Origin of the sequence: Agromyces fucosus, from assembly GCF_004134865.1 — a bacterium.
Lineage (GTDB): Bacteria > Actinomycetota > Actinomycetes > Actinomycetales > Microbacteriaceae > Agromyces > Agromyces fucosus.
In genome coordinates this window covers 56,422-169,061 of record NZ_SDPO01000002.1, presented here as the reverse complement: position 1 = coordinate 169,061, position 112,640 = coordinate 56,422, and the positions used below count along the sequence as shown (strand labels likewise).

The following is a 112,640-nucleotide window of genomic DNA, read 5'->3' as shown; positions in this document are numbered from 1 at the left end:
CCGCAGATCCTTCCACCCGAACCGCCCGGCCTCGGGCAGACTCGCCCGGATCCGCTCCGCCGTGAACATGCGCCGCGGCCGCAGGTCGTCGGGCACGGATGCTGCGGGCGGCGCGGCATCCGTCACGCCCTCGGCGAGCATGCGCACCTGGGCCTTCGCGACGAGCGGCACCGTCATGATCCACTCGGTCACCTGCGCGAGCGCGTACTGCGCCCATACCGGCCACGGCACCACGACCACGCGGCGTCCGAGAACGGATGCCACGCGGCGCACGGCCTTCGACAGCAGCAGCTGCTCGGCGCCGACGACGGCGACGGTCTCGCGCGGCATCCGCCCGTCGATCGCGGCGACGAGGATGTCGGTGAGGTCGTCGATCGGGATGGGTCGGATGGGCTTCTCGCGGAAGCCGACGGTCGCGAACACCGGCAGGGTCTGCACGGTGTGGCTGAGGTGGTCGATGAGGTGATCGCCGCGGCCGTAGATCATGCCGGCCTTGAGGATCGTGTAGTCGAGGCCCGAGTCGCGGATCAGCTCTTCGGCCGCCCATTTCGACTCGTGGTACGGCGATCCGCAGTCGGGTCGCGCCCGCAGGAAGCTCAGCATGATGACCTTGCGCACCCCGGCTCGCTTGGCCGCCTCGATCACGTTCGCGGTGCCCTCGATGTGCACCCGCCGGTAGGTCTGGTCGCCGATCTCGCGGTTGATGCCCGCGCAGTGCGCGACGACCTCGCACCCCTCGAACGCTCGCGTCAGCCCGTCGACGTCACTGGTGTCGACGCCGGTGCGGCGAGAGATGACGACGGATGCCTCGGGCCCGAGCCGTTCGGCCAGGTGGCGTCCGACGAATCCGGTGCCGCCAGTGATGGCGGTGCGGGGGTGTTGGGCCATGAATGAGACCGTAATGGTACGCCTGTGTGCGCGACCAAGGCGCGTCGACCCGATAGGCGCCCAGTCGGGTGAAACGCCCCCGAAGTCCAGGTCCATTTAGGCCGGAGATCGTGTTGTCGAGCTCGGTGGAAGCACGGCCCGTCAGCTCGTTTGTGGTTGCCATTGGTGCTCTTCGATCGACGTTTTTGTGCACCCCCCAACGGTGTCGGGGATGGTCGCTCTGACGTCGACGCATCCGATCCGTGGCGTCGTGTCAGCGGCGCGATGTAGCGTCTGGCCTGAGGATGCCGGATACGAAATGGCTCCCTGTGATCGAATGCTGTTCAAAACTAAAGCATTGTGATACCTTATTGGTGTACCGATGAAGGGGGTTGACTGTGGCGATTGATGAGAGTCGTGCGTGGGCGTTGACGACGTTGGGGCCTGACGGTGTGTTGGTTCGGGAGCAGATTCCTGTGATCATCCGTGACTGTCACGAGAAGATGGCGAACGCCCAGGTAGAGGCCGACATGAAGCACTCAGGCCCGTACGGGTATATCTGGCGCCGTTGCCTTGATGAGTTCAGCAGCGTCCTCGGTCGCCTTCCTTCCGCCGAGTTGATCACCGTCCCGCGTTCCGGCTATAAGTTGGTCTCCTTCAACGGCGTGGTGCTTTTCCCTTGGCGTTTCGCGAGGGAACGCTCCGTTGATGTTGGCGCGCGTCCCTTCGCTGTGTCAGGTGCGAGAGTCTCTCTGTTCACGGAGAACCGCGGCTCGTCGGATGCTCGATTGGATATCGCCTTCGATCACCCCGAGCTGACCGAGGAAGAGCACGCTCACCTCGATGCGGAGGGAAGGGCTCTTACTGCCGCCCTGGCGAGCCACTCGCGTGTTGTCGTCGTTCCGTACGCGAGTAACCCTGCGGCGTTGCACAGCGTTGAATGGGGTGAGGCCACATTGGGATCGGACGGCTGTCTCGCGTTCGAGTCTCTCGAGTCTCTGCTGGATAGCGGCGATGGGTCGCTCGTCGACGTGAATCAGGTGGATGAGTCGTTCTCTGACGGCCCCATCCCTCGCCCTCAGCTGGGGGTGAAGGGCGAAGTAGAACGCGGTGAGGCACATGGTCGACCGTGACACCCCACTCTCTCTTTTCGAGTCGTCAACCCGCCCAAGTCTTGATGCGGTCTCTGGCGCGTTTGATCCTGCCCGGTTGACTCAGGCACGTTTTGCCGCAGGCTTGTCGAAGGCAAAGCTTGCGGATCTTGTCGGGGTGACTCCTGCGGCGATCGGGCAGTACGAGGCCCAGGTTGTATCACCCAGGCGAGAGGTTCTGCCGGTTCTGGCTCGCGAGCTTGGTGTCCCTGTGGACTTCTTTGCGACCGGACGGCCAATCGGACGTATCGATGGCACGCAGGCTCATTTTCGGAGCCTGCGATCGACAACTGCCAGAGACCGGGCGAAGGCGATCGCGTTCATCGAACAGGTGTGGGAGTTGACCTTCTCCTTGGAGAAGAAGGTTAGGTTCCCCGATGTCGATCTTCCACTCATCGATCGTGAGCACGCAGACCCGACCGAGGCTGCGCGCGTCCTTCGTGAGCATTGGGGTCTTGGAGAGAAGCCGGTAAAGCACCTCGTCGCTGTGGCGGAGTCTCGCGGGCTGGTGGTGTCTCTGCTCACGCTGGCGAATGCTGACGTTGCTCGTGTGGGCGCGTTCTCCACGTCACATCTCGCTCGGCCCGTTGTGGTGGTTACACCGGAGCGTGCCAGGTCTGTTTTCGTCTACCGATTCACGGTAGCTCATGAGCTGGGCCACATCCTTCTTCATGATGAGGCGACGCCAGGAGACCATCAGCAAGAGCGCGAAGCGGATCAGTTTGCTGCTGAGTTCTTGACCCCACGTTCCCAAATCACCAACATGCTTCCGCGGACGGTAAACCTTCCACGGTTGGACGAGCTTTCTCGATACTGGGGCGTTTCAGTTGATTCGCTTTTGCTTCGGATGAAGGAGACCGGAACCGTGTCCGACGCATCAATTAGGCGGGGATATCAAAAACTGAACCACTTGCGAAGTTCGGGGCTAGAGACAGCGGAGCCCGTTAGCGCGTATCCAGGCGAGATGCCGACGATGTTGAGTGAAGCCGCGCTCCTGGCCGAGAGTCTCGGGTTCTCGGTGGTTGATCTAGCGCGCGATCTGAAATGGAAACCGGCACGAGTGCGAGAGATCATAGGCGCAGAGGATCAGCGGCCGCCACTCCGGTTGGTGAGGAACGCCAACACGGAGTAAGGCGTTCGGTCAGTTGTACCGGGGTTGCCGGCTTGTGTCAGTTGAGCGGCAGCGGGCGATGCGGCAGCACTCGAATAGGTGACGAGCGCTTGTCTTTTGTAGTCGTTGGGGTATTCACGACCCAGCGTCCACGTCATCTACCAATGCACATCGTTCCAAACTCATGTCGTCGAAGATCAGCGTCGACGCTAGCCGACTCCGTTGGTGCGTCGGGCGGTAACCCATTCGGCAGTGAGTTCGCGCCAGATGAATGCGCTGCGATTCTGGAAGTGAAGTAGCTCTTCAATTGTGAGTTCCTCCTCCTTCCTTGTCGCGACGAAGAAGAAGAGTTCATCCTCAAGCTCGTGCCACTTCGCGAGCGTTTCATCGGCAAGAACCCAGCGCGAGCGCCAATTGAAGAACGGTTCAAGTGCCGACACCGTTGTCACGAGCGCTGAGCAAACGAAGCCTAGGTTGGCCGGCCATTCAAGGTTGGCAAAGCCGAGAGCAATTGTTGCGGTCGCTGACAAGCAAAAGATGGTGAGTTGTGCGGCAGTGGCCAGCCCGCTCCAGGCTCCGCGGCGCCATCGTGCGTATTCCTTGGCTTCGCGTATGTGCGCCCGTATCGCCTCGGCGAGGTCTTGAGGCGAAAGGCCGGCAGTTAGCGGGTGCGACGGAGGCTGTGGCCGGGGCTGCCGCGAACGTCGAAGTGATCCTTGATCTGCAGAGCTATTCCTGGTTCGCAATCCTGCCTACTTTCGTGTTACGAGCCTGACGCGCGACCTAGACGCGTGCGTACCGGTAGTGCCCCCGCACCTGGGCATGGAAGAACTGGCCGGCGCTCCCAGCTGCGAGTAGCCCTTCGTAGATGTGGGCGGGGATGTCGAAATACTGGTAAACGCTTCCGCCGATGAACTCGATCTCCATCGTCTGGGAGGCCGTGTCGTATCCGATCGTGACGATGTTCGATGAACTGACACCGATTCGCTGCATTTCTCTCTCCTAAGTACTCACGTCGACGAGCCGCGCGTTCTGGGTCTCCCAGGCGAGTGCCACATCGGAGTAGCGAGATGGTTCGCGTTCACGGTCCCATCCGCCAGGCAATCGACTCCCGGCGATTACCGGGTCAGCGCTATCTGGTTTGTGTTCCGGTAGTGCAACGAGTGTTCGGGTGGGCAGGGGAACGGACTCGCCGACGATGATCGCTTCTCCCGTTCTCAAAATCGGCAACATGCTGAGAATGCCTGCCATGTTGTCCGACGCTGATGACAGTACGAACGCGCGGTCGGCTGAGTTGGTGAGCCTAAGCGCGATTAGTGTGCCACATTGCGACAGGATGGTGCTGTCCAGTTCTGAGGGGCGCTGGCTCACGATCATCGCTCCCACCCCATACTTGCGGCCTTCGCGAACGATCCGTTGGACGGCGGTACGTGCTGAACCTGAACCGACCGCGCCCAGGTACGCGTGTGCCTCCTCAAATACGAACAGAAGGGGGCGTTCCCGGGCACCCTCCGAGAGATTTCGCGCCCAGTACATGGCGTCATAGGCAACACGCGTCATCGAGCCAACGAGGTCTCCCACGATGGCTGGGGGTGCTCCAGACAAGTCGATGATGGTGATCGGTTCCGATGGTCCGAGCCAAATTTCGAGCAGATCAGCGAGTCCCTTCTCCGTGGAACCGTCGAGGTCGGGCGCCCAGTTGCCGGGTCTCAGCAGGAATTCAAAACGCCGATCACGGAGGCGTGAGGCCAGTACATCGACCTGGCGGCGAATGTTAAGAGGGGAGGAAGATAGGTAGATCTTGTTCTGGCCGGCGGCCTGAGTTTGCGGCGAAAAGACAGGTGCAATGACGGATTGGGGGTCGCCGGCTTGAATGTCCTCGTCGTTCGCATCGCGCGCGAGCGCCCATGTATCTCGGCTCTGACCGCCCGGGACCGTGTGTGTGGCGTTGAGCAGTACGTGGATGTCGAACCAGAGCTGATGCACGCTGAACGGCACGGGGCTGTCGACCGTTACGTGCTCCGTGGACAGGTTGTACTCGCCGTGCTCGATAGTCGATCGTTTCAATCGAGTGATCTCATCGCGCACGTATGCCCGGCCAGCGTCGTCTGGTAGCGCGCCGAAAAGAAGCGGAATCAGTTCATCGAAGGTGAGAGCCCAGTAGGGGATGTGTAGAAGCTCCGATCCCGGAACATCGCGGTCAAGTGTCAGAACATTCGCCTTGCCTGCGAACGCGCGTGCATACTCGCCGTGTAGATCGAACAGAAGTACTCGAGCAGATGGATACGAGTTCGGCTCCGACATTGCCGACAAGAATGTTGCGACCGTAGTCGACTTGCCAGATCCGGTGGAGCCTAGAACCGCAGAGTGACGGGAGACGAGTCGATTCAGATCTACGCGGGCGTCGATGGACTCGGCCGACGCCACCTGACCGATTCGAACATACCCGTCCTTCGCCGACTGGTGCCCATAGATCTTGCTGAGATCTGCCCGAGTCACCAAATGAACACGGTCGCCGATGCTGGGCAACTGAGCCACTCCTCGCTGGAACTGGCTGCCAGGCTGAGTCTCGCCGACAAGTTGAACAGACATCCATCGCGTCGTGTCAATGCCGACGCTCTCAGGTACGGCGCCGGCACCGACGCGAGTTACAACACCGACCAAATTCCGAAGGCCGGCCGGAATGCGCACGAAACTGCCTACTTGTCCGACGCTGTACGGCTCGCCGGCGACAAAGACGAGGCCAGTTGGCACATCGGCGGCAAGCGCCACGGCAACGCTCGCGCCATCGATGTCACGAACGTGCCCGATAGAGGTCGCCTCACGCATGGTCTTCGTCCTCTCTGCCTAACCGTAGAAGCTTCCTCATCGACGAGAAATCACCCAACTGCTCGGGTGGTAGACGAAATACTTCATCGACTGCCTGCCAGGCGCCTTGTGCGCCGCCGATGACGGCTTCGTCGGCCGCCATCAATCGCAGATTGGGTGTTCGCTTCGCGATCTTGACCGCGTGGGGGTAATTGCCTAGAGGCCCGTAGAGCAACCCGAATGATACGGCGCTCGCATTTCCTGACAGGCTCTCGATCAGTATCTCGTTGATGTGTTCGTCCGCAAACGAGTAACCAGCGACGACGAGCAACGCGCCGGTCCGTCGAAGGAAGGTGCGAAGGCGATCTTGCATTGCGAGGTACGGCATCCGCCGGCTTTGGTCGTACTTCAAGTGAGACGGATGAATCAAGCTTCCTGCGCCGCTTCCAATCACATGCCCTGAGCGGCGGACGACCCGCCCGTCGATGTTCGCCCAGTTCACCGATCCGTGCATCTTCCACAAACGTGCCCAGCGAGTCGGCAGAACATCATCTTCCATCGCTCGAATGTCGAGGAATGGTTCGTGGCTTCCAAGAAAACCGTCGAAGTAAGCAACGCGATGGCGCTCAAATGACTGCTCGACCAAGAGGTCGTAGTTTAAGCTGAACACCTCAAGGGGGTATTTTCGGTCGAAGGAACCTGCCCAGCGGGATACCGCGTCGTAGCCTCCACCATCCTCCGGTAGGTCGACATTGACCGCCTTAGAGATGTGCTCAACAAGTGCAACTTCGAGGGCGTCGATTTCGGACGAGTTGATTCCTCGGATTGACTCTCCCCCGGAGATTGAGGCCAAGATTCTCAGACGAGTCAGCCAGTCTTCGAGCGTTGGTTGAACGACCCCATCCGCGATCAGCATGTCGTTCAGCACGAGCAACTTCGGATGCGTCTGGTTCAGCTGGCCTGCGACTTGCTTCGTCAATCCGGCGATATCTGGGACAAGAGGCCCGGCGATTCCTGGTACCGAAGTAGAGCAACCTGCGCCTAGTAGGAAGGCGAATGGTCGAGAATCATCGAAGACGGCCCGCTCCAGGGCCGCGATCGAGTTGATGTAGTCATGCGGGCTGCTTTCCTGAAGCAACTGAGCGTCCGAAAGAATGGTCAAGTCGGCGGCGACAGCCGTTGGATCTGCAGGACACATCGTTGCAGTATTGCAGTTGGGCTCGTTCCCCTCTCGTCATGGTGCAGGCCGCAAGTACCCCACTTCGGGGTACAGATTCTTCGTAGGTTGAACGAGCAAGTGGGCCAAGGCTGGCACCCGTCTAGCTGCAAGGGAATACCCACGCCCCCGCCGCGTTGAACTTGAGCGTACCCCGCTCAACTCTCCAGGAGGATTGGTGCCCGAAGACTTCAACCCCGAAGCCGGCGCGAGCTCGTTCGACGAGTTTCTCGCCCGCTATCTCGCGGGTGAGCAGGCGCGTCAGGCTCGGTCGATCGACCTCAGCCGGTTCCTGACCGCCCGTACTCAAGGCATCCTGCGTCAAGCAGGACGCTTCGCGCTTGAGCGCGGCCAGACCGAGCTCGACGCCCTGCACATCCTGCGCGTGATCGTCGAAGACGAGAGCGTCACGCAGGCGATCGCCCGCATCGGCGTCGCCCCCGAGCGGCTCATCACCGCGACCGAGGCGCGCCTGCCCGCTGCCGGCGACACCGCCGACATCAATGCGGCCACGATCACCCCGAGCGCCTCCCGCGCGCTGTTCCACAGCTACCAGGTGGCGCGCTCGGCCGGCTCGACCTACATCGACCCCGAGCACCTCTTCTTCGCGCTCGTGCTGGGGCAGGACGCCCCTGCCGGCCAGGTGCTCGCGCGCGCCGGCGTCACCGCCGAGGCCCTCACGCAGGGCATGCGCGAGACGGTCGAAGCGGGCATGCCGGGTGCCGATGACACGGATGCCTCGGGCATGCCGGGCGCCGGGGCATCCGAGACCCCCATGCTCGACAAGTTCGGCACCGACCTCACCGAGCTGGCCGCGAACGGCGAGCTCGACCCCGTGATCGGCCGTGCCGACGAGATCGAGCAGACCATCGAGATCCTCAGCCGTCGCACCAAGAACAACCCGGTGCTGATCGGCGAGGCCGGCGTCGGCAAGACGGCGATCGTCGAGGGCCTGGCCCGCGCGATCGTCGAGGAGTCGGTGCCCGAGGCACTGCTCGACAAGCGCGTGATCTCGCTCGACCTGCCCGGCATGCTCGCGGGCACCCGCTACCGCGGCGACTTCGAGGAGCGGCTCACCAAGACCATGGAGGAGATCGCCGCGCACAAGGGCGAGCTCATCATCTTCATCGATGAGATCCACACCGTGGTCGGCGCGGGCGGCTCTGGCGACGGCGGCACCGACGCGGGCAACATCCTGAAGCCGCGCCTCGCGCGCGGCGAGCTGCACCTCGTCGGTGCGACCACGCTCAAGGAGTACCGCGCCATCGAGAAGGACCCCGCCCTCGAGCGCCGGTTCCAGCCGGTGCGCGTGGGGGAGCCCTCGATCGAAGACGCCGTGCTCATCCTGCACGGGCTGAAGCCCGCCTACGAGGAGCACCACGGCGTGCAGTACACGGATGCCGCGCTGCGCGCCTCCGTCGAGCTGAGCGCGCGCTACCTCACCGACCGCGTGCTGCCCGACAAGGCCATCGACCTCATCGACCAGGCCGGCGCGCGCCTGCGCCTGAAGCTCGGCATGAAGACGGATGTCTCCGCGCTCATCGCGCGACTCGCCGACCTCGAGGCCGACAAGAACGCCGCCGTGAGCGCCGAGCACTACGAGGAGGCCTCGCGCATCCGCGACGAGATCTCGAAGGTGCAGGACCGGCTCGATGCGGCCACCGAGAAGGGGCGCGCCGCGGCATCCGCTGGGCTCGGCTCTGAAGGTGCTGAGCGCTCGACCGTGATCGACGAGGCCGAGATCGCCGCCGTGATCTCGCGGGCCACCGGGATTCCGGTGAACCGCCTCACCGAGAGCGAGCGAGAGCGCCTCGGCGACCTCGAGGGTGAGCTGCACGCACGGGTCATCGGTCAGGACGACGCGGTCACCGCGGTCGCCAAGGCCGTGCGCCGCAGCCGCACCGGCATGGGCGACGCCAAGCGCCCGGTCGGGTCGTTCCTGTTCCTCGGGCCGACGGGTGTCGGCAAGACCGAGCTGGCGCGTGCGCTGGCGTCGTCGCTCTTCGACGACGAGCAGGCGATCGTGCGATTCGACATGAGCGAGTTCGGCGAGCGGCACACGGTGTCGCGCCTCGTCGGCGCCCCTCCCGGCTATGTCGGCTACGACGAGGCCGGGCAGCTCACCGAGCGCGTGCGGCGCAACCCGTACTCGATCGTGCTGTTCGACGAGATCGAGAAGGCGCACCCCGACGTGTTCAACCTGCTGCTGCAGGTGCTCGACGACGGACGCCTGACCGACGGCCAGGGCCGCACGGTCGACTTCCGCAACACGGTGATCGTGATGACCTCGAACCTCGGTTCGGAGTTCCTCGCGTCGCGTTCGGGTGCGCTCGGCTTCGTCGCCTCGACGGATGGCTCGGGCTTCAGCTCCTCCGATGACGTGCGCAACCGCGTCATGGGCAAGGTGCGCGAGGCCATGCGCCCCGAGTTCTTGAACCGCATCGACGAGATCGTGCTGTTCCAGAAGCTCGACGAGCCGCAGCTCGCACAGATCGTGCGCCTCATGCTCGGCGCGACCGCGTCGCGGCTCGCCGCGCGGGAGGTCGCCTTCGAGGTGACGGATGCCGCGGTGTCGCTGCTGGCCGAACGCGGCTACGAGCCCGAGTACGGTGCCCGGCCCCTGCGCCGCGTCATCCAGCGCGAGATCGACGACCGCATCAGCGACCTGTTCGTGAGCGGCGCGCTCGGCGACGGCGAGGGCGTGACAGTGGATGCGTCGGGCGGCGAGTTCGTCGTGGCATCCGTGCCCCGCGCCACCGTGACGGTGCCGCAGGCGGCGTAACCGCCTCGCGGCGTCGCACGTAACCGCGTGAAGCAGCGACCGTAACCAGTCGACAACGAACGCCCGGTCCCTTTGCGGGGTCGGGCGTTCGTCATCCCGCGGAAGACGGCAAGGTGGTCGCCGAGGGCGAGCCCTGACGCCTCCAGATTCGATATATCCGATCGACGGACCGGGTTCGGAGCCAAATCACCACCACGATGAGCACAGTAGACGGAGCAAAGAGCAGGGCAGCCCAGAAGAACTGAAGACCGAAGATGGGCGCCAGCGGGCTGGTCGAGAACTCGGGCAGGAGACCGAACACCGCGGTGGCAACCGCAAGAGTGACCATCACCCCAGCGAAAGCAGACACTGCGACGATCGTCAAAGTACCCCCTCCGGTGCGGAGCCCGGCCCGCCAGATCGCACGTTCGCGGGTGAAGTGTTCGACGAGCGATAGCAACATTGCGACGACTCCAATCAGGGCGGTGAGGATGACACCGCCTGCCACCACCCCGATCGGGACCGCGGCGTCGAGTCCTGTGCGGGAGGCGAGAAAGAATGCAACGGCCACTAAGAGCACAAACAGAAAGAGGGCGAGACCGATTGCCAGCAGTCGCTCGCTCCAAGGCCGTCGGGCATCAGAGATCCGACTCAGCACGTTGCGGATTAGCACCACAAGTAGGCCGGCCATCACGAGTGCGCCGAGGACCTCGGCAACGCCCGTCGACTCCATCCAGAGGATCGCACCGTCGTTCCACGCTTTCACTTCGCGGGTTGCTGTCGTGTCGCCGCTTAGGACGGCGACGCCCGTCAGCACTGCGAGTGCGATCAACATCCTGACTGCATCTTTGACACCCGGTTGGTGAGAGATGCTGCGGAGTTGTTTCGTCATCGACCAGATCTGCCAACTGCAGAGCCCGAAGATCGCGAACCCCAGCACTGCTGTGGAGAGCTCGCCCACCGTCGTTGTCCAGGACGGGAACGTCTCGTTGCGGACGATGGCGTATCTGCCGATGAACCATGCGGCGAAGCCGAGTACCGGTCCGACTACCGCAGCAGCACCCAATGTCGGAGCGGCAACGGCGCCGACACGTCGAAGCCATTTCGGAACGAACCAGACCACCCCATGCCGCCAGAGGACGAGTGCATTGACGGTTCGGCCGAACTGCCACCGTCGACGCAGCGACCCGACCGACGTTGCTCCCTCAACGGCTTTTCGCTGACGATCGAGCGCCTCTGCGAGAACCGCCTCCGAAGATGACTCGAGCCCGGCAATCGATGCCGCTGTGACGGGCATGCCCGTCAGATGAAGCGCCGCTCGAAGATTCCCAAGTGCATCAAACCCGGCATCTGGTGGTTTTCGCGTCGGAAGCAGCGCAGCGATGGTCGCTTCCACGTCGGTCGTCAGTTCGCCGCGGCGGAAGTCCCAGGCCGCAAGTTCCCGTTCCGCGAGATCCCGGAACGCATCGTCCCAATTCGGCGAACGTTGGGAGGAAGCTCCCACTGCGGCGACCAAGGCGATGAAGATGAGCAGGACGACGGCGATCGCCGCGCCGATCCAGTCACTGTCCATGTTGCCCCTCACGCTGGTGTTGCGGTCATGATCTCGTCCGCCGCTGACATCGGCGACGAGGGTGCCGATGAACGTCGGCCACATCACCTCCGCCTCTACTACGCGATTCGGCGCTGTCGCGCCTGCTCGACCGACGAACGCCCGGCCCTTATCGAGAGGGCCGTCGTCTTCGGCTGCCGCGGCAGTTCGGGGGCGACCCTGATGCGCAACCGCGCCGGCCGATGCATGCTTGACGAATGAGCGGTGCCCTGCCCGAAGCCGACGACGACACCGGCGTCAGCGACGCGGTCGCGCCCGACCGACCGACGTTCGAGCTGAGGGCGCGCATCGTCGAGACGGTCGTGCTCGTGGCATCCGTTATCGTGCTTCGCGTGCTGGGCGTGCTGCTGCTGGTGGTCTCATCAGACGGGCCGGGTGCGACCGGCGCGCTGGTTCTTCCACTCGTCGCCATGGTCTTCGACCTGAACTTGCTGGTGTGGGGAGCGCTCACCGTCGCTGTGCAGTTCGGACTGCGGTCGATGCGCCGGCCGGGGCGATGGGCGATGATCGTGCTCGCCGCGCCGGTCGCGGTCTTGGTAGCCGCCACCGTGCGCAGCCTGCCCGGTCTCTCGAGCTTCGGCTTCGGCGCGGTACTCGGCAACGGCATCGCCTGGCTCGACGCCGGAATCCTCACCGTCGTCGTCGCGCTCGGCGTCGCGTTCACCGCGGCGTACCTCAGCCGGGAACGGCGCCGGACCGCGAGGATCGCAGGCGGGCTGCTCGCCATGGGCGGACTGCTCACACTCGTGCTCGCCTGGCAGACCTTCGAAACGTACTTCTCGCTGTGGGGTTCGCCGGTGGTGGTCACGCAGGCGCAAGAGGATCGGTACCTCGTCACGGCTACGCTCACCCTCGTCGCCTACGTCGGCGCCATCGTGTTCGCGGCGGTCAGCCGTCGGCGTGGCCTCATCATCACCTCGTGCATCGTCGGATGCCTCGGCCTGCTCATCACGGTCGCCGCTGCGGTTCCGGCCGACCGTTTCTTCTCCGAGCAGGCGCCTCCGGCCGACGCTCCTCGCGGCCCGACCTGCATGGGCGAGGGTGATCCGAACTGCATCGGCGGATGACCACGAATGCCCGGCCCTCGTGGGCGGGCGTCACTCCTGCATCGCTCAGCCGCCCTCGCCCGCCGCGGAGTCCTCGTCGGTGATGACACCGGTCGGTGCGCTCTCGCGCACCGTGTGGTGGGAGCCGAGGGTCACGGCGAGCTCGCGGCCGGCGTCGATCGCCTCATCGCGGCTCGCGAAGCTCTGCGACAACTCGGGCGACCCCTCGACGGCGTTCTCCCATTGCCCGCGGTTCGAGCGGGTCTCCACATCTCCGTCAGCCATATTCAGCTTCCTCCCCTTGGTGCGCCAGGCCCGCTCGAACTCGCTCGGCAGCCGGATCAGGAAGTCTTTTCGCGGTCCCTGATGGTTTCAGGATGCACCGGTCTGCGGTCGTCCACAACGGGGTTGCGTGCCGAGCAGAACTGCCACGATCTCACCTGCCGCCGAGTCGCAGGCGAGGAGAACGACTCGCATGTCGAGACTCGGTGCCGAAGTACCGAAGTACCGAAGTACCGGCCGATCGCAGACAGCACCGGCCCGCATTCTGAGGGACGGGCATTCGTCCGCTGAGCGATGCGGCATCCTGCCGCGTGAACTACACCGTGCGTTCACCACGCGGACGCATTCCCGTCACCGGCGAACGGTCGAGTACGAACGACCCCCGTTCAGCCCGACAGGAGCGCCCGAATGTCGTTGCCCCGTCCCCTCCGCAGAAGCGCCGCGATGCTCGCCGCGCTCGCGGTCTCAGCCTCAGGAATCGCGATCGCCGCGACGCCCTCGATCGCCCTCGGCGCCGAGCCCGGCGTCGTGATCAACGAGATCTGGTACGACGGATCGCCCGCTGACGCGATCGAGCTCTACAACTCGTCCGCGGCATCCGTCGACGTCTCGGGCTGGAAGGTGCAGGACGACGCCAAGGACCCGCTGAAGACCGGCGAGATCCCGACCGGCACGACGATCGCACCCGGCGGGTACCTCGTGCTCGCGAAGGACGCGACGCCGCTCGGCTTCCCGTTCGGGCTCGGCAAAGGCGATGCCGTGACGCTGTTCGACGCCGCCGGCACCATCGTCGACGATCACGCCTACGAGGCGACGGCTCCGCTCGCCGATTGGTCGCGCTGTGCCGACGGCGGCGAGTGGGCCCATGCCACCGCGGTGACCCTCGGTGCGGCGAACGTCTGCGCCGCACCCGAGCCCGAGCCCGGCAGCGTGCTGCTCACCGAGATCGACTCGGGCCCGGCCGACTTCATCGAGCTCATCAACCCCGGAGCCGGTGACCTCGACCTGTCGGGCTACGAGATCCGCGACAACTCCGACGACCACCGCTGGTTCTTCGCGGCCGGCACGACCATCGCGGCCGGCGCACGGCTCGTCGTCGAGGAATCCACGGCGGGCGTCGACGCGAACGGTGCGCCGCAGACGTTCACGGCGGCCATCGGCATCGGCGGTTCGGACTCCATCCGGCTCTACGACGACGCCGGAACCCAGCTCGACACGTACGCGTGGGCGGGGCACCCCGCGATCGACGGCAACGAGGCGGCCGCGAGCTGGGCGCGCTGCCCCGACGCGACCGGCGGCTTCGCGATCGCCCAGGTGACGAAGGGCCAGCCCAACACCTGCGTGCTGCCGTCGGTGGCCGTGAACGAGGTCGAGTCCAACGGCGACGCCACCGACTGGGTCGAGGTCGTCAACAACGGCTCGCAGCCCATCGACCTCACGGGCTGGACCCTCATCGACAGCGACCCGATCGGGCACGCGGCCGACGTCACGCCCGTCGCGGCCGGCACCACGCTCGCCCCCGGCGCGTTCTTCGTCTTCGACGGCGGCACGCACTTCGGCTTCGGCCTCGGGGGAGCGGATGTCGCGACGATCCGCACTGCCGCCGGCCTCACGGTCGTCGAATACGCCTGGGCCGATCACGCCGCCGTCACGTGGGCGCGCTGCCCCGACGGCACGGGTGCCTTCGGCGATGCATCCGTCGCCACCAAGGGTCAGCCGAACGCGTGCGGCGCTGGGCCGGTCGATCCCGTCGACCCGGATGTCGCGGTCTGGCCGGGCGCCGCCGACGTCACCGTGATCGACGAGAGCCAGATGTTCGAGAGCGACTCCTCGGGCCTCGACGCGCAGCAGACGGCCGACGGCGTCGTGCTCTGGGCGGTCGACAACGGCACGGGCCTGTTCTGGAAGCTCGACGCGCGCGCCGACGGGTCGGTCGCCTTCGCCGACGGCTGGAACGCGGGCAAGCGGGTGCGCTTCCAGCGCGACGCCGAGAACCCCGGTGCGGCCGGGCCCGACGCCGAGGGCATCACCGTCGACGGTGCCGGGCGGCTCTACATCGCCTCCGAGCGCGACAACTCGAACAAGGGCGTCAACCAGAACGTCATCCTCGCGGTCGACCCCGACACCGAGGGACCCGACGTCGTCGCCGAGCAGGAGTGGGACCTCACCGCCTCGCTGCCGCAGGTCGCGGCGAACACGGGTCTCGAAGCGGTCGAATGGGTGCCGGATGCCGCGCTCGAAGGCCTGCTCGTCGACGCCACCACCGGCGCCCCGTACGACGCAGCCGACCACCCCGGTCACGGTGACGGCCTGTTCTTCGTCGCCGTCGAAGACAACGGCGTCGTCTACGCCTACGCCCTCAACACCGACGGAACGAGCACGCAGATCGCGGCGATCGACCCCGGCCTCGGCGGTGTGATGGCGCTCGACTACGACACCGTGCTCGATCGGCTGTGGGCGCTCTGCGACAACGGCTGCGAGGGTCGCGGCGCCGGCATCACCTTCACGGGTGCAGCACCGACGGTCGAGCTCTTCGCTCGCCCTGCCGGCATGCCGAACCTCAACAACGAGGGCTTCGCGACGGCGCCCGAGTCGCTGTCGACGGTCGCTGCTGCTGCTGGCGGTGCTGCTGCGGATGCGGCTCCGCTCGCTCGGGTGAGCCCGTTCGTTCAGGCGAGCGCGCTCGCGGATGCCGCGGCGCCGGCGCGCCCCGCCTGGTGGTTCGCCGACGGCGAGCAGCCGGCCGCCCTGCGGGCCGGCACGGTGCCCGGCGGCACGGTGCCCGGCGGTGAGCCCGGCGGGGAGCCCGGCGGCCAGCCGGGAGCGCCCGGCGGCGGAACCGGCGACGGTCAGGCAGGATCGGGCTCGGGAACCGGGGCGCTCGCGTCGACCGGTGTCGATTCGGCCCTCATCACCCTCGGGATGTTCGCGGCCCTCGCAGTCGCACTCGGCGCGGGCCTGCTCGTGCTCGTGCGGCGACGTCGCAACGCCTGACGTCGGAGCGTCTGACGCCGGTCGAGGAGCGAAGCGCCTGACGCCGGTCGAGCAGCGAAGCGCCTGACGCCGGTCGAGGAGCGAAGCGTATCGAGACCCCGGTACCGAAGTACCGAAGTACCGGCCGACCGCGCAGAGAACGCCCGGTCCTCGTCACGAGGGCCGGGCGTTGTGCGTCGCTGCGAGTGGTGCGTTCAGCGCGGCAGCAGCACGCCGACGTGGTCGCGGATCTCCTGCACGAGCTCGTCGACGGTGCGGGAGATGTTCGCCGTAGCTGCCATCGTGACGAACATGATCGCCGAGATGACGCGCGCAAGGGTGGCGGCCTCACGTTCGCCGAGGCGGTCGTCGCGGCGCAGCACGTCGGCGACGGCCGCTTCGGTCTGCAGCGTCAGCGTGAGCGCGTCCCGGTGGTGCGGCTCCTCGGGGTCGCCGAAGACGAGTTCGCGCAGGTACGTGCGCCCGTTGTCGATCTGGATGCGGTTGCAGTGCACGACCGGGCGCACGATCGCGGTCACCGCGTCGAGCACGTCGGGCAGGCTCGCTGCGCCCGCCCGTCCCTCCTCGAGGGCGTCGGCGTAGGCGGAATTCTGTACGAGCAGGAGCAGCTCGCCCTTGGTCTTGGCGTAGAGGAACAGGGTGCCGGCGCCGATATCGGCCTTCTCGGCGATCTGCTGCGTGGTGACATCGTCGACGCCGTGCTCGGCGAAGAGTTCGCGCGCGGCGGCCGTGATGCGTTCGAGCTTGACCTGCTTGTTGCGCTCGCGCCGCCCGACGGGTGCCGTGACCGAGGCCATCGCGTCCTCCAAGAATCGGATCCGACTGTGCTCAGTTTCGAGCATAATGCGGCAACACGGCGCCATCCGTGACGTAGGTCAGCGCCTCGGACACCTCGTACGCATGCACGGCCGATGCGAACGCCGACACCTCATCCGACAGCTTCGCGATCGCGGCACTGTCGAAGAACGACGAGCGAGCGGATGCATCGGCGAACCCGAGCATCACCGAGGCATGGAATCGCTGGTCGGCCGGGTTGTCGTGGGCCACGTCGGGGGAGTCCCAGAGCTTCTCGTTCCAGGGCATGAACACTTCCGTGCGCAACTCGGTTAGTGCCGCCGCCTTCGCGAGCGCGGGCACGAACTCGTCGGCGAAGTACTTCCGGAACCGGCGGGTGCCGACGCCGTCTCGTCTCCGGAGGAAGACGAGGGCTCGCGCTCCCGTCTGCTCATCGGGCCGGGCGACGTGGTACCAGCGGGTCGAGTTCGGCGGACCGGCGTAGAGGAGGGTGCGCCGGAACACGTTGATCTCGTCGGCGAAGGCGAGCCGGGTCTGCTTGCGGCCGAGCAGCGGCGAGAAGACCGACTGGAACGTGACGTCGGCGACGCCGTCGATCCTACGGTCGGCGGGGATGGTGGTCTCGACTCCCGGCGTGGCGGGCCACAGGCCGGGGTTGGCGGCGGCGAGGTGGATCTGCCGGTACTCGTCCATTCCCGGCGTCGCCGAGATGATCTTCGAGTGCGGGCCCTTCCAGTGCTCCATGCCCTGCTGGCGCGGCTGGTCGGTGCGCATCCACAGCAGGATCGATGACGCGAACGGCTTCTTCGTGAACGGGATCGTGTTCGTCATGGCGTGTTCTCCTGGTCGAATCGGATGCCGCTCAGCGGGCGAGGAACCGGGCGGCGACGGGCGCGAAGCGGTCGTGGAACTGGAAGATGCCGCCGTGGCCGGAGTCGGGGTAGATGATCAGCTCCGACCCTGCGATGCGGCGGTGCAGGTCATCGGAGAGCACCGAGGGCACCATGCGGTCGTGGTCGCCGTTGGCGATGAGTGTGGGCTGCGTGAGCTTCGAGAGGTCGGCGGGTGCCGAGCGGCCCCACTTCTTGATCGCCTTCAGCTGCGTCTGGAATGCCTTCACGCTGATCGGCTCGTCGCGGTCGGCGGTGCGCTCTGCGAGTCGCGCGACGAACGCCTTGCCGGCACGCTTGCCGGCCGTGTTCCGGTTGAAGAACAGGAACTCCTTCGGGTCAGACCGGGTCAGGGCGGCACGCAGCATGTCGAGGTAGGTGACGCCCGCGACCTTGTCGATGTCCTTCCCGCCGGCGGGACCGGTGCCGGTGAGCACGAGCTTGCGCACGAGCTCGGGGTGCTCGACGACGAGAGCCTGGGCGATCATGCCGCCGAGCGAGAACGAGAAGACGTCGATCTGGTCGAAGCCGAGCGCACGGATGAAGCTGTACGCGTCAGCGGCCATCGCCTCGACCGAGTCGGGCACCTCGCCGGTGGAGGCGCCGACGCCGCGGTTGTCGAAGGTGATGACGTGGCGGCCCTCGGCGATGGGGTCGATGATGCGCGGGTCCCAGTTGTCGAGCGTCGCGGCGAGGTGCACGAAGAAGACGACCGGCACGCCGCCCTTCGGACCCAGCTCGCGGTAGGCGTAGGTGACGCCGCCCGCGGTGATCGTGCGGGTGGGCGCCGTGGCGTACGACGTGACGGGGCCACTCGCGGTCTCGGGGGTGGTGCTCATGAGAATTCTCCTTGTTGGTGAATTAACTCAATTATGAGTCGACTCAGTAAAGTTGTCAAGCGAAGCCGCGCGCCACCCCCGTTCTCGGGTCTGGTGGAACCGGCGCGACGGGTCGATTGTTGGCACAGCTCCGCATCGAACCCGACGAACGCGGATCGACGGCTTGGTGCCGCCTCGAGGAGACCCCGTGTCCAACGCGCTTCGTCTGCAATCCGTCGCTGCACCCGCTCCCGATTCGCGGCGTTCGACTCGCCTCGCACTCGTGCTGTTCACGGTCGTGGCGATGATCGTCGTGCTCGCGACCCCGTCGGTCGCGTTCGCGGCCGACACCGCGACGCAGCTGCGCTACGCGTGCGCGCAGAAGTCGAACGGGTTGCTGCGAGTGGCCTCGAGCGCAGGCGACTGCCGCACGAAGCAGGAGACGCCGGTCACGATCTGGCCGGGCCCGACCGCGCTCTGCACCCAGCCCGACGGCTCGGTGCGCCGCTTCGCGTCGGCGAAGTCGTGCATGGGCGCGAAGCCCGCCGGTACGCTCCTCGTCGTGCCGACCACCAACGGCCAGCCCGTGTACTTCTGCGCTCCGAGCTCGGGGGTGCTGCGCCGGGTGAACGCCTCGACGGTGTGCCTCAGCACCGAGCAGCGCTACGTCATCGGCAACCACGCGCCGAGCGCCCTCACGCTCTCGAACGACTCGCTGCTCGAGAACGAACCCGCCGCGACGATCGTCGGCACCCTCGGCCTCGTCGACGAAGACCCCGCCGCGACGCCCGCGTTCGCGCTGGTCAGCGGCGCCGGCAGCACCGACAACGCGGCGTTCACGGTCACCGGATCGACGCTCAAGACCGCGGCGAGCTTCGACTTCGAGACGAAGGCGAGCTACTCGATCCGCGTGCGCGGCACCGACGGGTACGGCGGCAGTCTCGAGCAGGTCTTCACGATCAGCGTGCTCGACGTCGTCGAAGACGTGCCGCCGACCGCCGTCGCCGACACGGCGACCGTCGACGAAGACGCCGCACCGACCACCGTCGACGTGCTCGTCAACGACGAAGACGTCGACGGCGGGCCGATCTCGATCAGTGGCGTCGGCCAGCCTGATCACGGCACCGTCGTGATCGCCGACGACGAGGCATCCGTCACCTACGAACCCGACGCCGGATACTGCAACGCCCCGCCCGGCACGACCACCGACGAGTTCACCTACACCCTCGCGCCCGGCGGCTCGACGACGACGGTCGGCGTGAAGGTCACGTGCGTCGACGACCTGCCGGTCGCCGCCGACGACGAAGCCACCGTCGACGAGGATGCCGCCGCCACGGCGATCGACGTGCTCGCGAACGACACCGACAGCGACGGCGGCGCGCGCTCGATCACGAGCGTCGTGCAGCCCGAGTACGGCACGGTCGTCATCACGGGCGGTGGCACCGGCCTGACGTACCAGCCCGACGCCGAGTACTGCAACGCGCCACCCGGTGACGCGAACGACGTGTTCAGCTACACGCTGAGCCCCGGCGACGCGAACGCGCAGGTCTCGGTGAAGGTGATCTGCATCGCCGATGCGCCCGTCGCCGACGACGAGACGTTCGACGGTCCCGACGGGGCGGTCGGCAACACCTTCCTCATCGTCGACGACCCGAGCGACGGCGCGATCGACCTCTCCCGCCCGCACCTCCTCGTCGCGGGCAACCTGCTCGAGGGCGACACCGACGCCGACCCGGGCACCGAGCTCGCGATCGAGTCCGGTGTCACCGTGACCGAGCAGGGCGGCTTCGTCTACCTCGAGGCCGACGGGGACTTCGCCTATCTGCCACCAGTCGGCTGCAACGCCACTGCCGACGGGTTCGACTACGCCGTCACCGACCAGGGCGTCGTGCAGGCGCTGACCGACACCGGGCATGTGACCATCGCCATCAGCGACTGCGTCTGGTACGTCGACAACGCCGCCGACGGCAACGACGGCAACGGGAGCAAGCCGTTCGACACGATCGCGCAGGCCGCGGCGGCGAGCAGCGCGGGCGACGACATCTTCGTGTTCGACGGCGACGGCACCTCGACCGGGTATTCGACCGCGATCGTGCTCGACGACGACCAGCAGCTCATCGGCGAGGCATCCGATCTCGTCGTCGGCGGCCGCCTCTTGCACCAGGGTGACCCGGCCAAGCGGCCGACGATCACCGCGTCGCCAGGAGCGAATGTCGTCAGCCTCGGCGTCGGCAACCGTGTCGCCGGGCTCGAGGTGCACCCGGTCACCACGGGCGGCGGCATCCGCGTCTCCGGCCCTGGCGGCGACGCGACCATCGACGACGTGCGCATCGTCGACACGGGCGCCGGCGGCATCGGGCTCGCGTTGCAGAACGCGACGGGTACGAACACGATCGGCGACCTCGAGGTCGACGTCATCGGCCTCGGCGTCGTCGTCAACGACACCGCGAAGATCGTGTTCGATCCGGCGGCCACCGTGAGCATCCGCACCTCCGGAAGCGGGTGGGCGTTCCTCGCGCAGCGCAGCAACCTCGAGGGAAGCCAGATCGATCGGATCGTCGTCGACGATTCATTCGACAGCGGCGTCAGGCTGCAGCAGACGACCGGCGTCATCACCTTCGGCGACCTCGACATCCGCACGCTGAACTCGACCCAGGCGGCGTTCTCGCTGGTTCTGACCGGCCCGGTGACCGTGCCCGCGAACGCGACCGCGAAGATCGTCGCGACCAACGGCCCGGCGGTCGACGTCGCCGCGTCGTCGGGCTCGTCGCTCTCGTTCGACGAGGTGACCTCGACGAAGAGCAGCGTGTACGGCATCAACCTCGACGAGATCGGCGCGGGCACGTTCTCGGCGGCAGCCGGCGAGCTCTCCGCGGGGCCCTTCGGATCCACCCCCTTCAGGGTGCGCGGCGGCAGCGGCGACATCTCGTACGGCGGCTCGATCACCGACGGACCCGCAACCACGAGTGTCGACATCCAGAGCCGCACCGGCGGCACCGTCACGCTCTCGGGGTCGATCACCGACGGCAGCGACACGGGCGGCGGCGTCGTCGTCGCGAACAACACCGGCGGCGCCACCGTGCTCTCGGGACCGTCGAAGCACCTCGAGACCGGCGCGAATCCGGGCGTCTCGTTCGGGTCGTCCAACGGGCACGCCCTCTCGATCACCGGCGGCGGCCTCGACGTCACGACGACGAGCGGGGTGCCGCTCGCCGCCTCCCTCTCGGGCACCATCGTCGTCACCGGCGAGGGAAACACGCTCTCGAGCACGACCGGCACCGGACTCTCGATCGTGCTGACCGGAATCGGGGCCGACGATGTCACGTTCCGGCGAATCTCCTCGAACGGGGCGCCCTCGGGCATCGTGCTGCTCGGCACGGGCACGGCGGGCGGCCTGCACGTCACGGGCAACGGCAGCACGGTTCAGGGCGGGGATGCCTCGGGCGGCACGATCGCCGCCGCCACAGGTGACGGCATCTCGCTGCTGAGCACGGCGGATGTCTCGTTCCGCAACATGCGCGTCGAGAACAGCGCCGGCAACGGCATCGGGGGCGTCGGCGTCATCGGGTTCTCGTTCCTCAGCGGCACGGTCACGGGGGCGGGTGACGCCGACGGCGAAGACGGCATCGCCTTCGACGGGTCGAACGCCAACCTCTCGGGCGCGGTCGACATCTCAAACAGCGTGCTCACCTCGAACGAGGCATCCGGCATCTCGATCACGAACGCGGGCGGCACGATCTCGTCGGCGACCATCAGCGGCAACCGCATCTCGGATGCCGGCGACCTGCTCACGCCGGGGGCGGCGCTGCTGTTGCAGGCCACCGGTACCACCGGCGGCGCCGCGACGATCACGAAGGCGACGATCTCGTCGAACGTGATCACCGACTTCCGCGCCGGGCACGGAATCAGGCTCATCGGCGGCAACCAGGCGGGAGCCGCGAAGTCGACGCTCGGGAATCCCGGTAGCGTCACGAACGTCGTCGCGGTGACCGGCAACCGCATGGACGGCGGCAGCGGCGGCATCGAGCAGCAGCCCGAAACGTTCGTCGACGTGCAGGTGCTCGGGGCGGGCGACGCCAACGTCGACGTGTCGACGAACGGCACGGATGCCGAGCCGATCCGTCACCTCGACTGTCAGGCGATCTCGCTGATGACGGGCGGCGCGGCGAACGTCACGGCCAAGTTCGATGCCAACGTGATCGCAGCGGGCAGCCGGCCAGGATGTTCCGGAATCTCCGCGAACGCGACCTCGCTCAACACGGTCGGTGCGACCCTCGCGGCACGCGTGACGAACAATCAGGTCAGCGCGACCGGCGGCCCCGGCATCTTCGTCGGTGCGTCAGGCGCGGGCATGGCCACGGCGAAGGTGACCGGCAACAACGTGCTCGCGCCGACCGGCGATGGGTATGCGGGGTACGCGGGCATCATCGTCGCAGCGGGCTCGATCGCCGGCCCGGATTCCCCCGTTTGCGTGGCGATCACGGGCAACACGACCGCCGGTGGCACCGGTGTGTTCCAGGCGACGGGCATCCAACTCTCGAAACTCTCGACCGACCCGACGATCAACGACTTCGGCATCGAGGGGCTCCCGCAGGGCCAGACGGCGTCGCCCGCCGTCGAGAACTACCTCAACGGGCTCAACACGAGCGCGTCGGGCAGCGTCGGTGTCGGTGGCACCGTGCTCTCGACGGCGACGAGCGGGTTCAGCTCGTGCACGACCGGCCTGTGAGCGTCTCATGCGACCGTGTCTCTGAAGCCCTCGTGCGCGCACCGGCGGAAGCGAGCGAGAGGGTGCGCATGCGCCATCCGTACCAGGCGATCGCGAGGGTCGTGATCGAGTAGATCGTGAGGGCCTGCAGCACGTAGGCCGGGTAGTCGATGAGCCAGCGGGGTTCCGAGGCGTCGGTGCCGAAGGCGGGGTTGTCGCTCACGGATGGCACGACGGTGCCGACCCAGTAGCCGACGGCCTGCGCCGCCGCGTAGATGAGCACGGCGGCCGCGAGTACCAGCCAGGCACTGCCGGTGCGTGACCGCCACACCGCCCGCGTCTTCGCGAGCGCGACGCGAGGCGTCCATCGTTCCGCGACAGGCGCCGCGATGGCGCCCATCCACGGGGCGGCGATGAAGGCCGCGACGAGCAGTGCGAGCAGAGCGAACGTGCCGATCATGAGCAGTTGCTCGCTGCCCGCCCGGCTGCGCATGAGTTCGGGGGTCAGCAGCAATGCGAGGAGCGGAAAGCACGCGACGACGCAGGCGAGCCAGATTCGGAGGAAGGCGGCGATGGGCATGTCTCGAATCTAGAAAGAGCGGATGCCGCGGGGGAATCCGGAGAACCCCCGGTTCCTCACTCTCGTTCGGGTCGCTCGAGCGGCACGAACTCCTGCCCGTTTTGAAGCACGGCGAACCAGGCGCCGCCGCTCTCGCCGGCGGCCCGCCGCTCGGCGGCTCGCCGTTCCAGCTCGGCGCGCTCGCTTCTGGCTGCGTCCGCCCATGCCGTGAAGATCGCGGCGGCCGCGGGATTCGTGGGCGGCCTGGGCGAGCGGTAGCTCGCGTGTCGCGGCCCGAACCAGACGCCGTGCGGCACATGGAACTCGATCTCGAAGGCCGAACCCAGCTCGTCGCCGAGGCGATGTGCGAGTTCTTGGCCCTCCCGGTCGATCCGACCGGGTAGATCGGGCGAGCGCCACTCGAAGTCGGAGTCGAGGCCCTCGTCGTGGAGCCGCCCCCACGCCTGCAGGTCGGTGATCAGCTCGGGGCTGAGCCCGCTCTGCTCGTATCGAACCGGGTCGGGAAACCAGACCACCGACGAGGCGTAGTCGTACATCAGTCGCACGACGTCGGTGTCGTATCGGTACTCCCGCGCCCCCATGGCCCGATCCTACGACTCGTCGCGACGCCGCTCGCGAGAGCGGGTCTCGATACGGCGCTGGCGCGCCTCCTCGACCGGCGTGGTCTGCGTGTCAGCGCGGTACCGAAGTACCGAAGTACCGAAGTACCGAAGTACCGGCCGCCTCGACGGCGAACGCCCGGCCCTCGCGAAGAGGCCCGGGCGTTCGGCGCGCCGCCCGGGAGTTACGCCTGCTTGCGGCCGCGCCGCGCGGTGACCGCGAGCACGATGCCGATGGCACCCACCAGCAGGCCGGCGATGCCGAGCGCGCGGGCGACCACGTCGTCGGAGCCGGCGTCATCGGCCGAGCCCGAGGTGCTCGCCGTCGCGGAGTCGTGCTCCGCCGGGGCATCCGCTTCGACCGCGTGGCCGTGGCCGTCGGCGCTCGCCTCGGTGACCGTGATCGTGGGGGCGGGGTGCTCGGGCTCCTCCTCGCCCTCCTCGGCGACCGCGCTCCAATCGGTCTGGCCCTCGGCGCACTCCTGCAGCACCGGGAAGGCCAGGGTCTCGCCCGCGGCATCCGCCGGCAGCTGCAGCGACAGCTCGATGACGTCACGCAAGTCGCTCGGCAGCGGGGTCACCGCCGTGTAGACGACCGAGCTCACGCGCTCGGTGATGTTGGCCCCGTGCGAGTCCTTGCGGGGTGCGTCGAACTGCTCGACGACCTTCTCGATGGTCCAGCCCGGGTTGACGGTCGGCGTGACTCGGTCGATGCCCTCGGGCATCGTGAAGGTGAGCTTGGTCGTGGGGCTCTCGCCGCAGCCGTGCGGGGTGCCGAAGCTCAGCACGGTGTAGGCGCCGGCGGCCGTCGCGCTGGGGTCGACGACGACGTGGGCGCTCGCCGCGAGCGGTGCGGCGAGGGCGAGTGCGGTGCCCGCGCCGAGGGCGACGGCGGCGGCGAGGGTCGTGCGGATGGAGGTCTTCATGTCTCTGCTTTCAGGGTCTGCGAACGGACGCACACGATCGAGGTGTGCTTCGGAGCGTTCGCGAATGCGGATGTGTCAGCGAGTCGCCGCGAGGGCGGCGAAGGGCTGACGAGGTGGTCCGCGGTACCGCAAGGCGGTGCAGAGCAGTGAGGAGGCATCCGCGCCGACCACTAGCGGGGCGGCGGGCACGACGTGCGCCGTCAGCGGCGGCACGAGCGGAGCCGTGAGCACGATGCGCGCGATGTCGACGCCGCGCGCCGCGAACCGCACGGCCTCGTGCATGCGATCGGCGAGGGCCACCGCGAAGATCGTGAGGATGGCGGCGACCGAGTGCGCCACGAGCATCGCAGGGCCGAAGTGCTCGTCGTGCACGGGGGCGCCGGCCGAGAACACCATCGCGCTGCCCGAGCCGTGGTGGTGCGATCCGGCGGCAGGAGCCGGTGCCACGGTGCCCGTGCCGGCCCTCGGGGTCAGCGAGTAGAGCGCGTGCAGCGCGAGCTGGGCGCCGACGGCGGCGAATACCGCGCGCGGAGTACTGCGCCGGCCGCCCACGACCACCATCGCGAACGGCGCCGAGATGGCCAGCGCCAGAGCGATCGTCACGACGCCGGGCGGCGCACCTCCGCCGACGGTGTGCGCGAGCGAGGCGGAGACGATCGCGGTGCCGACGACGGCGAACGCCCGTCTCACCTGGGCGCCGCGACCGATCTGCACCCTGAGATTCTACGGTCGCACCGACCCGCGACGCTGCACGGATGTCGCACGGAGACCGAAGACGACGGATGCCCCGAACCGTCCCTGGTCCGGGGCATCCGCTCTCGCTCGCTCAGTCGCGAGCGTCGCGCGGCATCAGCCGCACGTGCGCGCCGCATACGGCGCGGCGACCGTCGCCGACACCGATGCGTCGCCGACCGTGGCGGTGGCCGACGCCTCACCCGCGGCGACGCTCGAGGCGCGCGCCGCGAAGGTGTGCACCGCGTTCGCACCGGGTGCGACCGTGGCGAACGACTTGTCGCCGAAGGCGGTCGAGATCTCGACCGCCGCAGGCGTGCTCTCGTGGTTCGTCGCCTTGACGCTCACGTACACCTTGGAACCGATGCAGCGGGTCTCGGCGACCGTATCGACGGCGACCTCGGGCGTCTCCGCCGAGATCTGCGGCGCGTCGACCGCCCAGTAGCCGCTGTTCCCGGCGTTGGAGAGGCGCCAGCCGATGCGCACCTTACTCGCCGTCGCCGGCGCGGTGGCACTGAGCGACACCGGCTGGTTGATCTCGAACACCGTGCCCTGAGCGCTGTCGCGGCTCCAGAGCACCTGGCTCGAGCCGTCACCGAACTCGGCGATGACCTCGGCGTGCTGCGGGATGCCCGCCGTGATCTGGCGGTAGTGGTGGAAGAACGAGAGGTCGACCGCACCGCCCGGCTTCACCGCCTGCCACGGCGAGTACAGGGTCGAGTCGAAGCGAGCGCCCGTGGCTGCGGGGTCGCCGAGATCGTTCCACTCGTCGGCGTCGGCCACGGCGATCACGTCACGGCCGCGCACGAACGATCCGCGGCCCTGACCCTCCTCGCTGGTGGCCCAGAACTCGTCGGACATGAACGACCAGCCGCGGTATTCGCGCACGCCGACCGCAGGCGTCTTCTCGTCGATCGTCCAGCCCGCCGGGGTCTGCTTCGTCCAGCCCTTCGTGTCGGCGGGCTTGGGCGCCTCGTCGAGCACGCCCTGGAACGAGCCGGCCACCGTGTCGAACGGATCCTGCGACTCGGTGCCGATCGGCACCCCTTCGAGGCCCCAGGCCGGGTCGATCGGCACGTCGAGGTGGCGGAGGATCGTCGGGACGATGTCGACCTGACGCCACTCGCGCGTCGCCTGGCCGGTCACCGGTACCTCGCCGCCGGCCGCGAGGGTCCAGATGGCGCGGCTCGTGTGCTGGTCGCCGCCGTGGCCGTAGCCCGTGACGCCATGGTCGGTCGAGGCGACGACGAGCCAGTCCTCGTCCGCGTAGCTCTCACGTGCCTCCATCGCGGCGATGAGCTCGCCGACCTGCTGGTCGAGCTTCTCGACCGCCGCCTTGTACTCGGGCGACTCGGCCGTGTAGGCGTGGCCCATCGCATCGGCGTCGTGCAGGTAGACGTACATGAGGTCGGGGTTGCGGGTGTCGAGCACCTCGACGGCATCGGCGACGCTCAGGGCATCGGTGATCTTCTGGTTCGCGCCGACCTGCTGCATCTTCACGTCTGGCGTCGCGATGACGTACTGGTTCAGCGGCGCCCAGTCGAGCGTCGAGAACGTCGAGAAGTCCGGGTTCACCTGTTCGACCCGGGTGAGGATGTCGGGGTACTGCGTGAAGTTCGGGTTCGTGAAGCTGTTGTCGGGCGAACGGTGCTTGTCGACCCAGACGCCCGTGAGCAGGTTCGCGTGCCCGTGTCCGGACCAGGTGCCCGCGAGCGCGCTGTCGGGCATGTACCCGACGCCGAACTGGCCGCGGGCGGCGAGGGCGTCGAGGTTCGGCGTCGCGTAGTCGCGCAGCTTGTCGATGCGCATGCCGTCGAAGTCGATGAAGAGCACCTTCTTGTCGCTGATGCCGTCGGGCACGTCGGCGGGGCCCTTCGGCGGATCGGGCAGCGGGTGCTCGGCGCCGGCGACCGGGGCATCCGTCACCGTCACGTCGTCGATGGCCCAGTACCAGTCGTTCGTGGCCTGCTCGATGACCCAGCCGAGTCGCATCGAGGTGGCGCCGGCGGGAACCTCGATGGGCTGGGTGAGCAGCTTGTTCTGCAGGTAGACCTGGTCGCCGAGCACGGCCGTGCTGTACTCGAAGAGCCGCTCGGGGGCGGCGCCGTCGAACGACACCTGGAGGGCGGCGACCTGCGGGCCGGTCTGGCGGTAGTTCGAGGCGAAGTTGACGTGCACCGTCGACTTGCCCGCGACCGCGATGTCGGGCGAGGTGAGCGTGCTCGCGAAGAGCTGCTCGGCGGGGGAGTTGCCGTCGTCCCACTCGTCGTTGTCGGCGACCGCGATGACGCCGGTCGCGCGCGTGAACGCCTCCCGGCCCTGGCCGGTCTGCGCGGCCGACCAGAACTGCGGCGTCGCGAACGTCCATCCGCGCCACTCGGGCTTGCCCTTGCCGGTCATCGACGCGTCGCTCGTGACGGTCCAGCCTGCGGGCGCGTTCGGGGTCCAGCCGAGCGTGCCGACGGGGATGTGCGTCTCGCCGACCCGCGGCTGCAGCGATGCCGTCAGCGAGTCGAAGTTCTCGGCCGCGATCGGCGTGGCCGTCTCTGCGGCGACCGCAGGCGAGATGCCCGCCGTGGCCAGCAGGGCGATCGAGGCCGCGGCGAGGATCGCGGGGGCCCTGGAGCCCTGCCGGGGGCGGCGCGTTGGACGGAGGATCATCGTTGCTCACTTTCATCAAGGCTGATTGTTTGTGATTCAAATCGCGATCAAACGCTCACATCAGATCAGTGCCGTGACAGCCCCGTCAAGAGGCCGTCGATACCGATTTCCGATGGCCTCGATCACTCGAACGATCGAGCCCCCTGATCAGGCGGATCGACCGCCTGTTGTCCGAACGACTCCCGCCGGAGTTCACGCGCCGTTCGCCGCTCGGCGACGAACCCGCAGCCGGGTCGAGCCCGCCCGTCCGTAGCGTCGCGATGGTTGCGCACCGCTCGGTGCGAATCCGCACTCGATTCCGGAGGATCCATCCGCATGCCTTTCTCGCGAAAGCCGGCCGTCGCCCTTCCCGGTGCGGTCGCGGTCACGGTGGCGGCCGTCATCGCCGCAGCAGGGGCGGCCGCACCGGTCGCCCACGCCACCGACGACCTCGCCGCGCCGACGTTCAGCGTCGACGGCGGCCGCCACGTCGGCCCGACCACCGTCGAGCTCTCGGCGCCGGCGGGCGCCGACATCCGCTACACGCTCGACGGCTCGATGCCCACGCTCACGAGCCCGCGCTACGAGGAGCCGATCACGATCGAGGAGTCCGCGAACCTCTCGGCCGTCTCCGTGCTCGGCGGCGAGGTGTCCGCCGCCGAGATCGAGGGCTACCTCATCAAGTCCGAGGAGCCGCTGCTCTCGTTCGTCGTCATGAGCGACATCGAGACCACGAGCTACGACGAGGCCAGCCGGGCTCGCTGGGACCACTACTTCGACACGATCACGTCGATCCAGGCCGCGCCCGACCTGATCCTCTCCAACGGCGACCAGATCGCCGACAACAACTACAACACCGGCCCGCACCACCAGGTGATCCGTTCCCTGCTGAGCGACGGCCTCACGAGCCACGGCCTCGACGACACGAAGATGCTCGTCACCTTCGGCAACCACGACGACCGGCTGAACGTGATGTCCCAGTACTACCCGACCGAGTGGTTCCCGCACACTGGCGGCGGCTACTACGAGCAGGTCGTCGAGGGGCACCACTTCCTGATCTTGAACACCGAGGCCTACGACGCGACGCAACGCGCCTGGCTGCAGGGCAGGCTCGCCGCGATCGCGGCCGAGCCCGGCGCACTCAACCGGCCCGTGTTCGTGGTCGGCCACCGCCCGACGCCGGGCACGGTGAACGACGGCGCCCAGGCAACGAACCCGGCGATCGCCGCCGATCTGGCGGCCTACCCGCAGTCGGTCTTCATCTCGGGGCACTCGCACCTGAACGTGAACAGCGAGAAGTCGATCCACCAGAAGGACTTCACGGCCGTGAACGACGGCTCGATGTCGTACTCGCAGATCCCGCGCGACGCGTACCAGAACTACGGCCCGCACCTGATCGACAACTTCACGCTGCCGGTGCCGCAGGCGATCTTCATCGAGGTCTACGCCGACCGCACCGAGATCGACCGCATCGCCTTCAGCGCCGAGCCGCGTCGCACCTACGACGCGAACGGCGGCTGGGCGCCGTACCCGCCGACGGTGCCGACCCCGAGCGCGGGCGCACTGGCCGGCCCGACCTGGACGGTTCGGCTCGACGGGGCGACCGCAGCCGAGGTGAAGGCGAACTTCGACTACACCGACGCCGTCCGCGCCGACCGCACCGCTCCCGTGCTCGGTGACGAGCCGAGCGTGCGTTCGACCGCGACGGGCTCGGTGCTGCGCGTGCCGCGGGCCAGCGACGACGAGCAGGTCTCCGGCTACGACATCACGGTGACGGATGTCGCGACCGGCGCCGCGGCGCTGCCGTTCCGTGCCGGGGCGAAGGTGTCCAGCGACTTCTTCTTCGCGCCGATGCCCTCCGTGCTCGAGATCCCGCTCGCCATCAAGCAGGGCCTCCAGCCCGCCTCACCGGTCGTCTCGCTCACGAACGGCCGCGCGTACACCGCCACCGTGACCGCGGTCGACGGCTGGGGCAATCGCTCCGCGACGACGTCGGTCGACTTCGTCGCCGGCTTCGACGGCGTACCGGTCGAAGCCGAGGCGCGATGCCTCGGGTCGAAGGCGTACGTGACGGTCAAGGCGGCGAACGACGAGGCCGACGCGGTCGCGCTCGCGATCAGCACCGTGTACGGCGAGAAGTCGTTCGCGAACGTGATCGCGGGCAAGAGCTCGGTGCACTCGTTCCCGGTGCGCGCGGCGAGTGCGCCCGCGGGAGCGGTCACCGTGCAGGCGACCCGCGTGATCGGCGGTACTCCCGTGACCGTCGCGACGACTGCTCCGTACGACGCCGCGACCTGCGAGTGAGCCGAACCGACGAACCGAACCCCCCCCGAGACCGATGCACCACGAGAGAGAAGAGATACCCGAGATGAAGAGCATCACCAAGACCACCGCGGCGCGCGTGACGGCCGTCACCGTCGGCGCCATGCTGCTGACGGCCGCGGCCGCCGCCGCGAACGCCGATGAGCTCGTGGGCGGCGACAGCACCGTCGACGTCACCGTCGAGGTGGCCCCGCTGACCGAGCCTGGCGTGCTCGCGATGACCGTGGCCGGCACCGAGGTCGCGCTGACCGAAGGAACGTCGGACGCGCCTGCCGTTCGCGAGTTCACGGGGCAGCTGCCGACCGTGACGATCACCGACACCCGCACGGCGGAGGAGATCCCCGACGCCGCAGCCTGGTACGTGCTCGGCACGACCAGCGACTTCGTCGGTGACGCCGGCCAGGCGCCGATCGGAGCCGGGCACCTCGGGTGGCGCCCGAACCTCGTCGACGGCGGAGCGTCGGGACTCGTCGCCGTCGGCGATGAGGTCGTGACCGTGATCGACGCACCCACGCAGGGCGAGAACAACGTCGGCCTCGTCGACCAGGAGCTGTTCGCCTCGGCGTGGGACTCCGAGGATGTCGCGGCCGACGGCGCATGGACCGCGAACGCGGACCTCTTCCTCCGCACCGCGAGCGACGTGGCACCCGGCAACTACACGTCGAAGCTCACGCTGTCGCTCTTCGAGTGACGGCCACGACCGGCGGGCGCGTCATCCGCGCCCGCCGGTTCGGCCCCGGGTGTTCGGGTCACCCGAGCTTGTCGGCGTGCCGGTGCACGACGCGCCATCCGCCCGGCTCTCGGCGGTACACCTGCGTCGCCCGCAGCGTGAAGGTGCGCGGCTCGCCGTCGACCGATGCCGAGGCGCGCTCGTAGCCCACCGTGTATGCGGCTTCGCCGAGCACGTCGAAGGCGATCAGGTCGAACGCGTAGTCGGTGCAGTTCGAGAAGCTCGTCGACAGCTCCTCGAACGCGTCGACGAGTTCGGCGCGGTTCGAGGCATTGCGCCAGGCGCCGAGCACGCTGACCGGTTCGTCCGCCGACCAGATCGCGCGGCGAGGGCCGTCGTCGCCGTCGAACATGGCGCGTTCGGCCCGCACGAACTCGCTCTGGAGCCAGATCAGGAAATCCTCGCGATCGCTCATGGTCTCAGGATCCTCCGGTCTCCTGCCGTGCACAATCACCTCGTGCGCCGTGCTGGCCTGGAGGCGGCTGCTGTGCCAGTGTGAGCAGCGACCCGTGTCGAGCGTGCGACGGAAGGCCAGTCATGAGCGAGGAATCGGCGATCGTCGCCCCGGCAGTCGCGAGTCCCAGGGCACCCGTGTCCCGCTGGCGGCACCGGCCCTTCATCGAGATCGTCGCCGTCGCGATGCTCTCGGTGACCGCCATCCTCACGGCGTGGTGCGGCTTCCAGGCGTCGAAGTGGAGCGGCGAGCGGTCGATCGCCTTCGCCGAGGCATCCGCTGCCCGGGTCGAGGCGAGCGATGCCGACAACCAAGCGCGTGAGGCCCGGGTCGTCGACCTGATCATCTACTCCGATTGGGTCACGGCGGGCGCTCAGGGCGAGACGGCCCTCGCCGACGCCATCGAGGCCCGGTTCACCCCGCACTTCGCACTCGCCTTCGACGCGTGGCGAGACGGCGACGAGGCGGCCCAGGGCCCGTTCGCGATGCCCGAGTACGTGCCGCCGGGAACAGCCGAGAGCGCGGAACGCTCGGCGTACGCCGAAGCGAGGTTCGCCGACGCGGTCGAGGACACCGAGCGGGGCGACAACTACTCGCTGCTGACCGTGCTGTTCGCCCTCGTGCTGTTCCTGACCGCGATGGCCCAGCGCGACATCCACCACATCGCGGCGTGGATGATGCTCGGGCTCGCGGGTCTCATCGCCGTGGGCGGACTCATCGTGCTGCTCACCTTCCCGACGCGATTCTGAGCCTGCGGCGCTCCGTCGGCGGCGCGGCTCGCCCGTGCTCGCCCCCCGAAAGCGGGTGAGCATCCCTCAGTGTCACCCCTGTCGCGGTGCGATGCCGCGTCACTAGACTCGCGCCAGGCAGGCTGCGGATCATGCGCGAGCAGGGGATGGGACGTCGACCGCCACGGGCATCGGGAGCGGTGCTCGCGGCCGGTGCCGTCCTCGCGCTCGCAGGCTGCAGCGCGAACGTCGGCGACGGCAGCTCGCTCAGCTCGTGGACGGCCGGGATCAGCACGCGATGGCAGTCGTTCGTCGAGGTCGTGCTCGTGCCGGTCGGCGACGCACTGCTCGCGATGCTCGTCGCGTGGCTCGTGCTCGCGGTCGGTGCACGGCTCGTCGCGCTCACGCCGGGCGTGCGGAACCTGACGATCCGCCGTCGCACCGGAGCCGTCCTGCGGGTCGTCGGCTGGGCCCTCGTCGGGATCACCCCGGTCGTCATCGTGATCGCCACCGCCTCCGTGAGCGACGGGTTCGCCGCCTGGCTCGTCGTCGCGCTGCCGCTCGCGCTCGTCGCGATCGCGGTGCTGGGCCCGGGGCTCGCGAGCCGGTCGCGCCTCGACGCCAAGGTGATGGACTCCGACGGCTCGGTGAACACCGCGTGGTCGATCGACGCCCTGAACCAGGTGCGCAATGCGAACCTCGACGACCCCGCCGAGCGCGTCGAGCGGCCGAGCACGCCCGACCTCGGGGAGTTCATCGCGATCGCCGACCGCAGCGGCAGCGGCATCGCCTCCGCGATCGCCTGGCTGTTCCAGGTGCTGTTCAACTCGGCACCGTGGATGCTGCAGGTCACGATCCTCGACGAACGCTCGGGCATCGCGACGCTGCGCCGCAACGGCCACCCGGTCGACGAGGTCGAACTCGAACTCGAGTGGGAGTCGGCCCAGTCCGACCAGCACCGCAAGCTGCTCGCGCTCGCCGCGGGCTTCACCGCGATGACGATGGCCGAGCGGTACCCCGACGTGCGCGGGTTCTATCGCGCGACGGGCTGGAAGTCGGTCGGGTTCCTCGGCCTCGCGCGCATGACGAGCGGCGCCGAGCATCGCCACTACCTGAACCGGGCGATCGAGGAGGACCCGACGAGCATCCTCGCAGAATACGATCGCGTCTTCGACCGGGTCGACGGGCTCGACGACCAGACGGCGCACGAGGCGTTCCTCGACCGCATCGAGCCGATCGTGAACCAGGCGGCCTGGCTCTGCGGCGAGCCGCCGGTGTTCGACGACGTGCCGCCGAAGGTCTGGCACGCGTACGTGCGCACCGCCGCCGCGGTAGGCGGCCGGCGCCTCGACCCCTCAGATGTGCGCGCCGCCCTGCGGCCGATCCGCATCCGCCTCGACGAACGGCGGCGGGCCCGACCGCCCGCACCCGAGCCGCATGCGATGCTGCTGCGCAGCCTGATGGCGTACCTCACAGCGGCCCGCAACTGGTCGGCATTCGTCGACCTCGCCGGCGAGGGCGACGGCGACGGCACGGGCGACGGCGACGGCGTCGCCGTGCGACGCGAACGCATCCACGATGCCGTCGTTCGCTACATCGCGCTCCTCGAGCACCAGACCGGCGGGCCCCGCCGCGACCCGAACCGGGTGCTCTCGCGCATGCGCGCCCGCGCCGCCCTCAGCTACGTGATCTTCACCCCCGGCATCGCCGACGAATGGGCCGCAGCGGATGCCGCCGGCTCCGCCAGCCGCGGTGCACGGCTGCCGGCGAAGCAGACGGAGGCCCGGGTCGCGGCCGCCGCTCGCCGCTGGATGGAGGATGCGAACGGCTCGCTCGAGGTCGAGATCCGCTACTCGTGCGCCTGCTTCACCGCCCGCCGCGCCCTCGCGGTGGCCGCGCCCGAGGAGCACGACGCCCTCGTCGCTGAGGCGATCCGAGGCATCCGCTATGCCAGGCAGGTGGACTTCTACCAGCGGGAGGCCGCGCGCGACCCCGAGCTGATGCTGCTCGGCCGCGAACCGCGCATGCGCGAGCTCGTGCTCGCCCCCATCAGCTCCCCGTGGCAGATCGCCCGGTTCGCGGCGGTGCGCGACCGGCTCGAGCAGCGCGGCATCTTCGATCCGGCCGGCATCGCCGACGCGCCCGGCCTGCTCGGCCTCGGCGACGCCCTCGGCCTCGGCGCCGAGGAGTTCGCGATGCTCGTCGACGCCTCCGAGATCCTCAAGACGGGCATGGCGACCGACGAGGGCTGCCTGACCGAGACCGAACGGCTGCGGGCGGTGCGCTACCTCATCGACGGCGCCGATTTCTCGATCCGCGCGCTCGCGGGACATTTCGCGCAGGAGTTCGACGCCCTGATCCGGTCGGTCGCGCGCGCGGTGCTCTGGGTGCCGACCACCAAGGAGCTCGAGGACATCGCCCGTTTCATGGTCGGCCTGCTCACGCACCTGAACGCAGCGTCGGTCGTCGACGTGCCGTCGTCGCGCCCGGCCGAGCCACCGAAGCCGGCCCCCTCGACGACGGCTCAGGGCTCGGAGCCGAACCCCGCGGTGCCGGCCCGACTCGCGGGCGGCGCCTTCGGGTCGTTCACCGCCTGAATGGCTGTTTTGTGGAAAACCGAACAGGATTCGGCCGCACGACTCGGGCTTGCTAGCATCCGCTCGTGCACATCCTCCGTCGGGTGATCGTCATCGTCGCCGTCACCGCCCTCGTTCTCATCGCCGCGTTCACCGGGGTCTACCTCTGGCAGCAGCCGATCCTGCTGACCGGCACCGGCTACGCCGCGCACAACGCGTGCGCCGTCACCGAGGTCGCCGGTCGCGACGACCCGGCCACCGACCTGCCGCCGAACCCGCTCGTGCCCTACCTGCAGGTCGACGTCGACGTCGACGCCGACCGCACCACGGGCTCGATCCTCGGCGCGATCGCGCACCAGACGGCCTGGTACACCGACGGCTTCGGCTGCACGCTCGCCGACCAGCGGCCCGAGCTCGGCGAGGCCACTGCGATCGACGCCGGAGCCAACCCGTTCACCGACGCCGCAACGCCAGCCGCCCCGACCCCCGAGGCCGACGCCGCGCTCGAGCAGGCGATGGGCCGGGCGTTCGGCGACGAGCTCGCGGCATCCGACCAGGAGGCGCTCGGCACCCGCGCGGTCGTCGTCGTGAAGGACGGTGAGCTCGTCGCCGAACGCTACGCCGACGGCTTCGACGCCGAGACCCCGCAGCTCGGCTGGTCGATGTCGAAGAGCGTCGCCGAACTGATGACCGGAATGCTGGTCGAGCAGGGTGTCGTCTCGCTCGACGACGACCACCTGCGACCCGAATGGACCGACGAGCGCGCCGACATCACCGTCGAAGACCTGCTGCGCATGCAGAGCGGCCTCGAGTGGGACGAGACCTACGACCTCGGCACGCCGATCACCCGCATGCTCTACCTCGAGCCCGACATGGGCAGCTACGTCGCGAGCCTGCCCCTCGAGCACGAGCCCGGCACGGTGCAGGAGTACTCGAGCGGCAGCACGACCCTGCTCTGCTCGGTGCTGACCGAGCGCACGGGCCTCGGCGCCGACCTGCCCCGCCAGACCATCCTCGGCGCGCTCGGGCTGTCGACGGCCGTCTTCGAACCGGATGGCGCGGGCACGCCCGTGTGCTCGTCGTACCTCTGGGCGGCACCCCGCGACTGGGCTGCACTCGGCCAGTTCGCGCTGCAGGATGGCGAATGGAACGGCGAGCAGCTGCTCCCCGAGGGGTGGATGGACGACACCCTCACGAACGTCGACCACGAGGCGACCGACGACCCCGGCTACGCGATGGGCTTCCGCACGAACGTGCTGCCCGACGGCAGCCTGCGCTGGCCCGAGCTGCCCGACGACACCTACTACATGAGCGGGCACGACGGGCAGAAGGTCGTCATGGTGCCCTCGGAGGAGCTCGTCGTGGTGCGCATGGGCTTCACCCCGGCGGCCGACGACGAGCCGTCGGAACGGCAGCTCGTCGCCGACGCGATCGCGGCGCTCGGCTGACCGCAGTGCCGGTCGAGGAGTGCGGCGTATCGAGACCCCGCGAAGCGAGCAGAATCGGAGAAGCACGGGCTGCGAGCGGTGAATATCGTCGAAGACATGAACACGGAAACGACCAAGCTCACCACCATCGACTCGATCACCCTCGACGCGGCCGACCCCGACGCGGCCGCGCGCTTCTACGCCGACGCCTTCGGGCTCGGCCCGCAGGTTCGCCTCCGGGCAGCGGATGCCCCGTCGAGCGGGTTCCGCGGATTCACCATGTCGGTCATCGTGTCGCAGCCGGCCGATGTCACCTCGCTGTTCGACTCCGCGGTCGCCGCCGGCGCCTCCGTGCTGAAGCCGGCCGAGAAGTCCCTGTGGGGCTTCGGCGGCGTCGTGCAGGCACCCGACGGCGCGATCTGGCAGGTCGCGACCTCGTCGAAGAAGGACACGGGACCTGCGACCCGCACGATCGACAACCTCGTGCTGCTCATCGGCGCCGAAGACGTCGGCGCGAGCAAGCGCTTCTACGTCGACCGCGGGCTCGCCGTCGCGAAGAGCTTCGGCAGCTACGTCGACTTCGCCGCCCCCGGCAGCCCGATCGGCCTCGGCCTCTACAAGCGGCGTGCCCTCGCCAAGACCGTCGGCGTCGCCGCCGAGGGCTCGGGGTCGCACCGCATCCGCATCAATGGGGACGCCGGTGCGTTCACCGACCCCGACGGCTTCGAATGGGCGGGTGCGGGGGAGTAGCGCGAGCCGCGGCATCCGTTCGATAGCCTGACGAGATGACCGCACCGGCCGCCCGAACGACCGACCTCGCGCCGACCGCGATCCTCGTCGTCGGCGCGCCGGCGTCGGGCAAGTCGACCGTCGGCCGGCTGCTGGCCGAACGGCTTCGCCCCGGCGCGTTCATCGAGGGCGACACGCTCTGGCAGATGGTCGTCGGCGGGCGCGAGGACATGGCCGACCCGCCCAGCGACGCCGCGCTCGCGCAGCTCGAACTGCGCTACCGGCACGGCGCGATGCTCAGCCGCTCGTTCGTCGAGGCGGGCATCAGCGCTGTGCACGTCGACAACATCTTCGGCGACGGGGTCACCGCGCAGCTCGACCGCATGCCGCGCCGTCGCGCACTCGTCGTGCTGCGGCCGAGCGTCGAGGCGATCGTGCGCCGCGAGACCGAACGCGGCACTGGTGCCTACGACGGGTGGATCGGCGACGACACGCTCGCCGACGCGGTGCGCACGTTCGACGGATGGGTCGGCGAGGTGCCGCCCGTCGGCCTCTGGGTGGACTCGACCGAGCAGACAGCCGAGCAGACGGTCGACTGGATCGTGGACCGGTTGGACTCGGCAATCGTCGGCTGAGTGTTCGACTCGAAATGGCGGCTGACGATGTGGGACGATCGCGCTCGCGGCTGAGAGAATCGACACTGCGCTCCATTCGGGGCGAGCACGCCGCCCAAGAGGAGCACGAATGACCGCCGAAGCCACCACCCCCGGCACACTCCGCCCGCTCAGCGAGCACGACCGCTTCGGCCGCCTGATCGAGCGCCGCGACGGCGCGGACTTCCCATACTACAACGGAGTGCCGGTCGAGCTCTCCGCCGTGAAGTGGATCATCGTGTGGCTCGCGGTCGCCGCGGGCTTCGCAGCGCTCATCTTCATCCCGACGCCGAACAACCTCGGCGCGCTCCTGCCTCGAACGCTCTTCGTGGTGATTCCGCTCGCGGTGCTCGCCCTCGTCGCCGGTCGCGCCTGGACGGCGATCTTCCGCCGGGTGCGCCTCGTCGACGTCGGCAACATGTTCTTCTTCGCGGCGCTCAACATCGTGCTCACCTTCGTGATCGGCGGCATCGTGTCGCTGATCTTCCCGGTGGCGCCGAACGATGTCATCGCAGGAGCGGGTTCGGGCGGCGTGGTCGACACGATCGCCCTGTACGCCGGCAGCGGCATCCAGCTCATCGGTGAAGAGATCTTCGTCGTGCTGCCCTTCCTCGCGCTCATGTACTTCCTGTTCGCGAAGGCCGGCGTCTCGCGCAAGACCGCGATCATCCTCGCCTGGATCATCTCCGCGATCTGGTTCGGCGCGGCGCACCTGCCGACCTACGACTGGAACTGGGTGCAGGCCATCGTCGTCATCGGCTCGGCGCGCATCGCGCTCACCCTCGCGTTCATCCGCACGAAGAACCTCTGGGTGTCGGCGGGCGCGCACATCATCAACGACTGGGTGTTCATCACCGTGTCGGTGCTCACGGCGGCCGCCGTCGTCGGGAGCTGAGGCGTACACATCGGGCCGGAGGTCGACATGGCACGCAGGGACGTTCCCACGAGCACCACGCCCCGCACGATCGCGCGAGTCGCGCTCGCCGCGGGCCTGGTCTTCGCCGGGGTGAGTCATCTCTTCTGGGCGCGCAAGGAGTTCCGCTCGCAGGTCCCGTCGTGGGTGCCGATGGATGCCGACGGCGTCGTCGTGGCATCGGGCGCGGTCGAGATCGGGCTGGGCGCGGCACTCGTGGCACTGCCCCGCGAGCGCCGGCGCATCGGCTGGATCGTGGCCGCGTTCTTCGTCGCCGTGTTCCCGGGCAACATCGCGCAGTTCACCGAGAAGCGAGCCGCATTCGGACTCGATTCCGATCGTGCACGGGGCATCCGCCTGATCTTCCAGCCGTTGCTCGTGGCGTTGGCGATCTGGTCGACCGCCGAGCCGCGCCGCTGACGAGGGGACCATAGGGTGGGGCCATGCCCGTAGTCGCCGACGCACGTGCCGAGCTCATCGCCCTCTGCGAGCGCGGCCTCGACTGGCACCCCGAACTGCCGAAGAGTCGAGCGGATGTCTCGGGCCTCCGCCCGGCCGCGGTGCTCGTGCTCTTCGGGGTGCTCGACTCCGTGCCGAGCCGCACCGGCGGAGCCGTGCCGCGCGACCTCGACGTGCTGCTGCTGCGCCGCGCGGCGACCCTCGGCAGCCACGCGGGGCAGATCGCCTTCCCCGGCGGGCGGCTCGAGGCATCCGATGCCGGGCCCGTCGCCGCCGCGGTGCGCGAGGCCCGTGAGGAGACCGACGTCGACGTCGACGGCATCGAGCCGCTCGGCACGCTGCCGCCCATGCCCGTTCCGGTGAGCAACCACCTGGTGACGCCCGTGCCGGCGTGGTGGACCCGCCCGTCGGAGGTCGCCGCCGTCGATCACGACGAATCGGTCGAGGTGTTCCGGGTGCCGGTCGGCGAGATGCTCGACCCCGCGAACCGTGCGAACACCGAGCACGTCTACGGCGGGCGCGCGTATCGCTCGCCCGCCTTCACGGTGGGAGGCCGCGTCGTCTGGGGGTTCACCGCGCTCGTGCTCTCGCGCATGTTCGACGAGCTCGGCTGGGCCGAGCCGTGGAACCACGAGCGCATCGTCGAGCCCGACGACCTGTAGGGCGTCTCCCTGCCGATGACTCCGAGGTCGTCAGGCTCGCTTGCGGCTCCCGATGTCGTCGGCGAGTCGCTGCACCTCGGCGGGGTCCGCATCCCGGGCGAGTGCGACGTAGTGGTCCATGACGGCCGGCCGGTAGCGCACGGGCAACGTCTGCCCGGGGGCGAGTCGGGTGAGCTCGGTGATCGTGAGGCTCGTGTCCGCGATACCGCGGAACGCGATGCCGTCGGCGGTCTCCACGTCGAGCATCAGGACCACGCGCGGATTGCTGTTGACCTCCCGCCAGTCGACGAGAACGCCGAGCGCGAGCGCCCCGTTGCGCAGTTCGGCGTTGCGCTTGAACGCAGCACTGCTCATGAGCGGGTTCGGGGCCACGCCCGGGAAGTCGGGGCCGACGCCGAGCGATTCCCGACTCAGGTCGGGCCGGAGCCGCTCCATCAGGTCGTCGAGGCCGATCCGCTTCTTCTTCGAACCGAACATCTCGGCCCCTCCCTCCCGCCGGTCCGGAATTCCGGCCCGGCGCTTCGACGTCACCGCGATTGTATGTGCCGGCGGCTCCCCGTCACCGGCTACCCGTTCGGGTTCGTCGCCGCTCCGTCGAGCCAGAGCGTGTCGGTGGCGTCGCTGTGCGCGCCGTCGGTGCCGACGTGCTTGGTGCTGATCGTCGGGCCCTTGGTGATGACGTGCACGAGGGCCATCGCGTGGCCCTGCCCGAGGTCGTAGTCCTCCTTCAGCCAGGCCACGATCGGCGTCGACTTCGTACCGGGGCCGAAGCCCTTCTCGGTCGCGAGATCGACGAACTGGCGTGGCGTGAGCCCGGTCTTCTTCTCGATGTTGTCGAGGTAGGCCTGGAATGACATCTGCGGTCCCTTCGCGGATGCCACCGCGGCATCCCCCTCGAACAGACTCGGGTGCCGAGGCATCCGTCGCCAGTGTTTCGACGTGGGTCGAAAGGTGGGGCGTGCCCGACGATCACATGAACGAGTAGAACGCGGCCTGGCCGAATCCCGTGAACGCGCTCAGCACCTCGGCGCCGCCGAGAGCCGCGCCCGCAGCCGCGAACCCCTTCGGTGCGTCGCGACGCAGGAGCACGATGACGCCGAGCACCAGGGCCGCGATGCCGCAGATGAGCGAGAGCCCGTTGGCGAGCAGGCCCAATCCGCTGATGAGCTCGTACGCCGACGGCAGTCCGGTGCTGATCAGCAACGGCGAGACGAGGCCGAGGAGCCGGGTCATCACGACGGCGGCGGCGCCGATGACGAATGCGATGACCCCGAGCAGCCGGAAGTTCGTCGTCGAGCCCTGGGCGGTGGTCGGTGCGGATTCGCTCATGCGCCCATCATGCCCCAGCGCGTCCCCGGCTCGCGGTGTCCGCGGATGCTGCGAGAGTGAGGTCATGCGACGAATCGGAGCCATCTTCCAGCCCGCCTTCCCACCCGAGCGCCTGCGGTCGACCGTCGAAGCGGCCGAGGCCGGGGGAGTGCCCGAGCTCTGGCTCTGGGAGGACTGCTTCCAGCAGTCGGCGTTCGCGACGGCGGCCGCCGCGCTGGCGTGGACCGAGCGCATGCGGGTCGGCATCGGCGTCGCGCCGATGCCGCTCCGCAACGTCGCCGTCACCGCGATGGAGATCGCGACGCTCGCCCGCATGTTCCCGGGCCGGCTGGTGCCGGGCGTCGGCCACGGCGTGCAGCGCTGGATGGCGCAGACCGGCAGCCGGGTCGCCTCGCCGCTCACGCTCATGCGCGAGTACGTGCCGGCACTGCGGCAGTTGCTCGCCGGCGAAGAGGTCACTACCGACGGGCGCTACGTGAAGCTCGACCGCGTGAAGCTCGACTGGCCGCCCGCCGAGGTGCCGCTCGTCTACGCGGCGGGCGAGGGCCCGAAGACGCTGCACCTCACCGGCGAAGTCGCCGACGGCACCGTGCTCACCGGCGGCACGACGGCCGAGCGCGCCGCCGAGGCCGTCGCCGCGATCGCGGCCGGGCGCACCGCTGCGGGGCGCGACGGGCGCAGCGAAGTGGTCGTCTACCTCATGGCGGCCTTCGGCGGCGGCGACGCCGAGGCCCGCGTCGCGCACGAGCTCACGCAGTGGAACATGCCCGAAGACCAGCGCACCGCGGCGGTGGGCGACGCCTCGGCCGTCGCTGCGGTCGCCGAACGCTACTTCGCCGCCGGGGTCGACGCGGTCGTGCTGCAGCCGACCTCCGATGAGCCCGACCTCGAGGGGTTCATGCGCGGCGTCGGCGAGGTCGCCGGGGCGATCGCGGGCTGACACCGGTCGCTCGGTGGCGGTGAGTGAGCGGATGCCTCGAGCCGGTGCGGCTTCGAGGCATCCGCTCTGCGTCGGTTGCGTCAGGCGCTGCGCGTCAGGCGGTGCGTTTCAGGCGCTGCGGGTCAGGCGGTGCGCCGGCGGCGCACGACCACGGCCGTGATGCCGGCGGCCACGAGAAGTGCCGCGACGAGCGCGGGCACGAGTGCCTGCACGCCGGTGCTCGCGAGGTCCGCTCCGCCCTTGGGGGTCTCGGGGGTGGCCGGGTCGATCGGGGTCGGCACGACCGGGGCATCCGTCGCCGTGTTGGTGACCGTCACGAGGGTCGACGCGCCGTCGGCGATCGTCACCGTGTCGGGACTGAACACGGGCGTGCCCCACTCGACGCCGTCGATCTCGGGCAGGTCGATCTCGGTGAACTCGACGACCGTGCCGACGGGCAGCCCCTCGGGGCCGTCGACGGCGACGCCGTCGGCCCGCACGGTCAGCGTGCCGGTGACCGGCTCGCCGTCGAGCTCGTAGCGGTACTGCACGGTGTACGCGGTGTCATCGGGAACGAGCGCGGATGCCTCGCCGCCGAGCGCCTTCGACACCGAGAAGCCGCCGACGGCGTTCGGTGCCGTGGCGTTCGCCGTGTTCGTGACGGTCACGTGCACGACCTCGCCCGCCGCGATCGTGACGACCTCGGGGCTGATCGTCGCTGGGCCCCACTGCACGCCCGGGATCGTCGGCAGGTCGATCTCGTCGAGGTGCACCACGGTGCCATCGGGCAGGCCCTGCGGGCCGTTGGCGACGGTGCCGTCGGCACGCAGCGGCAGCGTCCCCGTGACGGTGCGGCCGTCGAGCTCGTAGTCGTAGGCGAGGGTGAAGACCGTGTCGCCCGGCACGAGGGTCGCGCCGCTGCCGGTCACGAGCTTGGCAGCGCTGAAGCCGCCGCCGCATCCGAGCGATCCGCCGCCCGTCCAGGGGTAGTTGTGGTGTTCGTTGCCGAGGCCCGAGTAGGTCAGGTCGCCGCCGACGTGCATCCGGCCGTTCGTGCTCGCCGTCACCTCGGTCGTCGCCATGGGAGCGAGCACCGAGCCCATGAACTGGCTCGAGCCGCCGATGAGCAGCGACGTGGCATCGGTGACGTTCCAGAGGATGCGGGATGCCGCGTTGCCGAAGTTCGGGCTCGAGAAGGCGTCGACCCGCTCGCCGTTCAGCGAGAAGTAGTTCGGTGCGAACGACACATCGCTGCCCGTGACGTTGATCAGGATCGGAACGTCGGCGGGGATCGACTCGAAGAACACCTCGAAGGTCGTGGCGAGCGCCGCGCCGTCGACCTCGAAGACCTGCATCGCGTCGCCCGCGGTGCCCGTGAAGGTCACCCGTCCGAACGCGATGTCGGTCGTGCCGGTGGCGGGGCTCGCGCCGAGTGATGCGGACGTGTCGTCGACGATCGACTGGAAGTCCTCGTTCGGTGCCATCGCGGCCGCCCGGCCGAGGTCGACCGTGAGGGTGGCGCCGTTCGTGTCGAAGCTGCCGTTCGCCGCGCCGCCGGCTGCGACCGCGCCGCCGCCGTCGAGGTTCGCGCCGACGTGCACGCTCGTGGTCGGGCCGACGGTGATGTCGCCGCCGACGGCGAGCATCGTCGAGCCGCCCGGGGGCACGATGCCGGAGCCGACGCCGACGGTGCCGACGTTGAACACGCCGCCGTTCGCCTTGTCGAATCGAGCGTTGCCCTCGACGAGCAGCAGTCCCTCGGACTCGGCCGAGGTGCCGGTCGCGAGGTAGTCGCCGCCGGCGAAGACGGCGACGTTCGAGTCGGTGTAGGCCGGTACGTTGCCGATGCCCGGCATCTCGCCGGACGGCGGGCAGAACGGCATCGGGGCGGCAGCGGTCGCGGCCGGGGCGGCCGTGGCCGGGGCGGCTCCGAGCGCGACCGCGCCGATCAGGGCCAGACCGGTCGCGGATGCCGCGGCGATGGCGGTACGCATGACGAAGTGGGTGCGCTCGCGCGCAGAAGCTCGGGTATTCACAGGTCTCCGTGGGAATCGAACGTCGAGACGACGGGCACCGCCTCACTTGAGAGATGGTCGAGTGACGCGATCATGACGACGAGAGTAAGGACTCTTGGCTTTCTCTCAGGTTCGATGGCCTCGACGCAGCACGGTCGGCGCCGCGGCGGCCTGTGGAGAACTTCCCCGGTCGGCGCCGGAAGCTGCAAGGATCGATCGGATGCCGACCTTCGCAGCGTTCGACGGAACCGAACTCGCCTACCACCAGCACCCGGTCGGGTCGGCAGCCAGGCCGCTCGTCTGCGTGCCGGGCGGCCCGATGCACGACTCCCGGTATCTGGGCGACCTCGGCGGTCTCTCGGCGCACCGCGGGCTGATCCTGTTCGATCCCAGGGGCACGGGCGCCTCCGGCGTTCCTTCCGACCTCTCGTCGTATCGATGCGACCGACTCGTCGACGATCTCGAAGCGCTGCGCGAACACCTCGAGCTCGACCGGCTCGATGTGCTCGCGCACTCCGCCGGCACGAACCTCGCGGTCATGTACGCGGCCAGGTACCCCCAGCGCATCGATCGGCTCGTGCTCGTCACGCCGAGCGCGGCTGCGCTCGGCCTGACCGTGACGGCCGAGATGCGCCTCTCCGTCGCGAGACTCAGGTCGGGCGAACCCTGGTTCGCGCCGGCCTACGCCGCGCTGCAGTCGATCGTGGCGGGCGAGGGCGACGACTGGCAGGCGATCGACCCGTTCATCTACGGGCGATGGGATGCCGCGGCGCAAGCGCATCGGGCGGCCGACGAGCGGTATCGCAATGACGAGGCGGCGGCCGTCTTCGCCGCCGAGGGGGCGTTCGACCCCGAGGTGACCCGTGCCGCACTCGCAGCGCTCGCGGCTCCCGTGCTGCTCGTGGCAGGGGAGACCGACCTCAATTCCCCGCCCGCGATGGTGGCCGAGCTGGCGGCGTTGATGCCGGGAGCCGAACTCACCGTGCAAGCAGGGGCCGGCCACTTCCCGTGGCTCGACGACGACTCGTCGTTCACCGCGACGATCGAACGATTCCTGAGTTCCGAGGGCAGTGAGGGTACCGAGGCATCCGAAGCGACTGCCGTCGCGCGCTGAGGCTCAGGCGCCCACCGTCAGCCGCACTTCGACCGCGTCGCCGACGTCGAGCTGTTCGGCAGCACGCACCCACGCCTTGATCGGCACGATGTAGCCGCCGTCCTTCGGCCACAGCGACGTGGTCCACTCGCTGCCGCCGATGCGCACCGTGACCGGCACCATGCCCCAGCCATAGGTGATGAGCGACGCGACCGTCTCGATCGCGTCGCTCTCGTCGTCGGGCACGGTCACGAAGTGCCAGGGCGCGGGGCCGCGCCAGAACCAGATCTCGCCCGCGAAGGTCAGTTCCACGGGTTCAGGATACGGCTCGCCGGCAACACGCCCGGAGGCAGCCCCGGTTCACCTCGCAGTCGCCTCGAGGCCAGCTCCGGGACATCCGCACCCGATTGCATGACGACGGCACCGATGCGCGACCCTCGACCCCCGGCACGGCGGATGAGGGCCGCGCGCGAGCATGCCCGCCCGCCCCTGCAACGAAGGACTCACATGACCACGACGAAGAACGCGACGCGCTGGGGGAGGCGAGGCGCGGTGTCGACCGCACTGCTCGCCATGCTCGCCGGCGTGCTCGCAGCGCCGGCACCGGCGCTCGCCGCCACCGAGGTGCCCTCCGATCCCGTGATCTCGACCGGCACGACGACCTGGAAGTACCTCGACGACGGCTCCGACCCCGCGCGCGGCGCGACGCCGCTGCGCGTCTGGACCACGACCGGCTTCGACGACAGCGCCTGGAAGTCGGCACAGGGCAGCTTCGGCGCCAAGGGCGGAAAGCTCGCCCCGGTCGGCCCGCAGACTCCGAAGACGCTGCTGAACCAGTACCTCGACGGCACGGCCGCGCCCGACGTGCCGACCTTCTTCTTCCGCACGACCTTCGACCTCGCCGCCGGGGTCTCCGACGAGGTCGGATCGATCGTCGGCGACCTCGTCTACGACGACGGCGCCGTGGTGTGGATCAACGGCGAACGCGTCGCGGGCTTCGACGCCGACCGCGTGACCGAGACGAGCAACGTGGAGTACGCCGGATCCGGCGCCTCCGACCCCGCGCCCGGCCACTTCGAGGTCGACGGCGGCGTCCTCGTCGACGGCACCAACACGGTCGCGATCGCGCTCTACCAGGACCGCGCGACGAGCTCCGACATCTACCTCGACCTGACCTCGCTCCGGCTGCTGCCGGCAGGTGATCCCGGCGTACCCGTCGCAGTGCCGCCGACCCGCGTCATCATGACGCCGACCGAGACGCCCGAGACCTCGCAGTCGTTCTCGTGGCTCGCGGGCGACGTCTCGCACACGAGCGGCCAGGTGCAGATCCGGAAGACGGCGGGCGGCGACGTCCGTACCGTGGACGCCTACTCGGCCGGCACGGTCAACGGAAACCCGAAGCAGCACTTCTCGGCGACCGTCGACGCGCTCGCCCCGGCGACGGCGTACACGTACCGCGTCGGGCTCGAGGGCGCCTGGAGCGACTGGCACGAGTTCTCGACCGCCGACCCGGACGACCGCGACTTCCAGTTCGTCTACTACGGCGACGCGCAGATCGGTCTCGACACCACGTGGCCGTCGGTCGTGCGACAGGCCGAGGCGACCGCGCCCGACTCGATCGGCTCGGTGCACGCCGGCGACCTCATCAACACCGGCAGCAACGAGACCGAATGGCTCAACTGGTTCACGGGCATGGAGAACTCGGCGGCCACGACGAACGTCATGGCGGCACCCGGCAACCACGAGTACTCGGGCGACAAGCTGCTGAAGTCGTGGAAGGCGAACTTCGAGTACCCGCACAACAACCCCACCACGGCGACCACGGGCGACCTCGCCGCGCTCGCCGTCGGTGACACGGAGGTCGCGAAGCAGTACGCCGCGTACTTCGCCCACTGGACGCAGTTCGCCGCCGAGACGGTGTACTTCACCGACTACCAGGACATGCGCTTCATCACCTTGAACGCGACCCGCGACACGACCTTCCTGACGCCCGACGCGCTGCCCGGCTGCGCCGGGGCCGAGTGCCCGTCGACGAAGGTCTCGCAGCTCTGGACCGAGTTCCAGGCGGCCTGGCTCGACTACGTGCTCGAGTCCAGCCCCTCGAAGTGGAACGTCGTGACGTTCCACCAGCCCGTCTACTCGGCGTCGGAGGGCCGCGACGAGCCCGTGCTGCGCGAGTACTGGGTGCCGATCTTCGAGAAGCACGACATCGACCTCGTGATGATGGGCCACGATCACACCTACGCGCGCGGCTACAACAACGACGACGTCACCGAGACGCCGGGCATCACCGACGGTCCGGTCTACATCGTCTCGAACTCGGGGGCGAAGCACTACGAGCTCGAGTCCGACGAGAAGAACGTCTGGACGAACAACAACGCCACCCAGGTGCTGCGCGGCGCCGGCGTGACGACCTACCAGGTCGTCGACGTCTCGGGCGACACCCTCGTCTACCGCTCGTACCTCGCCGAGAAGACCGCGGCCGCGACGACCGACCTGCCGGTGGGCGCCGTGTACGACGAGTTCACGGTGACGAAGAAGGACGACGGCCGCAAGTGGGTCACCGAGGCCGGCGTCCTGCCGCCCGTCGACCCCGAGCCCGGCACAGCCCCCGAGCCGGTCGACCCGGCCGAACTCACCGACGACACCCGCGGCGACGTCACGGTTCCGGCGAAGGTCACCGTCGGTGTTCCCTTCACCGTCGGCCTCGGCGAGGCGAAGGCGGGCACCGAGGTCTGGGCGTGGCTGTACTCCGAGCCCACGCAGCTCGGTGCTGCCACCGCCGACGACGGCGGCGAGTTCACGACGGTCGTGCCCGCCTCGACCGCGCCCGGCGAGCACCGGCTGGTCGTGCAGGCGGCCGACGGCGCACTCATCGGCTGGGCGCCGGTGCAGGTGAGTGCCGCACCGAGCGGGGGCGCCGGCACCGGGGGTGCGGGCTCGGCCGGCTCCGGCAGCGCGAGCGGCGACCTGGCGCACACGGGCGCCGAGGCATCCGCTGCACTGTGGGCCGCGGGTGTGCTGCTCGTCCTCGGTGCGATCGTCTCGGTGATCGCGGTGCGTCGCCGTCGCCACGCGGCTTCGATCACGCAGCAGTAATTCAGCGAGCGGATGCCGCGGCATCCGCTCGCTCGGAACGACGAACGCCCGACCGGTTCGACCGGTCGGGCGTTCGCGTGCGTCGTCGTGAACGCCGGAGCCTAGTGCCGAACGGCGCGCTCCGCGGCGGCGGCGTGCACGAACGCGGCGAGCTCGGCGGCCATGGCCTCGGGCTCCCAGCCGTGCTCGCTGCCCGGCATCGCCTTCCACGACGCTCCGGGAATCGCAGCGGCGATGGACTCGGCAGCCGGGGTCATGATGTCGTACGTCTGCTCGCCGACCATCGCGAGCACCGACACGCGGATGCCGCCGAAGAGTTCCGCGTGCGGCGCGGATTCGGCCCACGCGAGGGACTCCCCGTCGGGGCGCAGGCTCGGAGCCTGCTCGATCATGGCGGGGATGCTGCGCACGATCTCGAGGATCTCGGGCGGCATGTCGCGCATGTAGGTGTCGAGGGCGCCGCCGTGGTCGCCGGCGTCGATCAGGCGGTTCACCTCGTCGGCCCATTCGCGCGCGCCGCTGTCGGGCGGGGCGAGTGGCGCCTCCCAGAGGGCGAGCCCGTCGACCGCGAGGCCTGCGACCGCAGCCCGCAGCGAGATGGAGCAGCCGGAGGAGTGGCCGCACAGCACCGCGCTCCCGCCGGTGGCCTCGATGAGCGCCTCGATCGCCGCGAGTTCGCGTTCGAGGGTGATGACGCCCTCGGCGACGCTCTCGCCGCGGCCGACGCGGTCGTACACGATCGCCGAGACGCCGAGGCCGGCGAGGAGTTCTGCGGTTCGGGTGGTCTCGGGATCGATCGCCCGCCACGGGCCGGCGCCGGCGACGAAGACGAGGGCGGGCCCCGAGCCGTGGCGGTCGTAGGCGATGCGATCGCCGCTCGCGGTGGTGACGAACTCGGACATGGTGGTTCCTCTCGTTCTGCAGCGTTCCGTTCTCACGCGATCAACGAAACTGGACTGACCAGTGTGATTTCTTCAAACTAGACTGTCCAGTACTGTTCGTCAAGGGAGGACGCCATGACCGCCACGAAGGAGCCGACGCGATCCGAGCGGAAGCGCCGCGCGATCCTCGCCGCCGCTGAGGGGCTCTTCCTGCGCAACGGCTACCTCGGCACGAGCATGGACGAGCTCGCCGAGCGGTCGGCGGTGTCGAAGCAGACCGTCTACGCGCATTTCGGCAGCAAGGAGTCCCTCTTCGTCGAACTCGTCTCGTCGATGACCGGCGGGGCGGGCGACGGCCTGCACGACCGCGACGAACCCCCCGCCCTCGACGGCGACGTCGCCGGATACCTCACTCGCTACGCCGCCGACGAGCTCTCCGTCGTGATGACCCCGCGGCTGCTGAAGCTTCGCCGGCTCGTCATCGGCGAGGTCGAACGGTTCCCCGACCTCGCCCGCGCGCTCTACGAGAACGGGCCGGCGCGCGCCATCCGATCGCTCGCCGTCACGATGGCCTCGCTCACCGAACGCGGCCTGCTGGGGGCCGTCGACCCGGTCGAGGCGGCGACGACCTTCAACTGGCTCGTCATGGGCGCACCCATGAACGAGGCGATGTTGCTCGGCGACGGGGCGGTTCCCGATGCCGAAGCGCTGCAGCAGCATGCCGCGCACGTCACGCGGGTGTTCCTGGCGGCATACGGCGTCTGACCGCCGGTTTCGACGCCGTCGTCGCTATCGCGAGAGCGCGTAGAGGAAGAGCGCGAAGCTCGCGATGCCGATCACGCCGCCCGCGATCGACGTGACGAAGCTGAAGCGAGGGTACTTCGCCTCGGGCTCCCGGCTCATGCGCAGGCCCTGCGCGGCGAACAGCAATGGGACGAAGCACGCGAGCACCGAGAACACCCAGTCACCGCCGTCGCGAAGCACCGAGAGCACCGCCCAGATGGCGCCGACGCCGATCACGACGCTGAGCACGGCGCACGCGTGAGCTGAGATCGCGCGCGGTTCCTTCGCGTCGGACGTACTCATGGCGGGTGGCTCCTCTCAGTCAACCGGCATGGCCACGAGGCAGCCTATCGGCCCGTGGAAGCAGGGGAGGTTGCCCACCGCCGGGGAATGCCGGCCGCGGGGATCTTGATCCCACGCATCGCGGTGCGCATGTCGGCCGCCGGTGGGAGACTGTCCCCGTGCTGCTCGACGAACTCGTGCTGACCACCGACACCGTCACCTCGACCCGTTCGCGTCTCGCGAAGGTCGAGGCGCTGGCCGAGCTGCTGCGCCGACTCGAGCCCGATGAGATCGCGCCGGCCGTCGGATTTCTCGTCGGCAAGCCGCGGCAGGGCCGCGTCGGCGTCGGATGGCGCGGGGTCGCCGCCGCGGCCGGGCAGCCGGCTGCCGAGCCGACGCTCACCGTGGGCGAGCTCGACACGGTGCTCGACCGGCTCGCCGCGGCATCCGGCAGTGGATCGACGGGGGAGCGCGCCCGCGAACTCGCAGAGCTGATCGGCCGTGCCACGGATCGCGAGCAGGGCTTCATCGGCCGGGTGCTGCTCGGCGAGGTGCGCACGGGTGCGCTCGAGGGCGTCGTCACCGACGCGATCGCCCGGGCGGCCGAGCGCCCGGTCGCGGTGGTGCGCCGCGCGGCGATGCTCTCGGGAGATCTCGGCGAGACCGCTCGGCTCGCGCTCACGGGCTCAGAGGCCGCGCTCGAGGCGGTCGGCCTCGTCGTGGGCCGGCCCGTGCTGCCGATGCTCGCGGCCACGGCGTCGAGCGCGGCCGCAGCGCTCGAGACGACCGGCGAGGCATCCGTCGAGTACAAGCTCGACGGCGCGCGCATCCAGGTGCACCGCAACGGCGACGAGGTGCATGTGTTCACGCGCAACCTCGCCGACGTGACCCGGCGGCTGCCCGAGGTCGTCGAGGTCGTGCGTGCGCTGCCCGTGCACGACGTCATCCTCGACGGCGAGACGCTCTCGCTCGACGAAGACGGCGCACCCCGGCCCTTCCAAGACACGATGTCGCGCTTCGGTGCCGAGGGCGCACGCGACACGGTGCTGCATCCGTGGTTCTTCGACGTGCTGCACGTCGACGGTCGCGACCTGCTCGACGAGCCGCTCTCGACGAGGCTCGCCGAGCTCGAGCGCATCGCTCCCTCGCATCGCATCCCCGGCGAGGTCACCGCCGACCCCGAGGTGGCCGAGCGGGTCTCCCGCGACGCGCTCGCCGCGGGGCAGGAGGGCGTCGTGGTGAAGGCGATCGGCTCGCCCTACGCCGCGGGCCGCCGGGGCTCGAGCTGGATCAAGGTCAAGCCCGTGCTCACCTACGACCTCGTCGTGCTCGCGTGCGAGTGGGGGTCGGGCCGCCGCACGGGGTGGCTCTCCAACCTGCACCTCGGCGCGCTCGACCCGACCGGCGAGTTCGGCGAGCCCGGCGACTTCGTGATGGTGGGCAAGACGTTCAAGGGGCTCACCGACGAGCTGCTGCGCTGGCAGACCGAGCGCTTCCCCCAGATCGAGATTCGGCGCACCGAGCACACGGTGTGGGTCGAACCGAGCATCGTCGTCGAGATCGCGATCGACGGCGTCCAGCGATCGAGCCGGTACCCAGGCGGCATCGCCCTGCGGTTCGCGCGGGTCAAGCGCTATCGCGACGACAAGACGGCGGCCGAGGCCGACACGATCCAGACGCTCCGCGCCCTGCTCCGCGCCTGAGCCGGGCGTGGTGGTTCACGGCGTGATCGAGTCGACGAAGGCATGCGCCTCGCCCGCGATCTCTCGCCAGCGGTCGACGCCGTCGTCGAACGGCACCACGGCCCACTCGCGCATCGGGCGCCCGCGCATGACCATGTTGTCGAGCTGGAGCTCGTCGATGCGAGCCTCGGGCAGCTTCACCACGAGGCTGCCGCTGTTCGCCACGAACGCGAAGAGCTTGCCGCGCACCGAGACGCCGTCGGAGCCGAACATCCGGCCGATCGCGACGTCGGGTCGAGCCAGCAGCTCGGGGGCCATCTCGTCGAGTCGTCGGCGACCCGCTTCGCGCTCGACCCTCGGCACGTCGTTCATGCGAGCGGGGCCTCGGCGCCCATGTCGAAGCCGGTAGCCGGCGCGCCCGCGGGTTCGAAGACGAGCTGCACGGCGCCCTTCGGGAACGCCTTCGGCGGTTCGGCGAGCGCGAAGGCGGTCGGAACGAAGCCCTCGTCCCAGAGCCGTTTTCCGGCGCCGAGGGTGATCGGATAGACCCACAGGTTGAGCCGATCGACGAGCCCCTCGGCGATCAGGGATCGCGTGAGGTCGCCGCTGCCGATCACGTGGATCTCGTCGAACCGGTCGCGGATCGCCGCCACCTCGGTGGCGACATCCTGCACCACGGTCGTGCCGGCCCAGCTCGGGTCGGTCAGGGTGCGCGAGGCCACGAACTTCGGTACCGCGTTGAACTTCGCCGCGATGGGCTCCTCGTCGCTCACGTTCGGCCAGTAGCCGGCGAAGATGTCGTAGGTCTTGCGGCCGAGCAGCAGCGCCTGCAGGCGGTCGATGCCGGCGCCGATGGACTCGCCGCTCTCGTCGTCGAAGTACGCGCCCTGCCAGCCACCCAGCTCGAATCCGCCCGAGGTGTCCTCCTCGGGCCCTCCCGGCCCCTGATACACCCCGTCGAGGGTGATGAAGAGGTCGACGACGATGATGCCCATGATGTGCTCCTTCGCAGCGAACGGCGACGGATGCCGCCCCGTACTCGAACATCGAATGGGATGCCGCTCGTTCGGCATCGGTTCCAATCTCCCGCATCGGCCGCGTCGATGGAACCCCGAATCGGTCGCGACTGGGTGTCATGTCGCGAGCGCCGTGCGGATCTCCTCCTCGATCAGGTCGGCGTTGATGGCCGCGCCCGCGAGGTTGCCGGCGCCCGCCGCGCCCGGAACGGACGCCCCGGGGTTGACGACGTTGCCGGCCGCCCAAAGACCGGCGACGCTCGTGCGACCCATCGGGTCGACACCCACCCACTCGCCGCCGCCCGGTCCGAAGCCCTCGCCGGTCGCAGCGCCGAGCCCGACGAGCAGGCCGTCGTTCGGCACGAACGTCGGGCCGAGGAAGATCGAGTCGAGGGCCACCTCGGCCCCGTCGACGAGACGGATGCCTCGCAGCGTGCCGGCGTGATCGGCGAGCACGCGATCGACGGCGCGTCGTTCGACCTCGATGCCGCGGGCGAGGATGCCGGCGAGATCGTCGGCTGCGACATCCGTGCCGCCCAGGAAGAAGGTGACGGTCGGCGACCACTGGCGCAGCAGCTGCACCTGGTGCACGCTTCGGGGGCCGGTCGCGAGCACGCCGATTCGACGGTCGCGCACCTCCCAGCCGTCGCAGTAGGGGCAGACGACGGCGCCCCGTCCCCACTGCTCGCGGAGGCCGGGAAGAGCGGACAGTTCGTCTCGGAGCCCCGTGGCGACGAGCAGGCGGCGCGCGGAGTGCTCCTCGCCCGTGCCGAGCGTCACGGTGAAGCCGGGCTCGCCGCTGTTCGCGTCGACGATTCCGGCAGCGGCGACCTCGCTGGTGCGCACCACTCCGCCGTAGCGGGCGATCTCCTCGCGCCCGCGCTCGAGCAGCTCGAGCGGCGACCAGCCGTCGCGGCCGAGCACGCCGTGCATGTGCGCGGCGACGCCGTTGCGGGGCGCGCCTCCGTCGAGCACGAGCACGCGTCGTCGGGCGCGCACGAGCATGAGCGCCGCGCTGAGTCCGGCGCTGCCGCCGCCGACGATGATGACATCCCAGGGTTCCTGTTGCATGCCTCCAGCCTCGCGATAGCCTGAGCGAGGTGCAACGGGTGTTGCCGAAACGGCAAAGGATGGCTCGATGAACGACGACCTCGACACGATGCTCGGCGCGGTCGGGCCGCGCCTGCGCGAACTGCGCCTCCGCCGCGGGTACACGCTCGCCGAACTCGCCGCCGAGACGGGCATCTCGACGAGCACCCTCTCACGTCTCGAGTCGGGACTGCGGCGGCCGACGCTCGAACTGCTCATCCGCATCGCGGCGACGTACCGGGCGAACCTCGACGACCTGGTCGGTGCGCCGCAGATCGCCGACCCCCGGGTGCACCCGAAGCCGTTCTACCGGAACGGCAAGGCCATCATCCCGCTGACGCGGCAGAACCCCGACCTGCACGCCTTCAAGATGGTGCTGCCGGGACATCCGCCCGACCAGCCCGTGGAGCAGCGCGCACACGACGGCTACGACTGGATCTACGTGCTCAGCGGTCGCGTGCGGCTCGCGCTCGGCGACGATGAGATCATCCTCGAAGCCGGCGAGGCGGCCGAGTTCGACACTCGCGTGCCGCACGGCCACGTCAGCGCATCGACCGAGCCCGCCGAGATCCTCAACCTGCTGAGCGTGCAGGGCGAGCGCGTGCACGTGCGCACGACGGAGTGACTATGACGGAGTGACCACGACGGCATAGGACGCTCATCGGGACCGCACAGCCGGGCCACTGCGCGGCTCGTCATGCTGGAGCCGTTCGCCTCGAGAGGAGCCTCCTATGACCACCGACCCCCGCTGGCTCGACGAGCACGGTGACGAGATCGACGAGGATCACCGCGGCCTCGTCTACGACATCCGCACCCTGGTCGACCGGCGCCGCATGCTCGGCATCTTCGGCGGCATCGGGCTCACCTCGCTCCTCGCCGCCTGCGCCGGCAGCGCCCCCGCGCCGAGTGCCGGCGCCACCTCGAGCGGCACAGCGAGTGCCACGCCGAGCCCGTCGGCGTCGGCGTCGTCGGGACAGGTCGACGAAGTGCCCGGCGAGACCGGCGGACCGTATCCCGCCGACGGCTCGAACGGCGCCAACGTGCTCGACGACTCGGGCATCGTGCGCAGCGACATCCGCTCGTCGTTCGGTTCGTCGACGACGGTCGCGCAGGGCGTGCCGCTCACGATCGAGCTGACGGTGCGGGATGCCGCGACCGGAACCGCGCTCGTCGGCGCCGGGGTCTACCTCTGGCACTGCGACCGCGACGGCAACTACTCGCTGTACTCGCGCGGCGTCGAGAACGAGAACTACCTGCGCGGCGTGCAGGAGACCGACGCGATGGGCACCGTGCGCTTCACCTCGGTCTACCCCGCGTGTTACTCCGGTCGGTGGCCGCACATCCACTTCGAGGTGTACTCCGACGTGGCGAACGCCGTCGCCTCGGGTCCGATCGTGAAGACCTCGCAGATCGCCCTGCCCGAAGAGGTGAACGGCCTCGTCTACGCGACGAGCGGGTACGAGCAGAGCGTGCGGAACGTCTCGCAGGTGAGCCTCGCGAGCGACAACGTGTTCAGCGACGACGGCGGCATCCACCAGATCGCGAGCATGTCGGGCTCGGTCGAGGGCGGGTACACCGCGGCACTCACGATCGGGGTGTGACCGCGCCGAGGAACGGAGCGAGTCCTGCGATGGCGCGATCGACGATCTCGGTCGGCGTGCCGGCGACGTCGACCGTGATGCCGGTCTCCTCGGCTGCGAGCGGCTCGAGCACGGCGAGCTGCGAGGCGAGCAGGCTCGGCGGCATGAAGTGCTCCGTCCGCGCGGCCGCTCTCGCGCTGAGCAGTTCGACCGACCCGTGCAGGAGCACGAACACGACGGACGGTGCTGCTGCGCGCAGCCGATCGCGGTAGGAGCGCTTCAGCGCCGAGCAGGCCAGCACGATGCCCGGGGCCGCCTCGAGCTCGGCGCCCACCGCGTGGAGCCAGGGTCCGCGGTCGGCGTCGTCGAGCGGGGCGCCGGCGGCCATCTTCGCCACGTTCGAGGCCGGGTGCAGGTCATCGGCATCGCGGAAGGGCAAGCCGAGTCGATCGGCGAGCAACCGGCCCACGGTCGACTTTCCGGCCGCGGAGACGCCCATGACGACGATGCGAATGCCCATATGCGATTGTCTCAGGCGCACGCGGTTCCGGTCTTCGTCGTGGTGCGCGCGATCGCCCTCAGCTAAGGTAAGCATTACCTAACTCTGGAGGCCTGGTGGCGATCAGCAACATCGAGATCACGCACGCGACGACCGGCGTCGTCGAAGTGGAGGTCGCGCGCGCCACGCGCATCTCACCGCACTTCGTGCGGCTGACCGTGGCCGGCGACGAGCTCGCCGGGTGGCGCCACCTCGGGTTCGACCAGTGGTTCCGCCTCGCGGTTCCCGTCGCCGACGACACGAGGTTCGACAACCTCTCGGGCACGTACGACATGGCGGGCTACCTGCGCTACCTCACGCTGCCGCGGTCGACCCGGCCCGTGATCCGGAACTACACCGTGCGCGAGTTCCGATCCGATGCGCTCGAACTCGACATCGACTTCGTCGTGCACGGCGACGGCGGCATCGCCGGACCCTGGGCCGAGAGCCTGCCCGTCGGGTCATCCGTCGCCCTCATCGACCAGGGCTGCGGCTACCGGCCGGTCGAGGCCGAGCGCACACTGCTGGTCGGCGACGAGAGCGCGATGCCCGCGGTCCTCGGCATCCTGCGCGACCTGCCGCGCGACGCCCGCGGCGATGCGCTCATCGAGCTCGCCGACATCGATGACCGGCAGCACGTCGAGGCGCCCGACGGCGTCGACGTGCACTGGATCGTTCGGCGGCCGGGCGAGGTCCCCGGCGCGGCGGCACTCGGCCACCTCCGGCAGTTGCCCGACTTCGGCGGCTCCGTATACGCCTTCGCCGCGGGGGAGTCGAAGCTCGCGACCGGTGCACGGCGGCATCTCGTGGGCGAGCGCGGGGTGCCGAAGGGCGACGTCACGTTCTGCGGGTACTGGCGCGCGCACTGACGCCGGGGCGCGGGCGCAGCGACGCCGGCGTCGGCACGGGCGTCTGCACGGGCGTCTGCATGGGCATCTGCGACGGTGTCACTCGGCGAACTCCTGCACGATGACGTCGGAGGCGTGGATGCAGACCATCCGCAGCCGGCTCGTGCCGATCGCGACGAAGCGGTGCCAGGTGTCCGCTGGTGCGGTGGCCGTGTCGCCCGCCGTCGCGACGAACTCCTGCTCGCCGATCGTGATGCGCACCTCTCCCTCGAGCACGATCCAGGTCTCGGGGTAGGGGTGGCGGTGCAGGTCGGGGCCCTGCCCCGGCTCGTTGTCGACGAGGAAGTACGAGACGGCGGCTCCATGGTCGCGGCCTTCGAAGCGGAGGGTGCGGCCCGAGCCGAGACGCACGGCGTCGGCGGGCACGATCGGCGGGATCGCCGGGGTGGTGGTCGATTCCGCACTGATCGAACTCGTGGCGGTCGAAGTCGTGGTCATGGTCTCGTCCTCTCGGGATGGGGTTGGGTGGAACCGATGAGAACAGGCTCCGCCCGCGGCATCCGCCTCGGTAGCATTTCGATGTGGATCGAATGTTCGTGGACTTCCAACTGGCACCCGACGACATCTCGGCGATCCGCTTCGGGGTCTCGCCGGGGCACGAGCTGAGTCACGCGATGCGGGTGCTGCAGCGCCCCGAGGATCAGCCGCTGCAGTGGGGCTGGCTGCGGAGCGTCCGCGCCGCCGTGCCGCCCGACGCGTTCGAGCTTCTGGCGGTGATCATCGGCGAGGCCGGGTACTTCCCCGACTTCCTCACCGCGACGCCGAGCTGGGACCTGACGCCGGCCGACGAGGCCGAGCGACTCGCGGACGTACGCCCCGAGCTGCTGCGCGCCGATCTCACGAAGATGCTCGCCCGATCGACCGGAGCGCGCCATGAGGCCATCGCCCGCATGATCGAGCGGCCGCTGCACGCGCGGGCCATGATCGCCGACGCGTGGAACGAGGTGTGGCAGGCCGTGCTCGCACCCGTCTGGCCGCAGCTCGAGCGACTGCTGCGCGCCGACATCGCCGTGCGCGCGCGGCGGATGACGACCGACGGCATCGCCACGATGGTCGCCGGCCTGCACGAGTCGGTCGCCTGGCAGGGCGATGTCGTGCGGGTGCGCATGAGCCGGCACCGCGAGCTCGTCGACTGCCGGGGGAGCGGGCTCGTGCTCGTGCCGTCGGTGATGGGCGGCCTCGGCTGCGCCGTGCTCACCGAGCCGCCCGCGCAGCCGACGATCTTCTACCCGGCGCAGGGCGTGACGGCGACGTGGGCGAAGGACCCGGCGGCCGCCTCGCGATCGCTCGGCGCGCTCATCAGCCCGGCCCGGGCCGAGATCCTGCTCGCGGCGCACGACCCGCGAACCACGACCCAGGTCGCAGCCCACAGCGGCCTCGCCCTCTCGACCGCATCCCACCACCTCACCGTGCTCCGCGAGAGCGGCCTCATCGCGAGCGAGCGTCAGGGCGCCCGGGTGCTGCATGTGCGCACCCCGCTGGGCGAGGCGCTCGTTGGCACCACGATGTGAGTCGAGCGGATGCCGCGGCTCGCGCCGCGGCATCCGCTCGTGTCGTCTCTCGATTCAGGGCTCAGTTCGAGTAGACGCCCATCTCCTTGATCGAGTAGCCGTACTCGGTCGTCCGCACCGTGCAGAGCACGCGCACGTACCGGGCGCTCGTCGGCGCGAACGACGCCGTGTCGAGGCCGCCGTTGCCGTTCGTGACCGACGAGACCGTGGTCCAGGTCTGGCCGTCGGTCGACACCTGGACCTCGTAGGCCTTCGCCGCCGCCGACTCCCACTCGACGACGACCCGGCTGACCGGTTCGGCTGCGCCGAGGTCGACGCGCAACCACTGCGGGTTGACGCCCCAGTTGCCGCTCGCCCAGCGGGTGTTGGCCTTGCCGTCGACGGCGCGCCCGGGGGCGTAGCTCGTGAACGGGTTCCACTCGCTCGAACTCGCCGACGCAGGCTTGCCCGTCGCGAGGTTCGACGCACTCGTGTAGTCGCGCGTCGCCTCCCACGTCTGCAGATACGACTCGGCACCGCGCATGAGGTCGGAGACGATCGCGTCGCCGCCCCCCGACTGCCGCAGCAGCTCGAGGTAGTCGGGCGCCAGGCCGGAGTGCACGAACCCGTCGACGTTGATGTCGAAGGTGCGCTCGCCGCTGACCTGCCGGTCGATGGTCGTGCCGCCGTCGGCGCTCGTGAACGGGTACGTGATGTCGACCGGCGCGCTGTCGGCCGCGGGGTGGCTGCCGACGCCGTTGAAGTCGAGCCCGAACCCGTAGCCCTTGTCGTACTGGGCGCGGAGCGCGCTGCCCTCCTGCCATTCGCCGATGAAGCCGGCGGCGTCGTGCGGGTAGCCCGTCTTGAACCCGCCGAGGCGGTAGAGCCGCTCGGTCCAGCCGGAGTCCATCCAGCTGTGGCTCGACAGCACGCCCGGGTAGCCCTGGGCCTCGAGCAGGTCGAGGGAGCGTTCGGCCGCCTTCACGCTCATGTGATCGAGCTCGACCATCATGTTGCGGGCCATCATCGCCTTGAGCGCGTAGGCGCCGAGGGAGGTGAGACCACGCGTGTTGCAGTTCTTGCCCGCCGAGTACTCGGGCACCTCGACGCCGGGCGGCAGCTGCTCCTCGAACTCGGGCACGGTCGCGTCGCCGATCGGGTTGTCGTGGCGCGCGGTGGGGCAGGTCTCGGTCTGCCAGAAGGTGCCGGTCGAGTAGAACTGGCCGACGTTGATGATCGTGCCCTGCGTGCCGGTGTCGAAGCGCACGCCGCAGAGGGCGTTGTCGAACTTGTGGCAGAGGAACATGCTCGAGATGCCGAGCTGCTCGAACTCGTCGAGTCCGCGGTCGATGTCGGCCGTCGAGCACTGCGCGACGTCGAGGATCATCTTGCAGCCGAACGGCTCCGACATCTCGACGCCGAGCACGACGGCGAGCTTGCCCTGTTCGATCACCGCTCGTGCGTCGGCCGGCGTCGTGACGATGCGGAAGAACCCCTTGCCGGGGCCGCCGTAGATCTCGTCGATGTACGCCTCCATCTCGCGAGCCTTCTGGGCCTCGAGCCGGATCGCGGTCATCTCGTCGCACGAGCGGTCCTTCGGCATGATCGGCAGCGAGCAGATCACGCCGTTCGTGACGAGGTCGTTGACGAGGATGCGCTGCCCGCCGCGCCAGGAGCGTTCGACCCAGGCGTAGTACGAGGCCTGGTGGCTCATCGAGGTCGTCTTCGGCCAGTCCGTGAAGGTGGGCCAGCCGACGGGGTCGTGCTTGCCGTCGGCGTCGCCGCTGACGAGGTTCTCGAAGAGCGCGGCGCTCCCGTCGGGGTAGTGGTCGGGGCAGTCCTTGAGGGCGTCCGCCACACCCGCGGGCGAGAACGGCGCGCCGCAGATCATGCGCCCGCCGAAGCCCTCGTTCGAGTTCAGGTGGGTGTGCGAGTCGATGAAGCCCCGCACCTCGCCGTTCTCGGTGGTGCCGGTGAAGGGTGCACCGGTGACGTTCAGCTCGACGTCTTCGGCGGGTCGGTTCGGGGCCTCCCACCAGTCGCCGGGTGCGGCCTCGGCGGGGGTGGTGCTCACTGCGGCGGGAAGTGCCGCCAGTACGGATGTCGCGAGTGCAGCTGCGAGGGCGAGGGCCAGGGTTCTGGGTCGCCACCTGCGCTTTCCCTGCTCGGTGGTGCGTTCGGAACGGACACGGTTCGGGCGTGCATGATCGATCGCCATCTGAGCCTCCTTGCTCGTTGGAGGCAGCGTATTGTGGGTCGCTCGTCCCAGTCAAGCGTCCAACTCGTGGCGCGTGCCCGCCCTTCCGGATTGCCCGACCGTCCGCGAGCGGGGATACTTCACGGGTGACCCTCGAATCCGTCCCGAGCGCGACGCTCGACCCGATCGGCCCGAGCCCGTCCGGGCGCGACATCCCGCCCTCGCGCCGATCGCGCGCGGCCACCGCCTGGACCGTGGTCGGCGTCGCGATCTTCCTGCTGCTGTCGGCCGCCGTGCTCGCGGCGACCGCGATCGCGAACCTCCGCTTCGATGCGGCGGTCGTCGCCCACCGCGCCGCAGTCGCCGATGCCGCAGCGGCCGGCGAGTCGGCAGCGGCCGTCGAGGCGGATGCCGGCGCCTCCGCCGAGATCGCGGCAGCGGCGCTCGCCGCGCCCGACCCCCTCGTCGACGCCGCAGCGAAGTCGGCACTGGCAACAGCCGCCGGCGAACTCGACACCCTCATGGCCGCAGCTCCCGAGACGGAGTTCGCCGAGCCGAACAGGCCCCTCTCGCGCCCGGTCTGGTTCGCCGATCTCGACGCCGCCTCCGAGTTGCTGAACGGGGAGACGAGGCGGCTCACCGACCTGGCCGCCGATGCCGACGCCTACGCCGCCGACCTGACGGTCGCCGACGAGACGGTCACCGTCTCGGGCGACGCGTACATCGAGGCGATCGCCCCGGTCGCCGCCGCGGTCGAGGGGGCGAACGGATCGGCGCGCAACGTCGAGCGCATCGAGTTCCGCAACAGCGTCGAGCAGCTCGCGAGCAGCGCGTGGGGATACGACGCCGCCGCGCGCATCGACGCGTACGTCGCCGCAGCCGCCGCCCTGCAGTCGACTCACGCCGCCGAAGAGGCGGAGAAGGCGGGCCCGCTCTACGACCGCCGCGTCGCCGTCGAGACGTACGCCCGCTCGATCGCGGGCGGCGTGCTGCTCGAGTTCGACTGGGCCCCGATCGTCATCGGCTACGGCGACAACGGCTCAGCCGGCGGTACCGCCACCTGGGACACCTGGGAGGGCGGCCTCTCGACGATCACCCTCTCGAACAGCATCGCCGAGCAGTGGGGCGACCCGGTCATGGCCGCGCTCGTCACCCACGAGGTGGGGCATGCGATCACCTCGAAGTGCTACGACCTCGTCGGCGAGTACGCCGATGACAACGAGCCGTGGGCCGTGGCCTGGGCGATCGGCATGGGGCACACCGACCCCAACGGCAACGGCGAGTGGTTGTACGGCCGCCCCTCCGACGAACTCATCGAGCGGTCGAAGGGGTGCCGCTGAGGCACTGAAGCGGGGCCGCCGCTCACCCGCCGGCGCGGCATGCCCGTCTCGGAAGACGGTCATGCCGCGCCGGCGAGCGGAACTCAGCGGGATGCCGCGTCGTAGCCCGCTTCGATCGTCGCCGTGACCGGTGCGCCGCTGAGCGTCGAGACCGTCGCGGTGACCGCTCCCGCGGGGATCGAGGTCTTCCGCGTGGTGAACGAGTGCACCGCGTTCGTGCCGGGTGCCACGGAGGCGAAGGACTTCGTGCCGTAGGCCGAGGCGAACGCGACGGTGATCGGAACACTCTCGTTATTCGTCGCCTTCACCGCCACGACGACCTTGCCGCTGAGGATCCGTGTGCTCGCGACGACGGGCACGTTCAGGGTCGGGTCCGGGGTCGGATCGACGGGCGTGACCTGGCGGTCCTCGCCGTTGACCCGCACGGTGACGGGGCCGGCATGGGGTGCGCGGTCGGCGGTCACGGTGAAGGCCGTGACCTGGCCGTTCTGCCACTCGGCACTGACCTCGTAGCCGCCGCGAGCGCGGAGGCCGGTGAACGAGCCGCTGGCCTTCCACTCGTCGGGCAGTGCCGGGAGCAGGTGGATGACCCCGGCGTGGCTCTGCAGGAGCATCTCGGTGAGGGCGCCCGAGATGCCGAAGTTGCCGTCCAGCTGGAAGGGCGGGTGGTTCGCGAACAGGTTCGTCAGCGTGCTGTAGCGGAGCAGGCCCCGCAGCATGAAGCGTGCGCGCTCGCCGTCGCCGAGACGCGCGAACAGTGCAGCTCGCCACGGCCAGGTCCACGAGCGACGGCTGTCGCCCGAGACCGTCGCCTCGGTGAAGGGCACGCCGTCGCGCTCGCCGTTGCGAGCCTTGAGCGACACGAGGGCCGCGGCCGCGAGCTCGGGCGTCTCGCTCGTGATCTGACGACCCGGATAGACGGCGAACAGGTGCGAGGTGTGGCGGTGCAGGTCGTTGGGGTCGTCGCGATCGGTCTGCCACTCCTGCAGCTGGCCCCAGCTGCCGATCTTGTTCGGCGCGAGCCGCGACTGCAGGTCGGCGATCGTCGCCCGGTATGCGGGCTGGGGGGAGAGCGTCGCGGTCGCGTCCAGGTAGTTCTGGAACAGGTCCCAGATGATCTGCTGGTCGTGCATGACGCCGTCTTCGCGCGGCCCGTGCTCGGGTGACCAGCCGTTGGGCGCGACGAGCGTGCCGTCGGCCAGCTCCTTCAGCTCGTCCTCCCAGAAGTGGCAGATCTCCGTGATGAGCGGGAGGGCGACGTCTTCGAGGTAGGCACTGTCTTGAGTGAAGGCCCAGTGCTCGTAGACGTGCTGGGCGTACCAGGCGCTCGCGATCGTGTTCCACTCCCACGCGTTGCCGCCGAAGATCGACTGCGAGGTGCGAGCGGTCCACCCCCGCACGTTCTGGCCGAACGCGTTCCTGGTCGCGATCCGGCTCGGCACCGCGACCTGCTCGATGAACGCGACGAGCGCGGAGTGTGACTCCGAGAGGTTCGTGGTCTCGGCGCCCCAGTAGTTCATCTGCACGTTGATGTTGGTGTGGTAATCGGAGGCCCACGGCGGCTGGTTGCTGTTGTTCCAGAGCCCCTGCAGGTTCGCGGGCAGGCCGCCGGGTCGCGACGAGCTGAGGAGCAGGTAGCGGCCGTAGTGGTAGAGCGCCTGCTCGAGGGTGGGGTCGGCCCCGCCCGTCTTGTACCGCTCGAGGCGGGCGCTGGTGGGCAGCGCCTGCACCGCGGCATCCGTCTCGCCCCAGTTCACGGTCGCCCGGTTCATCAGCTCCGAAACCTGGGCGGTGTGCTCGGCGCGCAGGTCGGCGTAGGAACGTGCCGCCGCCGCGTCGATCGCGGCGACGATGCCGGGCTCGGGCGCGGCGCCGCGCCATCCGTCGGCCGCACTGAGCTTGTAGTCGGTGCGGGCGTCGAGCACGAGGGTCAGGGTGCCGCACCCGTCGACGCGGAGTGTGTTGCCCTCGACCGTCACGGTGCCGTCGGCTTCGACCACGCGGACCGTGCAGGAGTGCTTCAGCGCGTTGGCCATCACGCCGCTGAACGAGAGCTGGGCACCGACGCCGCTGCCCGCTGCGGCCGAGGGCACGGACTGGCCCGACGCCAGCGAGAGGATGCCCGACATGCCCGACTCGGCGTCGGTCGTGTATCGCAGCACCATGACGTCGGCCGCGCGGCTCGCGAAGGCCTCGCGCACGACCCGACCGGCGACCGTGTCGAACCGGGTGACGTGCATGCCGACGGCCGTGTCGAGACCGCGACGGTATTCGGCGACCGTGCGAAGGGCGCGCGAGTCGAACGACGAGCCGACGACGGCGACCTCGCCGATCGCGAACGGCGTCGCAGCCGAGGCGGTCGCGAAGGTGAACCGGTAGGAGGTGTACGCCGTCGAGTTCGTGAAGGTGTAGGTCTTCGCCTCCCCGCGGGCCGCGAACGGTGCGCCCGGTTCGCGCGAGTCGAGCGCGACCCAGGTGACGCCGCCGTCACGCGAGCCCGCGAGCTGCCAGCGACCGGGGTCGTGTTCGGGTGCGTCGGATGCCGCGGTGAGCACGTACGACGTCGCCGCGACGCCGGTCGGCAGGTCGAGCTGCCACTGCACGCCTGCGCCCGGCTCGGCGACGCGCCAGGCCGTGGTCGGGTCGCCGTCGACGCTGCGGGTGAGGTCGCTCGAGACATCCGTGCCGGCTGCTGCGCCGCTCGGCGACGAGACGTAGGCGAGTGCGCCGCCCGAGAGGCTGACGCCGCCCAGCGAGATCTCGGCGATCTGGAAGTGGCTGACGCCGGCCTTCGGCACGAACGTGAACCGGTAGAAGCGGTACGCCGTGGCGTTGGTGAAGGTGTACTGCTTCGTCTGGCCGCGGGTCTCGAAGGGCGCACCGGTGCGGGCATCGAGCGCCGTCCAGTTCGTGCCGTCGGACGAGCCCGAGAGGGTCCACTCCTGGGGATCGCGGACGGGAACGTCGTTGGCGCTCGTGAAGCTGTAGCTCGTGACCGTCGCAGCCGTCGGCAGTTCCGCCTGCCAGAGCACCTGCGCGGGCGGTGCGATGATGCACCACTTGGTGCTCGCCTTGGCATCGATCGTGCGATCGACGTCTTCGGAGGCGGTCGACACGTTGTAGGGCCCGCCGGGCGAGGTCACGCGCGGGCCGGCGGCGAACGCGAAGCGCAGCGTGCCGAAGTCGCGGTAGGAGCCGAAGCCCGTCACGCTCGTGTCGTAGGCCCCGTTGGGCTGACCCATGAGCGCGTTGTCGTAGTTGTTGACGCCACCCCAGAGGCTCTGCTCGTTGAACTGCACGACCTCTTCGTCAGGGTTCGCGAAGATCATGCCGCCGAGACGGCCGTTGCCGATCGGCAGGGCCTGCGACTCCCAGTTCGTGGCCGGCGTGCCGTACCAGAGCGACTTCGCCGAGAGCTCGGGGACCTCGATCGGGGCTCGCCTCGTGGCGACCGTGGTGCCGAAGGCGGTGAGCTGTGCGGCCGCAGCGGGCCGCGCAGCGAAGAGGTCGCCGAGGAGCGGTGCGGCCACGACGACACCGCCGATCTGGAGCACACGGCGGCGTTGGGGGTCGAACGTGAAATTCATCGAGATCTCCTGCGCGTCATTGATCAGGTGTTTGGAACCGAGAAGGGAGGCATGTTCGTTCGAACAGCGGCCACGGCCCATTCTGCCCAAGGAGAGATCGGATGTATAGCCCGCTCGGCGTTTCAGTCGGGTCGGCGAGCTGCCCTCGCGTAGCGCTCACTGTAGGTCAGGAGCAGCGTTCGCAGTTCGTCGGGGGACTCGACCGTGAAGTCCATGCCGAGCATGCCGATGTAGGCGGCGATCGTGTCGAGGGAATCGGCGCCGGTGACGAGCACCGATTCGGAGTCGGAGACGGCCTCGACGACCCCGACCGCGTGGTGGATCCGCGCGAGCACCGCGTCGGCCGGCGCCGCGACGCGCAGCCGCGCGTGCACCTTCCAGCCACTCTCGGCGATCGAGCGCATCGCGAAGGCCGTGTAGTCGCCGTCGGGCAGCGCGACGGGTTCGAACCGGCGCCGCGTCGGCATGCGGAGTGCGATCCAATCGGCACGGAACGTGCCCCAGTCGCCGCTCGACGGGTCGCGGCCGACGAGGTACCAGCGGCGAGCCCAGCTCAGCAGGCGGTAGGGCTCGACGAGGCGGGCGTCGCCTTGGTAGTCGAATCGGATCCACTCGACCCCGCGGATGGCGCTCGCGACGGCCGTGAGCACGGCGGCATCGACCTCGGGGTCGGGTGCGTCGGTGTCGTTGTTCTCGGGCGCCCGCTCGATCACGGTCGCGAGCGCCTCGACCGTCGGGCGGAGTCGCGACGGCAGTACCTGCTCGAGCTTCGTGAGCGCCCGCGTGCTGGACTCCTCGACGCCCGCGATGCCGGTGGCCGCTCGCAGGCCGATCGCCACGGCCACGGCCTCCTCGTCGTCGAGCAGCAGTGGCGGCAGCTTCGCCCCCGCGCCGAGGCGGTAGCCGCCGGCGGCGCCGCGGGTGGCGTCGACGGGGTAGTCGAGCTCGCGCAGGCGGTCGATGTCATTGCGGATGGTGCGGGGGGTCACGCCGAGCCGGGCGCCGAGTTCCGTGCTCGTCCAGTCGGGTCGGGTCTGCAGCAGGGCGAGCAGTGAGAGCAGTCGGGCGGCGGTGTCTGACATGGGTGAATACTCGATCCATCATTAGGAACTGAATGTTCCTATATGCACCGTACCGTCGAAGACATGAAGAACACCACCTCTCCCGCCGACATCCGCCCGTTCACGATCGACATCGCCCAGGCCGACGTCGACGACCTCATGGAGCGACTCGCCCGCACTCGCCTGCCGCAGCCGGCACCGACCGACGACTGGGACGCCGGCACGCCGAACGCCTACCTCCGCGAGGCGGTCCAGGCGTGGCGCGCGTTCGACTGGCGGGCCGCCGAGGCGCGCATCAACGCCGTGCCGCACTTCACGACCGAGGTCGACGGCCAGCCCATCCACTTCATCCACGTGCGCTCGGAGCACCCCGGAGCCACCCCGTTGCTCCTGGCGCACACCTACCCCGGGTCATCCGTCGACTACCTCGATCTCATCGACCTGCTCGTCGACCCCGTCGCGCACGGCGGCCGCGCCGAGGACGCGTTCGACGTCGTCATCCCGGATGCCCCGGGCTACGGCTTCTCGAACCCCGTCGCCGAGCCCGGCTGGACGACCGCGCGAGTGGCCCGCGCCTACGACGAGCTCATGCACCGCCTCGGATATGCCGAGTACGGCATCCACGGCTCCGACAACGGGGCGCTCGTCGCCCGCGAACTCGGACTCGCGAACCCTGAGGGATTCCTCGGCCTGCACGTGCTGCAGCTGTTCTCCTTTCCGAGCGGCGACCCCGCCGAGTTCGAGCGCCTCGAACCGCAGGACTACGCGGGACTCGAGCACATGCAATGGTTCCAGTCGGTCGGCGGCTACAACACAATGAACGCGAGCCGGCCTCAGACCGTGGCGGTCGGGCTCAGCGACTCGCCGATCGCGCTCCTCGCCTACAGCGAGCTCTTCAACTCATTCGGTAACGGCACCTCGCTCGTCACGCTCGAGCAGATCATCACCGAGGTGAGCGTCAACTGGTTCGCGAATGCCGCCGCCGGCATGAGTCGCAGCTACCTCGACAACGCGCGCGCCGAGGCCGAGCCGCAGGTGAACGATGCGCCCACCGGCGTGGCGGTCTTCAAGGACGACTTCCAGACGATCAAGGTCTTCGCCGAGCGCGACAACTCGAAAATCGTGCACTGGAGCCGGTTCGAGCAGGGCGGCCACTACGCGGCGCTCGAGGTGCCCGCGCTCGTCGCCGGCGACATCCGGGCGTTCTTCGCCGGGCTGCGCTGACGACGAACCAGCAGAGCGGATGCCGCGGCTCGCGCCGCGGCATCCGCTCTGCTGTTCACACCGACGGCGTCGTCGGCCGGGAATCCGCCGGGCGCGGTGCATCGAGCGCCGCTCGCGCGAGCATCGTCGACCCGGCGACCGCAGCCGGCATCGCGATCACCGCGCCGAGCGGCACCATGAAGCACAGCTGGGTCGCGACGCCGAACCCGAGCATGCGCGCACGATGGCCGCGGAGCGCTACCTTGCGATCGGCCGCGGTCATGCCTCGGGCCTCGAACGCACGCCCGGTGAGCTCCCGGGCGAGCAGCCAGCCCGACAGTGTCACCCCCAGGACCGGCGCGGCGACCGTTCCGACGATCGGCACGAGGCCGATCAGGCCGACGGCGAGTGCCGAGACGACGCCGAGCGCGATGAGGGCGGCGGCGTCGCCCGCGGCCCGCCAGAAGCCCGCGCCCCGATCGGGTACCTCGCCGCCGAGCTCGAGCTCGACCGCTCGCCAGATGCGTTCGTAGAACGGATCGCCGACCGCGAGCGTGAGCGCGGTGAACGTGACGGCCGCGAGCAGCACGGCGCCGGCGAAGGTCACGGCGGCGATGGCGACGCGCAGCGACGCGGTCCAGAACGCATCCCACCGCTCGGCGAAGGGCGTCGCCCATTCGACGATCGCCGGCAACTGGATGCCGAGCGCCACGAGCGCGGCGAGCACGACGGCGAAGACGATCGCGGCGGGGATCAGCCCGAGTGCCATCACGCCCGGCCGGCGGCCCCAGAATCCGAAGCCGCGCAGCAGCAGGCCGGCGCCGGAGAGGAATCGCCTGAGCATCGCACCAGCCTACGGCCGGGCCGCGTTCGGAGTCGGTCCGCGGCACCCGCTTGACGCGCGCCCGCCGACGTGCTCGCATGGCGGCATGGAGCAAGCGAAGGCCGCGACATCCGACCTCATCGACGACGACCGCCTCGACGACCTCGAGCGGGAGTTCGTCGGCCGAGTGCGCGGGCGCGTGCTCGAGATCGGCGCCGGCGAGGGCGAGAACTTCGGCGCCCTGCACCTCGACGTCGAGTGGATCGGCCTCGAGCCCGACGCCGAGCGCCGCGCGGAGCTCGCGAAGCGCGCACGGGAATGGGGGCATCAGGCCGCGCCACTCGATGCCATGGCCGAGGCGATCCCGCTGCCAGACCGCTCCGTCGACGCGGTCGTCGCGACCTACGTGCTGTGCTCGGTGGCCGACCCGTCGGTCGCACTGGCGGAGGTGCGTCGAGTGCTCGTGCCCGGCGGACGGGTCGTCTTCGTCGACCACGTCGCGGCGCCGCCGCGAACGGCGAAGCGGGTGGTGCAGCGCATTGCGACCCCGTTCACGGCCAGGTTCTGCCACGGATGCCACTGGGACCGCGACACCGCTCGGACCCTCGTGGAGGCGGGCTTCGTCGGCGACGACGTGCGGCCGTTCCGCGTGCGGTCGATGCCGTTCGGCCCCGTGCCCACCCTGCTCTTCGACGGCCACGCGCCGTGAGCGTCGGCCGACCGGCGGTGGCCCGGGGCATCCGCTCGACTAGCCTCGGAACATGAGTCGTACCGTCTGGACCGTCATCGGCGTGATCGTCGCCGTCGTCATCGCGTGGTTCCTCGTCGATGTGCTGTTCAGCCTGCTCTGGTTCATCGGCAAGCTCGTGATCGTCGCGGTGGTCGCGGTCGTCGTGTTCTTCGTGCTGCGGAGCGTCTTCGCCCGCCGTGACGGGCCCGACTCGATCGAGCGCTGAGCCCCTCAACCACGTCGGGACCACTCGTGTCGCACCGGACCCGAGATATCACCGGTCCGGTGCGACACGAGTGGTCCCGTCATGGGGCCACGGGGCTCAGGCCGCAGGTGCGGCCGCCTCGGCGTGCTCGGTCGCCCAGGTGAGGGCGTACTCGGCGACCTCCTCCCAGCCGTCCTGGCTGACGATGCGGTGCGTGCGGCCGGCGAACTCGCGGTACTCGACGATGGCGGGGCTGCCGGTCGCGTGGTACTTCTTCACGATCGCCTTGCCGATGGCCGGCGGCACGACGTGGTCGATCTCGCCGGTGATGACGAGCAGCGGCGCGCGGTCGGTGCGGCCGTAGTCGACGTGGCTGACGCCGCCCTTCTCGTTGAAGGCGCCGGCGACGCCCTCGAAGAACACCCGGTTGTACGAGTTGACCGCGAACTCCTCCCAGAGGCGATCGGATGCCTCGCGGTCGAGGTCGTTGCCGAACGTGAAGTGGAAGTGCCCCTTCGAGAGCGGCTTGGCGCCGTTCTTCGCGAACGGGTTCGAGAGGATCGGCGTGCCGGTCCAGAGAGTCGACGCCGGCAGGGTCGTGATGCCGGCGGGCTGGCCGGGGGTGACGCCGACGTAGGCGACGCCGAGGCCGCGATCGGCGAGCATCTGGGTGAGCAGTCCGCCGAAGGAGTGGCCCATGATGATGGGCTTCTGGGGGAGTGCGCGGATGATGCGCTCGTAGTGGTCGGCGATCTGCGCGAGGCCGATGCCCTCGAGCGGCTCGGGGTTCGAGCGGATGTCGGCGACCTCGCGGTCGTCGATGCCGGGCCAGCCCGGAACGATGACCTCGTGGCCGCGGGCCCGGAAGTACTCGGCCCAGGTGTTCCAGCTCTTCGGGGTCATCCAGAGTCCGTGGATGAGGACGATGGGGGTCTTGGTGGCGGTCATGTTCTCTCTCCTTCAACTGCGTCCCACCCTTTGGTAGAACGATCGTTCTGTCTCTGTCTGTGAAGTTACTCCCGACTCCATGCCATGTCAAGCAAAAAGAGAAAGATCGTTCTATCATTTACCTCATGGCAACACGAACGACCTCAAACGGCAGTTCCGTCGCCCGCGAGAAGCTGCTCGCTACGGCGTCTGAGCTCTTCTATCGAGAGGGCATCCACTCCGTCGGCGTCGACCGCATCATCGGCGAGGCCGGCGTCACCCGCGCGACGTTCTACCGGCACTTCCCGAGCAAGGAGGACCTCGTCGAGGCCTACCTCGGGGTCGAGGACGCCAACATCCGGGGCGCGTTCGCGGCCGCCGAAGCATCCGGAGCAGCACCCAAGCAGCTCGTGGGCCTCGTGATCGACGGGCTCGCCGACGACGTCGCGCGCCACCACACCCGTGGATGCCCCTTCATCAACGCCGCCGCCGAGTACCCCGACGCCGACAGCGGCGTGCGCAAGGCCGTGGCCGAGCACCGCGAGTGGTTCCGCTCCGAGCTGGAGTCGGTGCTGTCCGCGGCCGAGGTGCCCGACGCCGAAGAGGCGGCAGGCCAGCTCGTGCTGCTGCGCGACGCGGCCATGGTCGGCGGCTACCTCGACGGGTGGGAGCGCGTGCGCCCTGCGTTCAGCGCCGCTGCGGCTCGAGCCGCCGGCGTGCAGGAGTGACGATGACGGTCACCGAACTCGACGTGCCCCTTCGCGACGGCGGCAGCCTGCACGCCTACGACACCGGGCCGGATGCCGCGTCGCCGCTCACGCTCGTCTGGCACCACGGCTCCCCGCAGACCGGTGCGCCGCTCGAGCCCGTGCTCGCCGCGGCATCCGCTCGTGGCATCCGCCTCGTTTCGTATGGCCGCCCGTCGTACGGTGGCTCGACCCCGCGCCCCGGCCGCGACGTCGCCTCGGCGGCAGCGGATGTCGCGGCGATCGCCGACGCGCTCGGCGTCGAGCGGTTCGCCGTGATGGGCGCCTCGGGCGGCGGCCCGCACGCGCTCGCCTGCGCGGCCCTGTTGCCCGAGCGCGTCACGGGCGCGGTCACGCTGGCGGGCATCGCGCCGCGCACCGACGCCTACGACTGGTTCGCGGGCATGACCGCGCCGGGCGGTCTGCGTGCCGCCGTCGATGGGCGAGCCGCCCGCGCCGCGTTCGCCGCAGACGCGGAGTTCGACCCGTCGCAGTTCCTGCCCGTCGACTGGGCGGCCCTCGACGAGCGCTGGGCGTCGCTCGGCGCCGACGCCGCACGCGCCGGCGAAGCCGGGCCCGACGGCCTCATCGACGACGACGTCGCCTTCACCTCACGGTGGGGCTTCGACCTCGGGCGCATCGTCGCTCCGGTGCTCCTCGTGCAGGGCGAGGGCGACCGCGTGGTGCCGTCGAAGCACGCCTCGTGGCTCGTCGCGCACATTCCCCGCGCCTCGCTCTGGATGCGGCTCGACGACGGCCACGTCTCGGTGCTCGACGTCGTGCCCGACGCGATGGAATGGCTGCTCGAGCGCCGCTGAGTGAGCGCTACCCCAGGCTCTCCAGCGCCTCGCGCGCCTCATCGGCGTCGACTTCCGCGGCCTCGGCGTCGCGGGCGGCGCGATCCCGCTCGCGGGTGACCGTGCGCTTCGCCCGATCGGCCTCGGCCATCTCCGCCTCGACCTTGCGCAGTTCCGCGTCGAGTTCGTCGCGGCGGGACGCGAGATCGCGGTGCTCGCGGTCGGCATCGGCGAGCCGCGCATCGAGGGCGTCGAGCGCAGCGGATGCCGCGGCCGCCCGCTCCTCGGCCTCCGCGACCGCGCGCTCGGCGCGCCCTCGAGCCACCTCGGCTCGCTTCGTCGCTGCGGCGCTCAGCAGACCGGGGGAGTCGCCCGCGTGCGCGTCCCGAGCCGGTTCCGTGCGAGGTGCCGGCCCGCCCGCGACGGCGTCACTCAGGTCGACCTCGACGCCGACGGCCTCGAGTGCCCGCACGAGCCGGCCCGTGCGCACGGCGTCGGCGGCAGCGGCATCCGACATCGCCGCCTGCAGTGTCTGGGCGACCTCGTCGAGCACCGGCGTGCGCACTGGGGAGCCGAGCTCGTCGGCGAGTGCTCCGGCCTCGTGCGCGAGCGTCGAGACGAGCCGCCGACGTTGCCGGCCGAGCTCGGCGAGCTCGACGGCACTGAAGCTGCCTTGAGTCTCACGGGCCTCGGCGCCGAGTTCGAGGACCGCCTCGACCTCGTCGGATCGGTGCCGCACGAGCTGGTTCACGAGCCAGGCGGCGGGGGAGGGGCGCCGGAGTTCGCGGATGCGGGCCGCGAGCGCGCGATCGTCGGCGGCGACGGTCTGCGCCCGCGCGTTGCGCCGGGCGGTGAACTCGTCGGGGCGCATCGCGTACAGCGCCGTCGCGGCGTCATCGAGCCCGTCGTCGAGCGAGTCAAGCGGCGCCATGCGTCATCCTCCGCTCGGCTCCTCGATCGCGGGACGAACGCTCCCGACGCCCCACCCGTACGAGAGCTTGTGCGCCTCGAGCACGAAGAACGACTCCGTCGAGACGACGCCCGTGATCGCCGCGATGCGTCCGTTCAGCATGTCGATGAAGTGCGGCACGTCTTCGCAGATCACCTCGGCCATCACGTCGAAGCGGCCCGTGGTGTGGATGACGTAGCTCGTCTCGGGGAGCTCGGCGAGCGCCGCACAGACCGAGCGGGCGGTGCCGGGTGTCACGCGGATGCCGATCATCGCCAGCCGGTCGAAGCCGATCGCGAGCGGGTTGGCGATGCCGACGATCTGCAGGATCCCGGCGTCCTCGAGTCGCTTCGTGCGGTAGCGCACCGACGAAGCCGGCACTCCGAGGTCGTCGGCGAGACGCTGGAACGACCGGCGCCCGTCGACCTGGAGGGCGGCGATGATGCGACGGTCGATGTCGTCCATCTCGAATGGTGCGGCCATGCAACGAACCTAGCGCCAGCACGGTGCCGGGTGAGGGGGCAACGCGCACCCGGCACCGCGCCTTCTGCAGCGATGAGTGAATCTGCTGAGAATGGCGATTCGTGATGAAAGAGGAACCTTCACTGTTGATTCAACAAAGATTCTCGTAACTGTTGTGCATTCGGCAGATTCCGGTGAAGATGACTCTCAGATCGACACGAGCAGCCGTGGACTGCACTCGACGGAGAGTGCGACACCCATCATGAGCACCGAATCTCCGGCCATGCCGACGCGCGGCCATCATCGCGATCGCGGCCGTTGCGCTTCCACTGATTCGACTACGAAGGAGTAGCACCCATGGAGAACATCAGCCGTCGCGGGCTCTTGATGGGCGGACTCGCCGCCGCCGCAGGTCTCGCCGATGTCGCCGCCGGCGGGCAGCCGATCGGCCCCGGGAACGGTCATGGCAACGGGACGCCCTCGCTGAAGCACGCGAAGGGCGACAAGAATGCCTGGGACGTGATCGTGGTCGGGGCCGGCGCGGCGGGTATCGGCGCGGCACGGCGCCTCACAGACCAGAACCCCGACCTGCGCGTCGTGATCGTCGAGGCCCGCGACCGGATCGGCGGCCGCATGTACACCGACCGGACATCGATGGGCATCCCGGTCGAGCGCGGCTGCGAACTCGTCCATGGCGGCCCCTACGCGTCGACGTACCCGTGGATCGAGCAGGCCGGGTTCGACATGCGGATGTTCCAGAACAATTACATCCGCCAGGCTGATGCGCCGATGTCCTCGCCGGCCGCCCAATGGCATCAGTGGGACTCTCCGACCTCCTGGCTGTTCCCGCTGGGAATGCCGGAGGCGCTCAACCCGTACGACCCGGCTGGGCAGAACCTCCCGCTGCCGACCGTGGTCGACGGCGAGATGGCCGACGCGTACCTGCTGCGCCTCGGAGTGACGGCCGCGAACACGCCGACCGGGCTCAACTACGAGTTGACCGATGACAGCGAACCGCTGTACGCCACGGCCGCCGCTCGCGTCGCCGCACCGCTCCGGGACTGCATCCGGTACACGCTGCATCCCGACCAGGCGCCGGAGCCGGAGATCCTGGATCCGAACGATTCGCGCTACGACGACGGAGACTACAAGATCATCGGCGGCTACGACCAGCTGCTGCACTTCGTCGCCGGCGACGTTCCGGTCATGTTGCGGACCGTGGTCCAAGAGGTCGGATACACCACCAACGGTGTCGAGCTCCTCACCTCCAAGGGCACGATGTTCGGACGCCGAGTCGTCTTCGCCGTCCCCGCGGGAGTCATGCAGCGCCGCGACATTGCGTTCACCCCCGGCCTGCCTGCCGCAAAGTGGGCCGCCTTCGACGCGTTCGAGTACCACGACATCTTCAAGTGCGTGCTCGAGTTCAAAGAGAGGGTGTTCACGCCCAACGGCACCGATAACTGGGGTTACGCCGAATCGATGGACCACTTCCCGACCACGCTTTGGAACGCCTCGATCGCCTACCCGGGCTACAAGGGTCAGGTCATCGTCGGATGGGAGACCGGCGCGGCAGCACGAGAACTCCACGCGCTCCCGCTCGAGCAGAAGTATCAAGCCGTGCTCGAGGTCGTGCGAAAGTCGGCAGGTGACCCCGGCCTGCAGTACCACAAGGCCGTGATGACGGACTGGGCCAACGAGCCCTACTCATGGGGCCCGTACGGCAGCGGCGGCAGCTCGAGCGACATGGCCGCAACCGTCGGCGGCGTCCTGTACTGGGCAGGCATGCGCACCAGCACCGTGTCGTCGTCGTACTCGTCCGGCGTCACTCAGGCTGATCAACTCCTCCTGGCTCTCTAGGCCGGGTCGAGCTCACTCGATCGACCCGTCGAGCGCCGCCAGGAGCGCGTCGAGCGCCGGACGCTGGCCGGTGACGAGCAGCTCGCGCGCCTCGAACACCGGTGTCCATCGCGCCTCGTCGACCTCGGGGAACTGCTGGCGGCGCCCCGAACGCGGCGGCCACTCGATCTCGAACAGGTTCGACCGCAGCTCGTCGATCTCGAAGTCGGGGGCGCGGCAGGCGAACACCCGCACGGTCTTGCCCGAGGTGTACCGGAACGTGCCGAGGTCGATGACCTCGGATTCGGGCGCGGGGGCACCGATCTCCTCGGCGAACTCGCGCCGGGCCGCGACGAGCGGATCCTCGTCGGTGAACTCGCCCTTCGGGATCGACCAGGCGCCCGCCTGCTTGCGCGCCCAGAACGGTCCGCCCATGTGCCCGATGAAGACCTCGAGCCCACGGAGCTCGCGGAGGTCGCGGTAGAGCAGCAGGCCCGCGCTCGTCACCGGCACGGTGCACCGCCTCGCCCGATGCCGCTCGCAGCGGCCGGGAGTAGCGTGGGTCGAATCAGCCGGAGGAGGAGCACATGGCACGCATCGTGATCATCGGGGGCCACGGGAAGATCGCCCTGCAGCTCGAGCGCTTGCTCGCCGACCGCGGCAACGAGGTCGACGCGATCATCCGCAATCCCGACCATGCCGGCGACGTCACGGCCGCCGGGGCACGCCCGGTCGTCGCCGACATCGAACGGCTCGACGTCGACGACCTCGCCGAGATCCTGCACGGCCACGATGCCGTCGTCTGGTCGGCGGGAGCCGGCGGGGGCGACCCCGCACGCACGTACGCCGTCGATCGCGACGCGGCGATCCGCTCGATGGCGGCCGCCGAGAGCGCAGGCGTCATGCGGTACGTCATGGTGTCGTACTTCGGCTCGCCCGACCACACCGTGCCCGAGGGCAACTCGTTCCGCGCCTACGCCGAGGCGAAGGCGGCGGCCGACGAGCACCTCGCGGGCACGGCCCTCGACTGGACGATCCTCGGCCCGAGCACGCTGACCGACGGCGAGGGCACGGGCGCCATCGACGTCGGGCCGCCGAGCAGCGGCACGGTCGACCGAGCGGATGTCGCGGCCGTCGCCGCCGAAGCGGTGCACCGCGACTCGACGGTGCGCCGGACCATCCGCTTCAACGGCGGTGGCACGCCGATCGCCGAAGCGCTCGGCTGACCGACGCCGATCGAGCGCTGTCACGGGCGCCGCGACGATCAGTGCTCGCGTGGTCGTCGGATCAGCGACCAGAGCGCCGCGAGCCCCAAGAGGCCTCCGACCGCGAAGAACGTTCCGAGAATCGACCAGATCACCGTTTCCGTCGACATCGCCCACCTCCATGTCAGTGGGTTCATTCTGCACGCGGGCGCTCGCGACCGCCAGCATCCGGTGCGAGCGACGGTCGCGTGTCAGCCGAGCATCACCGAGTTGCGGTCGTTGGGACTGACGCGCACCGGCAGTACGGCGCCGGGCTGCCAGTTGTGCAGCGCGCCCTCGGCGATGACCGTCTGGTAGAGCGTTCGATACGGCGAATCGCCCGGCAGGGTCACGTCGAGTTGCACGGCGTAGACGATTGTCTCGCCGAGGCGCTTGCCGGTGTCGGTCAGCGAGACGACCGTTCCCGAGCCCTGGATCATCTGGCCGTAGGCCGACATGTTGGTGAAGGGATTGGCGACGGCAGCGCTGTGCGTGCCCGTGACGTCGTTCGGCCCGAGCCCTGCGAACTGCTCGGCCAGGTCCGCCGACTGGCGCAGATTCTCGCGGTAGTCGGTGTTGACCGTCTGGGTGTAGCCCGCCTTGGTGAGGCGGAAGAGGTCGCGGAACACGCCCATTCGCGGCTCGATCAGCTCGTGAAGGCGGTCTTGTTCGGGTCGGCCGGATCGACCGCGATGTCGTGCACGCTGCCCTCGGCGTAGTTGGCGAGGAACTGGGGTGCGAGCATCTCGCGCTTCTGCACGGTGTAGGGCTCGCGGCCGGGAAGCGTCACCTCGATCTCGAGCTGGTACCACGGGTTGCCCGAGATGCGCTCTCCGGTGTCGACAGCGCTCTTGATCACCGAGGTGCCGGGCTGACCGATCGCGATGATGCGATTGAGCTCCTGGCCGTAGGCGTTCAGCACGTCGTGGTCGGCCGACATGGCGGCGCTCACCTCGCTCGCATTGGCCATGGTGACGGGAGCTCCGTCGGTGTAGCCGGCATCGCGCATCGCCTGGTTCGCGAGCTCTTGGGCGGCTTGCGCCTGCGCCGCCCAGTCCTGCCCTGCCGCCTGGCCCGTGGCCTGGCTTCCGGCCTGGGTGAATGCGTTCTTCGCCTTGTCGAACAAGCCCATCTGCGGTGTCCCCTCGTCTCGGCGCCCGAATCGGGCTCGGTCGCACCCACCTTCTCACAACGAGGGTCTCGCATGGTCGGCTGTTGCGTGAACACCTCCGGGCGGGCGTCAACCCGTTGACCGCAGGCCGGGCGCGGCGCACGCTGGAGGGATCCCGACCGCGGAGGACATCATGACCGATCCACGAGAAACGACGCAACGACACGATCCTCGCAACGTCGACGCGGGCGTCCGAGACCCGGCCGACGACGAGCGCACCGCGGCCGACGAGATGGAGACGGCGGAAGAGGATGCCGCGCAGGACGCGGAATCCCAGGGCGACGACCCCAACGACTTCGAGGCCGACAATGCGGTCGAGGCCGATTCGCTCGAGACCCTCGATCCCGACAACCCGCCGGCGTAGCGGCTCGGCCCGTTCTGCTCTGAGCGGATCGAGCTGACGGCGAGCGGATGCCGCGGCTAACCTCTCGGCATGGGCGATGTCGTCGAGTTCACACGGGCAGCAGACGGGTACGAGGTGGAGCAGGGCGCACCGAGGACCGCGCCGAGTCCTGGGGGCTCGAAGCCCCTCTGGCGACACGCACTCGGCGAGGTGCTGCGCGGCGAGCGACTCGGCCAGGAGCGCATCCTCACCGAGGTGGCCGCGACCGCCGGCGTCTCGCCGCAGTACCTCTCCGAGATCGAGCGCGGTCGCAAGGAGCCGTCGTCGGAGGTGCTCGGCTCGGTCGCCGAGGCCCTCGGGCTCGACCTCGTCGACATCGTGCAGCGCGTCGGGTGGCTGCTCGGCGAACGACGGGAGGCGGAGCGTCGCGAAGCGGAGCGTCGCGAGCTGCTGAGGGTCGAGAGGTCGTTCGCGTTCCGTGCCGGGGAGCTGGCACCGTTCGACGTCGACGCGCAGCATGCGCTCGCGGCACTCCCCGACCCTGCATTCGGGAACGCGGCGACGAACGCGTACCTCCTCGCCGCCTGAGCCGTCCGGCCGGCGTGAGGGCCGCGGCGGCGTGACCGCGCCCTCGCCGGACCCTAGCCGCGCATGGCCGGCACCATGACCTGCGCCGTCAGCACGTGGTCGGCGAGGCCGTACTCGACGGCGGCCGCGGCCGGCAGGATGAGGTCGCGATCGGTGTCGTGACGCAGCGTCATCGCGTCGCGACCAGTGTCGGCGGCGAGGGCGGCCTCGAGCTCGGCGCGCACGCGCACGACCTCGTCGGCGTGCAGGATCAGGTCGGGGATCGTGCCGCGTCCCTGCGTCGACGGCTGGTGCAGCACGACGCGGCCGTGCGGCAGGATCGCCCGCATGCCCTTCGCCCCGCCCGCCAGCAGCACCGCGGCCGGCCCGCCCGCCTGGCCGACGCACGTCGTCGCGACATCCGGCCTGATGTGCTGCATCGTGTCGTAGACGGCGAGTGCTGCACCGGGCGAACCGCCGGGGGAGTTCAGGTAGAGGCTGATCGGCGTCTCGCTCGACTCCGAGGCGAGGTGCAGGAACTGCGCGATGAGCACGTTCGCGACGCCGTCGTCGATCTCTGTGCCGAGGTAGACGATGCGCTCCGACAGCAGCCGGCTGTAGACGTCGAGCGAGCGCTCGCTGTTGCCGCGCTTCTCGACGACGTAGGGGATCGTGTAGCTCGTCATGACGTTGCTCCTGTTCCTGCACTGGCCTGCAATCCAACCTGGGGGCGGTCGCCGCCGGGGAACATCTCGCCGAAGCCGTCGACGACGGCATCGATGAAGCCGTAGTCGACGGCTTCGGTCGCGGAGTACCAGCGGTCGCGGAGCGAGTCCTCGGCGATGCGCTCGATCGGCTGGCCGGTGTTCTCGGCGGTGATGCCGAGCACCGTGTCGCGCGTGTACCGCAGGTCGTCGGCCTGCAGCTCGATGTCGACCGCGGTGCCGCCGATGCCGGCGGAGCCCTGGTGCATGAGGATCCGCGAGTGCGGCAGCGCGAAGCGCTTGCCCCTCGTGCCCGCCGAGAGCAGGAACTGGCCCGCGCTCGCCGCGATGCCGACGGCGATCGTCGAGACGTCGTTCGGGATCGAGCGCATGACGTCGGCGATCGCGAGCATCGCCGAGACCGAGCCGCCGGGCGAATTGATCCAGAAGCGGATGTCGCGGCGCGGGTCGTCGGCCGCGAGCGTGACGAGCTGCGCGATGAGGCGGTTGCCGCCCGCCTGGTCGAGCTCGTCTCCCAGCACGATGATGCGCTCGTGGAAGAGGCGCCTCGTGAGTTCGGCGTCGATCGGATGGATCGGTGGGGTGTCGTGTTCGCTCATGTCCCCAGCGTGCGCGCCGCGGGCGAGGCGCGGGGCGGATGCCGCTGAGAGCAGTGCTGCTGCGAGCAGTGCTGCCGAGAGCAGCGTGCGCCGCGGCATCCGTGACATTGCGGGTCGTCCGCCTCGGCAGGGGCTCGGGCGGTCATGTCAAAATACTCCGGTGACCCGCCTCACCGACCCGACCGCGCATCACGCGACTCGTCGACGCATCCGGTGGCTGCCCGTCGCGCTGGCCGTGTTCGCCGGGATCGTGCTGCTCGGCGGGGTCGTGCTGCTCGCGATCTGGTTGCGCGCCCAGCCCGCCGTGCAGGAGTTCCTCACGCGGTACCCCGGCACGACGCCGCTGCCCGAGGGGGCGCCGATCGGCATTCCCGCGTGGCTCGGCTGGCAGCACTTCCTGAACGCCTTCTTCCTCGTGCTCCTCGTGCGCTCGGGCCTCCTGCTCAAGAAGGGCGGCCGCCCGCCGGCTCGCTGGGTTCGCAACAACGACGGGCTGATCCGCACGAAGAACCCGCCGTGGAAGGTCAGCATCCACCTCTGGCTGCACTACACGGTCGATGTGCTCTGGGTGCTCAACGGCATCGTCTTCATCGTGCTGCTCCTCGTCACCGGGCAGTGGATGCGCATCGTGCCGACGAGTGCCGACATCTGGCCGAACGCCGTGTCGGCAGGGTTGCAGTACGCCTCGCTCGACTGGCCGGTCGAGCACGCCTGGGTCAACTACAACAGCCTGCAGCTGCTCAGCTACTTCGCGATCGTGTTCGTCGTCGCGCCGCTCGCGGTGCTCACCGGGCTGCGTCTGTCGTCGGTCTGGCCGCAGCGGGCGGAGCGGCTGAACGCCGTCTACCCGGTGAAGCTCGCACGGGCGGTGCACTACCCGGTGATGCTCGTGTTCGTCGCCTTCGTCATCGTGCACGTGACACTCGTGTTCGCGACGGGTGCGCTGCGCAACCTCGATGCCATGTACGCGAGCCGCGATGGCGCGTCGTGGCTCGGCTTCGCGATCTTCGCGGTGTCGCTCGCCGTCATGATCGGCGGCTGGTTCGCCGTGCGACCGTCGGTGCTGAAGCCCGTCGCGAGCCGCATGGGCACCGTCACCCGCTGAGCGACGGGGCGGCGCGAGGCATCCCCGAGTGTCGGATAGGTAAGGCTGGCCTCAGAAGAAAGTCGCGTTGATCTGCGGAAAACAGTCCCTTCCCTGCTGCGTCCTCGACCTTCCCGGGCGTACCATCGCCGTATCGAACCGCGGTACACCGCACTGGGAGGTCACCATGAGCATGACGCTCGACGAACTGCCCGCCGTCGCCGAATGCTCGGTGGCCGGATGCTCCTACAACGACCATTCGCACTGCCATGCCGCCGCGGTCACGATCGGCGGCTCGGTCGGCGATGCGGAGTGCGCGACCTTCATCCCGCTGGGAGCCAAGGGCGGCCTCGACAAGGTCGTGACGCACGTCGGCGCCTGCCAGCGTTCGGAGTGCGTGCACAACGAGTCGCTCGAGTGCACCGCGCCGTCGGTGCGTGTGGGCCCCGGCGCGGTCGACGCCGACTGCCTCACCTACGACCCGCGCTGAGCCAGGGAGCTCGACGAGCGAGGGCGTCAGGCCACGACGTGGTCGACGGGCCCCTCGCTGAACTGGCACGACGTGGCTGAGAGGCGTGCCTCGGGGTCGAGCCGTGCGAGCACCGCGCCCGCGATGACGTAGAGCTGTTCGAGCTGCTCGGGCGCGAGGGCGTCGAGCACGTTCGCGCGCACCGTCTCGACGTGGCCGGGCGCGGCCTCCGAGATCAGGGAGAGGCCGGCACCGGTGATCGTCGCGTTCGTGGCCCGGCGGTCTTCGGGGCACGGGAAGCGCTCGATGAGTCCGCGCTCCTCGAGCCGCTTCGCGACGTGCGAGAGGCGGGGGAGCGTCGCGTTCGTGCGCGAGGCGAGCTCGGTCATGCGCATGGTGCGCGAGGGTGCCGCGCCGAGCGCCATGAGGGCGCCGTACTCGAAGTGCGTGAGCCCGGCGTCGCGCAGCAGCTGCGCGTCGAGGGCACCCGGGAGCAGCTCGGCGAGCGCCACGAGGCGCACCCACGCGGCCGACTCCTCGGGGGCGAGCCACCTCGTGTCATCCGTCATGCCCACGAGTCTACCGCATTGGTTGACGCAACAACTGAATGAGCGTAGAGTGTTGGTTGTCGCAACAAGTAAACGCGTCGAAGGGCGCGGGGAGGAAAGACATGACGACCGTCAGCATCATCGGAAACGGCAACATGGGCACCGCCATCGGCGGCATCGTCGCCGCAGGGGGCAACACCGTCGAGTTCATCGGGCGCGATACCGCCCAGCAGATCACCGGCGACATCGTCGTGCTCGCGGTGCCGCACTTCGCGATCGACGAGATCGTCGCCGCGCGCGGCACCGAGCTCGCCGGCAAGGTCGTGGTCGACATCACGAACCCGCTCGACTTCTCGACGTTCGACTCGCTCGTCGTGCCCGCCGACGGCTCGCGTGCGAGCGAGCTCGCAGCAGCCCTGCCCGACGCGAAGGTGCTGAAGGCGTTCAACACCAACTTCGCCGCCACGCTCGCCGCGAAGACCGTCGGTTCGAACCCCACGACCGTGCTCATCGCCGGTGACGACGACGATGCGAAGCTCGCCCTCGCCGAGGTCGTGCGCGCGGGCGGCGTGAACGCCGTCGACGCCGGCCGCCTCTCGCGTGCTCGCGAGCTCGAGGCCGTCGGCTTCCTGCAGCTCACCCTCGCCGTGCAGGAGAAGGTCGGCTGGGACGCCGGCATCGCGCTCGTCGCGTAACCCGGCTCGCGGGTCTCCCGCGTCAGACCTCGCTGCGCAGGTAGGCCAATTGCGCTCGAACGGATGCCTCGGCTGCAGTGCGCACCGAGGCATCCGTGTCGGCGTAGACGAGGTCGGTCACGGCGGCCGTCGATGCATCCGAACCGAGTTCGCGCAGCGCCGCGCGCACCTGGTCGAGCCGCTCGGCCCGGTGCGCGAGGTAGGCGCGGCAGATCTCCGCGAGGTCGGGGAGCACGGGGCCGTGGCCCGGCAGCACGCCCACCGGTCCCGGTGCGCCGAGGACGGAGAGCCGGTCGAGCGAGTCGAGGTACGGGCCGAGGGCGCCGTCGGGATCGGCGATGATCGTCGTGCCGCGGCCGAGGATCGTGTCGCCCGTGAGCATCGTGCCGCGGGCATCGTCGCCATCGATGAGGCGGTCGCCGGGCAGCCAGAAGCACACCGAGTCGGCCGTGTGCCCGGGGGTCGCGACCACGTCGATCTCGAGGCCGGCCGCCCGGATGCGCTCGCCGTCGACCAGCGGCGCCCCGGCCAGACAGAATGCCGGGTCGATCGCGCGCACCGGGGCATCCGTCATCGCGTGGAACGTCTCGAGCGACTCGGTGTGGTCGGGATGGTGGTGCGTGACGAGCACGAGGTCGACCCTGCCGGAGCCCGCCAGCGCCGCGAGGTGCCCGGCGTCCGACGGGCCGGGGTCGACCACCACGACGCGGTCGGATCCGGGTGCTCGCAGCACGTAGGAGTTCGTGCCGTCGAGGGTCATCGGCCCGGCGTTCGGGGCCAGCACGAGACGGGCGAACGTCGACACGCGGTCACCGCCGGCGGGAGCCCGACCCATGCCGGAAGCCTGATCCATGCGGGAAAGTGTATCGGCGGCGCCCGTGCGCGCCGGCGTGCCGAGTCATAGTCTGAGGTGATGAACAGCGAGCTGGAGTCACTGACGAACCCGGCGGCCACGGGCGCGGCCGCGACCGTCGTGCTGCTGCGCGACGGCGAACGCGGCGTCGAGGTGCTGCTGGCCGAACGCCCGCGCGATCGCGGCTCGTTTCCGGGAGCCTGGGTCTTCCCGGGCGGCGCGGTCGACGAAGCGGATGCCGCGGGCGACCCCCTCGACGGCATCGACGCCGCACGCCGTGCCGCCGTGCGCGAGACCTTCGAGGAGGTCGGACTCGTGCTCGACGGTGACGAGCTCGTGCCGTTCTCGCACTGGACGCCGCCCGCCAACGCCCCGAAGCGGCTGACCACGACGTTCTTCGCCGTGCGGGTGCCCGACGGCGAGCTGCGCCTGGCACCCGACGAGGTCGAGGCGGCCGCGTGGCTGCGTCCGACCGATGCGCTCGACCGGCACGCGGGCGGGGGCATGACGCTGTGGCCGCCGACCTGGGTGACCCTGCACGGCCTGTCGCACGCGGCGTCCGTCGACGAGGCGCTCGCCGAACTCCGCAGCGGCTCGGTCACGCCGTTCGTCGCGAAGGCGGTCGACGACGGGCAGATGATCCTCTGGCAGGAGGACGACGAGTTCGTGGCCGAGCACAAGCGGGAGGCCCGCGACCCCTCGGTGCCCGACGACGGACCCGATGCCGACGGCAATCGTCACCGCCTCATGATGGACCGGCTGCCGTGGATCTACATCAACACCCTCGGCGCAGGGTTCTGACCCCGTGACCGACGTCACGGTCGTCGGCAGCGGGCCCAACGGGCTCGTCGCCGCAGTGGTCGCCGCGCGGGCCGGGCTCTCGGTGCGGGTGGTCGAGGCGGCGCCGACGATCGGCGGCGGCCTGCGCACCGCCGAGCTCACGCTGCCCGGCTTCCGGCACGACGTGTGCTCGACGGTGCATCCGGCCGGCCTCGCCTCGCCCGTGTTCCGGACGCTCGGGCTCCTCGACGACATCGACTGGGTCGTGCCCGAGATCTCGTACGCGCACCCGCTCGACGGCGGCCGCGCCGGCGTCGCCTGGCGCGACCTCGATCGCACGGCCGACGGCCTCGAGGCCGACGGCGCCGCCTGGCGCAGCCTCCTCGCTCCGCTCCTCGCCCGCAGCCGCGGCGTCGTCGACTTCACGGGCTCGCAGCTGTTGCGCGTACCCCGCGACCCGATCGCGGCCCTGCAGTTCGGCCTGCGCGCGCTCGAACAGGGCACGGCGGCGTGGAACACCCGTTTCGTCGGGGACGTCGCGCCCGCGCTCTTCAGCGGCGTCGTCGCGCACGCGGCGGGCGGCATGCCCTCGCTCGCCTCCGCCGGCGCCGGGCTCCTCATCGCGATGCACGGTCACGGCGCCGGATGGGGACTCCCGGTCGGCGGTTCGCAGACGATCGCCGACGCACTCGCCGACGAACTCCGCGCGCGCGGCGGCGAGATCGTCACGGATGCCCCGGTGGCCTCGCTCGCGGAGGTCACGGGTTCGCGCGCGGTACTGCTCGACACCTCGCCGGAGCTGCTCTTCACCGCGGAGCTGCCCGGCCGCTACGCGCGGGCCCTCCGTCGATACCGCTACGGCTCGGGCGTGGCCAAGGTCGACTTCGCGCTGAGCGGGCCGGTGCCGTGGCGCAACGCCGAGGTTCGGCAGGCCCCCACCGTGCACCTCGGCGGCAGCCGTGCCGAGATCGCGGCGGCCGAGAACGCCGTCGCCCGCGGCTTCCAGCCCGGCGTCGCGGGCGGCGGGGGAGCGGAGCATCCGTACGTGCTCGTGACCCAGCCGACGGTCGCCGACCCGACCCGCGCGCCCGAGGGCAAGCACGTGCTGTGGGCCTACACGCACGTGCCCGCCGGGTCGACGCTCGACGCGACCGAACTCGTCACGGCCGAGGTCGAGCGCTTCGCGCCGGGCTTCCGCGACGTCGTGCTCGCCTCGGCGTCGAGCTCGGCGGCCGAACTCGGCCGGTACAACGCGAACTACGTCGGCGGCGACATCTACTCGGGCGCGCTCACGATGGCGCAGCTGCTGAAGCGGCCGGTCGTCTCGCCGAGGCCCTGGCGCACGCCGGTCGACGGCGTCTACCTCTGCTCGAGCGCGACGGCTCCCGGCCCCGCGGTGCACGGGATGAACGGCTGGTTCGCCGCGAAGCTCGCCCTGAGGGAGCGCTTCGGCCTGCGCTGATAGCGCCGGTCGGCGTAGCGTTGGAACGTGGAGTGGACCGATTGGTTCGACGCGCACGACTACGAGATCGCACGGCAGATCCTGCAGCGCGGGGTCGGTGCGCTCGCGTTCGTCGCCTTCCTCTCGACGCTGAACCAGTTCCGGCCGCTCCTCGGCGAGCACGGCCTGCTGCCGGTGCCGGAGCTGCTGCGTCGCGCGTCGCGGCTCCGCGGGCCGAGCGTCTTCCGCTGGGGCTACTCCGATCGGAGACTCGTCGTGGTCGCCGTCGTCGGGCTCGTGCTCGCGGCATCCGTCGTGGCAGGTCTGCCGCAGCTCGGACCGCCGTGGGTGCCGCTCATCGTCTTCCTCGTGCTCTGGATCCTCTACCTGTCGATCGTGAACGTCGGCCAGACCTTCTACGGCTTCGGCTGGGAGATGCTCCTCTGCGAGGCGCTCTTCACGGTGGCGTTCCTCGGCTCCGACCAGACGCCGCCGCCGCCGACCATCGTCATCGCCGTCTGGTGGCTCGTGTTCCGCCTCGAATTCGGCGCGGGCATGATCAAGATCCGGGGCGGACGCGAGTGGCGCGACCTGACCGCGCTCATGTACCACCACGAGACGCAGCCGATGCCGGGCCCGCTGAGTCGGCAGGCGCACCTGCTGCCGAATTGGTTCCACAAGGGTGAGGTGCTCGGCAATCACTTCGCGCAGCTCGTGGTGCCGTTCCTGCTCTTCGTGCCCGGCCCGGTCGGCTCGTCGGCCGCGGCGATCGTGATCCTCACGCAGCTCTGGCTCATCGTGACCGGCAACTTCGCGTGGCTCAACTGGATCACGGTCGTGCTCGCGGCATCCGCCGTCACCGACTCGGCCTGGCACTGGCTGATCCCCGCGATCCCCTCCGATCTGGGCACGGATGCCGCGGCGACGCCGATCTGGTGGGCGGTCGTCGTGCTCGGAGCATCCGCTCTGCTCATCGTGTTGAGCTTCTGGCCGATCAGGAACCTGTTCTCACGGCGCCAGCTCATGAACGCCGCCTTCAACCGCTGGATGCTCGTGAACGCCTACGGCGCCTTCGGCACGGTCACGAAGCGGCGCATCGAGATCGTCGTCGAGGGCACGCTCGCCGAGACCCCCGGCGACGGCACCGAGTGGCGGGAGTACGCGTTCAAGGGCAAGCCCGGGGCGCTGGGCGCCATCCCGCGGCAATGGGCGCCGTACCATCTGCGACTCGACTGGCTCATGTGGTTCCTGCCGCTCGGGCGCATGTGGGAACCCTGGTTCGAGGTGTTCCTCCTGCGACTGCTCCAAGCGGATGCCCCGACGCTCGCACTGCTCGACACCGACCCGTTCGGCGGCGCCGCCCCGCGCTGGATCCGGGCTCGGGCCTACCACTACCGGTTCACGACGCGGGCGGAGTTCCGGCAGACGGGTGACCGCTGGGTGCGCACGCTGGAGGGCGAGGTCGTGCCGCCGTCTGGGCTCGGCTGACGGCCGCGGCCGTTCCACAGATTCGGAGATCTGCACAGTCTCGGACCGCAGGACCGGTTCCCGCCGAAGTCGTGCAGTTCTCCGCCGCTCTGGCGGGCGCGCGACGCGGGCCTACTCGACCGGCAACGCCTCCGCCGGCTGGTGCTCGATGTCGTCGACGTGCGCGCTCGGCATCGCGATGCCGCCGGCGATCGTGAGGACCGCCGCGACGAGCACCGCGACGAACACCGCGGTCGAGGCACCGTGGATCGCCACGGGGGAGTGCTCGCCGAGACCTGACCGCGCGATCACGCCGTTCGCGACCGCGCCGAAGATCGCGACGCCGACCGCGCTGCCCATCGAGCGGAGGAACATGTTGGCGCCCGTGACGACGCCGCGCTCCGACCACGGCACCGACGACTGCGCGGCGATGAGCGTGGGCGAGGCCACGAGGCCGAGGCCGAGGCCCACGATGAAGCACGCGATCGCCGTGGTCCACACGTTCGGCGTGAGCGAGGCGGCCACGAGCGCCGCGGAGCCGAGCACGGAGACCGCGAGGCCGATGAGTGCGGTACGGCGGAAGCCGATGCGGAGGAAGAGCCGGCCCGCCTGGCTCGCCGCGATCGGCCAGCCGAGGGTCAGCGCGGCCACGGCGAGTCCCGACACGAGCGGGGAGGCCCCCGCGGTCGCCTCGAGGAAGGTCGGCACGTACGAGGTGAGCCCGATGAGCACGGCCCCGACGCCGAGCGAGATGAGCGAGGTCGTGACGATGAGCCGCCGGGAGAAGACCCAGAGCGGCAGCACCGGTTCGGCGGCACGTCGCTCGATGAACACGAACGCGACGAGCAGCAGGGCGCCGATCGTGAACGCGCCGATCGACTGCCAGGAGAGCCACTCCCATGCCTGTCCGCCCTCGAGCACGGCGAGGATCAGCAGGGTCGACGCGATCGTCAGCACGGTCGCGCCGGCGAAGTCGATGCGGTGCTTCTCGCGCGTGACGGACTCGTGGTACGAGCGGAGGAGCATCCACCCGGCGATGAGGCAGAGCGGGATGTTCACGAAGAAGATCCACCGCCACGACGCGAACTCGGCGAACAGTCCGCCGAGGGTCGGGCCGACGACCGAGGAGATCGCCCAGACGCTCGCGATGTAGCCCTGCACACGTGCGCGCTCGCGCACCGTGTAGATGTCGCCCGTGATCGTGATGGAGACGGGCAGCACCGCGCCGGCGCCGAGGCCCTGGATCGCGCGGAAGACGATGAGCGAGGTCATGTCCCATGCGAAGCCGCAGAGCACGGAGCCGACGAGGAAGATGCCGATGCCGATCAGCATGATCGGCTTGCGCCCCACGGTGTCGGCGAGCTTCGAGTAGATCGGCACCGAGACGGCCTGGGCGAGCAGGTAGATCGAGAACAGCCACGGGAACTGCGTGAAGCCGCCGAGGTCGGCCACGATCGACGGCACCGCGGTCGCGAGGATCGTCGAATCGATCGCGATGAGGCCCGTGGCCAGCATCACGGAGATGAGCACCGGCCCACGCGCCGAACGGAATCCCACGGCAGTCGTCTCGGTCACGTTCCCCCTCGGTTCCGGGCGCGCAACGGCGCTCCCAAGAAAGGCAACGCCCGTGGCGCCGATTCATTCCGCGGATGCCGCGGCTCACGATGAAGGGCGCACGGCCGTCGATGCTCCGAACGGCATCGCGTGGATACCGGAACGAACTCGCCGGGTCAAGCACGTGCTCCGGCGGGCCCTGCCCACTACCGTCGATCCCATGAGGATCCGCACGAAACGCCCGGTCGCCCCGCCGCCTCCCGCCGCGGCGGAGATCACGACCGACGGCGACTCCCGCGCGCCCGAAGTTCGGATCAACGCCTTCCGCATCGGCTTCGTCGGGGCGCTGGGCGTGCTCCTCGCGGTGCTCCTCGGCGGCATCGTCGGCGAGCTCGGCACCGTGATCCTCTACGTCGCGCTCGCGCTGTTCCTCGCGCTCGGCCTCGACCCGATCGTGAGCTGGCTCCAGCGTCGCGGCATGGCACGCTGGGTCGCGATCCTCATCGTCTTCGCCGGCGTCATCGGCATCTTCGTCGGCCTCATCGCGACCATCGTGCCGATCGTGGTCGAGCAGACGACGAACATCGTCGAGAACTGGGACGACATCGTCGCGAACGTGCAGCACAGCCCGTTCGTGACGTGGCTCAACGGCCTCACGGGCAGCGGCAACGCGATCAAGGACGCGATCGAGTCCGCGGGTGACTGGCTCGCCGACCCCGAGAACCTCGGATCGCTCGGCGGTGGCCTCCTCGCAGTGGGCGCGGGCATCGCCGGCGGCTTCACGGGCGCCACGATCGTGCTCATCCTCACCCTCTACTTCCTCGCGTCGCTCGACTCGATGAAGCGCTACGCCGCTCGCTTCGTGCCGGCGAGCTCGCGCCCCGGCTACCGCGACGTGTCGGAGGAGATCACGGGCTCGGTTGGCCGGTACGTCATGGGGCAGGTCGGCCTCGCCACGATCAACGGCGTGCTGAGCCTCATCTACCTGTCGATCATCGGGGCGCCGGTGCCGATCCTCCTGGCGTTCATCGCCTTCCTCTTCTCGCTCGTGCCGCTCGTCGGCACGCTCACCGGCGCGATCATCATCACGCTCGTCTCGTTCGCGGCGTCGCCCGAGACCGCGCTCGCCGCCGCCATCTACTACCTGATCTACATGCAGGTCGAGGCCTACGTGCTGAGCCCGCGCATCATGAGCCGCGCCGTCGCCGTGCCCGGAGCACTCGTCGTGATCGCGGCGGTCGCGGGCGGCACGCTCGGCGGCGTGCTCGGCGCCCTCGTCGCGATCCCCGTCGCGGCGTCGCTCATCATCATCGTGGAGAAGGTCGTCTTCCCCCGCCAGGACACGATGTAGCCGATCGCATCGGCCGACCGCCGGGTGCCGGGAGTCCCGGAATGCGCCGACGCTCTGGCATGCTGAACGGATGCCCAGTGCCGTTCAGTTGATCCGGACCTCGACGCTCTCCGATGTCGCCGAATACGCTTACGCGGCGACTGCGCCGAAGGACGCGAGACTCGTCTTCCTCGCCGGTGCCTGCCCGTTGGACGACGACGGCGCGACGCTCGCAGTCGGCGATTACGTGGGCCAGGCGGCCGCATGCATCGAGACGATGACACGTGCGCTCGCCGCCGCGGGTGCCACGATCGATGACGTCATCAGCACTCGCGTGCTTGTCGCGTCGTCACGGCGCGAAGACCTGGGCGCAGTCTGGCAGGTCGTGCGCGACGCATTCGGATCCCACGACGCGCCGAGCACGCTGCTCGGTGTAACGGTGCTCGGCTGGGAGCACCAGCTGGTCGAGGTGGAAGCAGTCGCAGCAGTCGTCGACTGACGATCAGAACCAGATGCTGAGGTGCGGCGCGCGCTGCGCGGCGAACATGGCATCGGCCGCCGAGATCGAGCCCGGTGAGCGTTCGTCGACGCGTCCGGCGCGCGCGAGCACCGACGGATGCACCCCGCCGAGGTAGATCGCGCCGAGCTCGCGCACCCCGAGGCGGATGCTTCGAACGCCCTTCGCGGATGCCGCGGCATCCGCCTGCTCGAGGGCGGTGACTTCCGCGCGGCCGGCATCGTCGACGACGAGTTCGAAGCGTCCGCCCGCGATGCCGGCGGGGTCGTCGACCTCGAGCAGGAGTCGACCTGGCGCGCTGTACCGTCGGGCCGTGAGTGCGGTGACCGGGTCGATCACGCGAAGCCACAGGTGGTCGACGACGTCGGAGAACGAGACGGCCCTGGGATCTTCGAGGAGCCAGGGGAGCGGCTCGTCGACCGATCGGAGCAGCCCTCGGGTGCCCGACACGAAGTCCTGCTCGACGAGGAAGCGCCAGAGCGCCCGCTCGGCGTCGTCGGTCGCGGCGGCGAGGAAGTCGAACTCGGCGACGCCCGGCTCGTTCGGCTCGCGCGTCACGCGGAACACGGCGAAGCCCTGCGCCTGGCCCCGCTCGTCGTCGTAGCGCACGACGCGTCGTGCACGGGAGCGCTCGCTGTCGGGGTCGTGGAGGCCGAGCACCCGGTCGAGGAGGCCGGGCCAGCGGTCGATCTCGCCGGGCGTGCGCGCGACCGCGCGCCGGGCGATCGCGGGGGCGGCCTCGCGGATGGACGCCGCATCGACGAACTGCACGCGCCCCGGGGCATCCGGTCCGACCCAGTGCACCCGCCGACGGTCGACGTGGACGGTCGACGCACGTGCGGCCGGTGCGTAGCCGTACCGACCGTAGATCGTGGCCTCCGTCGCGGTGAGCATCGCGAGCGCGGCGCCGGCCGCACGTGCGTTCTGCAGCTCGGCGAGCATGAGGGCCCTCGCGATGCCGCGTCGGCGATGCGTCGGCGAGACCGTCACCGAGCTCACCGCCCAGGCATCGACGCTGCGCCCGCCCGGCACGCTGAGCCCGGTCGGCCAGCTCGAGACGGTGGCGACGGGAACGGCCGGATCGACGATGCTCGAGTCGTACACGCCATGCACCCGCCGGTCGGCGAGCACGCCGAGGTCGTAGTCGAGATCGACCTGCCGCGGTCGGGCGTGGTGGAACCCGCGGAAGTCGGCCTGGACCCATGCCGACGCCGCCGCGGCGTCGCGCGTGTCGACGAGCCGATAGTCGAGTCCCCTCGCTGCGAGCGAGGCGAGTGCCGCGGAATCGGCGGGGAAGCCCTGCAGGTCGAACGACATCAATCCATCGTAGTCGTGACGCCCAGCGGTGAGGTAAGGGCCGCCGGCCGGCCCGTACCCGGGTCAGTGCATCCGATAGTCGGGGAGGCTGTCGTCGGTTGCGAAGGTGTCGGTCATCCACATCATCGTGCGGTACATCAGGGGGTTCGCAAAGGTCCAGTCCCGCATCCGGATGCGCCCGGTCGACGGCGGAGCGAGGAACGGGCCGGCGTTGCCGGAGCGGGCGATCTTCGTGGGCTTCCGCATGCGGCGGTCGTACGCCGCGAACGCCGCCGCGTGATCACCGCCAGCGGCGTTCAGTTCGCCGGCGAGGATGTACGCGCCGATGAGCGCGAGCCCGGTTCCGAATCCACCGAGCGTGTTCGCGTAGCCGGCATCGCCGACGAGCGCCGCGCGACCCCGCGTGAACGAGGTCATCCGGGTGCGCGCGAGGGCGTCGAGGTAGAAATCGGATGCCGCGCGGCTGGCCTCGAGCGCAGCGGGCACACGCCATCCGGCGCCCGCGAATGCGGATTCGAGGAAGGCGCGCTGCGACGCGATGTCGCGCCGGTCGTAGTCGGGCCGTTCGGCGCGGAAGACGAACAGGTTCGGCGCCTTCTGGCCGCCGAGGAGTGCCAGCCGACCGGGCTCGTTGTACCCGTAGGCGATGCCGCGCCCATCGGGGAGCCTCGTCTCGAGGTCATCGAGTGGGGCTTGCCCGCTCGCGACCGCGTAGTAGAACCCGCGTGTCTCGACGTACCGGTCCTCCGGCCCGAATGCGAGACGTCGTACCGCGGAGTGCACGCCATCCGCACCGATCACGAGATCGAACCGCTCGTCGGGTCGACGAGCGAAGGCGACGTCCACGCCGGCATCCGACTCGGTGATCGCGGTGATCTCGTCATCGAACACGTAGTCGGCGTCTGCGGCGGACTGTGCGAGCAGGATGCCGGCGAGGTCGCCGCGCAGGATCTCGACGTCGCCGCCGATGAACTCGCCGGGCACGACGGCGTTCACATGGTCGTTCGCGTCGACCATGCGCCAGTCCGTCTTCGCGGTCTGCCGTGCGTGCACCTCGTCGAGGATGCCCATGCGGGTCAGCAGCGCGTGGTGGGTCCGTCCCTTGAAGTCGACGGCCTGGCCGCCCGCACGGGCGGCCGGCGCCTTCTCGACGACCGTCGCGTCGAAGCCGTTGCGGCCGAGCCAGCGCGCCAGCGCCGGGCCGGCGATGCTCGCACCGGAGATGAGGATCTTCGTGGTTGCCATGTGTGCCTTCCTTCGTCCACTAATTGCGTCCTATGGACACAATAACGTGATCGCGTACAGTGGACGCAATCAGTTCGGAGGAGCATCGTGACCGAGGGTGAAGTCGACGCGGCGTCGCGGGTCGCAGCCGCGGTGTTCCTCTGGGCGCAGCCGTCCGGGCGTAGGCCCGGGCCGAAGCCGAAGTACACGCTGGACGGCATCGCCGAGGCCGCGATCGCCATCGCGGACGAATCCGGGCTCGACGAGGTCACGATGCAGCGCGTCGCGGAACGACTCGGCACCACGAAGATGGCGCTCTATCGCTACGTTCCCGGGCGCGCGGAGCTCGACGCGGTCATGCTCGACACCGCACTCGGCGCACCCGTCGTGGCCGATGAGGCGCACTGGCGCCCTGCGCTGATGGCGTGGGCCACTGGAGTCCACGATCGCGCCATGACGCACCCGTGGATCGTCGAACTCGTGCAGCGGCCGCATACGCCCGGCCCCCGCGAGCTCGCGTGGTTCGAGGCCGGTCTCGGCGCGATGGTCGAACTTCCCCTTCGCGGCGGGGAGAAGCTCGACCTGCTGACCCTCCTCGTCGGCCACGTGATGTCGCTCGTCCGCCAACGCGATTCCTCAGGCGCGCCCGAACAGCAACTCGCGGCGAACCTCGCGTCGATCCTCGCCACTCGCGCCGAGCTCTATCCGTGGACGGCGAGCGCGTTCGCCGAAGCCGACGATGACGGGGCGCGCGACGACGCGCTGCGATTCGGCGTCGAGCGCGTGCTCGACGGTGTCGCTTCGCTCGTCGCCGAGCGCGCGGCATCCTCGTCGTCTCATTCCTGATCGCTGAGCACGGCAGCGCGGCGGCGCGCGCTGTGGGCGACCGGGCTCGTCGTCGGGAGAGTCGAACGGTGGCGCACCTGATCGAATGTGTGATATTCACGAATCACACAAGTTCTCACATTCGAGAGGTCGGCACATGGTTGCAGCGGCACGTCACGACGCCATTCTGAGAGAGCTCGAGCTCCGTGGCTCGTTGCGCATCTCCCAGTTGGCAGGGCGCATGGGCGTCTCGGCCATGACCTTGCGCCGGGATCTCGCCGAGCTGGAGGAACGTGGACTCCTGGTCCGTGCACACGGCGGTGCGGTCTCGAATGCCGTCGCGCAGCAGCAGGCCTCGGCGGGGGAGCGGAGCGGGTCGCCGGTACGGCGGCCGGTGGCCACGATCGGCATGGTCACGCCGTCGGCGAGCTATTACTTCCCGCAGGTCATCCGAGGCGCGAGCGACGCTGCGCGGGAGCTCAACTGCCGCCTCGTGCTCGGGACGACGAACTACTCGGAGCGCGAAGAGCTCCGCCAGGCAGAGCGCCTCATCGCCGGCGGCGTCGACGGCCTGATGATCACCCCGCGCAGCGGGCTCGTCGAGGGAACCGAGTTGCACGCGCTCCTCGTCGACGCACCGATCCCGGTCGTCCTCGTCGAGCGGAGCGTCGACGAACGACACGCCGGCCGACTCGAGTCGGTGCGGAGCGACCACGCCTACGGTGCCGAGCTCGCGGTGCGGCACCTCGTGGATCGGGGGCATCGCAGGATCGCCCTCGCCGCCCGGGAGGCGGCGACGACCACCGGCCTCACCGACGGATACGAGCGCTCCATGGCGCGTGCAGGCCTCGGCGACGAGGCGTTCCGATGGCGACTGCCGGATCCCAAGGTCGGCACGGACTCCACGATCGATGCGCTCGAGGCGTTCCTCGAGGAGTGCGGGCGACGGGAGGTCACCGCGGCACTGATGCTCGGCGATGTCGATTCCATGGCCTTCGCCGATCTCGCCGTCGAGCGCGGCATCCGGATCCCAGAGGACTTCTCGCTGGTCGCCTACGACGACGAGTTCTCGGCCTACGCGGCCGTCCCGCTGACCGCGGTCGCGCCGCCGAAGCACGACCTCGGCGACGCGGCGCTGCGACTGTGCTTCGACCGTATCCGGCAGCGGGAGGGCGCCGGGCACGCGGTGACCAGGATGGCGCTGCTGCCGACCCTGATCGAACGTGAATCGACCCGCCAGATCGCTTCCTGAATGTTCTGAAATGTTCGATATGCGCGATTTTCTTGCAGACGGTTCGTGAAGCGGGTTCAGTAGCAGGCACGCTTCACATTCACGCTTCACATTCAAAGGAGAATCCGATCATGAACCTGCGTCGCACCTCGTTCGCCGCGGCAGCGCTGCTGTCCGCCGGCGTGCTGCTGGCCGGCTGCGCGGCATCCGCCGCCCCCGAGCCCGAGCCGACCGCGGCCGAGAACCCCACGGGTGACATCACGTTCTGGTCGTCGCTCAGCGGCATGGCCGACGTCGCCGCCGCGTTCAACGCGAGCCAGGACGACATCACCGTGAAGTTCGAGGAGATCCCGAACGCCGCCAACGGCGGATACACCAAGCTCTCCGCGGCGATCGAGTCGGGCACCGGCCCGGACGTGGCCGGCATCGAGTACGTCAGCCTTCCCGGGTTCGCCGCCTCAGAACAGGTCGTCCCGATCGACGACGTCGTCTCCGAAGACGTCCTCGGCGAGTACAGCGAGCAGGTTCGCGAGCTCGTCACCTTCGGCGACGCCACCTACGGCATGCCGTACGACGCGCCGCCGCAGATCATGTGGTACCGCCAGGACGTGCTGGACGCCGCCGGCGTCGACGTCCCGACGACGTGGGAGGAGTTCGAGGACGCCGCGCGCGCTGTGAAGGCCGCGAACCCGAACGCCTACCTCACGAGCTTCTTCACGAACGAGCCGCAGCTCGCGCCGCTGTCGTGGCAGGCCGGCAGCAAGTGGTTCAGCGTCGAAGACGACAAGTGGAAGGTCGCGATCGCCGACAAGGCCAGCACGAAGGTCGCCGCTTACTGGCAGAAGCTCATCGACGAGGGCCTCGTCAAGGCGCAGCTCGGCTTCAGCGACGAGTGGACGGCCGACCTCAACAACGGTGTCGTGAACGGCTGGGTCGGCGGCTCCTGGAGCGCGTCCGGTCTCAAGACCCGCACCGAGGCATCCGGTCAGGCCGGCAAGTGGATCGCCGCAGTGCCCCCGTCGTGGGGCGACGAGCCGACCGGCGCGCTCAGCGGCGGCACGAGCTTCGCGATCACCGAGAACTCGAAGAACCAGGCCGCGGCCGCGAAGTTCCTCGAGTACCTGACGACCGACCCCGCAGCCGTCGAGGCTCGTGGAGAGGTCGGCACCGCCTACCTCGCCTACCCCGGCCTGAACGAGGTCGCCAGCAAGGTCGCACCGACCGACTACTACGCGAACGACATCTACGAGGTCTTCGACGAGGCGTCGGCGAGCGTCGTCGGCGGATGGTCGTGGGGCCCCGACTACGACATCACGAACACGGCGATGCGCGACGCGGTCACGACGGCCCCGACGCTCGGCGACGCGCTCGAGCAGACGCAGTCCGCGACCGTCGACGGGCTCGAGCAGCTCGGGCTCGACGTCACGGAGTAGCAACCTCCGGTGCCGGCAGGGCCACCCTGCCGGCACCGTGAACCGAAGGGCATGACCATGAGCGTCAGAACCAGTGGGCCGAGAAGGTCCGCGACCAAGCGACGGCCGATCCAGGGCACCGGCGGCCGCACCGCGACGATCTTCCTGGTGCCGTTCTTCACTGTCTTCCTCGTCGCGATGATCGCACCGGTCATCTACGCGGTCGGGCTGAGCCTGTTCGCCGAGCAGCGGAGCGGGCTCGGATTCGGCGGCGCCGAGACGGTGTTCGTCGGCCTCGGCAACTACGCCGACGTGCTGGCGAACGACACCTTCATCGCCGGCTTCGGCCGGCTCGCGCTCTACTGCGTGCTCTACGTGCCGACGCTCCTCGGCGTCGCCCTCGGCTTCGCCCTCCTGCTCGACGCCGTCGTGGCCAAGGCCAAGCGCGCGTTCCAGCTCCTGCTCTTCCTGCCGCACGCCGTGCCCGGCGTGATCGCCGCCCTCATCTGGGCCTACCTCTACACGCCCGGCGTGAGCCCGATCGTCTCGGCGCTCGCCACCGGCGGCATCCAGATCGACTTCCTGTCGGTGCACATGGTGCTGCCGTCGATGGTGAACATCGCGGTGTGGGAGTGGGCGGGATACAACGTCATCATCCTGTTCACGGCACTCCAGTCGGTGCCGCGGGAGGTCCTGGAGGCCGCCCGTGTCGACGGAGCCGGGGAGATCCGGACGGCGTTCTCGATCAAGACCCCGCTCATCGCCCCGGCGCTCGGCGTCGCGCTGCTGTTCACGGTGATCGGCTCGCTGCAGTTGTTCACCGAGCCGAAGATCCTCTCGACCGCGACGACCGCCGTCACGAGCACGTGGGTACCGAACATGTGGGCGTACGACGCCGCGTTCAACCGCAACAACCTGCCGCAGGCCGCTGCCGCCTCCATCATCCTCGCGCTCCTCGCGGGCCTGCTCTCCTGGGTCGTCACGCGCTTCACCTCGAAGGGGACCTCCCGATGAGCACGACATCCTCGGTCGCGCAGCCGACCTCGGCCGCGCCGCTCGCCCCCGCCGGGACCACGGGCGACCGCCCGGTTCGCCGGCGACGCCGTCCACTCGGCGGCGGGATCGGCGCCACGTTCGGCGTCAACGGCCTCCTGGTCCTCGGCTCGGCGTACATGGTGCTGCCGCTGCTCTGGCTCGTGTTCGCCACGACCAAGGACGCCTCGGCGCTCTACGGCAGCGACGCGTTCACCTGGGGCGGCGCGTTCTTCGCCAACCTCGAACGCCTGCTCACCGAAGACGGCGGGATCTTCATCCGCTGGCTCGGCAACAGCGTGCTCTATGCCGCGGTCGGCGCCATCGTCGGCGGGTTCGTGGCGCTCATGGCCGGGTACGCCTTCGACAAGTTCGAGTTCCGCGGCAAGAACACGCTGTACGGAACGGTCCTCATCGGCGTGCTCATCCCGAACACCGCGACGGTCATCCCGCTGTACCTGCTCGCCGCCTCGCTCGGCGTGACGAACACCATGTGGGCGGTGCTGATCCCGGCGTTCTGCAACCCGTTCAGCGTCTACCTCGCCCGGGTCTTCAGCGCCGGGTACCTGCCCGACGAGACGCTCGAGGCGGCGCGGGTCGACGGCGCCGGGCCGATCCGGAGCTTCTTCAGCATCGGCCTCCCGATGCTCGTGCCCGGTTTCGTGACGATCGCCCTCTTCCAGTTCGTCGCCGTCTGGAACAACTTCATGCTGCCGCTCATCATGCTGCAGGATCGCCAGCTGTTCCCCACGAGCGTCGGCATCTTCCTCTGGCAGAGCCAGGTGCAGCAGAACCCCGAGTACCTCCCCCTCGTGATCGCCGGTTCGTTCCTCTCGGTCGTGCCGCTCGTGATCGCCTTCGTGATGCTGCAGCGCTTCTGGCGTTCGGGCCTCTCGGCCGGGAGCGTCAAGTGATCGCGCCCGGCGTGCGGGTCGCCTTCGCCATGGCGCCCGACGTCCGCGAGCGGGTTTTCCCCGCCGCTCGCATCGCGCGGATCGAGGAGATCGCGGAGGTCGTCGGATTCCTCAGCGAGTTCGACTCGGATGCCTCGCGCCGCGTGCTCTCCGAGGCTGACGTGCTCGTGACGGGGTGGGGCGCCCCGTTCATCGACGCCGCCGTGCTCGACGCGGCGCCGCGCCTGACGGCGGTCCTGCATTCGGCGGGCACGATCAAGCCGTTCCTGTCCGATGACGTGCTCGAGCGAGGCATCCGGGTCAGTACTGCCGCGTCCGCGAACGCGGTGCCCGTCGCGGAGTACACCGCAGCGATGATCGTCCTCGCCAACAAGAAGGTGCTGCCGATCGCCGCGAGGTATCTCGCCCTCCGCGAGGAGTTCGACGTGGAGGCGGCGTTCCCCGGCATGGGGAACTACGACAAGCGCATCGGCATCGTGGGCGCCTCGAAGATCGGGCGCAAGGTCATCGAGCTGTTGCGCGTGTACGAGCTCGACGTGGTCGTCTACGACCCGTACCTGTCGGAGGACGATGCGGAGGGCCTCGGCGTCGAGGCGGTCGGACTCGACGAGCTGCTGTCGACCTCCGACGTCGTCTCGGTCCATGCACCGTCGCTACCGGCCACCCACGGCCTCATCGACGCGCGCGGCATCGGGCTGATGCGCGCCGGTGCGACCCTGCTCAACACCGCACGGGGCGAGATCATCGATCAGGAAGCCCTCACCGAGCGGGTCCTCGCCGGCGAGCTCTTCGCGATCCTCGACGTCTCCACGCCGTGGGTGCTCGCCGCCGATCATCCGCTGTACGGCCACGAGCACGTGCTCCTCACGCCGCATGTCGCGGGATCCCTCGGGGTCGAGCTGGGTCGCCTCGCCGACGTGGTCCACGACGAGCTCCAGCGCCTCGTCGACGGACGGGACCTCGCGCACGAGGTGGAAGCGGACCGGCTCTCGATCACGGCGTGATTCCGGCGTGACTCCGGCGACACGCCGATGCCGGGCACCCCGATCACCTCGGGAGGCGATCGGATCGGCGTGTTCGCATCTGTGTGGATTCCTCGTTGCCGGGAAGTCTCGGAGATTCCCCTCCGTTTCGTGGCGAAGACATGAGCCCAACCGAACCGCATGTTCGTGTTTGTGCGTTTTGTTGCAGTTTGGTCCCGAAGCGGCTTGTCTATTCTCCGGCTGCACTGCTCGCCACCGGACCGAAGGAGTTCTGATGCCCGCAACCCCCACATTCACCCGCCGCCTCGCCCTGCAGGTGGGCGGTGCCGGCAGCCTCGCGGCGATCGCGGCCCTCGTCTCCGGTGGGCCGGCCCACGCATCCGAGACGCCGTCGGTCACCCGTGCCCCGCTCGGTCCGACCATCACCGATCTGGGGCCCGCCGTCAGCCAGTTCGGTCTGATGAGCGCCGTGCTCGTCGGCGACACCGTCTACATCGGCTCGCGCAACATCGTGCCGACGGGCGTGGTCGCCTTCCACCTCCCCACTCGCACCGTCACGGCGACGACGAGCGTGTCGACAGGGCACAGCATCCAGGCGATGGCGGCCGACCCGACCGGGAGATACCTGTACTTCGGCGTTCTCCAGAAGGCCAGCGGCCCGCAGCCGAACCTCTACCGCTGGGATCTCAGCACGCCCGACGTGCCCGCGGCGCCGATCGGGGCGATCGGCGACCGTGACGTGCGCGACCTCGCCGTCGCCCCCGACGGAGTGCTCTTCGCCGTCGGCGGCGGCGGCCCCGCCGTTGCGCCCGCCCTCTGGCAGTTCGATCCCGCGGTCGGCGTCGTCGCCAGCCTCGGCGTGCCGGACCCCGCCTCCACGCTCGCGCGCGCCGTCACGGCGACGGCCTCGGCGGTGTTCGTCGGCGGCGGCACGACGTTCGGCGGCGGCGGCAGCGCGACGCGCTCGTCGCTGATCGCCTACGACCGGGCGGCGGCGACGTTCAGCCAGGTCGCTCCGGCCGAGTTCTCGGCCGACCCCAGCATCCGCGACCTCGCGATCGTCGGCGACCGACTCGTGGCCACCACCGCGGCGTCGACCGAGTCGTCGAAGGTCGCCCTGATGGACCTGGCCGACCTCTCGTCGTACGCCGTCGCGACCTCGATCGGCAAAACGGCGAAGAACCTCACGAGCGACGCCGGCACCGTCTTCTTCGCGAACGAGACCGAGATCCTCACCTATTCGACGACGACCAACACGATCGAACGGCTCGACCTCGGCACGCTCGACCTCGGCGAGGTCTGGGGCGTCGACGCACGCGGCGGCAAGCTGTACGTCGTCTCGGCATACGGCTTCGTCGCCGACATCGACGTGGCGTCCCGTGCCTGGAGCACCACCGACCTCGGCGAGGCCGGAGCGCCGGTCAGCGCGCAGGCCTGCATGGGCATCGCCGTCGGCGCCGGCTACGCCTACGTGGGCGGCAACGGCGTGATCGCCCGCCACACCCTTGCGACCGGCGAGGTCGTGAACCTCCGGGCGAAGGGCGAGGCCAAGGACGCCGACGTCGTCGACGGCGTGCTGTACACCGGCCAGTACAACTCGCAGGGCATCTGGTCGTACGACCCGTCGACGGGTCAGGATGCGAAGCAGGCGGCGAAGTTCGCCTCGGAGCAGAACCGGCCGCTCGACACGACCTGGGACGCGGTCAACGGCCTGCTCCTCGTCGGCGTGCAGTCCGACACCGAGGGCGGCGGCTCGTTCTGGACGTTCGACCCCGCGAGCGGGGCCTCGACGAGCGCGATCGACCCGATCGACGACATCCAGCTCGTGCGCGCGATCGCGACGGCCGACGGCATCGCCTACCTCGGCGGTGACAACGCCCAGAAGACCGGATCGCGGGGCACCGTCGTCGCGTGGGATCCGGTCGCGGGCGCCGAGCTCTGGCGCATCGAGACCGCGCAGGCCAACGGCATCGCCGCCCTCGCCGTTCGAGGACGCCACCTCTACTGCCTGACGATCAAGGGCGCTCTCGTGGTGATCGACCGTGCACGGCGCACGATCGTGCACACGGCCGACCACGGCACGCTCTGCCCGGGCTTCGCCGCGATGGTCGAGAAGCACGGGGTCGTGTACGCCGTGTCCGACACGACGCTGTTCCGGTTCGATCCGAGGACGTTCGCCGTCACCGTGGTCGTTCCCGAGATCAACGGCGCCTGGTACAGCGGCTCGCACCTCAACGTCGACGAGGTCGGGCGCATCTACACCCTGCGTGCACGCAACCTCGTGCAGGTCGAGGACGCGCCGGTGAAGGTGGCGGTGCAGACCTCGACGCGCTCGATCGGTGGGCGCGTCGTCGTCGCCGTGCGGGCGCAGAACGGCGAGGACGTTCCCGTGGCGATCGAGTTCGAGTCGGACTTCGGCACGAAGTCGTTCCCGGCGGTGGCCCCGGGTGGCAGTGCCACGCACACCTTCACGACCCGATCGCGATCGATCGACGCCGGTGCGGTCACCGTGCGCGTCGAGGCGAGCATCGCGGATGCACCGTACGGAGCCACGATCGCGGCCCCGTACGGCGCGACCACCGCGAACTGACCGAGCAGAACGCTCATTCGACGTCGCTGCGCCCCGGTGTCTCCCCGCCCGGGGCGCAGCGACAATTCAGCTGCGCCCCGCGCGAGGTCAGGCGGAGACGGCGCTCAGGGCCGGGGCCACGACGGCGTCGAACGACGACGCGGTGCGGGCGACGACCTCGGGCCACGGGGTGGCCCAGATGGCCTCGTTGAAGAGCTCGACCTCGATGTCGCCGGTGTAGCCGGCCGACTCGACGGCCGTGGTGAACTCGGCGAAGTCGATCACGCCGTCGCCCGGGTAGTGCCGCGCGAGCAGCACGTCGGCCGGCAGGGGCGTCGCCCAGTCGCACACCTGGTAGCTCGCGATACGACCGGATGCCCCGGCGCGCGCGATCTGCTCGAACACCTCGGGGTCCCACCACAGGTGGAACGTGTCGACGACGACGCCGACGGTCGCCGCGTCGAACGGCTCGGCGAGGTCGAGCGCCTGCTTCAGCGTCGAGACGACTGCTCGGTCGGACGCGTACATGGGATGCAGCGGCTCGATCGCGAGGGTGACGCCGGCGGCGGCCGCGTCGGGGGCCAGCTCCGCGAGCGCGTCCGCGACCCGCGCGCGTGAGCCGGCCAGGTCGGTCGTCCCGCCCGGGATGCCGCCGGCGACGAGCACCAGCACGGCGGCCGACCCGGGCGCACCGGCGGCCGCGAGCGTCGCCGTCTCGTCGATCGCGCGTCGGTTCTCGTCGAGCGCCGCGCGGCGTTCCGAGCCCTCGGGGAGCGTGAAGAACCCGCCGCGGCAGAGACTCGAGACGCGCAGTCCTGAATCGGCCAGACGACGTGCGGCCGACTCGAGGCCGACGGCCTGCACGGGCTCGCGCCAGAGTCCGATCGACTCGTACCCGGCCTCCCGTGTCAGGCGCAGGGCTTCGTCGAGGGGCGCGTGCTTGATCGTCGCCTGATTCATCGACAGGCGCGGGTGGACGGTCATGCGTTGACCTCCATCGCGTGCGCCGCCGAGCCGGAGTCCGAGCTCGCGGCGACCATGGTCGCCGCGTTCGGGTCGATCCCGTTGATGCGGAGCATCCCGTGCCACCGCTCGGCGGCAAGCTGCGGCTGCTCGAGTGCGCCCGACGCGTTCGCGAGCTCCACGATGCGCGACAGGTGCGGCAGGCTCCTCGCGGCGTGCAGCCCGGCGACCATCTGGAATGCGGACTGGTGTCCGTTCAGCCAGGCCAGGAACGCGACGCCCGTCTTGTAGAAGTACGTCGGGGCGGCGAACACCTGCCGGGAGAGGGCCTCCGTGGGGCCGAGGATGCGGTGGTACGCCGCCTCGTCGCCGGCGTCGAGCGCCTGGATCGCGGCCGATGCGTTCGGGGCGAGGGCCGCGAACGCGCCGAGCAGGGCATCCGAGTGCCCTGCGTCGTCACCCGCGATGAGACTCACGTAGTGGAAGTCGTCGCCCGTGTACATCCGTGCCGTGCCGGGCAGCCGGCGACGCACCGCGATCTCGGCGTCGGCGTCGAGCAGGCTCATCTTCACGCCCGAGACCGTGTCGGGGTGCTCCGCGATGAGCTCGACGAGCACGTCGGCCGCGGCATCCGTGTCGGCTGAGCCGAAGTACCCGGACAGCTGCGGGTCGAACGCGGTGCCGAGCCAGTGCAGCACGACGGGTCCGCTCGCAGCGCCGAGCACGTCGCGGTAGACGCGGCGGTAGTCGTCGGCGTTCTGCGCCGCACGCGCCAGGTGCCGGCTCGCCATGAGCACGGCGCCGGCTCCGGCGTCCTCAGTGTGGTGGAGCTGCGCCTTGTACGCATCCGCGATCGCGTCGAGCGAGGCGTGCTCCGTCTCGAGGTGGTCGGTGTTGACGCCGACCACCACCGCGCCGCCGACCGAGGCCGCCTCGGCGGCGCTGCGCGAGATGAGCTCACGCGTGGCTGCGGCGTCGAGGCCCATGTTGCGCTGCGCGGTGTCCATCGCATCGGCGACGCCGAGCCCCCACGACCAGACGTGGTGCCGGAACGCCAGCGTGGCGTCCCAGTCGATCTCGGCCGGCCGGCCGGGCGTGTTGTCGGCGAACGGCTTCGGCACGACATGCGCGGCCGCGTAGGCGACTCGCGAGCGCAGCGGCGCGTTCGGCTTGGTGAAGGCGGGCGCCTCGGCGAGCGGCGCCGCCGCGAGCGTGCCGTTCGCGTCGAGCAGGGTGAGCGCCGACACGGTCAGCGCACCTCGGCGAGCTGCGGTGCCGCGGACTCGGCCGCCGAGGCATCCGCTGCCCCGTCGAGGGAGACGACCGGGATGTCGATGCGACGGCCAGCCTTGGAGCTCTCGAGCCCGGCTTCGGCGAGCAGCACGCCGCGCGCGCCGGCGAGGAAGTCGAACTCGTTGGGCGCGTCTTCGACGACGTGGCGGATGAACTCCTCCCACTGCGTCTTGAAGCCGTTCTCGAACTCGCGGTTGCCGGGGCTCTCGATCCAGTCGCCGGCGTAGTCGTGCGCGTCGGCGAGGTCGGGGTTCCAGACGGGCTTCGGGGTGGCGTTCCGCGGCTGGATCTTGCAGCCGAAGAGGCCGACGACGGCGGACCCGTGCGTGCCGTCGACCTGGAACTCGACGAGCTCGTCGCGGTTCACGCGGGTGGTCCAGCTCGAGTTGAGCTGGGCGACGACGCCGCCCTCGAGCTCGAAGATCGCGTAGGCGGCGTCGTCGGCGGTGGCCGGGTAGGCCTCGCCGCGCTCGTCGATGCGCGCGGGGATCTCGGTGACGGCCTTCGCGTACACGGACTCGACGCGGCCGAAGAGGTTCTCGAGCACGTAGTTCCAGTGCGGGAACATGTCGACGATGATGCCGCCGCCGTCCTCGGCGCGGTAGTTCCAGCTCGGACGCTGGGCGGGCTGCCAGTCGCCCTCGAACACCCAGTAGCCGAATTCGCCGCGCACGCTGAGGATGCGTCCGAAGAAGCCCGAGTCGATGAGGCGCTTGAGCTTCTGCAGGCCCGGGAGGTAGAGCTTGTCGTGCACGACGCCGTTCTTGATGCCGGCCTCCTCGGCGAGGCGGGCGAGCTCGAGCGCCTCCTCGAACGACTCGGCGGTGGGCTTCTCGGTGTAGATGGCCTTGCCGGCCGCGATCGCCTTCTTGATGGCCTGGGCGCGCGCCTTCGTGACGAGGAAGTCGGCGTAGATCTGCCAGCGGTCGTCGGCGAGCGCCTCGTCGAGGTTCGTCGCGTAGTGCTCGATGCCGTGCTTGGCGGCGAGGTCGGCGAGCTTCTTCTCGCTGCGGCCGACGAGGATCGGCTCGACCTGCACGCGGGTCTCGCCGTCGGCGAGGAGCACGCCGCCCTGTTCGCGGATCGCGAGGATCGAGCGCACGAGGTGCTGGCGGTACCCCATGCGGCCCGAGACGCCGTTCATGATGATGCCGATGGATTGGGGGGCGGAGTGGTCGACCATGTGCTTCGTCCTTCTCGAGTCGTCGGCCGGCGGCGAGGTGCCGTCGATGCTGCCGGAAAGCGTTTACCCGAGAGTAGAACAGAGCAGGCGGATCTGCAACATCACGGTGCGCGAAGCAGTCGCGGCGGCGCGGCAGTGCGCGGTGCCGCAGGCGGATGTCGCGGGGCTCGGCGGTGCGCGGTGCCGCCGGCGGATGTCGCGGGGCTCGGCAGTGCGCGGTGCTGGAGACGGATGTCGCGGTGCGTGCGGCGATCGCCGCGGTTCCGGGCGCGACCACGGATGTCGCGGAGGCGTCGCGCGGCGTGGCGCCGCGACGTGCTCAGCTCGCGCGAGTCGGCGTGGACCCCCGCAGCACGACCTCGGCGCGAACCGGCAGCTCGTCGCCCTCGTCGAGGGTGCCGAGTGCGAGGCGCAATGCCCGGCGGCCGATCTCCTCGAGGGGGAGCCGGACCGTGCTGAGCGGGGGAGTGACGTCGCGCGCGGTCGGGATGTCGTCGAACCCGGCGATGGCGATGTCTCGCCCGGGGACGAGCCCGGCGTCGCGCACAGCGGACATCGCGCCGACGGCCATGACGTCGTTGGCGGCGAACACCACCTCGAGGTCGTCGAGGCCCTGCTCGATGAGCGTGCGCATGCCGTCGTAGCCGCCGTCGCGGGTGAACGCCGGGCGCACGATCCGGGCCGGGTCCAGCGCGATCCCCGAGGCGGCCAGCCCGGCGATGAATCCGCCGAGGCGATCCTCGGCCGTTCGCAGCCCCTCGGCGCCGGTGAGCGCGGCGAAGCCGCGGTAGCCCGCCTCGACGAGGGCCCGTGCGAGCGACTCCGCCCCGGCGGCGTTGTCGAGCGGCACGCTGCGGTAGGGCGCCTCGACGGCGCCGATGAACGCCACTCGGCCGCCGTTCGCCTCGAAGGCGCGCAGCTCCTCGGCGAGCAACGCCGAGGCTGCGTCGCCGGCGCGTCGTGATGCCGCGAGGATCATGACCCGGGGCCGCTGGCCGCGGAGGCTCCGCACGAGCTCGAGCTCGCGTTCCGAGTCGCGCTCGGTCGCCGCCATCGTGACGATGAGGCCTTCGTGGTCGGCCTCGCGAACCACTCCGGCAGCGATCTGGGCGAAGTAGGGGTCCGCGATGTCGGCGACGAGCAGCGCGACGGTCGTCGAGGTTCCGCGGGCGACGGCCTGGGCGGAGAGGTTGGGGGAGTAGTCGAGCTTCGCCGCGGCCGCGAGCACTCGCTGACGGTACTCCTCGTTGACCTTCCGGGTGCTTCCGTTGAGCGATCGTGACGCGGTGGCCAGCGAGACGCCCGCTTCGCGTGCGACGTCGTGCAGCGTCGCCGGTGCGCGCCGCTCGCCGCTCGTGCCTCCGGCGCTCATCGTGCCTCCCGTTCGGTGCGGTGCTTCTGCGGCTCGACCCTATCGCGCGCGGTGCCCGGGTTTGGCCGCTCGTCGCTCGCCTGATAGGAATTGTGCCATGGAGGACAACGCTTTCCCGTCGCGCACGGCCGAAGCGGCCGGTGATCGCGGCCCGGCCGCTCACGGCGCGCGATCCGGCGGCGGCGATAAGATGCCTGAAACGCGAGGAGGCGCCATGCGTGCCGTCATTCTGAACGGATCCGGTCGCTACGCCGATCCCTGGCACCCGCACACCGAGACGAGCGAGGCGCTCGCCGAACTCGTCGCGGAGGCCGGGTTCACCGTCGACGTCGTCGACGACATCGACGCGGTGGTCGCGTCCCTTCCCGACGAGATCGCGCTCATCGTCGTGAACGCCGGCGACCCGCATGGCCCGACGCCCGAGGGCGAAGCCGTCGCCCCGCCGGAGGGCTCCGTCGTCGCCGCGGCGAACGCCGCTCTCGAAGCGGCGATCGAGCGTGGCGTCGGCATCCTCGCGATGCACACCGCGGCGGCGAGCCTGCGCGACTATCCAGCGTTCGAACATGCGCTCGGCGCCCGTTGGGTTCGCGACCGTTCGTGGCATCCGCCGATCGGCGAGGCCGCCGTGCACCTCGTGGGCAATCATGCGATCGCCGAGGGCCTCGAGGACTTCACCGTGTTCGACGAGCGGTACACCGACTTCCGGCTCGACGACGTGATCGAACCCATCTCCGAGCACGAGCACGAAGGCGTCCGCCATCCGCTCGTGTGGGCGCGGGAGTTCGGTCGCTCGCGCCTCGTCTACGACGCCCTCGGCCACGATCCTCGCTCCTACGAGTCCGCCGGCCACCGCGCCCTGCTCGCGGCCTCACTCGAATGGCTCGCACACGTGCCGGCGCCGACGGCGAACGAGCGGTGAGCCGGGTCGTCATCGCGCCCGACTCGTTCAAGGGCACGGCGCATGCAGCGGATGCCGCGTCGGCCATCGCGCTCGGATGGCACTCGGTGCGCGCCGCCGACGAGGTGGTCACCCGCCCGATGGCAGACGGCGGCGAAGGCACGCTCGACGCCTTCGAGGCGGCGGTGCCCGGCGCGCGGCGGATGCCGGTCACGGTGCGCGGTCCGGTCTCCGCGCCGGTGCGGACGCACTGGCTCCTGCTTCCCGACGGCACGGGCGTCGTCGAACTCGCGGCGACGTCTGGCATCACGCTGCTCGACCCGCTCGCACCGCTCGACGCGCACTCGACGGGCTTCGGCGAGGCGATCGTCGACGCGCTCGACGCGGGGGTCGAACGGCTCCTGCTCGCCGTGGGCGGCAGCGCCTCGACCGACGGCGGCGCGGGCGCGCTCTCGGCCCTCGGCGCTCGCTTCCTCGATGCCGAGCGGCGCGAGGTGGCTCTCGGCAACCGCGGCCTCGGCCGTCTCGCCGCCGTCGATCTCGCGGGGCTGCGCCCCCTGCCGCCGGGCGGCGCGGTGATCCTCGGCGATGTCACGAACCCGTTGCTCGGCGAGCAGGGCGCGGCCGCTATCTTCGGCCCGCAGAAGGGCGCGGATGCCGCGACCGTCGGGGTGCTCGATGACAACCTCGCGCGATTCGCGCGCCTCGTCCCAGGCCTCTCGCCGGAGACTCCGGGGGCCGGCGCAGCCGGCGGAGTCGGCTTCGGCCTGCTCGCCTGGGGTGCTGACATGGGCGGCGGGGCTGCGCTCGTCGCCGACGCCATCGGGCTCGCCCGCGACCTCGTGGGCGCCGATCTCGTCATCACGGGCGAAGGCAGGTTCGACGGCCAGTCCGAAGCCGGCAAGGCGCCGAGTGAGGTCGCCCGGCTCGCGGCGGCGACCGAAGTCCCGGTCGCACTCGTGGCAGGTGCGATCACGGCGGAACCACGCGGCTTCGCAGCATCCGTCGCACTGACCGGGCTCGCCGGCGGAGCGGAACCCGCGATGGCGGATCCGCTGCGCTGGCTCGAGGCCGCCGGCGCGCAACTCGCGAGCGAGACCGGGGTCGTCGTCGCGAGCTGAGCGACCCGCGCGCGTGTCAGGTGTGGTGCAGGCCGGGGTGCGGCTTCGGCGGCTCCGTGCGGACGAACTTGCCGTGCCGTTCGGCGGCATCGTGCTCATCGGGATGCGCCTCGGTCGACGTGTAGTCTCCGACGCTCGACTCGTCGTCGGCAATGCCGTCGCTGCGGGTGTACTCGCCCGCGACCGTGCGCTCGTGGGGCCCCTCGCCGTCGACCTCGGTGTAGCTGCCCTCGAGGTCGTCGGTGGCATCGACCGAGTCGGCGGGTGCACCCGGTTCCTCGGAGGACTGCGGATCAGCGGGTCGGTTCGATTCGGACATCATCGCTCCCTCATCGTTGGTCGGGGCGCCGTCATCGGGGCGACGTCTCGACCCCATGCTATGTCTCCATGCCGAGAAGGGAAGGGGTGCCGCGGTGCCTCGCAGCGAAACGTCAGCGGAGGAACAGTCGGGCGTTCGCCTGTTCGGCGTCGGAATACTGCATGGCTGCCACGCCGAGCGCGCGATTGAGGCCGGCGAGGCTCTCCTCGACCTGCAACTGCGTGGCTCGCCAGTCGGCGACGGCGCCCTGGAAGGCGGTCGAGGCCTGCCCCGACCACGACGACTGCAGCCCCGTGAGCTGGCCGAGGAGCGATGCGACCTCGGACTGGATGCGCCCGATCGTGCCCTGCACGGTCTGGGTGGCGGCGGAAACCTGTTCGGCATCGACCTGGTAGACGGCCATCTCGGCCCCTTTCGTTCGGTGTGCGCGCCACGTTACGGGGCGGCGGCGGAACGAGCGGCAGACGGGCGGCGGCTGTAGCCGGACATCCGCCGTCGGTCGCCTGTCGAGGAGGAGTGCGCGGCTCAGTCGGCCGTGACCGACTTCGGTACTGCGGCCGAGTTCTGTGTGGAGGAGTGCGCGGCTCAGTCGGCCGTGACCGACTTCGGTACTGCGGCCGATTCTGTGTGGAGGAGTGCGCGGCTCAGTCGGCCGTGACGCGCTGCGGTGCTGCGGCCGAGCCGGCGAGGGGCAGCGACACGCGGAAGGTGGCGCCGCCACCGGGCGTCTCGACGACGTCGACCGTGCCGTTGTGCGCCGCCACGATCGACGACACGATCGCGAGCCCGAGGCCCGACCCGCCCGTCTCGCGGGTGCGCGAGGTGTCGGCGCGCCAGAAGCGCTGGAAGATCTTTTCGCGGATCTGCGGCGGGATGCCCTCGCCGTGATCGATGACCTCGATCATCGCCCGCTCGGTCGCGTCGTCGACCGAGATGCGGATCTCGATGGGGCTCTCGGGCGAGGTGAAGCGGATCGCGTTGCCCATCAGGTTGGTGATGACCTGGCGGATCTTGTTCTCTTCGGCGAGCACCACGGTGCGGCGAACCGGCATCGGCTGGCCGGCGCCGGGCGTCGTCGACGTGCGCGTCGCAGACGGTGCCGCGATCGCGTCGGACGCGGCTGCTGCCGCAGCGGCTGCCGCTGCGGACGCGCGAGCGGCGCGCTTCGATCCGGCGGGTGCGCCGCTCGCCTTCGCGGCCGCCCGGCGGCTGCCGGTCGACGTCGCCGGCTCGGCCTTCGGGCGGCGGCCCCGGAGGCGCGCGAGCGTGGCCCCGGCGAAGGAGATCGGCCCGGTGAGGGACGCGGCGCGGTCGCCTGCGGGGTCGAGCTCGACCTCGAGCTCGGGGGCGGGCTCGCCCGAGGCATCCGTCGTGCTCAGATCTTCGGGCGCGATGACCGTGATCGTGCGGGCCGGGTGGGCGGCCATCGTGTCGAGTGCTGAATCGCGCGCGAGAGGCACGAGGTCGACTTCGGTGAGCTCGAGGGGCTTCGCCTCATCGAGTCGGGCGAGTGCGAGCAGGTCCTCGACGAGGAGGCCCATGCGGATGGCCTCCTTCTCGATGCGCTCCATGGCCTGGCCGACCTCGTCGGGCGACTGCAGCGCCCCCATGCGGTAGAGCTCGGCGTATCCGCGCACCGACACGAGCGGCGTGCGGAGCTCGTGCGAGGCGTCGCCGACGAAGCGGCGCATCTGGTCGATCGTGCGCGCGCGGTCGCGGAAGGCCCGATCGATGCGGTTCAGCATGGTGTTCAGCGAGCGGTTCAGTCGCCCGACCTCGGTGTTGGGCGTCGCGCCGCCGAGGCGCTGGCTGAAATCGCCGTCGGCGATGGCCGCCGCGGTGCGCTCGACCTCGCGGAGCGGCATGAAGGTCGTCGTCACGAGCATGCGCGTGAGCAGTGCCCCGACGAGCACGACGCCGAAGCCGAAGCCGAAGAAGATCGTGAGGTACATCGCGAGCAGTTGCTCGGTCTCCTTGGAGGAGATCGCGAGGATGATCGGCGAGTAGTTGCCGTGGTTGTCGGCCCAGGTGATCGCGTAGACGGCGCGGAAGGTCGGGTTGCCGGCGTCGTCGCGCAGTGCGAAGACCTCGTACTGTCCCTGGTTCTTCGCGTTGACCTCTGCGGTGGTCAGGAACTCGGGGATCTCCGGCAGTTCTGAGCGGTCGCGGTCCCGCCAGTTGTACTTCTCGAGTTCGCCCGTCTCGCCGTCGTAGACGGCGACGAACACGTCGAGGTTCGGACGGAAGGTGAGGTCGTTGAGGTTCGCCTTGTCGCTCGGCACCGCACCTTCGTCGGTGAAGTACTTGCGGAGGTCGCCCGAGGCGATCGTCTCGAGCTTGCCCTGCACCTGGTTCTCCATGTACGAGCGGAGCATGGCCGCGGTGCCGATGCCGGAGACGAGCAGCCCGAGCGTGAGCATGAGCACGGTGACGCCCGTGATCTTGGTACGCAGCGAGATGCGGTTCCACCGCTCGGAGATCTGATTCATGGCGGGCCGAGTCTAGGTGGGCCTTCCTGAGTCAGGGCTTGGAGGACTTCAGCATGTAGCCGAATCCGCGCTTGGTCTGGATGAGCGGCTCCGCGGAGTGCTGATCGAGCTTGCGACGGAGGTAGGAGATGTAGCTCTCCACGATGCCGGCGTCGCCGTTGAAGTCGTACTCCCACACGTGGTCGAGGATCTGCGCCTTCGACAGCACGCGGTTGGGGTTCAGCATGAGGTAGCGCAGCAGCTTGAACTCGGTGGGGGAGAGCTCGACGGGCACGTCGCCGACGAGCACCTCGTGCGTGTCCTGGTCCATCGTGAGCTCGCCGGTGCGGATCACGGCGTCTTCTTCGGCGTG

The 112,640-nt window shown here is 69.8% G+C and carries 105 protein-coding genes (2 of these 105 only partly in view); 52 read left to right on the top strand and 53 right to left on the bottom strand.

The window, feature by feature from the left end; genetic code table 11:
- Positions 1–888, bottom strand: the 5' portion of a protein-coding gene (locus tag ESP57_RS06550) for an SDR family oxidoreductase (RefSeq protein WP_129230990.1). 12 nt of this gene lie to the left of the window's left edge; only the first 888 of its 900 coding nucleotides appear in the window; its start codon is at positions 886–888; the stop codon falls past the left edge of the window.
- A gap of 377 nt (positions 889–1,265) precedes the next feature.
- On the opposite strand from ESP57_RS06550, the gene ESP57_RS06545 reads away from it, so the two are divergent.
- Both ESP57_RS06545 and ESP57_RS06540 read left to right on the top strand, forming a co-directional pair.
- On the top strand, positions 1,266–2,000 hold the full coding sequence (locus ESP57_RS06545; protein WP_129230989.1) for a hypothetical protein: 735 nt from the start codon (positions 1,266–1,268) through the stop codon (positions 1,998–2,000).
- Positions 1,987–3,150 (top strand): helix-turn-helix domain-containing protein, encoded by a 1,164-nt coding sequence (locus ESP57_RS06540; protein WP_129230988.1) that lies wholly within the window; start codon positions 1,987–1,989, stop codon positions 3,148–3,150. Before ESP57_RS06545 ends, ESP57_RS06540 begins: the two co-directional genes overlap by 14 nt.
- A gap of 188 nt (positions 3,151–3,338) precedes the next feature.
- On the opposite strand, the gene ESP57_RS06535 is transcribed toward ESP57_RS06540, so the two are convergent.
- From ESP57_RS06535 to ESP57_RS06520, 4 genes are all read right to left on the bottom strand, one after another.
- Positions 3,339–3,659, bottom strand: a complete 321-nt coding sequence (locus tag ESP57_RS06535) for a hypothetical protein (RefSeq protein ID WP_129230987.1) — start codon at positions 3,657–3,659, stop codon at positions 3,339–3,341.
- A 253-nt stretch (positions 3,660–3,912) separates the two neighbouring features.
- Positions 3,913–4,122, bottom strand: coding sequence for a KTSC domain-containing protein (locus ESP57_RS06530; protein WP_129230986.1), 210 nt, complete (start codon positions 4,120–4,122; stop codon positions 3,913–3,915).
- 9 nt (positions 4,123–4,131) lie between these two features.
- Positions 4,132–5,958: an ATP-binding protein gene (locus ESP57_RS06525; RefSeq protein ID WP_129230985.1), complete on the bottom strand. Its 1,827-nt coding sequence runs from the start codon at positions 5,956–5,958 to the stop codon at positions 4,132–4,134.
- On the bottom strand, positions 5,951–7,135 hold the full coding sequence (locus ESP57_RS06520; RefSeq protein WP_129230984.1) for an SIR2 family protein: 1,185 nt from the start codon (positions 7,133–7,135) through the stop codon (positions 5,951–5,953). The genes ESP57_RS06525 and ESP57_RS06520 overlap by 8 nt, the downstream gene beginning before the upstream one ends.
- A gap of 196 nt (positions 7,136–7,331) precedes the next feature.
- Between ESP57_RS06520 and ESP57_RS06515 the strand changes: the two genes are divergently transcribed.
- Positions 7,332–9,935, top strand: a complete 2,604-nt coding sequence (locus ESP57_RS06515) for an ATP-dependent Clp protease ATP-binding subunit (protein ID WP_129230983.1) — start codon at positions 7,332–7,334, stop codon at positions 9,933–9,935.
- Between the two features lie 91 nt (positions 9,936–10,026).
- On the opposite strand, the gene ESP57_RS06510 is transcribed toward ESP57_RS06515, so the two are convergent.
- Complete coding sequence (locus ESP57_RS06510; RefSeq protein WP_129230982.1) at positions 10,027–11,571, bottom strand: hypothetical protein; 1,545 nt, start codon at positions 11,569–11,571, stop codon at positions 10,027–10,029.
- 152 nt (positions 11,572–11,723) lie between these two features.
- On the opposite strand from ESP57_RS06510, the gene ESP57_RS06505 reads away from it, so the two are divergent.
- Positions 11,724–12,593 carry a hypothetical protein gene (locus ESP57_RS06505; protein ID WP_056005010.1) on the top strand — a complete coding sequence of 290 codons (870 nt, stop codon included), beginning with the start codon at positions 11,724–11,726 and terminating at the stop codon, positions 12,591–12,593.
- Positions 12,594–12,638: 45 nt separating this feature from the next.
- On the opposite strand, the gene ESP57_RS06500 is transcribed toward ESP57_RS06505, so the two are convergent.
- Complete coding sequence (locus ESP57_RS06500; protein WP_056005008.1) at positions 12,639–12,857, bottom strand: DUF2188 domain-containing protein; 219 nt, start codon at positions 12,855–12,857, stop codon at positions 12,639–12,641.
- A gap of 405 nt (positions 12,858–13,262) precedes the next feature.
- Between ESP57_RS06500 and ESP57_RS06495 the strand changes: the two genes are divergently transcribed.
- Positions 13,263–15,848, top strand: a complete 2,586-nt coding sequence (locus ESP57_RS06495; protein ID WP_243648433.1) for a lamin tail domain-containing protein — start codon at positions 13,263–13,265, stop codon at positions 15,846–15,848.
- Between the two features lie 194 nt (positions 15,849–16,042).
- On the opposite strand, the gene ESP57_RS06490 is transcribed toward ESP57_RS06495, so the two are convergent.
- Genes ESP57_RS06490 through ESP57_RS06480 form a run of 3 tightly spaced genes read right to left on the bottom strand, consistent with a single transcriptional unit; the run spans position 16,043 to position 18,372 of the window.
- Positions 16,043–16,645: a TetR/AcrR family transcriptional regulator gene (locus tag ESP57_RS06490; RefSeq protein WP_129230981.1), complete on the bottom strand. Its 603-nt coding sequence runs from the start codon at positions 16,643–16,645 to the stop codon at positions 16,043–16,045.
- Between the two features lie 31 nt (positions 16,646–16,676).
- On the bottom strand, positions 16,677–17,474 hold the full coding sequence (locus ESP57_RS06485) for a strictosidine synthase (RefSeq protein WP_129230980.1): 798 nt from the start codon (positions 17,472–17,474) through the stop codon (positions 16,677–16,679).
- 31 nt (positions 17,475–17,505) lie between these two features.
- The gene (locus ESP57_RS06480) at positions 17,506–18,372 is read right to left on the bottom strand and encodes an alpha/beta fold hydrolase (RefSeq protein ID WP_129230979.1); all 867 of its coding nucleotides are present in this window, start codon (positions 18,370–18,372) and stop codon (positions 17,506–17,508) included.
- A 187-nt stretch (positions 18,373–18,559) separates the two neighbouring features.
- On the opposite strand from ESP57_RS06480, the gene ESP57_RS06475 reads away from it, so the two are divergent.
- Entirely contained in the window at positions 18,560–23,080 is a 4,521-nt protein-coding gene (locus tag ESP57_RS06475; RefSeq protein WP_129230978.1) for a beta strand repeat-containing protein, read from the top strand.
- Here ESP57_RS06475 and ESP57_RS06470 read toward each other — a convergent pair.
- The 5 genes from ESP57_RS06470 to ESP57_RS06450 all read right to left on the bottom strand — a co-directional run bounded on the left by ESP57_RS06470 (position 23,055) and on the right by ESP57_RS06450 (position 28,557).
- Entirely contained in the window at positions 23,055–23,639 is a 585-nt protein-coding gene (locus tag ESP57_RS06470; protein WP_129230977.1) for a hypothetical protein, read from the bottom strand. The two genes, ESP57_RS06475 and ESP57_RS06470, sit on opposite strands and share 26 nt — an antisense overlap.
- 56 nt (positions 23,640–23,695) lie before the next feature.
- A complete protein-coding gene (locus ESP57_RS06465; protein ID WP_129230976.1) occupies positions 23,696–24,220 on the bottom strand; it encodes a hypothetical protein in 525 nt (174 codons plus the stop codon).
- 203 nt (positions 24,221–24,423) lie between these two features.
- Complete coding sequence (locus ESP57_RS06460; protein ID WP_129230975.1) at positions 24,424–25,164, bottom strand: YcnI family protein; 741 nt, start codon at positions 25,162–25,164, stop codon at positions 24,424–24,426.
- Positions 25,165–25,239: 75 nt separating this feature from the next.
- On the bottom strand, positions 25,240–25,878 hold the full coding sequence (locus ESP57_RS06455; protein ID WP_129230974.1) for a hypothetical protein: 639 nt from the start codon (positions 25,876–25,878) through the stop codon (positions 25,240–25,242).
- Between the two features lie 135 nt (positions 25,879–26,013).
- Entirely contained in the window at positions 26,014–28,557 is a 2,544-nt protein-coding gene (locus ESP57_RS06450; RefSeq protein ID WP_129230973.1) for an alkaline phosphatase family protein, read from the bottom strand.
- 315 nt (positions 28,558–28,872) lie between these two features.
- On the opposite strand from ESP57_RS06450, the gene ESP57_RS06445 reads away from it, so the two are divergent.
- Together ESP57_RS06445 and ESP57_RS06440 are read left to right on the top strand one after the other, a co-directional pair.
- The gene (locus ESP57_RS06445; RefSeq protein ID WP_129230972.1) at positions 28,873–30,840 is read left to right on the top strand and encodes a chitobiase/beta-hexosaminidase C-terminal domain-containing protein; all 1,968 of its coding nucleotides are present in this window, start codon (positions 28,873–28,875) and stop codon (positions 30,838–30,840) included.
- A 64-nt stretch (positions 30,841–30,904) separates the two neighbouring features.
- Positions 30,905–31,549, top strand: a complete 645-nt coding sequence (locus ESP57_RS06440; protein WP_129230971.1) for a hypothetical protein — start codon at positions 30,905–30,907, stop codon at positions 31,547–31,549.
- A gap of 58 nt (positions 31,550–31,607) precedes the next feature.
- On the opposite strand, the gene ESP57_RS06435 is transcribed toward ESP57_RS06440, so the two are convergent.
- Positions 31,608–32,003, bottom strand: coding sequence for a nuclear transport factor 2 family protein (locus ESP57_RS06435; RefSeq protein WP_056004983.1), 396 nt, complete (start codon positions 32,001–32,003; stop codon positions 31,608–31,610).
- Between the two features lie 122 nt (positions 32,004–32,125).
- Here ESP57_RS06435 and ESP57_RS06430 point away from each other — a divergent pair, with 122 nt between their 5' ends.
- The 8 genes from ESP57_RS06430 to ESP57_RS06395 all read left to right on the top strand — a co-directional run bounded on the left by ESP57_RS06430 (position 32,126) and on the right by ESP57_RS06395 (position 40,189).
- Positions 32,126–32,791, top strand: coding sequence for a hypothetical protein (locus ESP57_RS06430; RefSeq protein WP_243648432.1), 666 nt, complete (start codon positions 32,126–32,128; stop codon positions 32,789–32,791).
- Positions 32,792–32,922: 131 nt separating this feature from the next.
- A complete protein-coding gene (locus tag ESP57_RS18400; protein ID WP_165877392.1) occupies positions 32,923–35,367 on the top strand; it encodes a hypothetical protein in 2,445 nt (814 codons plus the stop codon).
- Between the two features lie 65 nt (positions 35,368–35,432).
- Positions 35,433–36,794 carry a serine hydrolase domain-containing protein gene (locus tag ESP57_RS06420; RefSeq protein ID WP_129230970.1) on the top strand — a complete coding sequence of 454 codons (1,362 nt, stop codon included), beginning with the start codon at positions 35,433–35,435 and terminating at the stop codon, positions 36,792–36,794.
- 96 nt (positions 36,795–36,890) lie between these two features.
- Complete coding sequence (locus ESP57_RS06415) at positions 36,891–37,523, top strand: VOC family protein (RefSeq protein WP_129230969.1); 633 nt, start codon at positions 36,891–36,893, stop codon at positions 37,521–37,523.
- Positions 37,524–37,558: 35 nt separating this feature from the next.
- Positions 37,559–38,137, top strand: coding sequence for an AAA family ATPase (locus ESP57_RS18395; protein ID WP_165877391.1), 579 nt, complete (start codon positions 37,559–37,561; stop codon positions 38,135–38,137).
- Positions 38,138–38,246: 109 nt separating this feature from the next.
- Positions 38,247–39,050 (top strand): CPBP family intramembrane glutamic endopeptidase, encoded by an 804-nt coding sequence (locus ESP57_RS06405; protein ID WP_129230967.1) that lies wholly within the window; start codon positions 38,247–38,249, stop codon positions 39,048–39,050.
- Positions 39,051–39,077: 27 nt separating this feature from the next.
- The gene (locus ESP57_RS06400; protein ID WP_129230966.1) at positions 39,078–39,488 is read left to right on the top strand and encodes a DoxX family protein; all 411 of its coding nucleotides are present in this window, start codon (positions 39,078–39,080) and stop codon (positions 39,486–39,488) included.
- A gap of 23 nt (positions 39,489–39,511) precedes the next feature.
- On the top strand, positions 39,512–40,189 hold the full coding sequence (locus tag ESP57_RS06395; RefSeq protein ID WP_129230965.1) for an NUDIX hydrolase: 678 nt from the start codon (positions 39,512–39,514) through the stop codon (positions 40,187–40,189).
- 30 nt (positions 40,190–40,219) lie between these two features.
- On the opposite strand, the gene ESP57_RS06390 is transcribed toward ESP57_RS06395, so the two are convergent.
- From ESP57_RS06390 to ESP57_RS06380, 3 genes are all read right to left on the bottom strand, one after another.
- Positions 40,220–40,666 carry a hypothetical protein gene (locus tag ESP57_RS06390; protein WP_129230964.1) on the bottom strand — a complete coding sequence of 149 codons (447 nt, stop codon included), beginning with the start codon at positions 40,664–40,666 and terminating at the stop codon, positions 40,220–40,222.
- 89 nt (positions 40,667–40,755) lie between these two features.
- A complete protein-coding gene (locus ESP57_RS06385; RefSeq protein ID WP_115963443.1) occupies positions 40,756–41,046 on the bottom strand; it encodes a DUF4287 domain-containing protein in 291 nt (96 codons plus the stop codon).
- 112 nt (positions 41,047–41,158) lie between these two features.
- Entirely contained in the window at positions 41,159–41,518 is a 360-nt protein-coding gene (locus ESP57_RS06380) for a hypothetical protein (RefSeq protein WP_129230963.1), read from the bottom strand.
- 64 nt (positions 41,519–41,582) lie between these two features.
- Here ESP57_RS06380 and ESP57_RS06375 point away from each other — a divergent pair, with 64 nt between their 5' ends.
- Positions 41,583–42,458, top strand: coding sequence for an LLM class flavin-dependent oxidoreductase (locus ESP57_RS06375; RefSeq protein ID WP_129230962.1), 876 nt, complete (start codon positions 41,583–41,585; stop codon positions 42,456–42,458).
- Positions 42,459–42,580: 122 nt separating this feature from the next.
- On the opposite strand, the gene ESP57_RS06370 is transcribed toward ESP57_RS06375, so the two are convergent.
- Positions 42,581–44,431, bottom strand: coding sequence for a choice-of-anchor A family protein (locus ESP57_RS06370; protein ID WP_129230961.1), 1,851 nt, complete (start codon positions 44,429–44,431; stop codon positions 42,581–42,583).
- 241 nt (positions 44,432–44,672) lie between these two features.
- Between ESP57_RS06370 and ESP57_RS06365 the strand changes: the two genes are divergently transcribed.
- A complete protein-coding gene (locus tag ESP57_RS06365; protein ID WP_129230960.1) occupies positions 44,673–45,566 on the top strand; it encodes an alpha/beta fold hydrolase in 894 nt (297 codons plus the stop codon).
- A gap of 3 nt (positions 45,567–45,569) precedes the next feature.
- Here the strand turns inward: ESP57_RS06365 and ESP57_RS06360 are convergent, their stop codons facing one another.
- Positions 45,570–45,857 (bottom strand): DUF1905 domain-containing protein, encoded by a 288-nt coding sequence (locus ESP57_RS06360; protein ID WP_115963099.1) that lies wholly within the window; start codon positions 45,855–45,857, stop codon positions 45,570–45,572.
- A 195-nt stretch (positions 45,858–46,052) separates the two neighbouring features.
- Here ESP57_RS06360 and ESP57_RS06355 point away from each other — a divergent pair, with 195 nt between their 5' ends.
- A complete protein-coding gene (locus ESP57_RS06355; protein ID WP_129230959.1) occupies positions 46,053–48,644 on the top strand; it encodes a purple acid phosphatase family protein in 2,592 nt (863 codons plus the stop codon).
- A gap of 101 nt (positions 48,645–48,745) precedes the next feature.
- On the opposite strand, the gene ESP57_RS06350 is transcribed toward ESP57_RS06355, so the two are convergent.
- Entirely contained in the window at positions 48,746–49,546 is an 801-nt protein-coding gene (locus ESP57_RS06350; RefSeq protein WP_129230958.1) for an alpha/beta fold hydrolase, read from the bottom strand.
- Positions 49,547–49,660: 114 nt separating this feature from the next.
- On the opposite strand from ESP57_RS06350, the gene ESP57_RS06345 reads away from it, so the two are divergent.
- Entirely contained in the window at positions 49,661–50,290 is a 630-nt protein-coding gene (locus tag ESP57_RS06345) for a TetR/AcrR family transcriptional regulator (RefSeq protein ID WP_056004950.1), read from the top strand.
- A 24-nt stretch (positions 50,291–50,314) separates the two neighbouring features.
- Here ESP57_RS06345 and ESP57_RS06340 read toward each other — a convergent pair whose 3' ends face one another.
- The gene (locus ESP57_RS06340; protein WP_056004948.1) at positions 50,315–50,611 is read right to left on the bottom strand and encodes a hypothetical protein; all 297 of its coding nucleotides are present in this window, start codon (positions 50,609–50,611) and stop codon (positions 50,315–50,317) included.
- Positions 50,612–50,769: 158 nt separating this feature from the next.
- Here ESP57_RS06340 and ESP57_RS06335 point away from each other — a divergent pair, with 158 nt between their 5' ends.
- Positions 50,770–52,293, top strand: coding sequence for an ATP-dependent DNA ligase (locus ESP57_RS06335; protein WP_129230957.1), 1,524 nt, complete (start codon positions 50,770–50,772; stop codon positions 52,291–52,293).
- A 15-nt stretch (positions 52,294–52,308) separates the two neighbouring features.
- Here ESP57_RS06335 and ESP57_RS06330 read toward each other — a convergent pair whose 3' ends face one another.
- From ESP57_RS06330 to ESP57_RS06320, 3 genes are all read right to left on the bottom strand, one after another.
- Positions 52,309–52,644 carry a hypothetical protein gene (locus ESP57_RS06330; RefSeq protein WP_129230956.1) on the bottom strand — a complete coding sequence of 112 codons (336 nt, stop codon included), beginning with the start codon at positions 52,642–52,644 and terminating at the stop codon, positions 52,309–52,311.
- Positions 52,641–53,267 (bottom strand): dihydrofolate reductase family protein, encoded by a 627-nt coding sequence (locus tag ESP57_RS06325; protein ID WP_129230955.1) that lies wholly within the window; start codon positions 53,265–53,267, stop codon positions 52,641–52,643. The genes ESP57_RS06330 and ESP57_RS06325 overlap by 4 nt, the downstream gene beginning before the upstream one ends.
- A 138-nt stretch (positions 53,268–53,405) precedes the next feature.
- Positions 53,406–54,359 (bottom strand): NAD(P)/FAD-dependent oxidoreductase, encoded by a 954-nt coding sequence (locus ESP57_RS06320; protein ID WP_129230954.1) that lies wholly within the window; start codon positions 54,357–54,359, stop codon positions 53,406–53,408.
- Between the two features lie 67 nt (positions 54,360–54,426).
- On the opposite strand from ESP57_RS06320, the gene ESP57_RS06315 reads away from it, so the two are divergent.
- A complete protein-coding gene (locus ESP57_RS06315; protein ID WP_129230953.1) occupies positions 54,427–55,002 on the top strand; it encodes a helix-turn-helix domain-containing protein in 576 nt (191 codons plus the stop codon).
- Positions 55,003–55,108: 106 nt separating this feature from the next.
- Positions 55,109–55,978, top strand: coding sequence for an intradiol ring-cleavage dioxygenase (locus tag ESP57_RS06310; RefSeq protein ID WP_129230952.1), 870 nt, complete (start codon positions 55,109–55,111; stop codon positions 55,976–55,978).
- On the opposite strand, the gene ESP57_RS06305 is transcribed toward ESP57_RS06310, so the two are convergent.
- Complete coding sequence (locus ESP57_RS06305; protein ID WP_129230951.1) at positions 55,962–56,477, bottom strand: gluconokinase; 516 nt, start codon at positions 56,475–56,477, stop codon at positions 55,962–55,964. The genes ESP57_RS06310 and ESP57_RS06305 overlap by 17 nt on opposite strands.
- Positions 56,478–56,572: 95 nt before the next feature.
- Here ESP57_RS06305 and ESP57_RS06300 point away from each other — a divergent pair, with 95 nt between their 5' ends.
- Positions 56,573–57,364: a siderophore-interacting protein gene (locus ESP57_RS06300; RefSeq protein ID WP_243648431.1), complete on the top strand. Its 792-nt coding sequence runs from the start codon at positions 56,573–56,575 to the stop codon at positions 57,362–57,364.
- A gap of 78 nt (positions 57,365–57,442) precedes the next feature.
- Here ESP57_RS06300 and ESP57_RS06295 read toward each other — a convergent pair whose 3' ends face one another.
- Positions 57,443–57,841 (bottom strand): cupin domain-containing protein, encoded by a 399-nt coding sequence (locus ESP57_RS06295; RefSeq protein ID WP_115963066.1) that lies wholly within the window; start codon positions 57,839–57,841, stop codon positions 57,443–57,445.
- A gap of 92 nt (positions 57,842–57,933) precedes the next feature.
- On the opposite strand from ESP57_RS06295, the gene ESP57_RS06290 reads away from it, so the two are divergent.
- Entirely contained in the window at positions 57,934–58,914 is a 981-nt protein-coding gene (locus ESP57_RS06290; protein ID WP_207904533.1) for an ArsR/SmtB family transcription factor, read from the top strand.
- Positions 58,915–58,975: 61 nt separating this feature from the next.
- On the opposite strand, the gene ESP57_RS06285 is transcribed toward ESP57_RS06290, so the two are convergent.
- Positions 58,976–61,111, bottom strand: a complete 2,136-nt coding sequence (locus ESP57_RS06285; RefSeq protein WP_129230949.1) for a galactose-binding domain-containing protein — start codon at positions 61,109–61,111, stop codon at positions 58,976–58,978.
- A gap of 125 nt (positions 61,112–61,236) precedes the next feature.
- Here ESP57_RS06285 and ESP57_RS06280 point away from each other — a divergent pair, with 125 nt between their 5' ends.
- Positions 61,237–62,430: a hypothetical protein gene (locus ESP57_RS06280; RefSeq protein ID WP_129230948.1), complete on the top strand. Its 1,194-nt coding sequence runs from the start codon at positions 61,237–61,239 to the stop codon at positions 62,428–62,430.
- Positions 62,431–62,513: 83 nt separating this feature from the next.
- Here ESP57_RS06280 and ESP57_RS06275 read toward each other — a convergent pair whose 3' ends face one another.
- Positions 62,514–66,017, bottom strand: coding sequence for a glycosyl hydrolase family 95 catalytic domain-containing protein (locus tag ESP57_RS06275; protein ID WP_129230947.1), 3,504 nt, complete (start codon positions 66,015–66,017; stop codon positions 62,514–62,516).
- Positions 66,018–66,139: 122 nt separating this feature from the next.
- Positions 66,140–67,099, bottom strand: a complete 960-nt coding sequence (locus ESP57_RS06270) for a helix-turn-helix transcriptional regulator (protein WP_115963053.1) — start codon at positions 67,097–67,099, stop codon at positions 66,140–66,142.
- Between the two features lie 63 nt (positions 67,100–67,162).
- Between ESP57_RS06270 and ESP57_RS06265 the strand changes: the two genes are divergently transcribed.
- Positions 67,163–68,302 (top strand): epoxide hydrolase family protein, encoded by a 1,140-nt coding sequence (locus ESP57_RS06265; protein WP_129230946.1) that lies wholly within the window; start codon positions 67,163–67,165, stop codon positions 68,300–68,302.
- A 55-nt stretch (positions 68,303–68,357) separates the two neighbouring features.
- Here the strand turns inward: ESP57_RS06265 and ESP57_RS06260 are convergent, their stop codons facing one another.
- Positions 68,358–69,125 (bottom strand): EI24 domain-containing protein, encoded by a 768-nt coding sequence (locus ESP57_RS06260; protein ID WP_129230945.1) that lies wholly within the window; start codon positions 69,123–69,125, stop codon positions 68,358–68,360.
- Between the two features lie 85 nt (positions 69,126–69,210).
- Between ESP57_RS06260 and ESP57_RS06255 the strand changes: the two genes are divergently transcribed.
- Positions 69,211–69,813 (top strand): class I SAM-dependent methyltransferase, encoded by a 603-nt coding sequence (locus tag ESP57_RS06255; RefSeq protein ID WP_056004924.1) that lies wholly within the window; start codon positions 69,211–69,213, stop codon positions 69,811–69,813.
- Positions 69,814–69,865: 52 nt separating this feature from the next.
- Positions 69,866–70,060: a hypothetical protein gene (locus ESP57_RS06250; RefSeq protein ID WP_056004922.1), complete on the top strand. Its 195-nt coding sequence runs from the start codon at positions 69,866–69,868 to the stop codon at positions 70,058–70,060.
- Positions 70,061–70,156: 96 nt separating this feature from the next.
- Here the strand turns inward: ESP57_RS06250 and ESP57_RS06245 are convergent, their stop codons facing one another.
- A complete protein-coding gene (locus ESP57_RS06245) occupies positions 70,157–70,987 on the bottom strand; it encodes an alpha/beta hydrolase (protein WP_056004920.1) in 831 nt (276 codons plus the stop codon).
- A gap of 125 nt (positions 70,988–71,112) precedes the next feature.
- Here ESP57_RS06245 and ESP57_RS06240 point away from each other — a divergent pair, with 125 nt between their 5' ends.
- Both ESP57_RS06240 and ESP57_RS06235 read left to right on the top strand, forming a co-directional pair.
- The gene (locus ESP57_RS06240; RefSeq protein ID WP_129230943.1) at positions 71,113–71,694 is read left to right on the top strand and encodes a TetR/AcrR family transcriptional regulator; all 582 of its coding nucleotides are present in this window, start codon (positions 71,113–71,115) and stop codon (positions 71,692–71,694) included.
- A 2-nt stretch (positions 71,695–71,696) separates the two neighbouring features.
- On the top strand, positions 71,697–72,530 hold the full coding sequence (locus ESP57_RS06235; protein ID WP_129230942.1) for an alpha/beta fold hydrolase: 834 nt from the start codon (positions 71,697–71,699) through the stop codon (positions 72,528–72,530).
- 7 nt (positions 72,531–72,537) lie between these two features.
- Here the strand turns inward: ESP57_RS06235 and ESP57_RS06230 are convergent, their stop codons facing one another.
- Positions 72,538–73,440, bottom strand: a complete 903-nt coding sequence (locus ESP57_RS06230; RefSeq protein ID WP_129230941.1) for a transposase — start codon at positions 73,438–73,440, stop codon at positions 72,538–72,540.
- 3 nt (positions 73,441–73,443) lie between these two features.
- Positions 73,444–73,941 (bottom strand): Lrp/AsnC family transcriptional regulator, encoded by a 498-nt coding sequence (locus ESP57_RS06225; protein ID WP_056004914.1) that lies wholly within the window; start codon positions 73,939–73,941, stop codon positions 73,444–73,446.
- Positions 73,942–74,277: 336 nt separating this feature from the next.
- Between ESP57_RS06225 and ESP57_RS06220 the strand changes: the two genes are divergently transcribed.
- Complete coding sequence (locus ESP57_RS06220) at positions 74,278–75,777, top strand: flavin monoamine oxidase family protein (protein ID WP_129230940.1); 1,500 nt, start codon at positions 74,278–74,280, stop codon at positions 75,775–75,777.
- 12 nt (positions 75,778–75,789) lie between these two features.
- Here the strand turns inward: ESP57_RS06220 and ESP57_RS06215 are convergent, their stop codons facing one another.
- Positions 75,790–76,269, bottom strand: coding sequence for an NUDIX hydrolase (locus tag ESP57_RS06215; protein WP_129230939.1), 480 nt, complete (start codon positions 76,267–76,269; stop codon positions 75,790–75,792).
- 74 nt (positions 76,270–76,343) lie between these two features.
- Here ESP57_RS06215 and ESP57_RS06210 point away from each other — a divergent pair, with 74 nt between their 5' ends.
- Complete coding sequence (locus tag ESP57_RS06210) at positions 76,344–76,982, top strand: NAD(P)H-binding protein (RefSeq protein ID WP_129230938.1); 639 nt, start codon at positions 76,344–76,346, stop codon at positions 76,980–76,982.
- A 230-nt stretch (positions 76,983–77,212) separates the two neighbouring features.
- Here ESP57_RS06210 and ESP57_RS06205 read toward each other — a convergent pair whose 3' ends face one another.
- Both ESP57_RS06205 and ESP57_RS06200 read right to left on the bottom strand, forming a co-directional pair.
- On the bottom strand, positions 77,213–77,635 hold the full coding sequence (locus tag ESP57_RS06205) for a hypothetical protein (protein WP_129230937.1): 423 nt from the start codon (positions 77,633–77,635) through the stop codon (positions 77,213–77,215).
- Positions 77,636–77,646: 11 nt separating this feature from the next.
- A complete protein-coding gene (locus ESP57_RS06200) occupies positions 77,647–78,132 on the bottom strand; it encodes a hypothetical protein (RefSeq protein WP_115963033.1) in 486 nt (161 codons plus the stop codon).
- A 172-nt stretch (positions 78,133–78,304) separates the two neighbouring features.
- On the opposite strand from ESP57_RS06200, the gene ESP57_RS06195 reads away from it, so the two are divergent.
- Both ESP57_RS06195 and ESP57_RS18830 read left to right on the top strand, forming a co-directional pair.
- Complete coding sequence (locus ESP57_RS06195) at positions 78,305–78,535, top strand: hypothetical protein (protein WP_129230936.1); 231 nt, start codon at positions 78,305–78,307, stop codon at positions 78,533–78,535.
- Between the two features lie 69 nt (positions 78,536–78,604).
- Complete coding sequence (locus ESP57_RS18830; protein ID WP_129230935.1) at positions 78,605–79,102, top strand: helix-turn-helix domain-containing protein; 498 nt, start codon at positions 78,605–78,607, stop codon at positions 79,100–79,102.
- Between the two features lie 53 nt (positions 79,103–79,155).
- On the opposite strand, the gene ESP57_RS06185 is transcribed toward ESP57_RS18830, so the two are convergent.
- Positions 79,156–79,767 (bottom strand): ClpP family protease, encoded by a 612-nt coding sequence (locus ESP57_RS06185; protein WP_056004901.1) that lies wholly within the window; start codon positions 79,765–79,767, stop codon positions 79,156–79,158.
- A complete protein-coding gene (locus ESP57_RS06180; protein WP_129230934.1) occupies positions 79,764–80,405 on the bottom strand; it encodes a ClpP family protease in 642 nt (213 codons plus the stop codon). The genes ESP57_RS06185 and ESP57_RS06180 overlap by 4 nt, the downstream gene beginning before the upstream one ends.
- A 160-nt stretch (positions 80,406–80,565) precedes the next feature.
- Here ESP57_RS06180 and ESP57_RS06175 point away from each other — a divergent pair, with 160 nt between their 5' ends.
- Positions 80,566–81,510: a cytochrome b/b6 domain-containing protein gene (locus ESP57_RS06175; protein WP_424219388.1), complete on the top strand. Its 945-nt coding sequence runs from the start codon at positions 80,566–80,568 to the stop codon at positions 81,508–81,510.
- Between the two features lie 166 nt (positions 81,511–81,676).
- Positions 81,677–81,979 carry a DUF1540 domain-containing protein gene (locus ESP57_RS06170; protein ID WP_056004900.1) on the top strand — a complete coding sequence of 101 codons (303 nt, stop codon included), beginning with the start codon at positions 81,677–81,679 and terminating at the stop codon, positions 81,977–81,979.
- Between the two features lie 26 nt (positions 81,980–82,005).
- Here ESP57_RS06170 and ESP57_RS06165 read toward each other — a convergent pair whose 3' ends face one another.
- Positions 82,006–82,527 carry a MarR family winged helix-turn-helix transcriptional regulator gene (locus ESP57_RS06165; RefSeq protein ID WP_129230932.1) on the bottom strand — a complete coding sequence of 174 codons (522 nt, stop codon included), beginning with the start codon at positions 82,525–82,527 and terminating at the stop codon, positions 82,006–82,008.
- Positions 82,528–82,628: 101 nt separating this feature from the next.
- On the opposite strand from ESP57_RS06165, the gene ESP57_RS06160 reads away from it, so the two are divergent.
- Positions 82,629–83,201 (top strand): NADPH-dependent F420 reductase, encoded by a 573-nt coding sequence (locus ESP57_RS06160; protein WP_056004896.1) that lies wholly within the window; start codon positions 82,629–82,631, stop codon positions 83,199–83,201.
- A 22-nt stretch (positions 83,202–83,223) separates the two neighbouring features.
- Here the strand turns inward: ESP57_RS06160 and ESP57_RS06155 are convergent, their stop codons facing one another.
- Positions 83,224–84,054 carry an MBL fold metallo-hydrolase gene (locus tag ESP57_RS06155; protein ID WP_424219385.1) on the bottom strand — a complete coding sequence of 277 codons (831 nt, stop codon included), beginning with the start codon at positions 84,052–84,054 and terminating at the stop codon, positions 83,224–83,226.
- Between the two features lie 60 nt (positions 84,055–84,114).
- Here ESP57_RS06155 and ESP57_RS06150 point away from each other — a divergent pair, with 60 nt between their 5' ends.
- Genes ESP57_RS06150 through ESP57_RS06140 form a run of 3 tightly spaced genes read left to right on the top strand, consistent with a single transcriptional unit; the run spans position 84,115 to position 87,763 of the window.
- Positions 84,115–84,855, top strand: a complete 741-nt coding sequence (locus ESP57_RS06150) for an NUDIX hydrolase (RefSeq protein WP_056004894.1) — start codon at positions 84,115–84,117, stop codon at positions 84,853–84,855.
- Positions 84,856–84,859: 4 nt separating this feature from the next.
- Positions 84,860–86,296, top strand: a complete 1,437-nt coding sequence (locus ESP57_RS06145; RefSeq protein WP_129230931.1) for a phytoene desaturase family protein — start codon at positions 84,860–84,862, stop codon at positions 86,294–86,296.
- 27 nt (positions 86,297–86,323) lie between these two features.
- Positions 86,324–87,763 (top strand): lipase maturation factor family protein, encoded by a 1,440-nt coding sequence (locus ESP57_RS06140; protein WP_129230930.1) that lies wholly within the window; start codon positions 86,324–86,326, stop codon positions 87,761–87,763.
- A gap of 111 nt (positions 87,764–87,874) precedes the next feature.
- Here the strand turns inward: ESP57_RS06140 and ESP57_RS06135 are convergent, their stop codons facing one another.
- On the bottom strand, positions 87,875–89,317 hold the full coding sequence (locus ESP57_RS06135) for an MDR family MFS transporter (RefSeq protein WP_424219382.1): 1,443 nt from the start codon (positions 89,315–89,317) through the stop codon (positions 87,875–87,877).
- 199 nt (positions 89,318–89,516) lie between these two features.
- Between ESP57_RS06135 and ESP57_RS06130 the strand changes: the two genes are divergently transcribed.
- Both ESP57_RS06130 and ESP57_RS06125 read left to right on the top strand, forming a co-directional pair.
- Positions 89,517–90,647, top strand: coding sequence for an AI-2E family transporter (locus ESP57_RS06130; RefSeq protein ID WP_115963006.1), 1,131 nt, complete (start codon positions 89,517–89,519; stop codon positions 90,645–90,647).
- 70 nt (positions 90,648–90,717) lie between these two features.
- Entirely contained in the window at positions 90,718–91,125 is a 408-nt protein-coding gene (locus tag ESP57_RS06125; protein ID WP_056004886.1) for a RidA family protein, read from the top strand.
- A 3-nt stretch (positions 91,126–91,128) separates the two neighbouring features.
- Here ESP57_RS06125 and ESP57_RS06120 read toward each other — a convergent pair whose 3' ends face one another.
- Entirely contained in the window at positions 91,129–92,460 is a 1,332-nt protein-coding gene (locus ESP57_RS06120; protein WP_115963003.1) for a GNAT family N-acetyltransferase, read from the bottom strand.
- A gap of 63 nt (positions 92,461–92,523) precedes the next feature.
- The gene (locus ESP57_RS06115) at positions 92,524–93,705 is read right to left on the bottom strand and encodes an FAD-dependent monooxygenase (protein WP_129230929.1); all 1,182 of its coding nucleotides are present in this window, start codon (positions 93,703–93,705) and stop codon (positions 92,524–92,526) included.
- Between the two features lie 87 nt (positions 93,706–93,792).
- Between ESP57_RS06115 and ESP57_RS06110 the strand changes: the two genes are divergently transcribed.
- From ESP57_RS06110 to ESP57_RS06080, 7 genes are all read left to right on the top strand, one after another.
- The gene (locus ESP57_RS06110) at positions 93,793–94,530 is read left to right on the top strand and encodes a TetR/AcrR family transcriptional regulator (protein WP_207904496.1); all 738 of its coding nucleotides are present in this window, start codon (positions 93,793–93,795) and stop codon (positions 94,528–94,530) included.
- Between the two features lie 136 nt (positions 94,531–94,666).
- Positions 94,667–95,761 carry a substrate-binding domain-containing protein gene (locus ESP57_RS06105; protein ID WP_158556791.1) on the top strand — a complete coding sequence of 365 codons (1,095 nt, stop codon included), beginning with the start codon at positions 94,667–94,669 and terminating at the stop codon, positions 95,759–95,761.
- 110 nt (positions 95,762–95,871) lie between these two features.
- The gene (locus tag ESP57_RS06100; protein WP_129230928.1) at positions 95,872–97,173 is read left to right on the top strand and encodes an ABC transporter substrate-binding protein; all 1,302 of its coding nucleotides are present in this window, start codon (positions 95,872–95,874) and stop codon (positions 97,171–97,173) included.
- Between the two features lie 57 nt (positions 97,174–97,230).
- The gene (locus tag ESP57_RS06095) at positions 97,231–98,166 is read left to right on the top strand and encodes a carbohydrate ABC transporter permease (RefSeq protein WP_235507585.1); all 936 of its coding nucleotides are present in this window, start codon (positions 97,231–97,233) and stop codon (positions 98,164–98,166) included.
- A complete protein-coding gene (locus ESP57_RS06090) occupies positions 98,163–99,098 on the top strand; it encodes a carbohydrate ABC transporter permease (protein WP_129230927.1) in 936 nt (311 codons plus the stop codon). The genes ESP57_RS06095 and ESP57_RS06090 overlap by 4 nt, the downstream gene beginning before the upstream one ends.
- A complete protein-coding gene (locus ESP57_RS06085) occupies positions 99,095–100,102 on the top strand; it encodes a hydroxyacid dehydrogenase (protein WP_243648430.1) in 1,008 nt (335 codons plus the stop codon). The genes ESP57_RS06090 and ESP57_RS06085 overlap by 4 nt, the downstream gene beginning before the upstream one ends.
- 253 nt (positions 100,103–100,355) lie before the next feature.
- A complete protein-coding gene (locus ESP57_RS06080) occupies positions 100,356–102,671 on the top strand; it encodes an outer membrane protein assembly factor BamB family protein (protein ID WP_129230926.1) in 2,316 nt (771 codons plus the stop codon).
- A gap of 87 nt (positions 102,672–102,758) precedes the next feature.
- Here the strand turns inward: ESP57_RS06080 and ESP57_RS06075 are convergent, their stop codons facing one another.
- From ESP57_RS06075 to ESP57_RS06060, 4 genes are all read right to left on the bottom strand, one after another.
- The gene (locus ESP57_RS06075; protein ID WP_129230925.1) at positions 102,759–103,634 is read right to left on the bottom strand and encodes a sugar phosphate isomerase/epimerase family protein; all 876 of its coding nucleotides are present in this window, start codon (positions 103,632–103,634) and stop codon (positions 102,759–102,761) included.
- On the bottom strand, positions 103,631–104,860 hold the full coding sequence (locus ESP57_RS06070; protein WP_129230924.1) for a DUF993 family protein: 1,230 nt from the start codon (positions 104,858–104,860) through the stop codon (positions 103,631–103,633). The genes ESP57_RS06075 and ESP57_RS06070 overlap by 4 nt, the downstream gene beginning before the upstream one ends.
- 2 nt (positions 104,861–104,862) lie before the next feature.
- Entirely contained in the window at positions 104,863–106,089 is a 1,227-nt protein-coding gene (locus tag ESP57_RS06065; RefSeq protein WP_129230923.1) for a Gfo/Idh/MocA family protein, read from the bottom strand.
- A gap of 319 nt (positions 106,090–106,408) precedes the next feature.
- Positions 106,409–107,461, bottom strand: coding sequence for a LacI family DNA-binding transcriptional regulator (locus tag ESP57_RS06060; RefSeq protein ID WP_129230922.1), 1,053 nt, complete (start codon positions 107,459–107,461; stop codon positions 106,409–106,411).
- 214 nt (positions 107,462–107,675) lie between these two features.
- Between ESP57_RS06060 and ESP57_RS06055 the strand changes: the two genes are divergently transcribed.
- Together ESP57_RS06055 and ESP57_RS06050 are read left to right on the top strand one after the other, a co-directional pair.
- On the top strand, positions 107,676–108,380 hold the full coding sequence (locus tag ESP57_RS06055) for a ThuA domain-containing protein (protein ID WP_165877390.1): 705 nt from the start codon (positions 107,676–107,678) through the stop codon (positions 108,378–108,380).
- The gene (locus ESP57_RS06050; RefSeq protein ID WP_207904495.1) at positions 108,338–109,480 is read left to right on the top strand and encodes a glycerate kinase; all 1,143 of its coding nucleotides are present in this window, start codon (positions 108,338–108,340) and stop codon (positions 109,478–109,480) included. Before ESP57_RS06055 ends, ESP57_RS06050 begins: the two co-directional genes overlap by 43 nt.
- A gap of 16 nt (positions 109,481–109,496) precedes the next feature.
- Here ESP57_RS06050 and ESP57_RS06045 read toward each other — a convergent pair whose 3' ends face one another.
- The 4 genes from ESP57_RS06045 to ESP57_RS06030 form a co-directional block, all read right to left on the bottom strand.
- Positions 109,497–109,799 carry a hypothetical protein gene (locus ESP57_RS06045; protein WP_129230920.1) on the bottom strand — a complete coding sequence of 101 codons (303 nt, stop codon included), beginning with the start codon at positions 109,797–109,799 and terminating at the stop codon, positions 109,497–109,499.
- Positions 109,800–109,911: 112 nt separating this feature from the next.
- The gene (locus tag ESP57_RS06040; protein ID WP_056004859.1) at positions 109,912–110,202 is read right to left on the bottom strand and encodes a WXG100 family type VII secretion target; all 291 of its coding nucleotides are present in this window, start codon (positions 110,200–110,202) and stop codon (positions 109,912–109,914) included.
- A gap of 241 nt (positions 110,203–110,443) precedes the next feature.
- Positions 110,444–112,288 carry a sensor histidine kinase gene (locus tag ESP57_RS06035; protein WP_129230919.1) on the bottom strand — a complete coding sequence of 615 codons (1,845 nt, stop codon included), beginning with the start codon at positions 112,286–112,288 and terminating at the stop codon, positions 110,444–110,446.
- A 31-nt stretch (positions 112,289–112,319) separates the two neighbouring features.
- Positions 112,320–112,640: the end of a response regulator transcription factor gene (locus ESP57_RS06030; protein ID WP_022894322.1), read on the bottom strand. The gene runs 372 nt beyond the window's last position; only the last 321 of its 693 coding nucleotides appear in the window; the start codon falls outside the window, past its right edge; its stop codon occupies positions 112,320–112,322.

Bases quoted from the DNA above. Each gene is read 5' to 3' on its own strand.
- ESP57_RS06150 (WP_056004894.1), top strand. From the start codon at position 84,115: ATGAACAGCGAGCTGGAGTCACTGACGAACCCGGCGGCCACGGGCGCG.
- ESP57_RS06320 (WP_129230954.1), bottom strand. From the start codon at position 54,359: ATGCAACAGGAACCCTGGGATGTCATCATCGTCGGCGGCGGCAGCGCC.
- ESP57_RS06195 (WP_129230936.1), top strand. From the start codon at position 78,305: ATGACCGATCCACGAGAAACGACGCAACGACACGATCCTCGCAACGTC.
- ESP57_RS06530 (WP_129230986.1), bottom strand. From the start codon at position 4,122: ATGCAGCGAATCGGTGTCAGTTCATCGAACATCGTCACGATCGGATAC.
- ESP57_RS06235 (WP_129230942.1), top strand. From the start codon at position 71,697: ATGACGGTCACCGAACTCGACGTGCCCCTTCGCGACGGCGGCAGCCTG.
- ESP57_RS06060 (WP_129230922.1), bottom strand. From the start codon at position 107,461: ATGAGCGCCGGAGGCACGAGCGGCGAGCGGCGCGCACCGGCGACGCTG.
- ESP57_RS06435 (WP_056004983.1), bottom strand. From the start codon at position 32,003: ATGAGCGATCGCGAGGATTTCCTGATCTGGCTCCAGAGCGAGTTCGTG.
- ESP57_RS18830 (WP_129230935.1), top strand. From the start codon at position 78,605: ATGGGCGATGTCGTCGAGTTCACACGGGCAGCAGACGGGTACGAGGTG.
- ESP57_RS06165 (WP_129230932.1), bottom strand. From the start codon at position 82,527: ATGACGGATGACACGAGGTGGCTCGCCCCCGAGGAGTCGGCCGCGTGG.
- ESP57_RS06310 (WP_129230952.1), top strand. From the start codon at position 55,109: ATGACCACCGACCCCCGCTGGCTCGACGAGCACGGTGACGAGATCGAC.
- ESP57_RS06485 (WP_129230980.1), bottom strand. From the start codon at position 17,474: ATGACGAACACGATCCCGTTCACGAAGAAGCCGTTCGCGTCATCGATC.
- ESP57_RS06415 (WP_129230969.1), top strand. From the start codon at position 36,891: ATGAACACGGAAACGACCAAGCTCACCACCATCGACTCGATCACCCTC.
- ESP57_RS06155 (WP_424219385.1), bottom strand. From the start codon at position 84,054: ATGGATCAGGCTTCCGGCATGGGTCGGGCTCCCGCCGGCGGTGACCGC.
- ESP57_RS06490 (WP_129230981.1), bottom strand. From the start codon at position 16,645: ATGGCCTCGGTCACGGCACCCGTCGGGCGGCGCGAGCGCAACAAGCAG.
- ESP57_RS06105 (WP_158556791.1), top strand. From the start codon at position 94,667: ATGGTTGCAGCGGCACGTCACGACGCCATTCTGAGAGAGCTCGAGCTC.
- ESP57_RS06470 (WP_129230977.1), bottom strand. From the start codon at position 23,639: ATGCCCATCGCCGCCTTCCTCCGAATCTGGCTCGCCTGCGTCGTCGCG.
- ESP57_RS06115 (WP_129230929.1), bottom strand. From the start codon at position 93,705: ATGGCAACCACGAAGATCCTCATCTCCGGTGCGAGCATCGCCGGCCCG.
- ESP57_RS06500 (WP_056005008.1), bottom strand. From the start codon at position 12,857: ATGGCTGACGGAGATGTGGAGACCCGCTCGAACCGCGGGCAATGGGAG.
- ESP57_RS06225 (WP_056004914.1), bottom strand. From the start codon at position 73,941: ATGGCCGCACCATTCGAGATGGACGACATCGACCGTCGCATCATCGCC.
- ESP57_RS06370 (WP_129230961.1), bottom strand. From the start codon at position 44,431: ATGCGTACCGCCATCGCCGCGGCATCCGCGACCGGTCTGGCCCTGATC.
- ESP57_RS06365 (WP_129230960.1), top strand. From the start codon at position 44,673: ATGCCGACCTTCGCAGCGTTCGACGGAACCGAACTCGCCTACCACCAG.
- ESP57_RS06295 (WP_115963066.1), bottom strand. From the start codon at position 57,841: ATGACCACGACTTCGACCGCCACGAGTTCGATCAGTGCGGAATCGACC.
- ESP57_RS06465 (WP_129230976.1), bottom strand. From the start codon at position 24,220: ATGGGGGCGCGGGAGTACCGATACGACACCGACGTCGTGCGACTGATG.
- ESP57_RS06265 (WP_129230946.1), top strand. From the start codon at position 67,163: ATGAAGAACACCACCTCTCCCGCCGACATCCGCCCGTTCACGATCGAC.
- ESP57_RS06290 (WP_207904533.1), top strand. From the start codon at position 57,934: ATGTTCGTGGACTTCCAACTGGCACCCGACGACATCTCGGCGATCCGC.
- ESP57_RS06395 (WP_129230965.1), top strand. From the start codon at position 39,512: ATGCCCGTAGTCGCCGACGCACGTGCCGAGCTCATCGCCCTCTGCGAG.
- ESP57_RS06400 (WP_129230966.1), top strand. From the start codon at position 39,078: ATGGCACGCAGGGACGTTCCCACGAGCACCACGCCCCGCACGATCGCG.
- ESP57_RS06275 (WP_129230947.1), bottom strand. From the start codon at position 66,017: ATGAATTTCACGTTCGACCCCCAACGCCGCCGTGTGCTCCAGATCGGC.
- ESP57_RS06055 (WP_165877390.1), top strand. From the start codon at position 107,676: ATGCGTGCCGTCATTCTGAACGGATCCGGTCGCTACGCCGATCCCTGG.
- ESP57_RS06075 (WP_129230925.1), bottom strand. From the start codon at position 103,634: ATGACCGTCCACCCGCGCCTGTCGATGAATCAGGCGACGATCAAGCAC.
- ESP57_RS06185 (WP_056004901.1), bottom strand. From the start codon at position 79,767: ATGACGAGCTACACGATCCCCTACGTCGTCGAGAAGCGCGGCAACAGC.
- ESP57_RS06505 (WP_056005010.1), top strand. From the start codon at position 11,724: ATGAGCGGTGCCCTGCCCGAAGCCGACGACGACACCGGCGTCAGCGAC.
- ESP57_RS06520 (WP_129230984.1), bottom strand. From the start codon at position 7,135: ATGTGTCCTGCAGATCCAACGGCTGTCGCCGCCGACTTGACCATTCTT.
- ESP57_RS06260 (WP_129230945.1), bottom strand. From the start codon at position 69,125: ATGCTCAGGCGATTCCTCTCCGGCGCCGGCCTGCTGCTGCGCGGCTTC.
- ESP57_RS06495 (WP_243648433.1), top strand. From the start codon at position 13,263: ATGTCGTTGCCCCGTCCCCTCCGCAGAAGCGCCGCGATGCTCGCCGCG.
- ESP57_RS18395 (WP_165877391.1), top strand. From the start codon at position 37,559: ATGACCGCACCGGCCGCCCGAACGACCGACCTCGCGCCGACCGCGATC.
- ESP57_RS06385 (WP_115963443.1), bottom strand. From the start codon at position 41,046: ATGTCATTCCAGGCCTACCTCGACAACATCGAGAAGAAGACCGGGCTC.
- ESP57_RS06330 (WP_129230956.1), bottom strand. From the start codon at position 52,644: ATGAACGACGTGCCGAGGGTCGAGCGCGAAGCGGGTCGCCGACGACTC.
- ESP57_RS06100 (WP_129230928.1), top strand. From the start codon at position 95,872: ATGAACCTGCGTCGCACCTCGTTCGCCGCGGCAGCGCTGCTGTCCGCC.
- ESP57_RS06170 (WP_056004900.1), top strand. From the start codon at position 81,677: ATGAGCATGACGCTCGACGAACTGCCCGCCGTCGCCGAATGCTCGGTG.
- ESP57_RS06345 (WP_056004950.1), top strand. From the start codon at position 49,661: ATGACCGCCACGAAGGAGCCGACGCGATCCGAGCGGAAGCGCCGCGCG.
- ESP57_RS06270 (WP_115963053.1), bottom strand. From the start codon at position 67,099: ATGTCAGACACCGCCGCCCGACTGCTCTCACTGCTCGCCCTGCTGCAG.
- ESP57_RS06450 (WP_129230973.1), bottom strand. From the start codon at position 28,557: ATGATCCTCCGTCCAACGCGCCGCCCCCGGCAGGGCTCCAGGGCCCCC.
- ESP57_RS06340 (WP_056004948.1), bottom strand. From the start codon at position 50,611: ATGAGTACGTCCGACGCGAAGGAACCGCGCGCGATCTCAGCTCACGCG.
- ESP57_RS06045 (WP_129230920.1), bottom strand. From the start codon at position 109,799: ATGTCCGAATCGAACCGACCCGCTGATCCGCAGTCCTCCGAGGAACCG.
- ESP57_RS06240 (WP_129230943.1), top strand. From the start codon at position 71,113: ATGGCAACACGAACGACCTCAAACGGCAGTTCCGTCGCCCGCGAGAAG.
- ESP57_RS06390 (WP_129230964.1), bottom strand. From the start codon at position 40,666: ATGTTCGGTTCGAAGAAGAAGCGGATCGGCCTCGACGACCTGATGGAG.
- ESP57_RS06120 (WP_115963003.1), bottom strand. From the start codon at position 92,460: ATGTCGTTCGACCTGCAGGGCTTCCCCGCCGATTCCGCGGCACTCGCC.
- ESP57_RS06380 (WP_129230963.1), bottom strand. From the start codon at position 41,518: ATGAGCGAATCCGCACCGACCACCGCCCAGGGCTCGACGACGAACTTC.
- ESP57_RS06510 (WP_129230982.1), bottom strand. From the start codon at position 11,571: ATGTGGCCGACGTTCATCGGCACCCTCGTCGCCGATGTCAGCGGCGGA.
- ESP57_RS06445 (WP_129230972.1), top strand. From the start codon at position 28,873: ATGCCTTTCTCGCGAAAGCCGGCCGTCGCCCTTCCCGGTGCGGTCGCG.
- ESP57_RS06480 (WP_129230979.1), bottom strand. From the start codon at position 18,372: ATGAGCACCACCCCCGAGACCGCGAGTGGCCCCGTCACGTCGTACGCC.
- ESP57_RS06375 (WP_129230962.1), top strand. From the start codon at position 41,583: ATGCGACGAATCGGAGCCATCTTCCAGCCCGCCTTCCCACCCGAGCGC.
- ESP57_RS06130 (WP_115963006.1), top strand. From the start codon at position 89,517: ATGAGGATCCGCACGAAACGCCCGGTCGCCCCGCCGCCTCCCGCCGCG.
- ESP57_RS06250 (WP_056004922.1), top strand. From the start codon at position 69,866: ATGAGTCGTACCGTCTGGACCGTCATCGGCGTGATCGTCGCCGTCGTC.
- ESP57_RS06090 (WP_129230927.1), top strand. From the start codon at position 98,163: ATGAGCACGACATCCTCGGTCGCGCAGCCGACCTCGGCCGCGCCGCTC.
- ESP57_RS06230 (WP_129230941.1), bottom strand. From the start codon at position 73,440: ATGGCGCCGCTTGACTCGCTCGACGACGGGCTCGATGACGCCGCGACG.
- ESP57_RS06095 (WP_235507585.1), top strand. From the start codon at position 97,231: ATGAGCGTCAGAACCAGTGGGCCGAGAAGGTCCGCGACCAAGCGACGG.
- ESP57_RS06440 (WP_129230971.1), top strand. From the start codon at position 30,905: ATGAAGAGCATCACCAAGACCACCGCGGCGCGCGTGACGGCCGTCACC.
- ESP57_RS06355 (WP_129230959.1), top strand. From the start codon at position 46,053: ATGACCACGACGAAGAACGCGACGCGCTGGGGGAGGCGAGGCGCGGTG.
- ESP57_RS06205 (WP_129230937.1), bottom strand. From the start codon at position 77,635: ATGGGCGTGTTCCGCGACCTCTTCCGCCTCACCAAGGCGGGCTACACC.
- ESP57_RS06080 (WP_129230926.1), top strand. From the start codon at position 100,356: ATGCCCGCAACCCCCACATTCACCCGCCGCCTCGCCCTGCAGGTGGGC.
- ESP57_RS06430 (WP_243648432.1), top strand. From the start codon at position 32,126: ATGAGCGAGGAATCGGCGATCGTCGCCCCGGCAGTCGCGAGTCCCAGG.
- ESP57_RS06325 (WP_129230955.1), bottom strand. From the start codon at position 53,267: ATGGGCATCATCGTCGTCGACCTCTTCATCACCCTCGACGGGGTGTAT.
- ESP57_RS06405 (WP_129230967.1), top strand. From the start codon at position 38,247: ATGACCGCCGAAGCCACCACCCCCGGCACACTCCGCCCGCTCAGCGAG.
- ESP57_RS06125 (WP_056004886.1), top strand. From the start codon at position 90,718: ATGCCCAGTGCCGTTCAGTTGATCCGGACCTCGACGCTCTCCGATGTC.
- ESP57_RS06210 (WP_129230938.1), top strand. From the start codon at position 76,344: ATGGCACGCATCGTGATCATCGGGGGCCACGGGAAGATCGCCCTGCAG.
- ESP57_RS06460 (WP_129230975.1), bottom strand. From the start codon at position 25,164: ATGAAGACCTCCATCCGCACGACCCTCGCCGCCGCCGTCGCCCTCGGC.
- ESP57_RS06350 (WP_129230958.1), bottom strand. From the start codon at position 49,546: ATGTCCGAGTTCGTCACCACCGCGAGCGGCGATCGCATCGCCTACGAC.
- ESP57_RS06245 (WP_056004920.1), bottom strand. From the start codon at position 70,987: ATGACCGCCACCAAGACCCCCATCGTCCTCATCCACGGACTCTGGATG.
- ESP57_RS06220 (WP_129230940.1), top strand. From the start codon at position 74,278: ATGGAGAACATCAGCCGTCGCGGGCTCTTGATGGGCGGACTCGCCGCC.
- ESP57_RS06525 (WP_129230985.1), bottom strand. From the start codon at position 5,958: ATGCGTGAGGCGACCTCTATCGGGCACGTTCGTGACATCGATGGCGCG.
- ESP57_RS06035 (WP_129230919.1), bottom strand. From the start codon at position 112,288: ATGAATCAGATCTCCGAGCGGTGGAACCGCATCTCGCTGCGTACCAAG.
- ESP57_RS06065 (WP_129230923.1), bottom strand. From the start codon at position 106,089: ATGGTCGACCACTCCGCCCCCCAATCCATCGGCATCATCATGAACGGC.
- ESP57_RS06540 (WP_129230988.1), top strand. From the start codon at position 1,987: ATGGTCGACCGTGACACCCCACTCTCTCTTTTCGAGTCGTCAACCCGC.
- ESP57_RS06180 (WP_129230934.1), bottom strand. From the start codon at position 80,405: ATGAGCGAACACGACACCCCACCGATCCATCCGATCGACGCCGAACTC.
- ESP57_RS06285 (WP_129230949.1), bottom strand. From the start codon at position 61,111: ATGGCGATCGATCATGCACGCCCGAACCGTGTCCGTTCCGAACGCACC.
- ESP57_RS06255 (WP_056004924.1), top strand. From the start codon at position 69,211: ATGGAGCAAGCGAAGGCCGCGACATCCGACCTCATCGACGACGACCGC.
- ESP57_RS06315 (WP_129230953.1), top strand. From the start codon at position 54,427: ATGAACGACGACCTCGACACGATGCTCGGCGCGGTCGGGCCGCGCCTG.
- ESP57_RS06050 (WP_207904495.1), top strand. From the start codon at position 108,338: ATGGCTCGCACACGTGCCGGCGCCGACGGCGAACGAGCGGTGAGCCGG.
- ESP57_RS18400 (WP_165877392.1), top strand. From the start codon at position 32,923: ATGCGCGAGCAGGGGATGGGACGTCGACCGCCACGGGCATCGGGAGCG.
- ESP57_RS06040 (WP_056004859.1), bottom strand. From the start codon at position 110,202: ATGGCCGTCTACCAGGTCGATGCCGAACAGGTTTCCGCCGCCACCCAG.
- ESP57_RS06160 (WP_056004896.1), top strand. From the start codon at position 82,629: ATGACGACCGTCAGCATCATCGGAAACGGCAACATGGGCACCGCCATC.
- ESP57_RS06200 (WP_115963033.1), bottom strand. From the start codon at position 78,132: ATGGGCTTGTTCGACAAGGCGAAGAACGCATTCACCCAGGCCGGAAGC.
- ESP57_RS06305 (WP_129230951.1), bottom strand. From the start codon at position 56,477: ATGGGCATTCGCATCGTCGTCATGGGCGTCTCCGCGGCCGGAAAGTCG.